Genomic DNA, 115,343 nt, shown 5'->3' with positions numbered 1-115,343 from the left:
GTTGTTCTTAACGTTTGCACGCCACCATGGAGTAGATTCAACTGGATTCACTTTGTCAAGGATTGCTTTCGCTGCTTGACCTGCATCACCAAGGATTGAAGCGTCTAGGGCATGACGTTTACCAAGTTTGTAAGGGTCAATATCCACTTGGATGAATTTTTCAGTATTCTTGAATGCTTCGTAAACTTCAGCAAATGGGAAGTTTGAACCAAGGAAAAGAACTGTGTCTGCTTCAAAGACCACTTCGTTGGCTGGTTTCCAACCAACACGGTAAGCAGAACCTGTCAAACCTTCATAGTTCCATTCGAAAGCTTCAAAGTTTTTACCAGTTGTGATGATTGGTGCTTTGATTTTACGTGACAATTCAGTAATCACTTCACCAGCTTTAACACCACCGTAACCAGCATAGATAACTGGACGTTCAGCATTGTTCAAGATTTCAACAGCTTTGTCGATTTCAACTTCGTTCAAAGCAGGAGCGATGAATGAACGTTCGTATGAACCTGAACCGTAGTATGAATTTTCGTCGATTTCTTGGAAACCGAAGTTTACTGGGATTTCAACAACAGCTGGACCTTTTTTAGAAACTGCAGCACGGCAAGCTTCGTCGATTACTTTTGGCAATTGCTCAGCGTAAGCTACACGTTTGTTGTATACAGCGATACCGTTGTACATTGGGTTTTGGTTCAATTCTTGGAAAGCATCCATGTTGAGTTCGTTAACTGGACGTGATCCAAGGATTGCTAGGAATGGAGTGTTATCCATAGCTGCATCGTAAACACCGTTAATCAAGTGAGTCGCACCTGGACCACCTGAACCAACTGCAACCCCGATTGAGCCGCCGAATTTAGCTTGCATAACCGCTGCAAGAGCACCTGTTTCTTCGTGACGAACTTGCAAGAAGCGGATATCTTTGTCTTCAGCCAAAGCATCCATCAATGAGCTGAGTGTTCCTGATGGGATACCGTAGATTGTGTCTACGCCCCATGTTTTCAATACATTAAGCATTGCTGCAGATGCAGTAATTTTCCCTTGAGTCATAATGATAACTCTCCTTCAAATATTTTTAAATCTACTAAAAAAGGTTTCATATAGTTTTTGAAAACGTTTCAGTAAATTTTTACACTACTAATTTATCACATTTATTTTGACTTTACTAAGAATCTGCTCAGAAGTTTTTATTCTCTATTACAGTACAGTTTAAAAACGTTTTTAGTTTCTGTTTTATAATAAAAAAGCGAGCAAGCCCGCTTTTAATCTATTTTACTAAAGTTTAGTAAGAGTGAACTAGTCAGAACAGATACAGAACTAAAGGCCATGGCTAGACCAGCTAGTTCTGGATTGAGGGCCAGTCCAACACCTGAAAAGACTCCTGCTGCAATCGGAATTCCGGCGACATTGTAGATAAAGGCCCAGAAAAGATTGAGCAGAATTCGATGAAAGGTTTTCTTACTCATGTCAAATGCACGAACCACTCCTAGGAGGTTATTAGTTGTCAACACCAAATCTGCTGACTCGATGGCAATATCCGTTCCAGCTCCCATAGCAATCCCCACATCTGCTACACTAAGGGCAGGAGCGTCATTGATACCGTCCCCAACAAAGGCTACTTTGCCAGCCGCTTGTAGTTTATGGATTTCATGAGCTTTTTCTTCTGGCAAGACACCTGCAATGACCTCTTCGATTCCGATTTGATCGGCAATGGCACGCGCCACACCAGCATTGTCTCCTGTCAGCATGACTGTTTTAAGACCTCGTTTTTTCAACTGACTGATGGCAAGCTTAGCATTTTCCTTAGGAATATCTTGCAGAGCAAGCAAGCCTTTGATTTCATTCTCAACAGCCAAGAACACAACTGTCTTCGCTTCTTTTTCCAGTTCTTCTAGTTTTTCTTGATAAGTGCTAGAAATGTTCATGCCATCCAGCATTTTAGCATTTCCAAGCAAAACTTGTTTCCCATTGATTTGCCCTGAGACACCTTTTCCGTGCAAGGCTTGGAAATTTTCAACAGTGTGAAACTCAAGTCCAGCTTCACTCGCTCGTTTCACAACGGCTTCAGCCAGTGGGTGTTGAGAAGCTTCTTCCAAGGAAGCTGCCAATCCAAGCACTTCTACTTCGTTGCCGATGATATCTGTGACCACAGGTTTCCCTTCCGTCAAAGTCCCGGTCTTATCAAAGACGATAGTTTGGACTTTCTGGATTTCCTGTAGAACCGTTCCATTTTTGAGGAGAACTCCCATCTTGGCACTGCGACCTGTCCCCACCATAAGGGCTGTCGGTGTTGCAAGTCCCAAGGCACAAGGGCAGGCAATAATCAGAACTGCTACTCCATAGAGAAGCGAAGACACAAAGCTCGCTCCAAGCACAACTACACTATCCCTGAGCAAGACGAACCAAACCCAAAAGGTCACAATCCCTAAAATGACAACTGCTGGTACAAAAATCCCTGAAATTTTATCCGTCAAGTCCTGAATCGGCGCACGACTGGTTTGAGCTTTCTTCACAAAATCCACAATCTGAGCCAAAACAGTCTCTGAACCAACTTTTTCTGCTCTAAAAACAAGTGTTCCACTATTATTGATGGTTGAACCAATGACGGTATCTCCAACTGTCTTGTCCACAGGCAGACTCTCACCTGTCACCATAGACTCATCAATACTAGAGATACCTTCTACTACGACACCATCAACCGCAATCTTTTCACCGGGACGCACTCGAATCAGGTCACCTACCTTGACTTGCTCCAAAGGGACTTGAACATAGTTATCCTCACGCAAGACTTCTGCAGTTTTAGCCTGCAAGTCAAGTAATTTCTCCACAGCTTGGGAAGTATTTTTCCGCATTTTCTCCTCAAAAACGGCTCCCATAAGAACGAAGAAGAAGATAAATGCAGCACTTTCAAAGTAAACGGGGAGGCCAGCGAAGAGGGCAACTAAGCTATAGAAATAGGCCACTAGGGTTCCCAGAGCAACCAAGGTATCCATGTTGGCATTGTGCTTTTTAAAACTAGCCCAAGCACTTTGGATATAAGGACCACCTGCTACTAGCATAATCGGTGTTGTGGCTAAAAAGGTGCCCCAACGCATGACTTGGTGACTAATTCCTCCTGTCGACATTCCAATCATGAGAATCACAAGAGGCACAGTAAAGATACTAGTAATCCAAAAACGCTGTAAAAGTGATAGAGATTTTCGGGTCTTCTCAACTACGGTATAACTCCCCTTTTGCATCTTCATGCCACAAGAAAATTCATGTTGACCCAATTCTTGAGGTGTAAAACGAATGACTTTCTCCTCATCTACTCCGATTGGTTCTAAGATGCCTTCTTCTTCAAACAGAATTTCCTTATAACAGTTTGAAGGAGTTGCACGATGAAAGGTAATCTCAGCTGGAATTCCTTTTTGAAGCTGGATATGGGCTGGATGGTAGCCTTTGTCTGCCGTGATACGGATTTTTTGAACACCATTTTCAAGACTTGCTTTTACAATTTCAGTCATAGTCTCCTCCTACTCTACAATCATCTTGCCGTGCATCATATTCATGCCACAAGAGAAACCATACTCTCCAGCCTGCTCAGGCGTGATTTCCACTATATACTCTTCCCCCATAGGCAGGTCCGCATGTACACCAAAGTCTGGAAAGACGATCTGATCCAAACAAGGTGAAGGATCCTTACGGTCAAAAACAATGCGGGCTGGCACTGATTTCTTGAGGACAATCAACTCAGGCGTATAGCCCCCCATGACCTCCACTCGAATCTCTTGGTAGCCCTTTTTTTGCTGGGCCTTTTGTCCAGATTTTTCAGGCTTTTTGAAAAACCAAAACAAGATAAACGCGATAAGGGCAATACAAACAATGGTTACAATACTATTTAACATGACGTCTCCTTTACATACAATTACATTTTACTTCTGTTACAGCGCTTGATTTCTTCTCAGAAATCACAGCTTCCAAGTCTTCCAAGTCAGCCTGAGTAAAATCACATTCAGCAATCAAATCAGCTAACAAGTTCTTAATCCTACGAGAACAAACCTTGTCCTTGATATCTTGGACAAGTAAATCCCGACTTTGGTCCAAAGTTAAAAGGGCTGAATAGACAAAGAACTTGCCTTCTTTTTTCCTTGTCAGACACTCTTTCTCAACCAAACGAGCCAAAAGAGTTTGAATGGTTGACCTGGACCAGTCGAACCGCTCCGCTAGAACCTTGATTAAATCCGTACTGGTCTGTTCCCCTTGCATCCAAATAATCTTCATGACCTGCCATTCTGCATCTGAAATCTGCATAATCACACCTCCAAAATCTACATTTGTCAATTACAGTTATTAGTATACTTCAAAAATCTACATTTGTCAACTATGAAATTAATCTTTTCTTTAAAAATAGAATTTTAATCATTTGATAAAGGATTTCCAGTCAAATATTACTATATAAACAATAAAAATATGCTATACTAAAGAAAAAAGAAAACAACCACTAGGGGTGCGTAAAGCTGAGATTAACGACTGTTAGACCCTTTGACTCAATCTAGGTAATGCTAGCTGATGGAAGTGGAAATGATAATGGGGACTAGCAGTCTTCTATTGCCTTCCTGAAACAAACTAGCTTGTTCTTAAGAATACAAACTTCAGTTGGTTGGGAGGTTTTAGATGACTTATTTACCCGTTGCTTTGACCATTGCAGGGACTGACCCTAGTGGTGGTGCTGGCATTATGGCTGATTTAAAGTCGTTCCAAGCTAGAGATGTCTATGGAATGGCCGTTGTGACCAGTCTTGTCGCTCAAAATACCAGAGGTGTTCAATTAATCGAGCACGTTTCTCCTCAAATGTTGAAAGTCCAATTGGAGAGTGTCTTTTCGGATATTCCACCTCAGGCTGTAAAAACTGGAATGTTGGCAACTACTGAAATCATGGAAATCATCCAGCCCTATCTTAAAAATCTGGATTGTCCCTACGTCCTTGATCCTGTTATGGTCGCTACTAGTGGAGACACTCTGATTGATTCCAGTGCTAGAGACTACCTAAAAACAAATCTGCTTCCCCTTGCAACCATTATCACTCCGAATCTTCCTGAGGCAGAAGAGATTGTTGGTTTTTCAATCCATGATCCTGAAGACATGCAGCGTGCTGGTCGCCTGATTTTAAAAGAATTTGGTCCTCAGTCTGTGGTAATCAAAGGTGGGCATCTCGAAGGCGGTGCTAAGGATTTCCTCTTTACCAAGGATGACCAATTTATCTGGGAAAGTCCACGAATTCAAACCTGTCATACACATGGTACTGGATGTACCTTTGCTGCAGTGATTACTGCTGAACTAGCCAAGGGGAAAACCCTCTATCAAGCAGTCAATAAAGCCAAGGCCTTTATCACGAAAGCCATCCAAGACGCCCCTCAACTCGGTCATGGTTCTGGCCCAGTCAACCATACAAGCTTTAAAGATTAAAAAAAACTCTCTAGTTCCCACTTTAAGGGAATTAGAGAGTTTTTATATTCTTAGAAAATCTCTTCAAACTATGTCAGCTTTATCTGCAACCTCAAAGCAGTGCTTTGAGCAACCTGCGACTAGCTTCCTAGTTTGCTCTTTGATTTTCATTGAGTATTGATTAGAAAATAATGTCATCCAACTTTGTCAAAAAGGCTTGAGTTTTTGCCTCTATATCTTCTGCCTGCATCAAATCACGCACTACAGCTACACCAGCTATGCCAGTGCCGATAAGTTGGTCAATATTCTCTGATGTCAAGCCTCCGATAGCAACTACTGGAATAGCGACCCTTTGGCAAATTGTCTTCAAGGTTGAAATCAGGGTGATAGGCGCATTTTCCTTGGTCGTAGTCGGGAAAATGGCTCCTGTCCCCAAGTAATTCGCCCCTCCTTCTTCTGCCTCGAGAGCTCTTTTTACAGTTTTAGCTGTAACACCGAGGATTTTGTCAGGGCCCAAGACTTGTCGGGCAACCGAAACTGGTAGTTCATCGTCTCCGATATGCAGACCAGCAGCATCAACCGCAAGACAAACATCCAAACGATCATCGATTATCAGGGGTACCTGATAGGCATCTGTTATTTCCTTGACTTCTTTTGCCAGTTGATAATATTGATTGGTTGTGAGATTTTTTTCTCGTAATTGGACTATGGTAACCCCTGAACGGCAAGCCCTCTCAATCTTTTCAAGAAAGCTTTCCAAGGAATCTTGGTAGCGATTGGTTACCAGATACAGTCTAAGCGCCTCTCTATTCATAAACATCTCCTTTGATAGCATCTAGCCAGTTTTCATCTCTTTTGAGGAGCGAAAGCTGATTGAGTACTTGGTAACGAAAATCTTCCAATCCCATTCCTTGAACAACTATTCTCTCAGCAGAGATATTGAGATAAGAAACCGCTAGGCAAGAAGCTTCAAAGCTAGTCTTTCCTTGGCTGAGAAAAACGGCTGTCAAGGCTCCAACCAAGTCTCCTGTCCCTGTTATCCAGTCTAATTCTGCACAGCCATTTCCCAGTACAGTGACCTGATTCTTCGAAACGATGAGGTCCTTGGGGCCTGTGACTAAGAATGACATACCTGGATAAAGCTGACACCAGTCTTTCAAGACTTGAAGTAAATCCTCAGTTTCTTGATCTTTAGCACTCGCATCGACCCCAACGCCGTGGTGTTTTAAGCCAACAAGACTTCGAATTTCCGACATGTTTCCTTTAAGGACCGTAGGTATATAGTCTAAAAGGTCTTTAACTAATCTCTTACGAATGGATGAAGCTGTTACGCCAACCGCATCTACTACCATTGGGAGACCAGCTTGAGCTGCATAAGAAGCTGCCATACGGATTGCTTTTTCCTTCTCAGCTGACAAATGCCCCAAATTGATGAAGAGTGCCTGGCTTTGCTTAGTAAAATCAAGAACCTCACGAGGGTCATCTGCCATGACAGGTTTGCATCCCAGAGCCAAAATCCCATTTGCTAACATCTCACAAGAAATCTCATTGGTAATACAGTGAATGAGGGAACTAGAGCCTATAGGAAAAGGATTTGTAAATGCCTGCATCAGTCTATCCTTTCACCAAAGAAATATCCCTGCACTTTTTTAAAGAATTCCTGCTTGATTAAAAATCGAAAGGCAATAAAGGAAATCGCTGTACCAATCAAGGTTGCTCCGAAAAATCGAGGAGTGTAGATAAACCAGCTAAGCTTAGCAGCTGATCCTGTAAAGAGTACCATAACAGGATAGGAAACAATAGAACCAATAATACCTGTTCCCAAAATTTCTCCCAAGGCAGAAAAGTAAAATTTTCGACCATACTTATAAAAGAGACCTGCTAGAAGGGCTCCAAAAGTCGCTCCTGTGAGAGCTAAAGGTGGAATCCCTTGAGTCGTCATACGGATAAAGGCTGTCACTGTAGCCATAACCAAGGCATAAACAGGTCCCATCATGATTCCTGCTAGAATATTGACTACACTGGACATCGGTGCCATTCCCTCAATCCGAAAGATAGGCGTAAGGACTACATCAAGGGCAATCATCATGGATAAAATGGTTAATTTGTGAACTTGAAGTTGGTGGTTTCTCATTTTCTATTTCTTCTCTTTTTCTAAGGACTGCAAATCACTCGTCCATGTTTGATGTTGGTAAGCCATCTCCCAAAACTTGGCTTCCATGTGGACACTTCTGTGGAAGGCCTCTAGCATTTTTTGTTTGTCCGTCTCGTCACTTTCTCGATAGAGCTGATTTACCAAAGCTTCTTCCTCTCGAATCTGCTGCTCCAACTCATCCGTAATATAAGTTTCAATCCATTGTTGGTAGAGAGGATTTGGTGATGGTTTAAGATTAAGTGATTTGCCTATATCATGATATAGCCAAGGACAAGGCAGCAAGCTCGCAAAAGCAATGCCCAAGTTTGGCTCTGCAAATTGACGATAAATGTGAGAGATATAATGATAGCAGGTTGGAGCGATTGGATGTTGCTCCATTTCCTGGTTGCTGATTTCCAATTCCTTGAAAAATTGTTGGCGGATAAATAACTCACCTTCCACTAGACTCTGAGCATTTTGTTTCAAGAGTCTTTTCATCTCTTGGTTTGAAGTCTTATCAGCCAAGAGGTGATAGGCTTCTGAGAAGGCCTTCAAATAGTAGGCATCCTGAATCAAGTAATAGCGAAAGATGGACAGGTCTAAATTTCCCTCTTGTAACTGTAATACAAAGGGATGATGAAAGGAGGCCTGCCAAGCTTCCTTGGATAATTCCATCGCAATATCTGTAAATTCCATAATAACTCCTTTATAAAAATAGACTGGTTTGAAGCAATAAAAAGAAAAGCAGGTAGATGAATATTGTCCTTTGAGGAATATAAAAAGTCCGATAGCGATTCTCCACCTGTGCATGTTCGTCATATCCATGCGCCGATAGAGCTCTCAGGTAAAGATGGCGCCATCTAAAGACCGTCATCAAAACCTTACTGTAAATCAAGGGCGACCAAAAATGTAGTTCTTGACCGCGTAATAAGCAAGCTTCCTTGAGGGACTTGATTTCTTGCTGAATAAGGGGAAAGGAATTGAATACCACAATCAAGGCATAGGCCCAAGAGCGTGATAACCCCTTTTGAGCCAAGTACAAGAGAAGCTCTTTTAGGGAAATAGAGGAAACAAAAACAAGATCAATACAAACGGTCACAAAGGCCCTCGTTCCAAGCATGACTGCCTGCGAAGTATCTCCATGTAACTGAACTGCCCAGTAGTTGGCCAAAGATGGCAAAATGGCGAGCAGAATCATCCAAGCCAATACTTTAAATCGACGGTAATAGAGCATAAAGAGAATGCAAAATGCGACTACCGAAAGATTCAGAGCAATCGAAGGAATGAAAGATGTTTCTAAGGATAAAATCAGCAAGAAGAGACTGATAATCGGTGTCTGGGTTGCTACTTTGACCATACTACTTCACCTCCCCTTGGGTATTGCTACTCTGAGATGTGAGTGGTTTGGTAATTGTCACTGCTTTCACATGACTGAGACCCTGACTAGTCATCTCAATCCAATAATCAACCACAGAGATCAAGGGATCTAAACGATGGCTAATGATCAGAAAACTTCTTCCCTGATTTCTGTCCTCCACAATCCACTTGCAAAAATAATGGCAAGCTCTATCATCCAAACCTGCAAAAGGTTCATCTAGTAAAATCACAGAAGCCTTGCTGGTCAAGATGGTCAAGAGCTGAAGAATCTTTTGCTGACCACCACTTAGTTGATAGGGACTCTTATCAAGAGCCTGCTCCAGATCAAAATATCGTAAAGCTTGGAAAATGCGCTGATTTCTTTCAGAATCAGGTCCATCTAATTGAAGTTCCTCTCGCAGACTGACTCGGATAAACTGTTTCTCAGCTTCCTGAACAACACCCGTCAGGTCACGATACAAACTCTTTTTCTTTTTCAGGACTGTCCCCCTCCAAGTAATTCGTCCTTTATACTTTTGAAATTGAAGAATAGACCGAAAGAGGGTTGATTTCCCGACACCATTATCACCCAAAATACAGGAAATTCCTTTATAGAATGTGAAATCCGCAATCGAAAAGAGGGGGCGCTTATCCAGCTCACAAGTCGTTCCATCCATATGGAATAGTTCTGGACTAGAAGCAACTTCCTTTGAAGCAACCTGTGTCGTCTCAGAGGTAGGGATTTGAAATACTTCCCTTAGTTGACCATCTCTTAGCTCCACCATATGGTCGATATAGGCTTCATAGTCCGTTAAATCATGGTCGCACAAAATAACTGTCTTCCCATCAGAGACCAACTCTTTTAGAATCTCCAATATCTCTAACCTGCTCTTGCGGTCAATGGAAGCGAAGGGCTCATCCAAGAAATAGACCCTAGGATTCATAGCAAAGAGAACAGCCAAAGCAGCCTTTTGCTTTTCCCCACCTGATAAGTGATGAATTGGACGGTGCAAAATCGCCTTGCAGCGACATTGCTGGACAACCTCTGCTATTTTAGAATCAATTTCCTGAGCGGGATGCTCAATATTTTCCAAGGTAAAAATTAGCTCCTCAAACAAGTTCTCCATGGTAAATTGATGATTGGGATTTTGAAAGAGAATACCAACCGTCTGGACACGTTCGATGATAGAAAGCTGACTGACCTCGCTCCCATTTATCAGGACTTGACCGCTATAGGGAAGAGAACTGACTTGGGCAATCATTTGAAAGAGGCTGGATTTTCCTGAACCACTGCTCCCAACTAACAAGGTAAAGGCTTGCGCATGAAAAGTAAAATCAAGCGGCTCAGAGAAGATTGGGGACTGAATCGCTCGTAGTTCCAGCCCCATCTATGCCTTGCCTCCAGCTGCAAACTGATGATAAAGTTTGACAATGGCACGAACCAAGATGGTACAGAAGAAAAAGACAGAAATAAAGCGCACCACAAGCAAGGAAAGGACAAAAGGAAGGGAGAAGGCGTAGTAACCTAACTTAATGTATTCATAGACAAAGCTAACAAGCGTAATCCCAATACTATTGGCAGTTAGAGAGAGCCAACTTTCATAGCGATTCTTGGTTACGATAAAACCAAGTTCACTTCCCAAACCTTGAACCAAGCCAGACAAAAGAGCGCCTAGACCGAATTGGCTACCATAAAGGACTTCAGCAAGCGCAGCTAGTACTTCTCCAATCGTTGCACTTCCGACTCTTGGAACAAATATGGCAGCGATGGGCGCAGCCATACACCAGAGACCAAAGAGGATTTCATTGGCAAAGGCCTGTAAACCAAGAGGGGCTAAAATCAGAGTGAGGATATCAAACAGATAGCCAGATCCTACAAAAACGCCACCAAAAAAGATAGACAAGAAAGCAAGTAAAATAACATCTTTTAACTGCCATTTTTTCAACATAAAAAAACTCCTTTTTTAAAGAAAAGTGGGGCATTCAAGGTGAGCTACCTAAATGCTTTGTATCCAGTTTCGTAAAAGAAAAAACTCTAATTACAGATAGAAATTAGAGTTCAGCTTACAAGATTAGATGGTTAGTTTCTATAAATACAAAACCATTTCACATTTCCCTTCGCCAGTCTTAACTGTATCAGGTTCAATGGGTATCATCTCAGCCTAAAGCACCCCAAATGTCTTTATTATTTAATTATATAAATATTATAACAAACGATTTTTTCCAGTTCAAGAAATTGAACTGGAAATACAGCCTTGCACTCACAAATACAGCAGATCTTTCTTTTGCAAAAAATAAATAACATATTTGATGGATTAGCTATTTGAACTGAATCTGGACATATCTTTTTAGAAAAGGAAAACTTCCACTTACTCAGAATCCAAGGATAGATACCTATTGTTCACTCATTTCCCGAACAGTTTTTTCTATATTTTTTGCATACGATATTGCTGAAATGATTGAAACACCGTCAACATTGGTCTTCATAATGTCTTTAATATGTTGCGTCTGTATCCCACCAATTGCAACTAAGGGCATTTGTGGCAATAGTTTTCTCATCAATTTAAGACCTTCATAACCTATAGCACCACCAGCATCGCCCTTTGACTGGGTATCAAATACAGGACCAACACCCACATAATCTACATATTCAACTTTTGATTGTTGAAATTCGTCCTCGTTTTTTATAGAGAGACCAATTATTTTATCTGGCATCAATTTTCTAATTTCATCAACACCGAGGTCATCTTGTCCTACATGTACGCCATCAGCGTCAATTTCCATTGCCAAATCTATATCATCATTAACGATAAATGGAACATTATATTTTTTACAAAGATCCTGTAGTTTAATTGCTAATTCGACTTTTTCTTTACCTTCTAAGGCTCCCTCCCCTTTTTCACGGAATTGAAATAAGGTTATACCACCTTTTAAGGCTTCCTCAACGACTGTATATAGATCTTTTCCTTGGCAAGTAGTCGTTCCACAAATAAAATATAGTTTTAGTAATTCTTTATGAAACATTTTACTTCACTCTTTTGAATTCCTTTACATCTTCATCTGTAATCTCGTATAAGGCATTTATAAATTCAACTTTAAATGTTCCAGGAAGATGTCCATTTGGACGTTTTGCTGCCATTTCTCCAGCGATATTGTAAACCAACATTGCAGTTTCTAATGATTTCAATTCTTGACCTTTTTCAAGTCCGATAAAGCTTGCTACCACTGCCCCTAATAAGCATCCTGTCCCAATAACTTTTGGCATCATGGAACTACCATTATGAATCGTTACCACTTCTCCATTTACCGCAATAGCATCCACTTCACCTGTTACTATTATAGGAATATTGAACTTCTTATTTGCTGCTAGAGCAATTTCATCAATATTATCTACTCCCGCACTATCTACTCCTTTAGACGCCACATTTATCCCTACTAAAGAGGCAATCTCGCCAGCATTTCCCCTAATCGCTGCTAGTTTATAATTGTTGATTAGATCATCTGCTACTTTTTTTCTATATTCTCCTGCTCCACAGGCTACAGGATCTAAAACTGCTGGGACATTATATTTCTCTGCAATTTTCAGAGCAGCTTGGTATAATTTCCAATTTTCATCTGTTAATGTTCCTATGTTTATTAATAAACCACCAGCATACTTTAACAAATCCTCTAAATCTGCTGGAAACTCACTCATGGCTGGTGATGCACCCAGTGCTACTAATCCATTTGCTGTGAAATTTTTTACTACATCATTGGTTATGCAAATGACCAAAGGTGCTTTTTCTTTTAATAATTTTAAACTTGTCATATTGAAATCCTTCCTTTTCACTTTATACGATCTACTGATTTCGATTTATCTCTATCTTTCGTTAAGAAATTTTTTTACATTGAATGATTTATGCTCAATGAAAATCAAAGAGCAAACTAGGAAGCTAGCCGCAGGCTGCTCAAAGCACTGCTTTGAGGTTGTAGATAAGACTGACGAAGTCAGTCACATATATAATCTAAGGTGAAGCTGACGTGGTTTGAATTTGATTTTCGAAGAGAATTACCTCATCAAATTTGTCAATATCCTGAACCTTCTCTAAGCGTCATAACCAATATCAAAAAAGGCTAATTCTAAAGCGACCGCTTGATTCCAGCGTTGCTGAAGTTCTGTCAAATCTTCTCGACCTTTTCCGACACGATTAAGTTCGTCAACCAGAAATTGAACCCACTCTGCAAAGAAAGGACCTCTGTGGAGATTGATCCATTCCGAATGAATATAGGCTTCAGGTAGAGCTAAATCTTTAGAACCCCAGTCTAAATAGAGACCTTCTGCAATGACCAACATGACCAAAAGATGGGCATAGTCTGATGATGAAACAGCAGAATACATTAAATCCTGAAAGGCTTTTGTTACAGGATGCAAGTTCACTTCCAGATAGTCATTCTCAGATACTTTTAACTCTTTGAAAGCCTTTTGGAAATAACCGTCTTCATCTGCTTCAAGAAAGCCTAATTGCTTGGCAAAACGAAGCTTGGATTCAAGCTGGTCTGCGTGGGCTACGCAAGCACCCAGCATGGATAAGAAGGCATCAAAGAAGTGATAATCTTGAATCAGGTAGTCTTTTAAGACCTTATTCTCAATTGTCCCCGCAAAAAGTTCCTTAACAAAACGATGATTGATTGCAACTTGCCAATCCTGCTGACTATTTTTTAATAATTCTCCAACAGTCAAACCTGGCTCAAATGCATAGTCTTGTGTTTCCATATTTACTTTTCCTCTCTTTACTCGTTCGTAATCAACAAAACACCAAGAAAATCCTAGTTTTTCTTGACCTTTTTTAAAAAAATCAAGGGCGTTCAAGAAGAGCTACCTAAATGCTTTGTATCACCTTCATCCAGCTTATATAAACAAAAAGACTCCAATTACAATCAAGAATCAGAGTTTAGCTTACAAGATTAGATCGTTCATTTCGCCATACGAAAAAAAACTTTTCACATTTCCCTTCGCCAGTCTTAACTGTATCAGGTTCAATGGGTATCATCTCAGCCTAAAGCACCCCAAATGTCTTTATTATTTAATTACTGCACCAGTATAGCAAAAAATGAAAGCCCTAGCAAGATATTTGATTGGAAAATATATTTATATAGACTTTTATATGATTTTCCTTTATTCAAACGTTTAAAACACAAACAAAAACCTCCACACTTAGTGGAGGCAAGCTGTTTTATCAATACAATTTTAAGTCGCGTGGGTCAACTGGGAAGGTTGGGTTGTATGGGTTGTGACGGAGTTTGAAGTGTTTGACATCTTCAATAGTCTGAGTTCCAGACAACTGCATGACTGTCTTCAATTCCGCATTCAAGTGTTCAAAGACTTGACGCACACCGACACTACCACCGAGGGCCAAACCATAGATGACAGGGCGGCCAATAGCTACCAAGTCTGCTCCTGAGGCCAAGGCTTTAAAGACGTGTTGACCACGACGAACACCTGAGTCAAAGACAATTGGCACGCGTTTGTCAACCGCTTCAGCTACTTCTTGAAGTGAATCAAAGGCTGCTGGTCCACCATCAATTTGGCGTCCACCGTGGTTTGTTACCCAGATACCAGATGCACCTGCAGCAAGTGAACGTTCAACATCCTCACGGCATTGTGGTCCCTTGACATAAACAGGAAGTCCTGAGTATTCAGCGATAAATTCTACATCACGTGGAGACAAGCGTTGTTTAGCTGATTTGTAAACAAAGTCCATTGATTTTCCAGCACCTTCTGGCAGATATTCTTCAACAATCGGCATGCCAACTGGGAAGACAAATCCATTACGCTTATCAACCTCACGATTGCCCCCTACAGTCGCATCTGCTGTCAAGACAATCGCTTTATAACCTTCAGCCTTCACACGGTCCATGATATGGCGGTTGATACCGTCATCCTTACTAAAGTAAAATTGGAACCAATGAGGTGTCCCTTGAAGGGCTTCCGTAATTTCTGGAAGATCGACAGTAGAGTAAGAGCTAGTTGTGTAAAGAGAACCAAACTCATGCACACCACGCGCAGTCGCCACTTCACCCTGTTCATTTGCCAATTTATGAGCTGCAACAGGTGCCATAATGATTGGTGAAGACAATTTTTCGCCTGCAAATTCAATCTCTGTACTTGGATTTTCTACATTGCAGAGTGTATGAGGAACGATGAGTTTGTGGTTAAAGGCACGAATATTCTCACGTAAAGTGAAAGTATCCTCCGCCCCACTAGCGATATAGCCAAATGCTGCTTTAGGAATAACTTGTTGTGCCATTGGCTCCAAATCATAGGTATTGATGAAGTCTACATGACCTTCTGCATTGCTTGTTTTGTATGACATAAAATGCCCTCCTTAATAAGTAAGCGTTTACTTTGTATATTACAAAAATATCTTAACTCTTTTTTCAAAACTTTTCAAATATTTTGTTTGGAAATTTCAGAAATTTTATATCTATGATAAAAAATCCTTATCACGGCAATAAAAAATAGATATTATCCAAAGGAGATTTTAAGTGCTACAATAACTGTATTATTTCTAGATGGGAGGTTCTATTTTTGGATTGGTCCATTGTTGAACAATATCTACCACTATATCAAAAGGCTTTTCTCCTAACCTTGCATATTGCAGTTTGGGGAATTCTGGGATCCTTTCTGCTCGGTTTAATCGTTAGTATCATCCGGCATTACCGCATCCCTTTTTTGGCGCAAATAGCGACAGCCTACATTGAATTGTCACGTAATACACCCCTTTTGATTCAACTCTTCTTTCTCTACTTCGGTCTTCCCCGAATAGGGATTGTCCTATCTTCGGAAGTCTGTGCTACTCTGGGATTAGTCTTTTTAGGAGGCTCCTATATGGCAGAATCTTTCCGAAGTGGGTTGGAAGCCATCAGTCAAACCCAGCATGAGATTGGATTAGCCATCGGTCTGACACCTGTACAGGTCTTTCGCTATGTGGTTCTTCCGCAAGCAACAGCGGTGGCCCTACCATCTTTTAGCGCCAATGTCATTTTCCTCATCAAGGAAACCTCCGTTTTCTCAGCAGTAGCTTTAGCAGACCTCATGTACGTCGCCAAGGACTTGATTGGGCTCTATTATGAGACAGACATTGCGCTAGCTATGTTGGTAATTGCTTACCTGATTATGCTGCTGCCCATATCACTGGTCTTTAGCTGGATAGAAAGGAGGCTCCGCCATGCAGGATTCGGGAATCCAAGTACTCTTTCAGGGAAATAATCTCCTGCGGATTTTACAGGGATTGGGCGTCACGATTGGCATTTCTATCCTGTCTGTCCTCTTATCCATGATTTTCGGAACAGTCATGGGAATTGTCATGACCTCCCATTCTAGAATCGTACGATTTTTAACACGATTGTATCTGGAATTTATTCGTATCATGCCCCAACTGGTGCTACTCTTCATCGTTTATTTCGGATTAGCTCGAAACTTTAATATCAATATCTCAGGAGAGACTTCAGCTATTATCGTTTTTACCCTCTGGGGAACAGCTGAAATGGGGGACTTGGTCCGTGGAGCCATCACTTCCCTCCCTAAGCATCAGTTTGAAAGTGGACAGGCACTAGGTTTGACAAATGTTCAACTTTACTACCACATCATCATCCCACAGGTCTTGAGAAGATTGCTACCACAAGCCATCAACCTTGTCACTCGGATGATCAAAACCACTTCCTTGGTTGTCTTGATTGGGGTAGTTGAAGTGACCAAGGTTGGACAGCAAATCATCGATAGCAATCGCTTGACTATCGCAACCGCTTCCTTTTGGATTTATGGAACCATTCTAGTCTTGTATTTCGCAGTCTGCTTCCCTATTTCCAAACTATCCACTCACTTAGAAAAACATTGGAGGAACTAAATGTCTGAAACTATCTTAGAAATCAAGGAACTCAAAAAATCCTTCGGAGACAATCCCATCCTCCAAGGTCTATCCCTACAAATCAATAAAGGGGAAGTTGTCGTCATTCTAGGACCCTCTGGTTGTGGGAAAAGTACCCTCCTTCGTTGTCTCAACGGCTTAGAAAGTATTCAAGGTGGAGATATTCTTCTGGACGGTCAGTCTATCGTTGAAAATAAAAAAGACTTTCACCTAGTTCGCCAAAAGATTGGCATGGTCTTTCAAAGTTATGAACTCTTTCCCCATCTGGATGTCCTACAAAACCTCATCCTAGGTCCTATCAAGGCTCAAGGAAGGGACAAGAAGGAAGTAACGGAAGAAGCTCTGCAACTACTGGAACGTGTCGGTTTGCTAGACAAACAACATAGCTTTGCGCGTCAATTATCTGGTGGACAGAAGCAACGGGTTGCAATTGTCCGTGCCCTCCTCATGCATCCAGAAATCATCCTTTTTGACGAAGTGACTGCTTCGCTGGATCCAGAAATGGTGCGTGAGGTTCTAGAACTTATCAATGATTTAGCTCAAGAAGGTCGCACCATGATTTTAGTAACCCATGAAATGCAGTTTGCCCAAGCTATTGCCGATCGGATTATCTTCCTCGACCAAGGGAAAATTGCTGAAGAAGGAACGGCTCAAGCCTTCTTTACCAATCCTCAAACCAAACGAGCTCAGGAATTTTTAAACGTCTTTGACTTTAGCCAATTTGGCTCATATCTATAAAGGAGATTCTTATGAAACTATTCAAACCACTCTTAACTGTTTTGGCACTTGCCTTTGCCCTTATCTTTGTCACTGCTTGTAGCTCAGGTGGAAACGCTGGTTCATCCTCTGGCAAAACCACTGCCAAGGCTCGCACAATCGATGAAATCAAAAAAAGCGGTGAGCTACGAGTCGCCGTGTTTGGAGATAAAAAACCGTTTGGTTACGTTGACAATGACGGTTCTTACCAAGGTTACGATATTGAACTTGGGAACCAACTGGCCCAAGACCTTGGTGTCAATGTTAAATACGTTTCAGTCGACGCTGCCAACCGTGCGGAATACTTGATTTCAAACAAGGTAGATATTACTCTTGCCAACTTTACAGTGACTGACGAACGCAAGAAACAAGTTGATTTTGCCCTTCCATACATGAAAGTTTCTCTTGGAGTCGTATCACCTAAGACTGGTCTCATTACAGACGTCAAACAACTTGAAGGTAAAACCTTAATTGTCACAAAAGGAACGACTGCTGAGACTTATTTTGAAAAGAATCATCCAGAAATTAAACTCCAAAAATATGACCAATACAGTGACTCTTACCAAGCTCTTCTTGACGGACGTGGAGATGCCTTCTCTACTGACAATACTGAAGTTCTAGCTTGGGCGCTTGAAAATAAAGGATTTGAAGTAGGAATTACTTCCCTCGGTAATCCAGATACCATTGCGGCAGCAGTTCAAAAAGGCAACCAAGAATTGCTAGACTTCATCAATAAAGATATTGAAAAATTAGGCAAAGAAAACTTCTTCCACAAGGTCTATGAAAAAACACTCCACCCAACCTACGGTGACGCTGCTAAAGCAGATGACCTTGTTGTTGAGGGCGGAAAAGTTGACTGATACTCTTCGAAAATCTCTTCAAACCACGTCAACGTCGCCTTGGATTATATATGTGACTGACTTCGTCAGTCTTATCTACAACCTCAAAGCAGTGCTTTGAGCAACCTGCGACTAGCTTCCTAGTTTGCTCTTTGATTTTCATTGAGTATAATACTCAATGAAATCACAAAAAGAAATCAGGTAATCCTAGTGACTACCTGATTTTCTATGTTTTAGGCGTTTTGCCAATTTTCTTGGTCTTCTTTAAATCGTTTTAGGAGATCTAAGCCTTCTGGTGTGATGTAACCTTCTTCTTGAGCTAGGTGAATGAGTTCACTGTAGTTAGAAAGTGTTAACAGCTTAACACCAGCATCTGCAAAGTTTTTGTCTGCTTTTGGCAATTGGTAGCTGAAAATCGCTACAACTCCAAGCACATCTGCTCCTTCTCGTTTAGCAGCTGCTACTGCTTCAAGAACAGAACCACCTGTTGAAATAAGATCTTCAACCACTACCATTTTTTGACCCTGAGCTACGCGTCCTTCGATTTGATTACCAGCACCGTGGTCTTTTGGTTTGCTACGGATATAGGCAAATGGCAGATTCATCTTGTCAGCAATGATGGCTCCGTGAGGAATCCCTGCTGTTGCAGTTCCTGCAATCACTTCTACCTCTGGAAAGGCTTCTTTGATAGCTTCCACAAAGCCATTTTCAATTAAGTTACGAGTTTCTGGATAGGCTAGTGTCACACGATTATCAGTGTAAATCGGTGACTTGATACCAGATGCCCAAGTGAAAGGCTCCTCTGGTTTGAGGTAAACTGCTTGAATTTTCAAGAGGTGGCTAGCGATATCTTTAGCAAGTGTCATGGTCTTCTCCTTTTGTTTTTCTAATCTAGTTCTTTAATTCCAGTCCTGTGTCCATTCATCCTTGATGGCATGATAAGCTGCAACAGGATTCTCAGCTTGGGTAATGGGACGTCCCACTACGATATAGTCACTACCGATTTGATAGGCATCAGCAGGTGTCATCACGCGTTTTTGGTCTCCAACTGCAGCACCTGCTGGACGAATGCCCGGTGTCAGACAGATAAAATCTGGATTGGTGGCCTGCTTGATGAGTTGCACTTCCTGAGCCGAGCAAACAACACCATCTAATCCCGCTTCAGCCGTCTTCTTGGCATAATGAATCACTGACTCCTGCAGACTGGTTTGGATATTTTGAAAATCCTTCATCTGAGCTTCTGAGGTTGATGTGAGCTGAGTGACAGCGATCAATTTGGCTTGACTTCCAAGACCTTCACGCGCAGCCTTCATCATCTCTACACCACCAGCTGCATGAACATTGGTCATATCCACACCAAGCTGAGACAAAACCTTCATGGCTGACTTGACTGTATTGGGAATGTCATGAAGCTTGAGATCCAAAAAGACACTATGACCCAAGCCTTTCAAGTAGGACACAATCTCAGGCCCCGCTGCGTAATAAAGCTCCATCCCTACCTTGAGATAAAGGCTTTCTTCTGCTGGGAAAAGAGCTAAAAATTCCTTGACCGCCTCAAAACTAGGAAAATCAAGAGCAATGACTGGACGATGTTCTCGCATAGGTTTCTCCTTTTACCTTTGCTAGTGAGAGAGTCTGTGCAACAGAAGCCACGAAAAAAGGAACCTGCCAACAGCAAGGTTCCACGAAAAATGGGTAGTCTCCACCCTTTCACCGTCTAACCTTAGCTGCCTCTCTGGACTGCTTTAAAGGTTTTTTACTATTCTATTATTTCTACTAGCACTTGTCAAGTAAAAACATGGCAACTAAAGAGCTATAGAAGAAAAGCTAAACCTAGCGACGCGATGAGCGCTGGGTCGTTTGGTTTCGATTGCTCTGTTCCTCTTGTTTTTTCTGTTCTTCTTCTAAACGTTTACGTTCTTCTTCCTGCTTTTTCTCAGCTTCTTCAGCCTCTTTTTTGGCTTTTTCCTCTGCTTCCATAATTAATTTATCCGCTACAGTGTAGCTGTAGATTCCAGCTTCCATGTCGACCACACTTGGTTCTGACAATTGTGGCTTAATCTTGCTGTAATAAGGCAATTTCTTGCTCATTTCAGAAAGGGGAACCAAGACTTCGTCCGAATCATTCATAGTCAATCGAATTAAATCTGATGTTACCTTGCTTGGGGCTAGTTCCACCTTTTCAATAGCCGCCTTAAGTTCTGGGCTAATTTGAGCAAGTTCTGAGACAAAAGCCTTGATTTGTTCACTATCATTAAAGAGAACTGATATATAAGTTTCTGGCAGACTCACCAAACTTACCGAACTGGTCTCAAGCTGACCACTTGAAAGGATTGGATAATGACTTTCTCCAGAAACATAGTAGGCTACAATATCATATTCCTTGACCTTGATAGTAAACTTGGTTGGAAATTGATAGACAAGCTGAGCTGATTCAACCCAATAATTAGACTTAATCTGCTCTTCATATTTTGTCTTATCTAGCAGAAGGTTAATCGTATAATCCGAATCCTGAATGCCTGAAGCCTGTCGAATATCATCAGCTGTAGTTTGCACTGTTCCCTCAACACGAATATCCTTCATGGTCGCATAAGGACTGAGCAAGTATGCAGAGACAACCAATACAAGCAGACTGAGAAACAAAATCGAGATAGCCCGCCAGATATGAACTCCTGGAATTTTCGGTTTGACCGGTTTTTCCTTTACAGGCTTTTTATCTGCCTTTTTATCCTCTTTCTTTGGCTCTTTGGACTTTGATTCTTCTTTGGCTACTTCTTTTTTGACGTCTTCTGACTCTTCTACTTTTTCTTCAGTATCATCCTTGGCTGATTCTGAATCTTTTGGATCAGATTCACTCTCTTGGTCCTCGGTTGCATCTGACTTTTCAGATTTTGAAGCCATTCGAGCTTGTCTTTCCTTTTCCTTCTCCTCAGCTAGGGCCGCCTCTTCTTCAGCCTTCTTTTTTAGGTATTCTTGGTTTCGTTTCTGCCATTCTGATAACTCTTTAAATTCTTCGAGGATTTCTTTGCCCTCATTTTTCTTATCTTTTGACATTTACTTTCCTTATGATAAATCTTTTTTCAACAATTGATAAAAATCTGCTAGAGATTTCAATTCCTTTGAAGCCTTCATCTTGGCTTGATAGTCTTCCTTGTGACTTAGTAAGTGAGAAAGCTTCTCTTCCAAACTATCCAAGGTCAAATCGCTTTCTTGAAGCTCTTCTGCATAGCCTTTTTTTACAAAGTAAGCTGCATTTTCAATCTGGTCACCACGACTAGCTTCACGACCAAGCGGCACAATAACATGCAATTTTGCCATGGCCAAGAGCTCAAAAATCGTATTGGCACCACCACGTGTCACAACAATATCAGCCAATTCCATCAAGGGTTGATAGAGATTGGTCACATAGTCAACACGAAAAAGATTTTGGCTCAACTCGTTCAGACTAGAATCTCCAGTTAAATTGATAATATTGTAGCGCTCTGTTAGTTCTTTCTTATGGTCTGTCACCAATTGGTTAAAGACACGAGCACCTGCAGAACCACCGACAAACAATACAGTTGGCAATTTAGGATTAAAGTGAGTTTGAATATCCACCAATTCATCGGGTTCTGGATTTTTTTGATCTGAAACCTTGGTCACTGCTCCCACATGCTCAACCTTAGACAAACTTGAAGCTTGCTCAAAGGTTGAATACATCTTAGTTGCAAACTTATAGGCAATTTTATTTGCCAAGCCCATAGATAGGTCAGATTCGTGAATAAAGACTGGCACTCCTGACACACGCGCAGCGATAACAGGTGGCACAGAGACAAAGCCTCCCTTTGAAAAAAGAGCTTGTGGACGAAGTCGCAACATGATAAAGAGCGATTGGACAATTCCCCAACCAACTTTAAAGACGTCCAGCATATTTTGCCAAGAGAAGTAACGACGCAATTTGCCAGTCGCAATGGAATGGAAGGTTACATCTAGACCCGACTTGAGGATTTCTTGGTGTTCGATACCACGCTTGTCCCCGATATAGTGGACTTCCCAGCCATCTTCGATGAACTTAGGCATTAACAAAAGGTTAAGGGTTACGTGTCCAACCGTCCCCCCACCTGTAAAGACAATTTTTTTCATATTATTCCTTTAACTCCGCTACTGTGTCGATAAATAGGTCGCCACGTACTTCAAAGTTAGCATACATATCCCAGCTAGCATTAGCAGGACTGAGAAGGACTACATCTCCTTGAGTCGCAAGTTCATAGGCTTTGCGGGCCGCATCTGCAATGTCAGTCGCATCCACATATGCCACACCAGCCTTGTCTGCTGCCCGTTTGACACGTTCTGCAGACTGACCTAGGATGACCATCTTCTTAAGTCCAGTAATGTCTGGTACCAATTCGTCAAACTCATTGCCACGGTCCAAACCACCTGCAATCAAAATGACCTTGCTGTTGTCAAATCCTGACAAGGCTTTTTGAGTTGCCAAGATATTGGTTGATTTACTATCATTATAGAATTTGACACCCTTGATTTCATCCACAAATTGGAGACGGTGTTTGACACCACCAAAGGCTGAAAGAGTTTCTTTGATGCTTTGGTTATCAACACCACGAAGCTTGGCTACAGCAATAGTCGCAAGCGCATTTTCCACATTGTGGCTTCCTGGAACTCCGATTTCATTCGCTGCCATGACAACTTCCCCACGGAAGTAGAGTTGACCATCTTCCAGATAAGCTCCATCAACCTTTTCCTGTGTTGAGAATGGTACAACTGTAGCTTGTGTTTTTCTTGCCAATTCTTTTGCCAAGTCTTGATTAAAGTTCAAAACAAGGAAATCAGCTGCTGTCATCTTGTTCTGGATATTCCACTTGGCTGCTACATATTCCTCAAATGACCCATGGTAGTCGATATGAGTTGGCATGAGGTTGGTAATAACCGCAATCTCAGGATGAAATTCTTGAACGCCCATGAGTTGGAAAGAAGAAAGTTCCATGACAAGCGTGTCCTTGTCTGACGCAGTTTGTGCCACTTGACTAGCTGGATAGCCGATATTTCCTGATAAGAGACCATGTTGCCCAGCAGCAGTCAAAACTTCCCCAATCATAGTCGTTGTGGTTGTTTTACCGTTCGAACCAGTAATACCAACAATCGGTGCTTCAGAAATCAAATAAGCCAATTCCACCTCGGTCAAGACTGGAATTCCCTTGGACAAAGCCTTTTCAATCATGGGATTACTGTATGGGATACCTGGATTTTTCACCATAAGGGCAAACTCTTCATCCAAGAGTTCCAAAGGATGACCGCCTGTGATAACCTTGATCCCTTCTTCCAGCAAACTTTGCGCAGCTGGATTGTCCTCGAAAGGTTTTCCGTCATTTACTGTCACAATGGCACCCAGCTTGTCCAACAAACGAGCTGCAGATTCACCAGACTTTGCCAAACCTAAAACAAGGACTTTCTTATTTTTAAATTGATCTATTACTTTCATGTCTCGAACTCCATTTCTACTCTTACTATTTTACCATTTTTATGGAAATAAAAAAGCCACAAAGTGTGTTTGTGACTCTTTCTTCTAACTGAATTTCGCCATATCATCTATGTGATAAATCGGTAACTCGAATAACTTGGTCCACTTGTTCCCAAATCAGAGGATTATGGGTCGCAATAATAATAGTTCGATTCGGATTTTTTAAAGATTCTAGGATAGAAAGTAATTCCTCAGAGTTTTTGGGGTCTAAGGAAGCGGTTGGTTCATCTGCCAGAATCAAAGGTGGATCCTTTAAAATTATCTTCGCTAGTGCAACACGTTGTGCTTCTCCTCCTGATAATTCAAAGATAGGTTGCTTTAAATCTAAATAAGAGAGGTTAACACGGTTTAGAGCTTGTTTCATCAAAGAGATTTTCTCTTTTTCTTTCAACTTTTTACCAACTAAACCCAGATTGAGATTCTCTTTGACAGTTTGACTTTCAATTAAGCCAAAATCTTGAAATAAGTATCCTAAGTAATCTCTAAAGAAAACAGAAGGCTTGATGTCCTTAAGAGAAGTGCCATCATAGATGATTTGCCCTTTGTCATATGGCTCTAATCGTCCAATCATATTCAAGAGTGTTGTCTTACCGCAGCCACTTGTACCGATTAAGGCATAAATTTTCCCACCTTCAAAATGAAGATTCATATCTGAAAATAGCTGACGGCTTCCAAATTTTTTAGATATATTCTTTAGTTCAATCATCCTATTTTCCTTTCATAATTGTCATAGAAACACGAGATTCTTTCTGCGCTTGACGGTAAAGCGTCAAAACTGCACTAGCTAGAAAGACTAATAAAGTGAGCAAGCCAATCACCAAGTCTCGACTGCTTAAAATAAAGAGACTAGCACCAAATACAAAACTGGCAAACTGACTAACCATATACTGAGCATGTGTTTCAAAAAATCGTAAACCTGAAATTCGTTTAATCAAGATATCTCGGCGGAATTGCTCGAAATATAGAAGATTGACAGAATAAAAGAGTAACAAGGAACTAGCTATCCCAACAATAGCTCCTAAGATTAAAGTTGCTGTTTCAGTTTGAACTTCATTATAACGAGTTAGATAAACACTTCTTCCTTCTTTAAGATAGGATACTTGCTCATAAATTCCAGCTTTCTTCAAGAGTTCTATCCCACTCTCATATCCTTTGATAAAGAGTTGTTTTCCAGCATTGATAGACCAACTAGATTTGGAAATGATACTATCACCTGTAGAAGTCGGCGTAAATACAACTAAAATCGGATCAGTCAAATACTGAGTGGATACGGGATTCTCACCGTTGTTATAAACAAACCGCTTTTCTCCAGTTGGAAGATAACTAACAATCGCTCTCATTTCATACTCTAAAGGAGCGTCTTTATCCTCACTTGATTGTCCATAAGAGTTTAAACTTTCTTCAAAAACTTTCTTAAGTTCTGCTTCCTGTGAACGAAGAGATTCTGGTAATAAGAGTCCAAATTCCCCTTTTTGGAGATGGGCTAACTTCTGTTTAGTCTCAGCATCTACCACGACCTTTTCCTTGTCCAAATAACTGGGACTAACATAGAGCGTATTAGCATCTGGACTATAGGTATCCAGTGTCTCTCCCTGTTCATTTTTTCCTTGTGGATTGGCAAAATGGAACAGAGTATCCTTTACATAAAGGGCTTGTTCTTCTTCGATTGCTTCCTTGGCAAAGGCATACCACTTATTCTGATTTTCTGTATCTTTTACTCTATCACCTAAGCCAAAAGAAATTTGATAATAGTCTGCTCTATCCTGCCATGCTTGTTTTGAAATTTCAAGTTCTTTCAATCGTTGGTAAGACGTTAAACCTGTCTTAACAGCGTAGCCTACTGTAAAAACAGCTACTAACTGACACAATAGGGTTAAAGCCATCAAGCGTTTAAGGGGTAATCTTCCCTTAATAACGGGAACTAATGCTTTATAACTCAAACTCATTAGATAAAGGAGCATTAGTAAAATTGAAATCCCCAATAAAAACAAAAGATAGAAACTAATCCCAAAACCATAGGTGGCTAACAAGATAGGATAAAACAAACCTTGACTAAAAAGAACGACTCCCCCACCTAGGAAGGAAAGGAGGGCTGATAGAAGGAGCCATTTGATATCAGTAGATAAAGAATGCCCCATGATGGATAAGAGAGTCTGACCAGAAAAGAGTTTTATACCTGCAGCTCTCATTTCCTTAATCCGAGTGATAATCACTAGAGCAAAGAATGATAAGCCAAATATTGCTAAACTAATTAAAATAAGGGGAATTAGTAACATTCTAAAAGCAAGAGAATAGGGCGGTGTCTTTCGGTCAGGAATTGCTTTATAACCCAAATCTCCTAATTTATCGGCAAGCTTTTCTTTCGTCAAGGAGCCTGACAAAAGGAGATAACTATTTAGCGGATCACTACGTTCACGACTTTCTTGACTAGCTTCTTGGAATTCTTTTGGTAAAGTTCCCTGACCATAAGTTGCATAAGTAAAGTGAGTCGTCCCATCCTTACTCGGCTCTACGATTCTTCTAGCTATTAAACTCTGTTCTGAGTTTACAAAATTCTCTAATTCCTTTTCAAATACCTCACGCGTCGGTTCCTGAGTATCTTTTTTGACACGAAGTAAGGAAACGGAATCATAGCTTGCAAATAAATATTGTGGCGCACGTAAGACAATAATCCAAGCAAGGAAGAAGCTGAGAAAAAAAGTTGATAATAATATGAATAGTTTCTTCATAGTAGACTCCTTGTATAAGAGAATAACTCTATAGAAAGAAATTTTACATTTTATAAATTCTTAGAATTATTCTCCTAGTTTAATCCATCACACCCTGAGCAACAAAACAACAAATTTAATCCTTTCTTAGTTTGAAATCGGTTTCTTATAACTTAAGTATATCACTTTCTATATAATCTATCAACATATTTTACTAAGATATCATTAGTAATAGAATTTTAAAGTTTCCTTAGAAATAGATGTCGGGAAAGAATTTAAGTTCAGTTTTTCCCATTCATATTATCCAAGCAAAAGAGATGATATTAACTAAAAAGCAATTCGAACTACTGTAAAATTCCTAGCAAAAAAGAGAGCCGAAACTCTCTTTTTATCTTCTTTTACTTTTATTAACCGACATGAGGGTAATATCTCGCAAGCTAAAGTATGCTAGGAAGAGCATAGCGATTGCGATAAAGAATTCTGTCGGTAGCTGAAAGATTTGCAGAACTGACAACATGAGCAAAATCAGCAATGCTACGAAAGCAAAGACGACAAGGACGATATTAACTGTCCCTTTAATGCTTTCTGGTGTCGCAAATACATAGAGTAGTAATAAGAGGAGTCCTATGATTAAATAAACCATCTTTATCTCTTTCTAGCTCTTATTCAGCTGATTTTTTCTTCTTGTTAGCTTTCTCACGCTCTGCCTTGTTAAGGATTTGTTTACGCAAACGGATAGACTCAGGCGTTACTTCCATGTACTCATCGTCGTTCAAGAACTCAAGAGACTCTTCAAGGGTCAAGATACGAGGTGTCTTGATAACAGCTGTTTGGTCCTTAGTAGCTGAACGGACGTTGGTCATTTGTTTCGCCTTAGTGATGTTAACTGTCAAGTCGTTTTCACGAGAGTTTTCACCGATGATCATTCCTTCGTAAACTTCAGTACCTGGGTTGACAAAGATCGTACCACGTTCTTCGATAGACATGATTGAGTAAGTTGTAGCCTTACCAGCATCGATAGAAACAAGGGCACCACGGTGACGACCACCAATTTCACCTGGAATCAATGGCAAGTATTGGTCGAAGGTATGGTTCATGATACCGTAACCACGAGTCATTGACAAGAACTCAGTTGAATATCCGATCAAACCACGCGCTGGAACAAGGAAGACCAAACGAGTTTGACCATTACCAGTTGAAATCATATCCAACATTTCACCCTTACGTTCAGAAAGGCTTTGGATAACAGACCCTTGGTATTCTTCTGGAGTGTCGATTTGTACACGCTCAAATGGCTCACATTTAACACCGTCGATTTCTTTTACGATAACTTCTGGACGAGATACTTGAAGTTCATATCCCTCACGACGCATTGTTTCGATAAGGATTGACAAGTGCAATTCTCCACGACCTGAAACAGTCCATTTATCTGGTGAATCAGTTGGATCAACACGAAGGGAAACGTCTGTTTGCAATTCTGCCTGCAAGCGTTCTTCCACCTTACGAGAAGTTACCCATTTACCTTCTTTACCAGCAAATGGTGAGTTGTTAACCAAGAAAGTCATTTGAAGAGTTGGCTCATCGATGTGTAGGATTGGAAGAGCCTCTACTGCATCTGTCGGAGTAATGGTTTCACCGACAAAGATGTCTTCCATACCAGAAACGGCAATCAAGTCACCTGCTTTGGCTTCTTGAATTTCACGACGTTCCAAACCAAAGAAACCGAAGAGTTTTGTAACACGGAAGTTTTTAGTTGTGCCGTCAAGTTTAGAGAGGGTAACTTGGTCCCCAACCTTAACTGTACCACGGAAGACACGGCCGATACCGATACGTCCAACGAAGTCATTGTAGTCCAAAAGTGACACTTGGAACTGCAAAGGCTCATCTGAGTTATCTACTGGAGCTGGGATATGGTCGATAATTGTGTCAAAGATTGGTGCCATAGTAGTTTCTTGATCAGCTGGATCATCTGACAATGAAGAAGTTCCATTAATCGCTGATGCATAGACCACTGGGAAGTCAAGCTGGTCGTCATCTGCACCAAGCTCGATGAAAAGTTCCAAGACTTCGTCCACTACTTCTGCTGGACGAGCTGATGGTTTATCGATTTTGTTAACAACCACGATTGGGACAAGGTCTTGTTCCAAGGCTTTTTTCAATACGAAACGAGTCTGTGGCATTGTTCCTTCGTAGGCATCTACGACTAAGACAACACCGTCAACCATTTTCATGATACGCTCAACTTCTCCACCGAAGTCCGCGTGTCCTGGTGTGTCCATGATGTTGATACGAGTTCCGTTGTAGGCAACGGCTGTATTTTTAGCAAGGATGGTAATTCCACGCTCTTTTTCGATATCGTTTGAGTCCATAGCACGCTCAGCCAATTCAGTACGTGCATCAAGCGTTTCTGATTGTTTCAATAATTCGTCAACGAGGGTTGTTTTACCGTGGTCAACGTGGGCGATAATCGCAATGTTACGGATATCTTCTCTTAATTTTGTCATGATTTCCTCTATAATATTCAAAATTTATTTTCTAACTGAACGATTATACCATAATTTCAGGTAAATAACATAATTCAAGCAAGTGTAAATGTTTTCACTCTGCTTTTCTTTTCACGTCAAGCCTTTTCAAAGCAAGCGACTTATGATAAGATAGGCACAGTATGCGTTTAGATAATTTATTAGCTCAAGAAAAAATCAGCCGAAAGGCCATGAAACAAGCCTTACTCAAAGGGGACATTCTCGTCGATGGTTGCCCAGCCCGCTCCCTAGCCCAAAATATCGATACAGGACTACAGGAACTCCTTTTTCAGGGCCAAATCATTCAAGGCTATGAGCACACCTACCTTATGCTACATAAACCTGCTGGTGTCGTTACAGCCAACAAAGACAAGGAACTCCAAACCATCATGGACTTCCTTCCGCCTGACATCCAGTCTGACAAGCTCTACGCCGTCGGCCGACTGGACCGAGATACGACGGGTCTCCTCCTCTTGACCGATAACGGTCCCTTAGGCTTTCAGCTCCTCCACCCCCAATATCATGTCGATAAGACTTATCAGGTTGAGGTCAATGGACTTCTAACACCTGACCATATCCAAGCCTTTCAAAAGGGAATTGTCTTTTTAGATGGTACTGTCTGTAAACCTGCAAGACTAGAGATTCTATCTGCAAGTCTTTCCCACAGCCAAGCCTCTATCACCATTTCAGAAGGAAAATTTCATCAAGTCAAGAAAATGTTTCTCTCGGTTGGTGTCAAAGTGACCTCACTCAAACGAGTTCAGTTCGGTGAGTTTACATTAGACCCAGAACTAGCAGAAGGTCAATACCGTCCCTTAAACCAAGAGGAATTGAAAATCATTAAAAATCACTTAGAGAAAAGTGGATAAAACAAAAAAGCTTTCAAATAAAGCTTTTTTGTTTTACACTAGTTAATTCATAAAAAGAATCAATCCTAAAACCCAATTAATTACGGAAACTACAATTCCTACAATAGCTATAATTTTTTCTGTTTTATAGTCTAGTCCAGATTCTTTTTGAAGTGAGTTAGCATACAATAAACTGGTAATACTTAAACCAATACCTCCCCACGGAAATAACAAACCAAGAATAATAGACAAGATACCCAGAAAAAGTGGATTTTTCTTCTTTTCTTTCATGTTCTAAGAACTCCTTAAATTTTATACAAATTAATTATACTATAAAACAATAGATTCATCCTATCATTCGACTAATGTGGAAATAAGATTAGCTAGTCTTCACTTTCCCTTTCCAAGAATCCAAGCCATAAGAAAGGATATAAATCTCAGAAAAACCTTGTTTTTTCAAGTAAAGAGCTGCATTTGTAACTCGTTGCGCACGTTGGTTTTCGTAGAGAAGGACAGGTTTATCCTTACGAAGGGCTGCAAGACTAGTCTTCAACTGACTTGAAGGAATATTGCGGGCACCCAGGATATGTTTTCTGTGGAATTCTGCTGGGTCGCGCAAATCAATCAATTGACCCGTACGAATCAAGGCTTCAAATTCCTCATTGTCTACAATTTTAGCCGCACGGCGAATACGAAGATAGTTAAAACCCATCCACGCCAACATTGCTAGTATGAGTGCCCACAAAATCCAAGTAACCATTAGTTCTTTTCTCCATTTTTCTCAATATAATCCAATTCTACCTTGTGCTCTCTGCGAAGAACCGCTTCTGCTTCTAGATAGTCTAATTTGTCCATCAACCCTGCATCATAAATCCGAGAGAGTTCCAACTTCATCAGTTCAATATCATATAAGCGTTTTCCCATGTAAACAATAATACCAAATCGTTTGAGAAATTGCTGCACATCATAGAATGTTTTCATAAGACTCATTCTAGCAAAATTTTATGTTTTTTTCAAGAATAGACTCACACAATGCACCTGATTTTCCTATCTTCTTTGGCGATTCTGACGCAAGTGTGGTACAATAAAAACATGAGAATTCAACAATTACACTATATTATCAAAATCGTCGAAACTGGCTCCATGAATGAAGCAGCTAAGCAACTCTTTATCACTCAACCTAGTCTTTCCAATGCAGTGAGAGATTTGGAAAATGAAATGGGCATTGAAATCTTTATCCGCAATCCTAAGGGCATCACCTTGACCCGTGATGGGATGGAGTTCCTCTCTTATGCCCGTCAAGTTGTCGAGCAAACCCAGCTTCTGGAAGAACGCTATAAAAATCCTGTCGCCCACCGCGAACTTTTTAGCGTTTCCTCTCAACACTATGCCTTTGTGGTCAATGCCTTTGTCTCTTTGCTCAAGAAAAGTGATATGGAGAAATACGAGCTTTTCCTTCGTGAAACTCGGACTTGGGAGATTATCGACGATGTCAAGAACTTCCGTAGTGAGGTCGGTGTCCTATTTTTTAACAGCTACAACCGTGATGTTTTAACGAAAATGCTGGATGACAACCACCTGCTGGCTCACCATCTCTTCACAGCGCAACCGCATATCTTTGTCAGCAAGACCAATCCTCTGGCAAAAAAAGACAAGGTAAAACTGTCTGACTTGGAAAATTTCCCTTACCTTAGTTATGATCAAGGGACACACAACTCCTTCTACTTTTCAGAGGAAATCCTTTCTCAAGAGCATCACAAGAAATCCATCGTGGTTAGTGACCGTGCCACCCTCTTTAATCTCTTGATTGGTCTGGATGGATACACGATAGCAACAGGGATTTTGAACAGCAACCTCAACGGAGACAATATCGTTTCCATCCCACTGGATATTGACGACTCCATTGAGCTAGTCTATATCCAGCATGAAAAAACCAGCCTATCTAAGATGGGCGAACGCTTTATCGACTATCTACTAGAAGAAGTCCAGTTTGATAGTTGAGAATCACTCTAAATCGAATAACCTAAAAACCTCAAGAACTAGCTTTCAACCCTAGTTCTTGAGGTTTTTTCTCTAATAATAAATCAAGAGTATTTTATAAAATCTTATTTTTTAAACCAAAATAGAGATAGGATTAAGACAAGGACAAGTCCAGCTCCCACAACCAGTCCAAACACTGGAATGTTTTCAAATAGTTTTTGTTCTGGCTTTGTCTCCTCACTACTGTCTTGAGTTGATTCTGCCACTGTATCGTCTTGTTTCGCTACTTCTGGATCTGTTTTTTTCTCTATTTTCTTAGGACCATAATTTGGATTTACAAAAGTTACTAGCTTGGAAGGTTTAGAATAGTCTTCCTCCCCTTCTTTTACTACCCACAATACATTATATAAAGTTCGCCCTTCTAGTACCATACCATGTTCGAGTCGGTGACCAGGAGGCAAACCTCCACCTAAACCAACAATTAAAGAGAAAAAATCATCCTCTTGATTTTCTGTTAAGACAATAAATCCATTCTCACTCACTTTTTTAAGACGAGATACCTTCCCTCTAATATCTCCATCTTTAAAGGTTCCAGTGTAGCTTCCGTCCTCTCCTAAAATAAGTGATGAAGCTTTACCAGATTTAGTACCATTATTTGGCTCTTTATTAATCCAAGTACCTACTAATTCAGATGGCAAAGGAATTTCATCACCAATTTTAGCATCAGCAAGGGACTTGGGCATAGGAGGATTCGGATCCATATTATCTCCTATGATTGGGAGATTTAGAGAAGTATATTCAATAGCTGAGGTATCTATTTTTGTTTTAGAATCAAGATTTAACTCATCTAAATCACCTTCTCCTGCTCTAAATTCACCTTTTTTAATTAAACTTGGCTCCTTATTTTCTTTAGAAAGTTGGAACAATCTATATGACATAATCCCTGGAGAACTTTCGAACACTATAATACTACCATCTGTGTAAGTATTAATAACTGTCCCCATTCTAAGGCTTGTATCCCAAAATCTATCAAATAATGGAGTTGGAGTATTACCATTCATATAGTATACTTCAAACAGTTCCCATTTTTGACCGTTGGTCAGACCGATTAATAACTCATCCGTCCCATTTTTATCAATATCCATCAAAGCGTAACCAAGTCTATTAGCATTATTTTCAAATAGATGTTTGCTCTCCCACTTCTCAGTAATTTGTGGCAATAGTTGGTTGTAGTCAGTACTGTCAGCTTGGGCTGACTTCACAAATGAAAATAGGCCGCAAAATAAATACAAACAGGTAATTATTTTTATAATTTTCTTCATATTATTTCTAATTTTAATTTCACCTATATAAATTAATAAATATTATTTTGATGGTAATGGTTATGCGTGTGATAATGATTTTCTTGGACATGTAAATTTCTCAAGTAATCAACTGCTTCTTCTGTATTTCTACGGATTCCATCTAACTGCTGTAATTGTAACGTTTGAACATAATTGTTATATCTTAATGCTTGAAGCATTTTCTTAGTATCAATATATTGTTCCCTTTGTAACTGTAGCATTTCTTTCTGATAGTTCAACTGTAATTCTTTATACTTTGTTTCATCATATAAATTTACAAGTTCCTTCATATTATCAGCTTTGAAATTTTCTAAAGCTCCGATAAAAAACTCTATAGCTTCTATGAAATAGTAATCTTTGGGATACCATCCACTACCAAAAGCCACTAGAGCTCCTGCAGCCTCTTGCATCTCTATTTCACACTGCTGTTGCTCTTCCTTAATTTCTTTTTCACGTTTAATCTGTCTATCATAATCAGACTGTCTCATACCTGAATTTTTAATAAGTTGTTTATTATCATCATCAATTAGCGTATTAATAAAGTCAACCCATTTAGGATACCAAATCTCACCTAAAATAGAAGTTTATAAAAACAGTCTAGGTTTCTTGTCGTCAAGAAAACATGGAATAAATCTATAAAATGATTAATTCATCGATGTCTAGGAATTATGTTTGGACAGGTTAGAGATGCACAGATTTAGCTCAAAAGATTGATAGTGACTGGAACAGTTTTTTTAATTGTTATTAGATTTAAAAGCTAAAATAACTCGTTTGGATTTGGCGTTGGATGATTATAATGCTGTTGTTGATTTTGAAAAGATAGAACGTAAATTAAAATCTGGTGATTATCGTTCATCTAAGAAGAGCTACAATGTCATCAAAGAATTTTATTTGATACTTTATTTGTTTATTTTTTTTCTTCTACAATTTTACCATCTGCTTTATCAAAGTTTATTACATTTCCTTTAGAAACTTCGGTAATGAGTAAATCTCCAGAAGAAACGAGGCTGGAAGTGTATCCAATATATCCGGCATAGTATTTATCACGAATTTGTCCATTAGTTAGAGATACGTAAGTAAGATAATCTGGTTTATTTTCGTAAAAAAATAATTTTATTTCTTCTTCTGTAGTGTTATTCCCTGATGAATCTGTGTTTACCTTGGCTGTAACTTTATCGATTTCAAAAGTTTTTTTTGATCTTTCTTCAGCTAATTTTTTAACTTCATTGATGTTTTTGCCTACAACATCATCCATATAAAGCTCTACGGCTGCACCAACAGTTCCCCCGCCTATTTCGTAACCGTTCAGTTTTCCGCCTTTTGTAATATAGACGTAGTTTACTCTTTCATCTTTTCCAGGTAGTGAATCATGATTAGAATCGATCACACTATAGAAAACTCTTTCTTGATTGTCGTTCATTAACTGAGCAATACCTTTTCCTTTTGTATCCATAGATGATGAACAAGCTGCTAAACCGACACTAGAAAGTAGTGCGCCTAAGATAAGTAAAGTATTTCTTTTTTTCATAAGAGACTCCTAAATATTATTTATTTTTCCATAAAAGTATAACAGTTATTGTACAAATATTGTTATGATTTTTTATTAATTCCAAAATTTCCACCATTTTTTAGATGTTTCTATTAGTTTAGTATCACGATTATAGATTATTTGCTGAAGATTGGATATCTGCATATCTTTGCCTCATCATTTTCTCTATTTTGTTAGATGAATTACTTTCTAATAATACTGATTTCTCTTCCACTTCATTCTCCATCTTTTTTCTATTTTATTAAAAAATCTGCTATTACCAGTACATCCATCCCAACTACTACTGAAAGAAAGTTATTTAATCAATCCGTTTACTAGTAGATTTAGCACCTTTTATAATCATAATCGCCGCAAAAACATTTATCAAAACACAGATAAAATATAGAATAGCTCCGTAACCTAATTGTGCTCTACCAACTATTTCATTCAAGAATGTAAAATGAATAAACAAACTAAATGCACTTAATAAAATAATGACAAGTGACTGAATAATTGCTATTACTCTTCTATTTACTATAAATAAAGATAATAATAAAGTGATTACAAATGCACCGTACCAAACAATAAATACCATAAATTGGGAAGGCGCATTTAGATAATCAACTACGTACTCACTTACCGGAGCTAGTGATTGATTACCTGATGTAACAACAGGCAATAAGAAAGTAATTAGGCCAACCAAGCTAGCTAGAGTTATTAATTTTTTAAATTTCATTTGATATTCTCCCTATATACAATATACAATATACAATTTCTTACCCCAGTAACTTTTAGGGTACTGAGGTAAGCTTTTAATGTGTAGTCTATTTTACTCGGTTAAAGGTTTGATCTGGCTCTTGAAGATAAAGTTCCTTATCTTTTAACATATATTTTGTTTTTCCTAAATCTCTTCCTTTATCGTCTGTGATTGTCAATTCTTTCTTTTTTTTATCAATTTTCACTAATCTTGTTTCTTTGTCTCCGTCTGAATCTTCAGAGATGACGGTCCCAGAATTTCCTTTAATCACCATGACTAAATGGTCACGTTTTGTTAAAATTTCATAAGTTCCATCTAAGGGATCACTTGTTAATTTACGAACTCCAAAGAACAGAACAAGAAAGATAGCTAGGCTTATCCCGACAGATTGTAAAGGCTTTGTTTCAAATAATTTTTTAATCTTTTCAATGAGACCATTCATATCTAGATTTTCGATTTGTTGTCCAGCTTTATCTACAAAAGCTGATGCCTCTTTTTTGATTGCTTCTACTCTATCAGGCTTCTCTTGAACTACTTCATTAATTGATTCTTCCATTCTTTCCGTAGTCTCTTCGACTTTTTCTACAGTCACTTCTTCATTCGTTTGGTTTTCATGTTTTTCCATTATTTTCTCCCAGTTTAAAATAAGTTTTATCTACACTATAGATTATTTCCTTATTTCACCCACTTACCTGAGCCATCTACTTGGTAGCCATCTGGGGTACGTTCGTTGACTGCCATCTTACCATTTGACTTGAGATAATAGTCGCCTACCCATGTGTCACGAGCATAGCTTCCTTCTGATGTTAGATAATAGTAAGATTGATAACTACTATCATAGATCCACTCACTCTTAGCCATTTTACCATCTGATTTGAGGTAGTAACTTCCAGCCCAAGCATTACGCGCATAGCTACCCTCTGCTGTCAAGTAATAGTATGATTTATAGTTATTGTCATAAATCCACTCGCTTTTAGCCATGTAGCCACCTGATTTAAGATAGTAGTTGCCTGACCAAGCATTTTGAACAAAGGTACCTGAAGCATTTAGATAGAAGTAAGAATTGTACTGAACATCAAAAATCCATTGATTCACTACTTTAACACCAGCTTTATAGTAAGAAGAACCTGACCAGCCAGTTTGACCTGAGTTAGAGGTAGAGTTAGTAGATTGTTTTGGAGTTTCAGTAACGGTTGGTGTCTCTACCTTCTTAATCGGATAGTATTTATATCCAGAGATTTTAAAAACTTCTGAACGTCCGAAGTAACGTTTTCCAAAATCACCTGAACTGTAGATATCTAGATGGTAATTCCCATCTTTTACTGGGAGTATATTAATTCCCTGTCTTATTCTATTACTTCCTCCAAATCTTCCAAAAGTGTGTGAAGAAGCAAGTGCTCCAGTATCTTCATTAACTAAATCAAAATCAAGATATGTATTATCATTAGTTGTAGAATTTCTTTGAAGGTCAACCAATAGTATAGTTATTTCTCCTGTATCTATCAAGTTGATTTTCAAGGGATTTTGAGTATCTTTTACACTCATATCTGTTAAAGCGTGAACATCTATCGGTTTAGAAGCTACATATCCTACTGACAATAAAGCACCGGCTAGTAAAGAAGAGGCCAACATTTTTCTGTTTTTCATAACAAAACTCCTATATATTTCTATTTTTCTAAAAATTTATGATAATTGTCTTATAACCTTAAAAGTAAATATAATATTTTTCTAGTATCGAGCATTTAAGTTTTTCCCATATCATTTTCTCCTTGAATGACTGATAGAATAGGATTGAGTGATAAGTCAATCCTTGTTATACTAGTATAACAAGGCGGCTTTATTAGCTATTCTTTCCCTTATCATACCATAATAGATATTTAAATTTTTCGTCATTTAAACTATAGTTTCAATCTTGTTCATAAAAATAAAAAATAGCATAGAATTCTAGTATTTTGTAACTATAGTTTTCTTTCTCCATTTTTTTCTCTAAATTTTTGTATAATAGTCTTAGAAGTATGTAAGGAGATTATTTATGGAAAATCTATACCCATTTGGAGCTACATTTAAGTACCTGCGCGAAGCACGAGGACTCAGCCTAAAGGAAGCCGCCTCAGATATCGTATCACCACAGTTCCTAAGTCAATTTGAAAAAGGAGACAAAGGAATTTCACTTGAAAACTTTGCCAAACTTTTAATTGTTATCGGAGTTGAATGGAATGATTTTGTTCTCGCCTATGCAAATAAAGGTGGAGACTGCTTAGAATTACCTGCTATTGAATTTGGCAAGCATGTGGTCCATGAAGAAGATATCCTCACTTACATTGAAGAATACGAAAAATTATTTGATGTCTATCTAAAAGACAATCCACTTCAAGCAGAAATGATTTTTAAATCTATTAAATTAAGACATTATCCAACCATATCAAAGAGTCCAGAAACCGTTACCAGAATTCAAAACATTATCAAGCATTTAATGAAATCGGATGTCTTTAATAGTATCGAACTTGAAATTTATCGTGTTATCGTCAATCATTGCCCGATGGAACTCATTGACCATATGACCAAACAATTACTACTTATGTACAAAGAAAGTGCTAATACTGACACCTACATCCGTATTTTAAATGCTCTTACTTTCTCTGCAAAATACTTCTCTGAATTAGGCTACTATCAAAAGGCTGATGATATTATTAAAAAAATTAAATCACTTCAGACCTTCGAACGAGGCTATCTAGCTATTCCACTCATGTTCCTAGAAGTTGAACATGTTTACAATCAATTTAGATGGAATAAACCTGAGGCTATTCCCCTAGCCAAAAATCTATTTAATTATCTTCAAAGCGCAAAATTTATTGATCAGCAATATTACTCTAATTTTATCAATGCCTTCACCTATCACTGCCACTCATTAAATAAGACTGGAATTGATTTATTCTAAGCATCAAAAAAGTTGCTCCATTTTAGGAACAACTTTTTTATTTATAATTAAAAGTCTCCCCTGCCAACTTATCAGCTAGCTTAGGAAAGAGGGTATAAAACTTATGGGCTAGGTTCAACAAGACTGGGAGATTGAGTTCGCGTTTGTTTTTTCCTATAATCTTGACAATCTTTTCAGCCACTGCATCTGGTTCTAGCAGGAAGCGGTTAACCGACTTGAGATAGGTTCCATCTGGGTCCGCTTGGTCAAAAAATCCTGTGCGTATTGGTCCTGGATTGACCGTCGTCACATAAACACCGTAGGACATAAGTTCTAGGCGCAGAGCATTTGAAAAACCAATGGCCGCAAACTTGGTCGCTGAGTAGAGACTAGACTTACCAGTAGCAATCAAACCTGCCATGCTGACGATATTGATGATATGGCCTTTTCGGCTTTCCTTCATACGAGCAGCAAGGAGACGAGACAGATTCATCAAAGCAAAGGTATTGACCTCGAACATCTGGTGAATATCTTGGTTAGAAATCTGGTCAAATTCCTCGAAAATCCCGTAACCAGCGTTGTTAATTAAGACATCAATCTTGCCATAGCGGAGATAGAGATCAGTTACCAGAGATTCTAAGGCTGAATCATCGGTAATGTCTATTTCAATCAATTCTGCATGGGGATGGTTTCCGTAGAGTTGGGCTAATTTTTCCTTATTTCTACCAAGCAAGATGAGTTGGTCATTTTGCAAGAGTTTGACCATTTCTTGAGCTAGGCCACCGCTAGCTCCGGTAATGAGAATAGTAGGCATACTTATCCTTTCCCAATCTTTTAGATTTCCACTTCTTCCAAGTCTTTAACCACATGGACATTTTCAAAAATGCTAGCAGCATCTTTCTTGAGCTTGCTGATATCTTTTGAGAGGAAACGGGCACTGATATGGTTGAGCAAAAGGCGTTTAGCACCTGCTTCTACCGCTACTTGTGCAGCTTGCATGTTAGTAGAGTGGCCATGGTTACGAGCAATTTTTTCGTCACCCTTACCATAAGTCGATTCATGGACAAGGACATCGGCATTGACAGCCAGACGCACACTGGCATCCGTTTTTCGAGTGTCTCCTAAAATAGTGATAATCTTACCCGGACGTGGGGCTGAGATATAGTCTGCTGCCTTGATTTCAGTCCCATCTTCTAAAACAACGTCCTGACCGTTTTTAATTTTTCCAAAAAGTGGGCCAAATGGGACACCTGCCGCCTTGAGTTTTTCAGCATCCAGCGTTCCTTCCAAGTCCTTTTGAATGACACGATAGCCAACGCAGAAAATAGTATGATCCAATTCTTCCGCGTACACAGTGAATTTATCGGTCTCAAGGATTTTTCCTAGAGAATCTTGGTCAAATTCATGAAAATGAATGCGGTAAGGCAGGCGCGAACCTGACACACGAAGGCTGGTTAAGACAAAGGACTTGATTCCTTGAGGTCCATAGATTTCCAAATCAGTCTGCTCTTCATTAGCCTGAAAGGCACGGCTAGAAAGGAAACCTGGCAAGCCAAAGATATGGTCTCCATGCAGGTGGGTGATAAAGATTTTGCTGACCTTACGTGGTCGAATTGTGGTTTCCAGAATGCGATTTTGCGTACCTTCTCCACAGTCAAAGAGCCAGACTTCGTTAATCTCGTCCAAGAGTTTCAGGGCGAGACTGGAGACATTGCGGGCTTTAGAGGGCTGACCAGCCCCCGTTCCTAAAAATTGAATATCCATTCGATACTTTCTAATTAATCAATATATAACATGGCTATGCGGTTTTCCGATCGGAAATAGCGCTTGCCAGAAAAAGCAGCAGCTTCTTGCAGTAAATCCTCTTGGCTGTAACCTTTAAGACGCTTGCGACCATCAGCCAAGCTTTCCAAATCAGTCAAAGCTGTTAGACTCTCCATGCTAACAACTTCCTCATCTCTAATAGCCTTCATGTAAATCTTACCAGACTCTTCAAAGACTAGTTGATGGGGGAAAATTTGCGCAATTTCAAAGAGCAAGTCTTCTGAAATTTTCTCTTCATTTTCAGAGAAAATCCGACCAAGACCCTCACACTCATAACAAAAACCAAAGGATTTACCAGACAGATTAAGACGAATAAAAGGCTTATTTTCTAGGGTGAAACTAGGCTCAGTATTGTAAAGATTCAGTTCCTGACTGAGTTCCACAAAATAATCCGTCGCGGCCTCAGGACTTTTTTTCTGGTAGAGTTCTGCAAAGTAAGCATTGACAACGCTGGGCGGAGGTGTGATAAGTGCCAACTGCTCCTGCTCTGTTTTGCCAGCTAGAAGATGATCCAGATAGACCTTGTCCAGACTTGTATAGCCCCCATATTTTAGAGCCAACGTTTTAATATCAGTCATAAAATTCCTCTAACCTCCATTTGTTTTTCTCAGAAATGTAGCCTGTAATCACTTCGCCGTCCTCCTGATAATCGCGTTCTTCCAGAATCGCAACACTTTCTAAATCATGAATCTTGTAGGACTTTGAAAAAGGCACTCGCAGGGTAAATGATTCAAAAATACCCTTGATTTTCTCTAAAAACAAAGCCTGCAAATTCTCACGACTATCCTCAGATTTGGCAGAAATGAGGGCGTAGGGCGTTTGGGTCGGCGTAAAATCCTCCACTAAATCTGCTTTATTATAAAGTGTCAGACGAGGAATATCTTCCATGTCCAGGTCTTTCATGATGGACAGAACTGTTTTTTCATGCTCCTCATGGTAAGGATTGCTGGCATCGATAACATGAACCAGAAGGTCTACATGCTTGCTTTCTTCCAAGGTTGACTTGAAACTGGACACCAACTCTGTCGGCAAATCTTGGATAAAGCCAACTGTATCTGTCAAAGTTACTTGGAGATTGCCTCCCAGATGGATACTCTTAGTCGTCGCATCTAGAGTCGCAAATAGCTCGTCAGCCCCATACTGATTCTTACTGGTCAAGGTGTTCATGATAGTTGACTTCCCAGCATTGGTATAACCAATCAAACCAATCTTAAAGGTGCTTGACTCCAAACGTTTTTCTCTGACAGTCGCCCGATTTTTCTCAACCACCTTGAGCTGGCGCTCGATATCCGTGATTTGATTGCGAACGCTACGACGGTTCAGCTCCAGCTGGCTTTCACCAGGTCCACGGGAACCAATTCCCCCTGCCTGACGGCTGAGCATAATTCCCTGACCAACCAAGCGAGGCAAGAGATATTTGAGCTGGGCTAGGTGAACTTGGAGCTTCCCTTCATGGCTTCGAGCTCGCATGGCAAAGATATCCAAAATCAACTGCATACGGTCAATGACCTTAACACCCAGAACTTCCTCTAGATTGACATTTTGCCGTGGAGTTAAACGGTTGTTGACGATGACAGTGGTAATTTCTTCTGCATCCACCATGAGCGCAATTTCTTCTAACTTACCAGAGCCTACGAAGGTCTTGGAATCATATTTTTCACGTTTTTGTCTGTAGCTATCGACTACGACTGCTCCAGCTGTCTTGGCTAGACTGGCCAATTCTTCCATGGAGAGGTCAAAATTGTCCATCCCCTGCAATTCCACACCGATGAGCAAGACTCGCTCCTCTTTTTTCTCCGTATCAATCATCTAAAAACTCCTCTATCTGGCTTAAAATGCGGTCTTGCACACCAGATTCTCCAATATGATAAAAGGTCACCTGCATGCGATTACGGAACCAGGTCAACTGACGCTTGGCAAAACGACGAGTCGCCTGTTTGAGACTCTCACTGGCTTCTTCCAAGGTCTGCTCTCCACGAAAATAAGGAAAGAGTTCCTTGTAACCAATCCCTTTAGCAGCCTGCACATCTGGATAATGGTCAAACAACCACTTGGCTTCGTCTAGAAGTCCAGCTTCAAACATCAGGTCCACTCGGTGATTGATACGTTCATATAATTGACTGCGCTCATCATCCAAGCAGATAATCAGCGGTTCATATAGACTCTCTTGATTTTCCAAATCCTGACCAAAATGGGCAATTTCCAAGGCACGCATTGCACGACGACGATTAAACTGGGGAATCTCAAGGCCTGCTTGGTCCACCAGATAGGCTAATTCCTCATCTGTATAAGGCTCCAAACTAGCCCGATAGGCCAAAATCTCCTTATGAGGTGTCCCCCCACCCAGGTGGTAACCTTCAAGCAAACTCTGGATATAAAGCCCAGTCCCACCAGCAATAATGGCTAGCTTGCCACGACCATGAATATCCTCAATAGCCATCTTAGCTTCTGAAACAAAATCAAAAGCCGAGTAAGACTCGGTTACCTCTCTAACATCGATTAAATGATGGGGAACAGCTGCCTGCTCTTCTGGACTAGCCTTAGCCGTCCCAATATCTAGACCTCGATAGACTTGCTGGCTATCTCCACTAACCACTTCGCCATTAAAACGCTTGGCCACTTCAATGGCTAGAGCCGTCTTTCCAACTGCAGTCGGTCCAACAATCACAATTATTTTTGTTTTCATCTTTTTTCCTTGAAAAATTCCCATTTTTTCGTTAATATTATTATAACACAAAAAGGTCGGTCAGAAAAATGTGACCTCTTGAAGGGGCTGGCTGATTAAGAAGATAAAGGAGGAAGACTCATGGCTAAAGGATTCGCTAAAGGTCTTGTAACAGGTGTCGCAGGAACTGTCGCTGCAGTCGCAGGTGCAGTATACGCATTTAAAAAGAAAGTGATCGAACCAGAAGAGCAAAAAGCAGCTTTCATCGAAGAAAACCGTAAAAAAGCAGCTCGTCGCCGCGTATCACGTTAAGAAACAAAAGAAGTTGGGATTCATTGTCTCAACTTCTTTTTTCTATTCTTTTAAATAGCTAGGTCAAACTTCAACTGTGGCTTAACAGGGTCATAATCCACCAACTCAAAATCTTCTGCTTTGATATCAAAGAAATTGGTCTTATCTGGCACATTCAAGACCAAACGTGGTTGGCAGTTTGACGGCTCCCGACGAAGCAATTCCTCTGCTTGTTCAAATTGATTATCATAGATATGGAGGTTGTTGATAAAGTAGAAGAACTTCCCAACCTTCCAGCCAAAATGCTTGGCAATCATCATTTGAAGAGCCACGTACTGCATAGCGTTGATATGGTGGGCCACTAGCATGTCGTTAGAACGCTGGGTCAAGGTCGCATCCAGATAGATTTCTCCATCTACACGGCGGACATCAAACATGGTCTGAAAGGCGCAGGGGAGCAGCCCATCTGTCTCCTCAAAAGCTTGGTAATCCCAAAGGGAGATAATGTTTCGACGGTTCCAAGGATTAGCTTCCAACTGCTTGAGAAGCTTATTGATAATATCGTGTTTCTTAACGACTGCCCCGTAACGCTCACCAATAGTTCCCGTATCTCCCACCTCCCAGTCATTCCAGTAGTGAACATTGTACTTGTCATTGAGCACTTCTAGGCTATTAGACTGGTCTTGGTAAATCCAGAGCACTTCCTTGATTGCGGATTTGATGGCAATAGGACGCAAGGTTGTGATTGGAAATTCTCCTTTAGATAAGTCATACTCTGCAAAGGCACCCGTTACGTACTTGGAGTTGGCAACAGTCCCATCCTTGTACTTGGGACGAGCCTGCTCAGAAAAGACTCCATCTTTGAGGATTCGTTCAATATTTTCTTTAAAAATCGTATCTGCTTTTGTCATTTACTCTCACCTCATTTATTGTCCTAACTAGTATAGCATAAAAAAAGAAAGGAGGAAAATCACTCGCTTTAAAGTAGTGTTTTTCTCCTTATCTATTTTATTGCAATACAAGTGATGCTGCTCCGATAACCCCAGCGTCATTTCCTAGAGTTGCAAGAGCTAATTTAGTAGATGTACGTACTTGTGGGAAAGTATTTTCGTCGTAAACCTTTTGAACACCTTGTAGAAGGAATTCTCCTGCAGCTGACACACCGCCACCGATAACGATTGTTGATGGGTTTAGGATTGATCCGATGTTAGCACAAGCGATTCCCAAGTAACGTGAGAAGTTACGGTAAACGATCAAAGCAAGGTCGTCTCCTTCTTTTGCCAAATCAAAGACAGTCTTAGCAGTTACTTCTTCTCCGTTATCAATCAAGCGTTTCAAGGCTGCATCGCCTTCGTATTCATCAGCATAGCGACGAGTCAAGTTGACAATCCCTGTTGCAGAAGCGACTGTCTCAAGACAGCCTTTCTTACCACAGGTACATGCGATTGGTTGGTCAAAGTCAACAGTGATGTGGCCAAGCTCACCTGCTGCACCAGCAACACCGTGAAGCAATTTGCCTTCTGCAACGATACCGCCACCAACACCTGTACCTAGTGTCATAAAGACAACGTCTGGTTGGTTATCACCAGCACCCATCCAACGTTCACCAAGAGCAGCTACGTTGGCATCATTATCGATGAAGAATGGAATACCCAAAGCCTTTTCAATCTTCTCTTTGATTGGTTGAAGTGTTTTCCAGTTGAGGTTGTAGGCACCGATAACAGTCCCTTTTTCACGGTCAACCACACCTGGTGATCCCATTCCGATACCTTGGAAGTCTGCTGCTACCAATCCAAGCAAGTCCAAACGATGTTGAATAGACTCAATCATATCATCTACGATATGACTTCCCTCATCCAAAATGTTAGTCTTGATAGACCATTTTTCTTGGATTTCTCCTGCTGTTGTTAAAATTGCAAATTTGATAGAAGTTCCACCAAGGTCAATCCCAATAATCTTTTGACTCATCATATTCTCCTTTTTTATTATGAATTTATTGAAAATGCTTACAGTACTAGTATAACAAAATTCACTCATTTATGCAAAGGTTTGCATTAACTTTCTAGATTTTATCCTTACTTATGGTTTCCATAGACCTGAAGCATCTACATAGTAGCGACCTCCATCAACTCGCTCATTTTTAGCCATTTTACCATCTGATTTCAAATAGTAATTTCCTTGCCATGCATTGCGAGCATAAGAACCATCTGATTTCAAGTAATACCAGGCTTGATAAGAAGAGTCATAAACCCACTCACCTTGTGCCATTTTACCGTTTGATTTAAGGTAATAAGCTCCTTGCCATGCATTTTTTTCATAAGAACCATCTGATTTCAAATAATACCAAGTTTGATAAGAAGAGTCATAAATCCATTCGCTCTGTGCCATTTGACCATCAGCTTTCAGGTAATAGCTTCCCTGCCAAGCATTTTTCACTGGATTTCCATTTCCGTCAAAATAATACCAAGCGCCGTCCTGCTTAACCCAACCACTTGCTGTTGCTGAACTTGTGTCGGTTTGAGTTGTAGCCGCTTGTTTTGCTTTAAAAGCACCCTTAGGGGCATTTTTCAATTCGCAAGCCACACCATCATGATCGCGGTCTAACTTGGCAGAATAACCAGGTTCTCCCTCGTGAATATCCGAGTATCCATTCTCCCAAGCTTCCTTACAGCTAGAAAAATGAATGTTTTCCTCTGCTAACACAGGTTGTGAAAACAAGGCTAAAACTGGCAAGGTAGCCAGACTCATTTTTAAAAATAGACGTTTGTTCATCTTTTTCTCCCATAATTATGATATCGATTTCAATATTATTTTATCAAACTTATTTCAGCAATTCAAGGAAACTTCTGATCTTTTCTACAAACTCCTTTGGTTTAGCCTTATTCAAGACATGAGGTCCATCTGGTATAATCTGAAATTGAGATTCTGATATTAGTTTATGAAGACTTCTCATAGAACTAAGATTCGGTTTATCTTTGCTACCACAAATTAGTAAGGTTGGATAGGGGCAAGTCCTTGATATATCAGTTAAATCAAGTGTCTTCAATTCCTCAGAAACTCCGACCATAAGAGCTTTGTCTGCTCCCTGTTTTTCAAATACTCTTTTGGGAAGTAGTTTAAAAATCAGCAACTGAATGTAAAAAGGGATATTACCAGCTAGTTTCAATGGACAGCCTGACAAAACCAAGGCCTGAAGATTTGGCAAATCGTAACTTGACAGCTCTAATGTAAGTGCAGCTCCTAAGGACAAACCGATTAGGACAAAAGGTTCTGTCTCCTCTGACAAGTGCTGATAAATGCGCTCCTTGGCTTCTTGATAGCTAGTAATTCCCGTAGGGAATAAGTCGAGGGCTTCAGAGGGATAATCCGCAAGTAACTCCTGCACTTCCTTCCAACTCTCCGCTGACTGGCCTAATCCATGTAAAAATATTAGTTTCATTTATCTCTCCTTTACTGACAATTCATACAAGCCCCTCACCGCGTTACAGCCATAGATGGCTTCTGCTTGGGTTAATTCTGCCAAGGTCAAGACTTTCTCTTCTACCTGTCCTGTTTCCAGCAAATGCTGACGATAAATTCCTGGCAAGATTCCAAGTCGGATAGGCGGTGTATAGAGTTTCCCATCGATTTTCAGAACCAAATTTCCGATAGAGATTTCAAGAAGTTCTCCTTTTACATTATGGTAAATCTTCTCTTGTTCACCTAGGCTCAAATGCGGTCGGTGAGTCGTTTTGAAGTAGGTAAAGGCTTGTTGCAAATTGGCTTCCTGAAGGCAAAGTTTGGCCTGACAAAAACTTGGACTAAGGGGTGTTAATACTTGACGACTGAGTTCTATCTCTCCAGACTTGTCGAGAGAAATACGCAAGCGGTAATCTTGATTAGCATCACAAGCCTGACACTCTTCCTCTATCTTTTGTTTCAAGTTTTCTGAATCAAATGGAAAGGCAAAATACCGACTAGCTTTTCTCAGCCTTTCTATATGTTGTTCTTCAAACAGCAAGTTCTTCTGGCTGATTTTCCCTGTAGTAATCAGTTTGAAACGAGCTTGTTTACGATAGAGAACAGCCGCCTTTTGATGAACTTCACGATATTCAGACTCCCATGTACTATCCCAAGTAATCCCACCTCCAACTCCATAGATGGCTTTCCCTTGATGCAGTTGAATAGTCCGGATAGCAACATTAAAAATCCGTCGTCCACTTGGAAGCAGGAGACCAATCGTTCCGCAGTAGACTCCACGCGGTTGTGGTTCCAAGTCCTTTATAATTTCCATAGTCGCAATTTTCGGAGCTCCCGTTATGGAACCACAAGGAAAGAGAGAACGGAATATTTCTACAAGGTCAACATCCTCTCGCAACCAACTCTTGATGGTCGAAGTCATCTGCCAAACCGTTGAATACTGTTCCACTTGGCAAAGACGCTCTACATGCTCACTCCCCACCTCAGAAATACGGTTCATGTCATTGCGCAAGAGGTCCACAATCATCATATTTTCAGAGCGATTTTTAGAATCCTGCTCCAACCAACTGGCCTGTTCAAGATCTTCTTGGTCAGTTACCCCACGCTGAGTCGTTCCCTTCATTGGTCGTGTTGTCAACTCGCGGTCATTTTGCTCAAAAAAGAGTTCTGGACTCATGGAAATCACTGCCATCTCGTCATGTTCAACATAAGCATTGTAGCCCGCCTCCTGCTCTACTACCATACGATTGTAGATGGCAAAAGGATTGGCACTTAATTTTTGCTTGAGTTGGACGGTGTAGTTGACCTGATAGGTGTCCCCCTGCCGCAAATGATGGTGAATCTGAGCAATCGCCTTTTCATAATCTGCTTCAGACGTCACTTCCTGCCAATTTGAAGGCAAATCAACCTCATCATAAGTCAGGGGAATAGGAGATGTCTCCACCCTATCGTGAACAGTAAAGTAAAGCAAATACTCGTCCAGTAAAGGAGCTTTATGAACTGCTAATTTCTCCTCAAAAGCAGGTGCAGCCTCGTAGCTGACATAGCCCACCACATAGTAGCCTTGCTCTTGGTAGCTTTCCACTTGTACCAGCAAATCTGCCACTTCTGCTACATTTCTCGTTTTCAACTCTTTAATAGGCTGGGTAAAGGTGTATCTCTCGCCCAAAGCCCTAAAATCAATCACTGTTTTTCTATGCATATCTTAAGTATAGCACAAAATAAGAAAACCCTCATCCGCAAAGCAGATGAGATTGTTTTTAGTCCCGTCACGTATCTTCTGATTAGAGAAAAAACTCTCCTAGTAGCTATTTTGCTCTAGGAGAGTTTTAAGAATAATATTATCTACTTAGTCTCAAAAAAGGAGTTGCAACTGTTAGAAATCGTTACTGATTTTCTAATTTGTCTTCTTCATCTTCTTTTCGACGACGAGCAATAAGACCAAAACCAAGTATCGCACTAGCTGTTGCTGCAACAATTGCTGTTATGGATTCTGTTGTACCTGTATTTGGCAATTCTCTAGCCACTACACGCTGATTAGTAGCTACTTGCTGATTCTCATTTTCAAGTTGTGAGATAGTAGATGCTACACTATCTTTCACTTTAGCTTTGGCTTCATCAGTTTTCAATACTTGGTCTATTGCTTGTTTTTCCTGTGGTTTTTCTTTAGAAGTTGGATTAGCTGAGTTTACATGAACTCCAGTACTTACTCCAACTGCCGGTCTAATTTGTGCGATCGGATTGACTGAGTTCACTTCCTCAATACCAGTTGACTTAGCTTGGTCGACTTCTGCTTTTGTTGTCGCGTTGTCGATGGCTTCTTTCGCTGCGTCTGCTTTAGACTTAGCTTCTTCTTTAGCTTTAGCTTTTTCTTCCGCTGTTAAATCCAGACGGTTGTCTAGCTCAGCATTCTTAGCTTTTAGTGCATCATCAATTGCTACCTTAGCTGCTTTCTTAGCTACTGGCGTTGGATTGACTGATTCTACACTTGTTGCTCCATTAGTCTTAGCTTGTTCTACCGACTCGTTTGTTGTTGCGCTATCGATGGCTTGTTTGGCTGAGTCTGCTTTAGCTTTTGCTTCAGCCTTAGCAACAATTTTCTCTTCGGCTGTTAAGTCTGTGCGAGCATTAATCTCATCGTTCTTAGCTTTTAGTGCATCTTCTATTGCTTGCTTCGCTGCTGGCTTCGCCACTGCTACTGGATTAACTGAAGTGACTTCTGTTGTTCCAGTTGACTTAACTTGAGCGACTTCTGCGTTTGTTGTTGCATTATCGATTGCTTCTTTCGCTGCATCTGCTTTTGCTTTCGCGTCAGCTTTCGCTGCAGTCTTCTCCCCATCTGTTAAGTCTGCACGAAAATCTATCTCGGCATTCTTAGCTTTTAGTGCATCTTCTATTGCTTTCTTAGCTGTTGTCTTAGCTACTGGCGTTGGATTGACTGAGTTCACTTCCTCAATACCAGTTGACTTAGCTTGGTTGACTTCTGCATTTGTTGTTGCATTATCGATTGCTTCTTTCGCTGCATCTGCTTTTGCTTTCGCGTCAGTTTTCGCTACAGTTTTTTCTTCGGCTGTTAAGTCGTTGTTCGCATCGATCGCGTCATTTTTAGCTTTCAATGCATCATCGATTGCTTGCTTAGCTTCTGGCTTCGCTACTGCGTCTGGATTTACATTGTTTACTTCTGTTGTTCCGTTAGGCTTAGCTTGAGCGACTTCTTCGTTTGTTGTCGCTTTATCGATTACTTCCTTAGCTGTATCAGCTTTATCTTTTGCATATTCCTTAGCCACAGTTTTCTCTTCGTCAGTTAAGTCTAGACGAGAATCTATCTCGGCATTCTTAGCTTTAAGAGCTTCATCAATGGCTTGCTTAGCTTCTTCCTTCGCTACTGCTGCTGGATTGACTGAGATGACTTCTGTTGCTCCGTTAGCCTTAGCTTGTTCTACCGCATCGTTTGTTGTTGCTTTATCGATTGCTTGTTTCGCTGCGTCTGCTTTCGCTTTCACATCTTCCTTAGCCACAGTTTTCTCTTCTTCCGTTAAGTCTGGACGAGAATCTATCTCGGCATTCTTAGCTTTAAGAGCTTCGTCGATTGCTTGTTTAGCTTCTGTTTTCGCTACTGCGTCTGGGTTTACTGAAGTCACTTCTGCTATACCAATTGACTTAGCTTGATCGACTGCATCGTTTGTTTTTGCGTTGTCGATTGCTTCCTTAGTTGTGTCAGCTTTCGCTTTAGCGTCTGCTTTGGCTGCAGTTTTCTCTTCGTCTGTTAAGTCGTTGTTCGCATCGATCGCGTCATTTTTAGCTTTCAGCGCATCGTCGATTGCTTTCTTAGCTGCCGGTTTTGTCTCAGCTGTTGGATTTACTGAGTCTACACTTGTTGCTCCATCATTTTTAGCTTGAGTTACTGCATCATTTGTTGTTGCGTTGTCGATTGCTGTTAAGTCGTTGTTCGCATCGATTTCTGCTTCCTTAGCTTTCAGCGCATCGTCTATTGCTTTTTTAGCCGCTGGCTTAGCTTGCGCTGTTGGATTTACTGAAGATACACTCGTTGCTCCAGCGTTTTTAGCTTGAGTTACTGCATTATTTGTTGTCGCATTGTCGATTGCAGTCTTCGCTGCGTCTGCTTTGGCTTTCGCTTCTTCTTTAGCTGCTGTTTTTTCCTCAGCTGTCAGATCATCTCGAGCATCGATTTCTGCTTCTTTGGCTTTAAGTGCATCTTCTACTGCTTTCTTCGCCTCTGGTTTCGCTACTGGAGTTGGAGTCACCGAATCTACCGATGTTGCTCCATCATTTTTAGCTTGTTCTACCTCATCATTTGTTGTCGCGTTGTCTATTGCTGTTTTCGCTGCGTCGGCTTTGGCTTTTGCATCTGCTTTAGCTGCAGTTTTCTCTTCGTCTGTTAAGTCGTTGTTCGCGTCAATCGCTGCTTCCTTAGCTTTTAATGCATCGTCGATTGCTTTCTTAGCTGCTGGTTTGGCTACTGGAGTTGGAGTCACTGAAGATACACTTGCTGCCCCATCATTTTTAGCTTGAGTTACTGCATCGTTTGTGGTTGCGTTGTCGATTGCAGTCTTCGCTGCGTCGGCTTTGGCTTTAGCTTCTTCCTTAGCTGCTATTTTTTCCTCAGCTGTCAGATTATCTCGAGCATCAATCGCGTCATTTTTAGCTTTTAGGGCATCGTCGATTGCTTTTTTAGCTGCTGGTTTTGCCACTGCTGTTGGATTTACATTATTTACTTCTGTTGTTCCATTAGCCTTAGCTTGGTCTACTCCCGCGTTTGTTGTCGCATTATCGATCGCTTGTTTCGCTGCAGCTGCCTTGTCTTGCGCTTCTTGCTTAGCTTTGGCTTTTTCTTCGTCTGTTAAGTCATTATTTGCGTTGATTGCTGCTTCCTTAGCTTTCAGCGCATCTTCGATGGCCTTCTTAGCAGCCGGTTTAGCTGTTGGTGTTGGAGTGACTGATGATACACTTGTCGCTCCGTCGTTTTTAGCTTGCGTTACGGTATCGTTTGTGGTTGCATTGTCAATTGCAGTCTTCGCTGCGTCGGCTTTGGCTTTCGCATCAGCTTTCGCTGCAGTTTTCTCTTCGTCTGTTAAGTCGTTGTTTGCGTCAATTGCTGCTTCCTTAGCTTTTAATGCATCGTCGATTGCTTGTTTAGCCGCTGGCTTAGCTTGCGCTGTTGGACTTACTGAAGATACACTTGTCACTCCATCGTTTTTAGCTTTCTCAACTGCATCGTTTGTTGTTGCGTTGTCGATTGCTTGTTTCGCTGCGTCGGCTTTGGCTTTTGCATCTGCTTTAGCTGCAGTTTTTTCTTCGTCTGTTAAGTCATTATTGGCATCAATCGCGTCATTCTTAGCTTTCAATGCGTCATCAATTGCTTGTTTTGCAGCCGGTTTAGCTGTTGGTGTTGGAGTGACTGAAGATATACTTGTCGCTCCGTCATTTTTAGCTTGTTCTACCGCTGCGTTTGTTGTTGCGCTATCGATTGCTTGTTTAGCTGCATCGGCTTTGGCTTTGGCGTCTTCCTTAGCTTTGGCTTTCTCTTCTGCTGTTAAGTCATTGTTGGCATCTATTGCTGCTTCTTTTGCTTTTAATGCTTCATCGATGGCTTGTTTTGCAGCTGGCTTCGCTTGCGCTGTTGGTGTTACTAAAGATACACTTGTCGCTCCATCAGCCTTAGCTTGTTCCACCGCTGCATTTGTTGTCGCTTGATCAATTGCTTGTTTTGCTGCGTCTGCTTTGGCTTTCGCATCTTCTTTAGCTTTTGTTTTTTCTTCTGCTGTTAAGTCATTGTTGGCATCTATTGCTGCTTCTTTTGCTTTTAATGCTTCATCGATGGCTTTCTTAGCTGCTGGTTTGGCTACCGGAGTTGGAGTCACCGAATCTACTGATGTTGCTCCGTCGTTTTTAGCTTGCGTTACTGCATCATTTGTTGTCGCCTTGTCGATTGCTTGCTTCGCTGCGTCAGATTTGGCTTTTGCATCAGCTTTCGCCGCAGTTTTTTCTTCGTCTGTTAAGTCATTATTGGCATCAATCGCGTCATTCTTAGCTTTCAATGCGTCATCAATTGCTTGTTTTGCAGCCGGTTTAGCTGTTGGTGTTGGAGTGACTGATGATATACTTGTCGCTCCGTCATTTTTAGCTTGTTCTACCGCTGCGTTTGTTGTTGCGCTATCGATTGCTTGTTTAGCTGCATCGGCTTTGGCTTTGGCGTCTTCCTTAGCTTTGGCTTTCTCTTCTGCTGTTAAGTCATTGTTGGCATCTATTGCTGCTTCTTTTGCTTTTAATGCTTCATCGATGGCTTGTTTTGCCGCTGGCTTCGCTTGCGCTGTTGGTGTCACTGAGTCTACACTTGTTGCTCCATCAGCCTTAGCTTGTTCCACCGCTGCATTTGTTGTTGCTTGATCAATTGCTTGTTTTGCTGCGTCTGCTTTGGCTTTCGCATCTTCTTTAGCTTTTGTTTTTTCTTCTGCTGTTAAGTCATTGTTGGCATCTATTGCTGCTTCTTTTGCTTTTAATGCTTCATCGATGGCTTGTTTTGCAGCTGGCTTCGCTACCGGAGTTGGAGTCACCGAATCTACTGATGTTGCTCCGTCGTTTTTAGCTTGCGTTACTGCATCATTTGTTGTCGCCTTGTCGATTGCTTGCTTCGCTGCGTCAGATTTGGCTTTTGCATCAGCTTTCGCCGCAGTTTTTTCTTCGTCTGTTAAGTCATTGTTGGCATCAATCGCGTCGTTCTTAGCTTTCAATGCGTCATCGATGGCTTGTTTTGCAGCCGGTTTAGCTGTTGGTGTTGGAGTTACTGAAGATATACTTGTCGCTCCGTCATTTTTAGCTTGTTCTACCGCATCGTTTGTTGTCGCGTTGTCGATTGCTTGCTTCGCTGCATCGGCTTTGGCTTTCGCATCTTCTTTAGCTTTGGCTTTTTCTTCAGCAGTCAAATCGTTATTGGAATCAATCGCGTCATTCTTAGCTTTTAATGCGTCATCGATGGCTTGCTTCGCTGCTGGTTTGGCTACCGGCGTTGGAGTCACCGAATCTACTGATATTGCCCCAGCGTTTTTAGCTTGAGTTACTGCATCGTTTGTTGTCGCGTTGTCGATGGCTTGCTTTGCTACATCTGCTTTGGATTTTGCGTCTTCCTTAGCTTTGGATTTTTCTTCAGCAGTCAAATCGTTATTGGCATCAATCTCTGCTTCTTTTGCTTTTAACGCTTCATCAACTGCATTTTTTGCGTCAGTTTTCTTTTGGCTTGCTTGCGGATTAACGCTTTCTACATCAGCAACGCCTGTAGTTTTCGCATTATCTACTGTTGAGTTTGTTGTTGCAGTATCAATATTATTTTTAGCCGCTGTTGCTCTTGCTTGTGCATCTGCTTTTGCTGCTTCTTTTTCTTCAGTTGTTAAATCATTTCTTGCATCAAGTTGTGCTTCTTTCGCTTTAAGTGCATCATCTATTGCTTTCTTAGCCACTGGTTTCGCTACCGCTGTTGGCGTTACTGAACTTACACTTGTCGTTCCTGCCGTTTGGGCTGAGTCCACTGCTACGTTTGTTGTAGCATTATCGATTGCTGTTTTTGCTGCATTCGCTTTTGCCTGTGCATCTGCTTTTGCTGCATTCTTCTCTTCTGTCGTTAAGTCGTTATTCGTATCGATGGCTGCTGCTTTCTCTCTTAAAGCTGTATCAATAGCTGCTTTTGCCGTATCTTTCTTAGTTACTACCGGGTTATCATTGCTAATCACAGTTGTTCCTGATGTTTTCGCATTATCTAATGCTGCTTTTGTCGTTACCGAATTATCATTAATCGCTGTTAAAGCTTTTGTCTTATCGGCATTAACTTTTTCGATTGCTGCTGCTTTTTCTTCCGCAGTTGCATTTGTATTTGAATTAATTTCCGCAATTTTTTTGTCTGCAGCTGTATTAATTGCATCAATTGCAGGTTGTTTATTTAAACTCGTGAACTCTGATAAAGGTTTTGTATCAGTTGAACCATCTTTATACATTACAACAAGATTTCCATTAGCATCTTTTGTAATCGTAGAAATTCTTGACGCTTGAATTTCTACAGCTTGTCCTCTTTTACTTGTAAGATTTGCATCATCGTTAGTTTGAGAGTATTCAATTTTTACTTTTTCTTTAATTTTTTCAAATTCGTCAGCCGTAACATTCGCTGGATCTACTACACTAACTGTTCCTTCTGGAGTCTTAATATCATATTTAGTAGTTTGATTTTTTACAACAAACTCAACATAACCTTCAATTTTTTGACGTTCTGCAGGATTAGTAGTGGCATTAATTCTTCCGTTGAAAGGTGCACTTTCTCCATTATTATCATCTTTAGCAACGATTACACTCGTCCATTTTTGGTCAGCTGTAAGGTTAGTAGTTCCAGTCATTTTAATCGTTGCGGTTTTCTTATCTTCAGAAACAGAACCTTCTCCACTTGATAGAGCACTGTCTGTCACTTTCCCAACTGCTAAACCATAACTAGTTGCGTTATTGTAGTTAACGTCACCAGGACCACGAAGTTTTAGATCTTTAATCTTAGATTCATCCGTTGCAGTGAATGTCAGATCTGTCTCTTCTCCAGAATAGATATAAATATTTCTGTTCGCTTCGTTTGAATATGGAAGATTAACAGTCGGAGGAGTATTTTTTCTAACTATCTCTCCTACTGGTTTCGTCTTCGTAGAGCCGTCTGTAAATGTAACAACAATGTTATTCCCTACTATATTAACCGATTGGATAACATCCTCAGGATGTTCTACCAAAGTTCCACGTTTATCAGCAAATCTTGCATCTTCGTTCGTTGTTGAATATTCTAGTTGAATACTATCTTTGATTTTTTGCAAGTCTTCTGCCGTTGGATTTGTTAAACTAGTTACAGAAATTTTTTCATCTGTAGGTTGAGATCTTAGGGCGTATTTTTTAGATTGAGCTTTTAATACTAAGTAGAAATACCCTGGATCTGCAATACTATCGCCTTTTTTAAGATTTTCTCTACCTTGGTCATCAACTACCTGAACATAACGAGTCCCAATATTAAGTGTTTGGGTCTCTTGTTTTGTATAATCTCGATGCTTTTTCAGTACATCATTTGGACGACCCGTAATAACGATTTTTGCAGGATTTGCTTGACTCGCATCCGATGTTACTCCTGCTGTTTCCGCTCGGTTTATTACCCTAGCTGTGAATCCAAATTCAACATCCAAGTCATTATCCGTACCTGCAACATTAGGAAATCTTTGTCGTGATCCTTTCTTAATAGTTGCATAGCGAATCTTTCCTGTTTCGGAATATACTGGAATTTCTAATGAGAAATGCTCTTCATTATAGATATAGATTTTCTTCTCAGATGGAATCGAGAACGTGAAATCTACCTTTGGATCTTGATTGACAGCTGCACGGAATGTAGTATCTGCTTCAATCTTACTTCCATTACGGGAATCATTCGCTCCTGTATTTTCAATCGCATTTGATTCTGATGCTTTCTCAGTATTCTCAGCTTCGATACCAACTGTTTCTTTACCCTCAGTAGTATCTGTTGAGACAATTTCTTTTTTCTCAACCGGCTTATTTCTTAGTTTTGAGTTAACAGCAGTTACTAGTTTTTGATAGGCGTTCGTCAACTCTTCTTGCGTGCTCGCGCTCGCTAATGTCGCTTTTGCACTAGCTAACTCAGCAGCTAGACTCACTACACTTTCCTCAGTCTTATTGGTGTAGGCTCCACTCGAAATCTTACCTTCAATTTCACCAACATAATTTGCAAGTTGATTTTTATCTAATTCTGGTTTACTGATTTTCGGTTCACTGATTTTTGACTCGCTCTGATTTTCAGCCTTATCCCCACCTTCTTGAGCCAACTCTACTTTACTAGAAGTCTCTTCAGTTACTTTCAATTGATCCGCAGAAACTGCCCCATTTCCTAAAAACATTAAAAAGGCAGCAACCGCTACACTCGCTGCACCAAAACTATATTTACGAATGGAGAAACGCATGATCTTTTCTTTTTTCTGATTCTCAAGGGACTTAACAGTAATCTTGTTCTTCATTTATAATAACTCTTTCTTTCTCAGCATTATATTATATTGATTTTTATATATATTTATAAAACACTATACCATTAATTTTATAATTTTTAAGCTATTTTTGCAAGTTGTTTGAACGATCTCACTATCCATAAAATAAGGAATTACTTCCCACTTCAGTTACTTTTTAGAAAACTAATTTAGATTAATTTTTTCAATAATTATGCTTGTAATTTAACAACCAAAGACTTTAAAAACATAAAAAAGGCAGATTCAGATAAAACTGATCTACCTTTTTATTATTCTATTAGTCCTATCTACTATTTAGTAAACAAATCTCCAGTAAATCCATTAGATTTTTGTAAGAGTTGTTTATAAACTTTTTCTTTCAGACCAACTGTATTTCCAAATCCATTCCCTTTAAGATCTTTCTCAACTGCTTCATCAAATAATTCTTGAAGTCTTGCATAAGTTGAAATTTTCTCACCATTAATTTCAATTTCAACAAAACCTTTTTGAGCTTTCTCATGTACTTCATGGTACCAAGCAGATTTCCATTCTTCTAAGTTTTGGAATCTTCCATTTGAAACTTTCTTAATGATGAAATCATCTCCAACATAACCATTGTTTTCTTTCTTAGCAGCATCTTTATATTTATTAGAAGCGTATCCTAAGAAACCATCGAGATAACCAAAGTAACCCCACATACGGAATGTATTATGTTTAAATGAAATAGAACCTACAGTACTTCTACTTGTGTTACCACCATAGATACCTGCCATCATATTAACGGTTTGATAAGCAGTGTCAAAACCTTCTGAACGATAACGTCCATTACCAGGCATTCCATGCTTGGTAACAAAGTTATTGTTTACCAATTGATCAATCGTTGTTAACTTCATGTTTTTCTCTTCATCATTTAAATCACGAAGTTTATCCCATTGATGTGGCTTACCTTTTAGACTGTTACGATCAGCATTCGAACGCCATTCTCGATCCATTTTCTTGAACCACTTATCATTGGTTCCTTCATTTTTCTTAATGACCGCTTCAGCTTCTAAGTAATCAAGCATCATCATTGATTCATTATAGTTCTTCATGTAATGGTCAATCTTCTGACGACTATCTAGCATATTAGGATTATAGTTATACCATTGATTACCATCATTTTGACGTTCATACGCCATGTTTAATCCTAAGGAACCATATTCACCATTTGGATTTGAGACTGATGGTGATTGTAACATACCTTGAGCAAAGGCTTCAACGTCTGTTCCTTCACGGTGACGCCAAGTTCCTAAGTAGGCCATACGGTCATTGATGTGAGTTGTTTCGTGAGTGAATGCAGATGTACCAAAATCACTAATCATGCTAGAGATGATATAATATACAGCCTCTTGTGGTTGTGGATTTTGGAAGATATAAGCGTATGCACCCATTCCATTGTATCCGTGCCACTTATCAGTCGGACCATAGAATTCACGAATTGGAGCAAAATCGCCATTCTTAGTATGTCCCATACGGTCAACCCAACCAAGACCTGGTACATCATGATTATCCCAAATGGCAGATGGTACCATATTCTCACTCTTAAGAAGTTGATTTCGTACATTATCAGCAGCAAGTCTTGACCAGAAGTCCAAGTAATTGATTTGTTCTTGCGCACGTAAATCAACTTGCTTCTTAAACGCTTCACGTTCTTCTACCGTATTTTTACCATATTTCTCAAATGAACTAAACGCAATGGTATTATAGGTTGTAATTAAAATCATATGCGCTTTCTTCAGATTCAGAAGTGGTAGAATATAACGTCCGTGATGTCCATTATTAATTACTTCATACAATTTATGTTTCTTATTCGCAAAATCAGGATTTGATGATTGTTTCTCAACAACATAAGCGTTATCTGCAATGTTGTTCTTGAACCAAGTATTCATATCTGTTTCACTAGTGAATAATTCCATGTTGTACTTCAGGAATTCGTGTAAATTAGCTTTACCAGTAGCACTTGCAAGAGCTCTGTTAAATGCATCGTGTGATTGATCACCTTTTAGGTTGTTACCATTTGATGCGAAGCTGATTAATCTATCAAGTACGTTAACGTTCTTACCGTAGAAATCCGGTTTAAAGGTCATCATATTTTTGATATTTAATCCGTCAAATTTAATTCCATAGTATTGGTTTAAGTAAGCCAGAGCTAACATGATTTTAGCTTTGTTATCTTCAACTTTTTTAATCAATGCACGTTTAGCTGCTTCGTCCGTATTTAATTGATGGTCTTCATTTTCAACTAAAGCTTTAACTAAAGCATCAAGATTATCTTTTACTTCTTTGAAGCTTTCTTCCATGTATAACATCTTAGGATTGTTATTAATCTTACGAACTTCATCTGAATCAAGTTCAACAGAAGCTAATTTAGCTTTGATATCATTAATCAAATTTGCACGATCTTTAACAACCATGTTTGGTGTATAGACAACATCACCTAATCCTTCAATACTATATTCACGAACTTGTTGAACCTTAGATTCTTTCTGTGTAATAGCCTTAATTTCTTTCGTCTTATCAGCGTAATGAATCATAATATGGTCAGCATCTGATAAGTCGGTCACAAATTGTCCATCTTTCATACCTGTAACAGATAAAACTTCCGTATTTAGTAATTTAGAATCTGCAGGAATCTTATTACCTTGATTTACAATCCATTCTTTGTTGTAGAACGGTTGAAGTTTTTCAATATTACGGTAAGCAAGTTCACGAGATACGTCATAATCTTGAGTAGATTTGTAAGTATCTGCTTTTGTTGCCTTATGGTTTAACTTATCTACAAAATGTTCAGTTATTGTATATTCATGTGCAGTAATTCCCATTTTAGCAATTCTGGCATCGGCTTCTTCTTGGGAAATACCCTTCCAACGACTAGAGCGAGAATATGATTGTTTACCTTCACTTACACCATTAACGAATACATTATTATTTCGAACCCAGTTTGCACCAAAGTAATCATCATCCTCTGCATCACGAGAACCGTAAAGAATCTCACCACCATTCTTCACTTTCATCATGGTAACGTTATTTTCAGCAAGCCCCCACGACCAGTTAGAATGAAGCAGACCACCTGTCTCAAGAGGTTCTTTCACATCAATCGTACCTTTTGCCACGGAATTCTTCAGACGTCCCCATGCACTAACGTCCATTGGGTTATCACCGTGATTCAATTTAGCAACCAGGCCACCGACCTTAGCTTTATTCCCTTTAATATATGCATCAATGTAAGAGTTGTCGGTGTTACTTCTCCAACTTTCACTTACAAGTCCACCAGACCACCATCCTGCATTACCAACACTTGTAATATTACCAATAAATGCAACATTACGCATGTTTGATTCATCCAGTTTATTGACCATACCAGTAACATCATTGTTACCTACTACGTTACCTGTCACTTTAATATTTTCAATCGTTGACTTTTTAAACATATCACCAAGCGGTGCTGTCTTATTAGCCCAAGGCATGTTGATATCGACATTACCTAGATTGAAGTCATGAATATGAGCGTTTTCAACTCGGTTGAATAGTGGACGCGCTAGGTTATGAATTGTAAAGCGGTTATCCCCATAACTAGACAACTTACCTTTAAACGTTCCTGTTACATACTGTTTACTTGGTGTTGGAACATTGGCAGCATTCAAATCTGCACCAAGTTTAAACTCACCAGTTGGGTCTTTTTGCATATCCTCAATGAGTTCTTTAAAGTTGTAATAGACATTTCCAATCTTCGGTAATTGTTTTTCAAAGTAATGTACATACTCTTCGCTTAGTGTATCATCAGCTCTACGTTGAATCAAATCAGGTGCTTTGGCAGTGACCTTATACAAAGTCTTGCCATCAACTGTGACTTCTTCAATCTTATCAACAGCCAGTCTGGTTGTTTTGTTATCATGAGTTGTCACTCGTAGATAAAGCGGAGCAAGATCAGCTGGTTTTTCTGTCAGCAAACTAGTATCTGTTTCGTTACCATCAGCGTCCACACTCATCAAGCTTGTTTCTTTGATGTTTTTGATTTCAACTTTTTTAAGGTCTAACTGAATTTGTTTATCTTCTAATTTCTCAGTTTCTTCGCCTTCTCCACGATCATAAACCATTGTTGTGGATAGAGTGTAGCCTTGATAATATTTCAATTTATCTACAGTAGCGTTTAAATTATTTTCAGCAACTGTTACTTCTTTGACAACTTTTCCATCTTTATCTTTTAACGCTAATTTGATTGATTTAATTTCTACTCCAGCTGGTTTATTCAATGTATAACTAGCTGTAGCGCTCTTCTTCAAGACATCTTTATCTGTTTTAGCCCATTCTAAAGTTGGTTTTTCTAATCCTTTTGTACCTTTTTTAATAATTTTATCTTGAGGTTGTTCAATTACTTTTTCAGTAACTGTTGGTGGTTCAGTAGTTTTTTCACCACGAATCGTTTTATACGTCTTAGTAATTTGTTTCTTGCCGTTTTTTCCTTGTTGAGCAACTTCTTCTGTCCCGCGTTTTAAGGTGTCATCTTCTTGCGTTTTTGTTTCAAAAGGAATCTCTACTTCTTCAGTTTCATCTACTGTTCCTTCAAGTGGTTTCGTTCCTTTTTTAACGACTTTAGAAACGGCAGGCACTTTCACTTCTGTAGTTGTAGAAAGAACTTTATCTGTCTCTACACCTTCCACTGTTTCGTAAGTTGTTTTCGTAACTTGGATACCTTTAGAACCAGGGGTTTCAACTACTTCTTCATCCACATATTTTGTATCGTCTGGAACTACTTCTGTTGTGAAATCTAATTCACTTTCGGTAGACTTCTCAACTGTACCTGTTGTTACTTTATATTCTGGGTTTACTTCTTGTACTGGTGCTTGACCTTCTTGACCAGGTTCTTGAGTTCCCTTTGTTGAAACTGGTTCTTTATATTCAGGAAGTTTTGGCTGTACTAAAGCTTGGCCTTGCTTCTCGCCTTCTTTTACTTCTTGAACACCTTTGGCTTCATGATACTCTGGCAATTCTGGTTGTGTTAAGGCTTGTCCTACCTTCCCTTCTTCTTGAGTCCCTTTTGCTTCTACTGGAGCCTCTGGCAATTCTGGTTGTGTTAAGGCTTGTCCTACCTTCCCTTCTTCTTGCGTACCTTTAGCTACTTGGTGACTTGGTTCAGCTTGTGGTACTGGAGTTGGGGTAGGTTGTACCTCTTTCTTAGTTCCGACTGCAATGACTTGTGACACAGGATTCTGAACCACTTGGTCTTCGATGACTTCTCTAACTTCTTGACCATTAACCATTGATACTTTAGTTACAAGACGACGCTGACCATTTACTCCGGCTGCGACGATACGAGTCTGTCCTTCTGCTAGATTCGCATCTGGGCTTGTGATTATTTCAAAAGGAATCTCCACCAAGCTCTCTTCCTGTCTTGTCTGAGGATTCGCAGAAACTGGTTTTTCTTCAACCGCAGGAGCAACCGGAGTTTGTGCCAAAGGTTTTTCAACAACAGGTTGGGGAGTGACAGCAGGTGTTTCTTGAACTACTTCTGTTTTCTCGATTTCATTTGCACTTTGCTTTTCTACTGGCAACTGAGGCTTCTCAGCTGAAGCTGGTCTTGATGGATGGAGTTCTGCTTCCTTGAAGTATCCGATGTATTCATAACCATCAATGTGGATAATCCCTTCAGCCAAACCTTCATGTGTAGAGGCCGAAATAGTTTGGTTATAAGAAAGCAATTCTTTATTTTCAAATGCGAATGTCCCATAAGGTACAAAGGTACTGGCTCCTAAAGAACCAATCAAGAGAACACCTAGAACCTCTTTGCGACCTTTTTTGGACACCAAAAAGACTGCTAGAGAAGCAGTTGCCAAGCCAAGACCTGCCAAAGCTAGTTCCTTACTTCCTGTGTAAGGAAGTTGTTGTCTGTTAGTTGCCTTCTTACGATAAACTACATAAAGAATATCATCATCTTGAAATTCTCTAGGAACCTCATGGTGAATCAGGGCTTTTTCAGACTCGGTCAATTCCTGCTCCGCCAAATAACGGTAATGAACGCTATGAGCACCGCCGACTTCATTGGCTTGAACCTTATCTACTGAAAGGGTACTAGCACCAAAAAGGAAGGCCCCGATTGCTACAGGACCTACCCCAACAGTTAGCTTACGAATCGAATATTTGGTGATTTTTTCTAGTTGTTGTTTTGTTTTTTTCATTCTCACGACTTTCTGATAGAATCTTGTGGATAATGCGCACGCGCACCTCCAATTAATTTTGGACGGCTAGCAAGAGCCGTTACATGGGCATGCCCAATTTCTCTCAAAAGAGGGCGAATCGGAACCTGAACATGCTTGACATGCATGCCAATTGCAGTGTCTCCGATATCCAATCCAGCATGAGCCTTGATAAATTCAACCTCAACTGGATCTTGCATAAACTTGAAGGCTGCCAACTGACCTGAACCTCCTGCATGAAGGGTAGGAAGGACACTGACCATTTCCAGACCAAACTGCTCTGCCACCTGACGTTCAACGACGAGGGCCCGATTGACATGTTCACAACCTTGAACGGCTAGATGAATTCCATTTTCTTCTAGGATATCTAGGATGGTCTTCACAATGATTTCCCCAATTTCTTGGCTGGATTCCTTGCCAATCTGACCACCTATCACTTCACTAGAAGAAAGGCCCAAAACAAAGATAGATCCCTGCTTCAAATTGGCCTTTTCTAATACATCTTTTACAATCTGGCTTGTTTCTCTTTGAATGTCTTTTTCCTTCATACTTGATACCTCTTTTGTCATTATCTATCATATCGTTTTTTCTACGTTTTAGCAAGATAGACAACCTAGAAAGCTTGCCCAATTACGCATAAAACTCCCAGAATGAACTGGGAGTTAGCTAATTTCTATTCTATTTATGTATATTTCTACTGTCGTACCTTTTGAGGGAATAGAATCAATCTTCATTTGGTAATCTTCTCCAAAGTGAAGTTTGAGCCGTTGATCAACATTTTGAAGACCAACTCCCCCACGTTTGAGTTGACTTTGACTACTATCACTAGTATCTTGGAAGCCAACTCCATCATCCTCAATACGGATGACCATTCCTGAATCCTGTTTCTGGACAGTAATTTTAATATGGCCCTGACCTTCTTTTTCTTTAATACCATGGTAAAGAGCATTTTCTACAAGGGGTTGCAACACCAACTTAGGCAAGACTAGATTATCAAAGGCAGGAGTTTCATTAATTTCATACTCCAGCTTATCGCCATAACGTTGTTTCTGGATAAAGAGATACTGGCGGACATGATTGATTTCGTCAGACAAGCAAATCAAATCCTTCCCCTGATTGAGCGCCAAGCGGAAATAGGTTGCCAAGGACTTGGTCACCTGAACCACTCGCTGACTGTCCTGAAATTCAGCCATCCAGATGATCGTGTCCAAGGTGTTATAGAGGAAATGCGGATTAATCTGGCTTGATAGGGCTTGAAGTTGGTACTGACGGGTCGTTTCTTCCTGCCTACGAATATCTATCATCAACTGATCAATCTGATCCAACATGGCATTAAACTGGCGAGTCACCTCTCTCAGTTCATAAGCACCCGCTTCCTTGGCACGAAGATTTTGAGAACCAGAAGCAATCTCCAGCATGGTTTCTCTCAAATCCTTCAAAGGGGCAATCCAGCGCTTGAGACTGAACCACACCAAGCAGAGACAGGCAAGAAGTGATGTGACACTAGCCCCAAGCAAGGTCCACAAGAGTTGACTCCGAACCTGGTCTAACTTTTCCAGTGATGACACGCCAAGCACCGTCCAATCAGTTCCTGCAATCTTTTCCTGACTGACGTAGGATTGGTGGTCGAGCGTATAGCCCTGTCCTGTCTCAATGTAGGGTTTCATGGCTTCCATTTCACTAGCTGAACTATAGACTGTGTGTTGAGGATGGTAAACAAATTCATGGTTTTCATTGATGATAAAGGCAAAGCCCTGCTGACCCAACTGGAGTTGATTGAGATAGGCTTCCAGAGTTTCATAGGAAATATCCAAGCGAAGAACGCCCAGATCGGCTCCCTTTGCATCAAGAAGTTCCTGAGTGACAGAAATAACCCATTGACTATCTGATTTATGAGCTGGAGTCAAAACTGGCTTAGCTCCCTGATGAATGGCCTTTTGGTACCAATCCTCAGTCATCATATCTGAAGATGTTTTCATCTGCACACTGTCATCTGTAGAAATGAGCTGACCAGACTTGGTTACCAGCACAACAGCTTTCAAGTCCTGATCTGCCTTCAAGATGGTTAAAAACAGATCTCGAATTCCCTTTACCTTGTCTTGACTGGGATTCTCAGCATAGGCTAGGACATCCGTCTGCTGGGTCAAACTGGTCGAGGTGGTTTCTAATTTTTTGATATAAGACTGGATAAAGTGGCTAGTCTGACTGATAGTCGTTTGACTATTGCCCTCAATGCTAGCCTCAATGGCTGAAGAACTAGATCGATAGTAGAAAGTCCCAACCAGAGCTAGGAGAATGAGAAAGACCAGAAAGATAGAAATAACCATTCTAACTAGAAGAGACGAACGTTTCATCGACCTTCCCCCTTCTTAAACTGACGAGGTGTCACACCCGCAATATGCTTAAAGCGTTGGGTAAAGTAGTTCATATCTTCAAAGCCAACCTTTTCGGCTATCTCATAAATCTTAAAATCTGTGGTCAAAAGCAAGAGCTTAGCTTGTTTGACACGCTCTCGCACCAAATAATCCTGAAAAGGCAAGCCCAACTCTTTCTTAATCAAAGAACTCAGATAGGTCGGACTAAAACCTAAGTCATTGGCTAAAGACTTTAAACTAAACTGGCTATCAGCCAGATGGGACTGGATTTTCTGGGCCATATTTCCCTCAAACTTATCGGTCAATAAATCTTGTAACTGCTCTTCTTTCTCTTCTTTGTCCAACTTTTGCTTGATTTTTCCCAACATTTCCTCAATATCCTGACGAGAAAAAGGCTTGAGCAGGTAGTCATCCACACCGAGTTTGACAGCAGACAAAGCATAATCAAAATCATCGTAGCCTGTTAAAAAGACCAAATGAACCTGAGGATAGGTTTCTCGGACCAGACTGGCTAACTGGATACCATTTAGCTGGGGCATGTTAATATCAGTTAAAACAATGTCTGGCACCTGCTTTTGAATCAGCTCCCAAGCCTGCCTTCCATTTTCAACCTGACCGATGATTTCCATATCGTAGGCTGCTACATTGACCAGCTTGGTCAAACCTTGTCTCACCAGATATTCATCTTCTACGATTAAGATTGTGTAGGTCATGCTCTGCTCCTTTATCACTTACTAGTATCAGTATAGCAAAATTCTCCTCTAACTGCTTAGGAAAGCCCTCTTAATCAACATAATCTAGTAAATAAGCATAGCCTTTTTCTTCCATTTGGTCTTTGGGAATAAAGCGGATAGAGAGACTATTGATACAGTAGCGTAAGCCCCCCTTGTCCTGTGGTCCATCCGTAAAGACATGGCCCAGATGAGAATCTCCAACTCGGCTCCGCACTTCCATGCGCGTCATATTGTAGGACTTATCTTCCTTGTAGGTGGCAACATCTGGGCTGATGGGCTGGGTGAAACTAGGCCAACCACAACCAGACTCAAACTTGTCCTTTGATGAAAAGAGGGGTTCGCCAGTTGCTACATCTACATAGATACCGGATTCAAATTTATCCCAATAGCGATTTGAAAAAGCTCGTTCTGTTTGATTTTTCTGGGTAACTGCATACTCCTCAGGTGACAGCGTCTTTTTCAATTCTTCATCACTTGGTTTGGGATATTTGCTGGCATCAATGACAGGGTAGGCAGCCTGATTAACATTGATATGGCAGTAGCCATTTGGATTTTTCTTGAGGTAGTCTTGGTGATAGTCCTCAGCCACTACAAAATTCTTCAAGGTTTCCTTTTCAACTGCTAGAGGTTGATCGTATTTCTTAGCCACCTCATCAAAGACTTGGTTAATCACCTCTAAATCCTTGTCATCTGTGTAATAAACACCAGTACGGTACTGGGTTCCCACATCATTTCCTTGTTTATTTTTGCTGGTTGGATTGATAATGCGGAAATAATGAAGCAGGATTTCCTTGAGTGAAATTTGCTTGGCATCATAGGTAACATGAACAGTCTCCGCATGACCTGTTTGGTTAATCAATTCGTACTTGGTTGTTTCCCCTCTACCATTTGCATAGCCTGAAACGGCATCCGTCACCCCGGGAACTCGAGAAAAATACTCCTCAACTCCCCAGAAACATCCCCCAGCTAGATAAATTTCGTGCAAGTCTGCATCTTTACTCACTTCTGTTTTTTTCACTGTTTTTCCTCCTTGGCTGACTGCCGCTTTCTCAATTTGCGAGCTATCTGTCTGCCCTGCATTTCGCATCAATAGAAAATAGAAACCGCTTATGGCTAAGAAAAAGATTCCTGCCAAGACAAACAATTTTACTTTATCATTCATGACCTTTCTCTACCCCATTTCTTTCAATGTTTTTAAAACCATACCCTTATCCATAAAACCTGGTTGCGTTTTGACCAGCTTTCCTTCCTTGTCTATAAAGGCTTGAGTTGGGTAAGAACGGACACCATAACTTTCCAAGAGTTTACCTGACGGATCAATTAGGACTGGGAAATTTTTATAATCCAAGCCCTTGTACCAGTTCTTAAATTCTGCTTCAGCTTGTTCCCCCTTGTGTCCAGGAGACACCACTGTCAAGACCACATAGTCATCACCAGCATCTTTAGCAATTTCATCCGTGTCAGGAAGACTAGCTAGACAGATGGAACACCAAGAAGCCCAGAATTTGAGATAGACTTTCTTACCCTTATAATCAGATAAGCGGTAGGTCTTGCCATCTACTCCTGTCAGTTCAAAATCAGCAACTGCCTGACCTTTAGTCGCAGTTTGCGCACTGACTTGTTCTGTTTTGGTTTGCTCCTTCATAGTAGCTTCATCTGACATGTTTTTAGCCGAACAGGCTGCCAAACAACAGATCGAGCCTACTCCAAGGAGACATGTTTGCCATTTTTTCATTTCTTCTTCCTCTCTATTCAAATAATGTAGTCAAAATGGAAGCATTTCCCAAAAGCACCAAGATTCCCATCACGATAATGAGGAAACCACCCACTTTTTTGAAGGTTCCGAGATAAGGATGGAGTTTTCGAAAATGTTTCAAAACATAGCTGGAGGCTAGAGCTAGAACCAAAAATGGTAGCGCCAAACCCAGCGTGTAAATCAACATGAGGCCAGCTCCCTGCCAAGCACCTGAGCCACCTGAAGCCGCCAAGGCCAAAACAGAGCCAAGAACCGGCCCCACACAAGGCGTCCAAGCAAAACTAAAGGTCAACCCCAGTAAAAATGCCTGACTATAGCCCTTACCCTTTTGCCCCTGTCTCTGTAATTGTAGCCTTCTTTCCTTGTAAAGTCCCTTCAAATGCAAGACTTCCATCTGGTGCAGGCCCAAGAGAATGATAACAGCACCCGTCACATACTGAAACCAAGAAGCATACAGCAAATTGCCTAAAAAACCAGCTCCATAGCCCAGTAAGATAAAGATAAAAGAAATACCCGCTATAAAGGCCAGAGTTCGCAATAAACTGACAACTGAGATTGAAAATTTGCCACTAGAAGCTTGAGCACCATCTTTGTCATCCAACAAGACCCCTGCATAAACCGGTAACAAGGGTAAGATACAAGGAGAAAAGAAGGAAAGAATTCCAGCAAGAAAAACACTGATAAAAAAGATTATATTATCCATTGCCTTCCTCCATTCTTTGATTTGATAGAACTATTATAGCTCCAAAACTCCAGAAAAAATAGGGACAATGATAGGGAAAAATAGGAATTTAATCAGGTAATACTTCAAAGAAATCAAAAAAACATGAGTAAAAGGGTAAGCTATCTTACGTTTTCGAGCCAACATCTAGTAAACTAAAAAACAGATTCTTCCATCTATCGCGGAAAAATCTGTCATTGATTTATTGATTTACAAAAACTCCAACCACGCTTTGCGAACCTCGTCTTTGCTGGTTTCTCTGTATTTTTTAGTTCCAAGAATGCCATTATTGTGAAGTTCTTACAATAGTGCCTCAAACTCAGCGACGGTCATGCCTAATTGCGCACTCGCAACCTCTGCCGTTAAAAGATGCTGACGAACAAGATTTACTAACCCTTTTTTTAGTCCCTGTTCAATACCTTCTGCCCTAGCTGTTTCCAAGGCATAGTCCTGCGCTAACAAGGCTTGTTCTTCGCGTCTGCGTTGTTCACTAAACATTTTCCTGTCCTCCTCGGACCAGCTCTTATAGTCCAGCAGTTGGTCTGCCTGGCTGATGGCTCGCTCGGGTTCTTGGGTAAAGGGCTTGTTACCGAAAAACTCCAACCACGGCTTGCGAACCTCGTCTTTGCTGGTTTCTCTGTATTTTTTTAATTCCAAGAATGCCATCTTGACTAGATGGTTTTCCTGACCATTGTTGGTAATGGTTAAAACTTCACCTGTCGTGTCCTCTCGCATACTGAAGCTATGAAAAGCCAAATCATCTGAGAAATAATTACTATCTACAATAGCTATTGCGTAAACAGGTGCAATATGTTTGTAACTCTGGTGTGTATCACCTTCACGTTGGCGAATTTTTTCAAGATTTTGATTAACCTGACTGCACAGATAAGCCCACAAACGATTAATGAAAAAATTCTGATGATGAACTTGGATTTCGATAATAACCTGCGTGCCATTATCCAACTCCGCTAAGACGTCTATACTGGTATAGAAATCCTGCGCCGAGTACGGCAGGGAAGGTAAGACATGAATGTTACTTCCCTCCAAAATAGTCACATTTTTTGCTGGTAAGTCCAGCATATCGCGAATAAATTGACAAGTGATTTCTGGATTGCTAAAGATTTTTTTAGCTACCAAATCATTAGTTGGGCTGATGCCCGGATGTCTGAGAATCATCCTTTTCCTCCTTTTATTATACCACAGTTTTATATTCAATGAAAATCAAAGAGCAAACTAGGAAACTAGCCGCAGGCTGTACTTGAGTACGGCAAGGCGACGTTGACGTTGTTTGAATTTGATTTTCGAAGAGTATTAAATCTAGTTTTACTAGATTCACTGACTCTATCTATTTATTCGGAAAAGAAAGGATAAATGAAAAAAATAAGAACAGCGGATAAGCAATAAATTTTAAGCTTAACAGTCTTCCCTACTTACCTGGTAATAAATAAGATCAGCAAGATAGCCTTTTCTCTCTACACCATTGGTAATAGTCTTGAGATAGGACATTCCAGCCTTCTCCATGACACGACCTGAAGCTGGATTGAGACTGGCATATCGTGCTCTAACTTTTTGAAAGCCTGCTTGAGTAAAACAAAAATCTAAGACAGTTTTTAAGGCCTCTGTCATCATACCATGACCCCAGTATTTCTTACCTAGCACATAGCCAATTTCACAAGAAGAATCGTTCTCATCCATTTCAACGATGCTGATATCCCCTATCACCTGCTCAGGATTTTCTTTGAGACAAATAGCCCATTTGTAATAGTTGAGATTTGTATAGGAGGCAACCCAGTTACGAATCGAATTTCGAGTCACCTCGACATCAGGATGAGGATCCCAAGTGACGTAGGTTAGATTTTCAGCGGACGAAGCCCAATTCTGAAACATGGCTTCTGCATCACTTTCCAAAAATCTTCGCAAGATTAAACGATCTGTCTGTAATATTTGCGTACCGATTGCTTTCATGACGCTACCTCGCTTTCTGATAGATGATTCTATGTCCAATCTCCATTGAAACTTGTTTTGCTTTTGAATTTCAAGGTAATAAGCTAAAAAGGTCCCCCGGACCTTCTTCGCTTACTTGTTTCCGTGCTCGGGGTAAAAAGACTAAACTCAGTAACAACTAAAAAACAAGTTGTTCATCTAGTTCCTTGACGCAGTCGCTGTCTGGTTTGAAATGCGCTCTAGCAAGCTTTTTCAAACCTAGTCATCGTTGCGGGGGTGAGACGACGAAATCGAACTCTGTGAGTTGCCGGACCTTCTCTCGCTTTCTTATTTCAAGGCGAGAGGCTGAAAACCTCCACTGGAGGTTTTCACTCCCAAAAGTCATCGAATACGGTGATTGGTAGGTGGCGTTTGTGTTGGCCTTTGTGCCACCAGTTTTCGATAGTCGCTTGGGCTTCTGGGCTGATTGTTTTGCCTTCTAGGTAGTCGTCAATCTCTTCATAAGTGACTCCGAGGGCCACTTCGTCAGCTAGACCTGGTTTATCTTCTTCTAGATCTGCCGTTGGGATTTTTTCATAAAGGGCTGGGTCTGCACCAAGTTCCTTCAAGAGTTGTTTTCCTTGGCGTTTATTAAGACGGTAAAGAGGGAGAATATCCGCACCACCATCACCAAACTTGGTAAAGAAACCTGTGATATTTTCCGCGGCGTGGTCTGTTCCAATGACCGCTCCGCTATGGGAACCAGCAAGGGCATACTGAGCAATCATACGGCAACGAGCCTTGATATTGCCCTTGTTAAAATCTGAAACAGGACTACCTGTCGCATCAACTGCAGCTGTCATGGCATCTGCCGACTCCTTGATATTAACTACCAAGCTGACATCTGGCTGGATAAATGCTAAGGCTTTTTGAGCATCTGCTTCATCAGCTTGCACTCCGTATGGCAGGCGGACAGCGATAAATTTGTAGCTGTCGTCTCCCGTTTCTGCTCTCAGTTCTTCCATAGCTAGTTGGGCCAATCGACCTGCTAAGGTTGAGTCTTGTCCCCCAGAAATCCCTAGTACAAAGGTTTTAAGAAAGGGATGTTTTTTCAGGTATCTTTTTAAGAAATCAATGGATCGACGGATTTCTTCCTGGGCATCAATCACTGGTTTCACGCCCAGTTCTTGGATAATCGTTTCTTGCAAACTCATTCTTCTTCTCCTTCACCAAGGGCTTCCTTGCGCATCTTGTCAATCAAGTCCATCTTGTCTTGCCATACATCACGCGCCAAATCCACTGGATAGTGCTGCGGATTGAGCACGCGCTTGTACTCATCCCAAAGCTTGTCAAATTCCTTACGAGCATAAGCCTGAATCTCAGTCAAGCTAGGCAGATTGTAAATCAATTTTCCGTCTTTGAAAATATCCACTAAGAGAGGAACAGCATCAAAATTACGAACCGTCTTCTTGATGTAGGTATAAGTCGGATGGAACATCTTGATTTCTGTCATGTCGCTCACATCCACACCATCATAGGTAATGTAATCACCTTCTGACTTGCCTTTTTCACGACTGGTAATGCGCCACACCTGCTTCTTACCTGGCGTAGACACTTTTTCCGCATTATTAGACAGCTTAATTGTATTGCGCATGTTCCCATTCTCATCTTCGATGGCAACAATCTTGTAAACTGCCCCAAGAGCTGGCTGGTCATAGGCTGTAATCAGCTTGGTTCCCACGCCCCAGACATCAATCTTGGCCTTTTGCATCTTGAGGTTGAGGATGGTATTTTCATCTAGGTCATTTGAAGCATAAATCTTAGCCTCTGTAAATCCAGCCTCGTCCAGTTGCTGACGGACTTTCTTGGAAATGTAGGCAATATCCCCAGAATCAATCCGCACACCCATAAAGTTAATCTGGTCACCCAGCTCACGCGCCACTTGAATGGCAGCTGGCACCCCAATGCGAAGGGTGTCATAGGTATCCACAAGAAAGACACAATTTTTGTGGGTCGCAGCGTAAGCCTTGAAGGCTTCATAGTCATTGCCATAAACCTGCACCAAGGCATGGGCATGGGTCCCCAAGACAGGAATGTCAAAGAGTTTACCAGCACGCACGTTGCTAGTTCCATTGGCGCCACCAATCACCGCTGCGCGTGTTCCCCAGATAGCTGCATCCATTTCTTGAGCCCGACGTGTCCCAAACTCCATCAAGGGTTCATCTTCAATAACCGAGCGAATACGAGCTGCCTTAGTCGCCACCAAGGTCTGGTAGTTGACGATGTTCAAAAGAGCTGTTTCAACCAACTGACATTGGGCTAGAGGGCCTTCCACCTGTACAATCGGTTCATTTGCAAAGACCAAGTCCCCTTCTTGGGCAGAACGAACAGTCAACTCCAACTTGAAATTGCGGAGGTAGTCCAAGAATGCCCCCTGATAACCAAGCGACTCCAAATAGGCGATATCACTATCTGAAAAACGCAAGTCTTCAAGATAACTCACAATTCTTTCTAAACCAGCAAAAACCGCATAGCCATTCTTAAAAGGTTGTTGGCGGAAATAAACCTCAAAGACCGCCTTTTTATTGTGAATCCCTTGGTCAAAGTAAACCTGCATCATGTTAATCTGGTACAAGTCCGTGTGCAATGTCAAACTATCATCTGGATACATACTTTTCCTACTTCCTTAACTAGAAACCCATGAAAATTTTTAAGAACTTTCATGTATTCCAATAAATTAGTACTATTATAACACATTTTAGCTGTATTGAGAAAAGTGTAACAAGCTATTCTCCACTCTCCAGTTCATCCATATCTTGTTCAAACTTTTTCTGAGCCCATTCGCCATAGCTCTTAAGACCAAGATTGCCAATAAAGACACAGGGAAGGTAAATGACATAAGTAATTGCCCAAGCAGATAGGTATTTAAGATTCAAAGGATTGTGCTGATAAATTTCTATGTTGAATTGATAATTCTGCAACATCAAAAGAGTCGTAATAGCAAGAGTTACCAGCAAACACCCTAAAATTGTAAAATGAAAACGACTATAGTAGTTCACACCCAAATCTCGAGCACGGCCGAAAAAGTAAGAAGTTCCAATAATGATGATGATGAGAATCATTCTCGGATTAAAAAGACTTGGTGCAAATACTGCAATCATATAAGATAAAAGCAAGAAAGCTATAGAGATATAGAAACTTTCAGCCCCCGCTTTATTGATCAGTTGTTCTTCTCTTTCGTCTAGTAATTGATAATAAAAAAATCTATTTTTCATCTTCTTCCTCCCAAAATAATTGATCCAAAGTTTTGCCTAAGCATCTGCAAATGGACTGGCAGAGGGAAAGACTGGGATTGTATTTCCCCGCCTCTATCAAACCAATAGTCTGGCGCGTCACTCCGACAGCCTCTGCCAGTTGACCTTGAGTTAAATCAAGCTCAACCCGAGCTAATTTTAATTTTAAATTTTTAGCCACCTGCGTCCTCCTTATAGTTTTAATACTCATCTACTCTTAAAAAATCCAAAACTAACACAAGCTGTCAGCTATTTATTATAACCTCATTAATTAGCACTCCAATATTATCTTCAACCTAAAATCAGTATGTTGGATTGTTTGAAATAAACTTCCTAGTTTACTCTTTTATTTTTGTTTAGTATTAGCTTTAGTAGAATCTTTTAAACGAGTTTTTATTGCTTGTACTTCTTGTTTAGTTTAGTTGGTTTCATATTACTATTATATAATGCTTTTGGAAATGAGTCTAGTATAAGTCAAAAACGTGGTGAACAGCAAGAGAAGGAGCATACCAAGATGACTGATTTTTTGCTGGTTTTAAGTATGCAAAATAATACTAAACGAAACTAAAATGAATACTCCTTGCTTTTCTTGAGAGTGCAAAAATACAATAAAATGATTGTAGTGATTGCCACAAGATACTGACTAATAGACATCGTATTTGAAGCAACAAACACAGGTAAGGAATAAAAAGGAAGAAGTTCAATTGCTTTGATAAACAAATCATTACTAGTATTCATCATAATCGTATTTAATATATTAGGGACAAAGAGTAGTAAAGCTACTAAAATACCAAATACCAAGCCACTTTTCAATTTGTATAAATAGAAAATGTAAGATAATAGAAAATAAAATAGGACTAACAAAATTGTATTGACTACAATGGCTACTATAAAATCTAAACCTAAATCACCTGGAACACCCAATTTACTTACGATGACTAGTAACACAATACCATTCAAAGCATAAATAATGGAAACTGAGATGGCATATAGAAAATTAGACAAGACGTAAATCATCCGATTCTTCTGTTGATTATAAAACAAACTGATTGTATTATGAGAAAAATCTCTACTAATGACTCGGTTAGCATGTATGACAGCCATTAACATACCGAGCATAGCATAAAAGTTTGAAATATGCTTAATACCAAGTGATGTCCCTTGACTCTTTAGAATAAAGAATGTAACCAATATCGGCGGTATAAACGAGATAATCAATCCGAGATATATTACGCCTGATGAATATAAATCCCTTATATTTTCCTTAAGAAAATTCAATTTATTTAATTTCATGATTATAACCTTCCTTTATTTTGAACGATTTAGATAAATATCTTTAAGCGTCTCTTTTTTAGTTTCAAAATCAACTACTTTAATAGAGTTTTCGTTAAAAAATTTAAAAAGCTCACTACTTTGAATATTCCCAGACATAGTAATTCTCAGTCCCTCTTCCTGAACAATATCCCCAAATTCTTGTTTGGTAATGAAAATATCTCTATCTGTAGCTGATGAAAAAGCTATCTCAAACAAGCAATTATGACTATCTTTTCCTACTTTTTGAAATGTCAAAAGCTCATTCTCCAAGAAGAGGACTCTCTCACAAATTTCTTCAATATCTTCTAATTTATGACTCGATATTAAAATTCCCACATTTTTACTTAAAGCTAAGTTTTTTAGAACCGCTAAAACTATTTGTGATGATTCAATATCTAAACCATTAGTCGGTTCATCTAAAATCAATATATCAGGTTCCGTAACGAGAGTTAGAAGCAAAGCTAATTTTTGTTTTGTACCCAAAGAATAGGTCTTTACTTTTTTATTAATAGACTGAGTCAAATCTAACTCTTGAATCAAACTCCCAAATCTTTCTTGATTGTAGTCAACACCATATAAATTTGACAAATATTTTAAATTCTCTAAACCTGTTTTAGATAAAAATAACTTTGGTTCTTCGATTAAATACCCAACATTATCACTACTTATAATATTCCCTGCAGTCGGTTGATTATTCTGAACAAGAATTTTCATCAATGTACTCTTACCAACTCCGTTTCTCCCTACTAGACCAACAATTTCACCCTTATTAAGTACGAAATTTATATCTTTGAGAATGGTTGAATGACCATAATGCTTACTTACATTTATAACTTCCATTTTTTATTCCTCCATTAATATTCTTGGTTTTCTCTTTGATTCTCATTAATTTTAAAAAGTTGCGCCTCTTTTCAACAACATTATATCATATATCTAACTTAATGCAATATATAAATGTCATTTTGTAAAATTTTATTAACAAAAAACTCTCTACCATAAAAAATAGAGAGTGTTAAGTTTAAATATAGGATTTCAAAATATCGACGACATCACTTTTTTTCTTAACCTGATAGACCTTGATTCCCAATGTGCGATTGCATTGTCTTCAATATCGTCTAGAAAGACACAATTTCTAGGATTTAACTGGTATTTATCGAGACTTATGTCAAGCTCCCCTCTTTGCTTTATTCTCCTTACAAATCCTTTTGGTAATAAAATCTTTTCCCTGTGTAAGGATAGTCTTGTAACCTAAAAACTTCCTTGTATCCATGTTTCTGATAAAAATCAGGTGCCTGAAACTGATAAGTATTGACAAATGCAAAACGACAGTTTCGATTCTTAGCTTCACTTTCAGCCTGTTGCAATAGTTTTGAACCAATTCCTTGCCCTCGCAATTCCTCTTTTACAAACAAATACTCGATTTCTAGCCAATTTCCAAAAGTCTCTGCTATCAAACCTGCAAGGAGATTACCCTTTTCATCTTCTACATAAAGATTCAATGGCTCACTTTCAGCCTCTTCTCTTTTGGAACGGTTATAAGCACGAATCAAATTCCCAATTTCTTGTGCTTTCTGGGATTTCTCATTTTCCAATCTAAAGTACATCTAAATCTCCTTAAATACTGTTACAGCTTGATTATAGTCTTATTTCCAAAGACTGTCAAACTAGCAAAAACCCATCAAGCTAAGTTGATGAGTTTCAAATCTATTTTCTAAATTTCCACTGGCTATAAATCCCGAAACCGATAATCCAGATAGCTGATCCGATTGCTCCGACAAATGTAGACTCTTGTAAAAAGAGAGTTACAAAGACAAAGGCAAAGAAGAGCATGGTTAAGGGATTTAGGAAACGATAATGGGGCATGAGATAGCCGTCCGCCATAAAGTCCTGTGACTTGCGGTATTTAAGGTGAGCCACCATAATCAAGATATAAATGGCGATATAGACACCTGATGATGATGCCGTAATCAAGGCAAAGGCATCCGACACACCTGGCAAGATGTTGATAAAGGCTGCTAGGGCAATCAAGATTGCTGAGGCAATGATGGCATTTTGTGGCACGTTGTGGCGAGAGAGAGTATCTGCCTTAATTGCTTTTAGGAAGCGATTTGGCGAATCATGGGCAATCTGATACAAATGACGACCTGTTGAGTAGAGAGTTGAGTTAAGGGCAGATGCTGCTGACGTCAAGACGACAAAGTTAATCAAGGCTGCTGCCCACTTGACACCTGCCAATTCAAATACTGTAACAAAGGGAGAATCAGCCGATGCAAGTTCACGCCACGGAATGATAGCCATGATGGCTAAGAGAGCACCTCCATAGAAAAAGGCGATACGCAAAGGAATTTCCTTAACGGCTTTTGGCAAGACCTGACGTGGATTTTTTGTTTCTGAAGTCGTTACCCCGATAAACTCAATCATGAGATAGGCAAAGAAAACCATCTGGAAGGCCATGACAAAGTTAACTCCACCATTAGGAAATAGTGAGAAATTGTCGGCGATATTAGCCAAACTTGCTACTCCATGTGGTGTCTTAAAGCCTGTCAAGACCATAAAGACTCCTGTGGCAATCATAGCTAAAATAGCCACAATCTTGACCATAGCAAACCAAAACTCAACTTCCCCAAAAAGTTTCACCGCAATCAAATTGACCAAGGCTAGAATAGTCAAAAATCCAATCTCAATCATCCAACTTGGCCAGCTAGGGAACCAAAACTGGACGTAGTGAGAGATGGCTGTAATTTCCGCCATACCGATAAAGACAACGGATAGCCAGTAGGACCAAACTGAGAAATAACCCCAGCCCTTACCCAAATGGCGCGTGATAAAGTTGATAAAGGTATGTTGCTCAGGGTCTTGGTAGAGCATTTCTCCAACCGCACGCATCATGAGGAACATGAAGGCCCCTGTAATCATATAAATCAGTACAATGGAAGGACCTGTTAGGCTGATAGAGCGCCCCGCTCCCAAAAAGAGTCCTGTTCCGATTGTTCCCGCAATGGCCATAACCTGCACGTGACGATTGGTCAGACCACGCTCCATCTTATTTTTTTTCTTCTTTGAACTCATAACGTCTCCAATTCAATTTAAAATGGAAAAAGGAGTGAGTGAAGCGCACTGCCTCCCCACTCCTTTTTTCTATTTTTAGGCTGTTTTTTCAACCTTCAAGATTTTTACATCATAGCTACCAACAGGTGTTTCAATGGTTGCTGTGTCACCTGTTTTCTTGCCAATCAAGGCTTGTCCAATTGGGCTTTCATTTGAAACTTTACCCGCAAAGGCATCTGCACCGGCTGAACCTACGATAATATAAACTTCTTCCTCGTCCTCACCAATTTCTTGGATAGTGACTGTTTTTCCAATCGCCACTTCATCATCGGCAACTGAGTCGCTATTGACGATTTCAGCATAACGGATTTTTGTTTCCAAGCTAGAGATTTGTCCTTCGACAAAAGCTTGTTCATCCTTAGCTGCTTCGTATTCACTGTTTTCTGAAAGGTCACCATATGAACGGGCAATCTTAATGCGTTCTACCACTTCTGGTCGGCGGACCAATTTCAATTCTTCTAATTCTTTTTCAAGTTTTTCCTTTTCCGCTAGGGTCATAGGATATGTTTTTTCTGCCATTTTTCTCAACTTTCTTTCGATAGTATTGAATCTCTATCTGAGATTCTCATTGTTGTAGTCTTAGTTTGAACTACTATTTTGAGTAAGCTTGCTATTGACGTGTTCAGCTACATTACGATCATGCTCTTCCTGTGTCACTGCGTAATAGACTTTACCATCTGTAACATTGGCTACAAAGTATAGGTTCTCACTCTTTGTTTGGTTGATACTTGCTTCAATCGCGTCCTGACTTGGACTATCTACTGGACCAGGCATCAAACCAGGTTTTGTATAAACATTGTATGGTGAATTAATTGATGTATCAATTCCAGCATCATCTGCTAGGCTAATATTTTGACCAAGCTTCCCTTGGGCATACAAGATTGCAATATTGCTTTGAAGTGGCATACCAAGGTTCAAACGATTGTAGAAGACACCTGCAATCAACTTACGGTCTTCAGTCTTAGCACCTTCTTTTTCAACAAGTGAAGCAATTGTTAGCAATTCATTGACTGTCAAGTTTTTAGACTTAATTGCACTATAGTGCGGAGTCAAGGTCTTATCCATAGCTGCCAACATCTCATCAATCAAACTTTCAATAGTTGTGCTTTCCTTGATAGAGTATGTCGCTGGGAAGAGGAATCCTTCTAAACGATAACGAACTCCACTTTCTTTCGTTGGCAAGCTTTCGAGTAGGTTTGGATATTTAGCAACTTCTTGACTGATAAAGTTGTCATCTTGAACTTTAGCCAAAAAAGCTTCCGCTGTCAAAGGCTCTTTAAATTCACCTTGTAATTGGCCTACAGCTTGGGCGATTTGATCAATCGTATATCCTTCTGGAATCGTTAAATCTGCAAGTGAAGGTTCTTGAGGTTCAGGAGTACCACCTTTTTGGAGTTCCTTAATGATATCCTCTGTACTCATGCTCTTTTGCAAATTGTAATATCCAGCCTTCAAATCTGAATAATTTTTATATTTAGCATAAAAAGCAAAAATCACTCCGTGTTTAATCACACCAGAATTTTCAAGTACTGAGCCAATTTCTTGGACATTGGATCCTTCTGGGATTTGAACAGTTACATACTGCTTAGAATTAGCGTCAACTGGTAATAAAGATGACTGGACGTACTGGTAACCGAAGTAACCACCTGCCGAAATCAAGGCAAGGAAAATCAGTAGAGAAATGAAGAAAGCCTTCAAATGTGATTTTTTCTTCTTGACTGGTTTAACTGTCTCACGACGACTACGACTCGGAGTTTCAGAAATGACTTCAACAGCTTCCGTTTCCATAACTGGTTCTGGTTTTGTTACTTCTTTCTGAGGCACTTTTTTAGCTTCAGTCTTATAAGAAACAGCTACTCTTGTTGGAGTTACGTTGAAATCTTCTTCGACCTTTTGTGGACGATTAGTCTCTGGCCCTGGAACCGGTCTTGATGGACTTGCTTCAACTGGTGAAGCTGGAACATCTTGACTAGGGTGACGAGGAGTAATCGGAGCTTCTACTCTTGATTCATCTGCCGGTGATGCAGGCATATCCTCACTAGGATGTTTTGGAACACGTGGTGCATTCTCCATAATTTTTTCAACAGCTGATAGGGATGCAACCATAACATCTTCATCTGCGAGTTTTATTTCAGGAACAAATAGAGCTTCTTTTTTCTCTGCAAGTTCAGTGGCCTCTTGGCGAATCCCTTCATAACGTTTTACTTTTTCTAAATCACGTAAAATCTGCTCTTTAAAGCTTAATTTTTCGTCTTCTCTTGGCTTTTCACTCAAAAGTTTATCCTCCTCGTTGACAATCCATAATATTATATCTTAAAAACGAAAGAAAAGCAACCTAGCATGCTTTTCTAGCTTATTTTTTAGCTTCCCAGACCATATCATACCATGTTTCCCCTGCAAAGGTTGACTGGGACTGGCCTTCATTGACAAATCCATGTTTTTCGTAGTAAGTAATGAGATAGTCATGACAGGTTAGGTTAATGCCTTCTCTTTCGTGTTCAAGAGCTAGTTCTTTCAAAGCTGTTAGCAATTTCTGACCTAGTCCTATTCCCTGTGCCTCCTTGGAAATAGAAAGACAGGTCACAGAGATATAACCACCAGGCTCATGACTATAATCTTGTATATCTTCTGTAAAAGACTGATCTTGCAGATGGCGGTGGGGGACAACTGGTCCCTCTATATAACCAATAATCTTACCCTCTTTTTCTGCAACTAGAAAAGAGGTCTGAATTTCTCGCAAATGCGCCTCAAAAACAGAGCGAGGAATGGCTTCTTCGATCGAAAAATTTTCTAGTTCAATCTCAACGATATGATCTAAATCTTCTAATCTTGCTTTCCTAATTTCCATTGTGCCTCCTAAAAAAAGAGATTAAACCAAATCATACTAAAACATTGACTAGCTGCATAAAGCGAATCTGTCTCTTCTTCATCAATAAAACCGTTCATTTCAAAATAGGAAAGCAACTCATCCGGACTCTTCAAACGAATAGCTTTGTAATCCAGCTCAACTGCCACATCTTTCAAAGCCGCAAGAAGAAGCGTTCCCAATCCCTGTCTCTGATGGTCAGCCTCGATGACTAAAGAATGTATTTCTAGACATTTCGGATTGTGTGGGTAAGGACCACCTAGAACATAGCCTAGAAGCTGATTTTCATCCCTAGCTAGAAGAAAGGTATCCGCAGACTTACGGATACTTTCTTCTAAAATATGGGAAGGTTGCTGCTTTTCAGCTGGAAAAGATGTGGCCTGAAGTGTCTCTATCTCAGCCAAATCAGACTTACTTGCCTGAATGATCTTAATTGGAATTTCCATGGGAAAATCCTACTGAACATTGCTTGTCAAGTTAGACAAGAGTCGCTCAAATGAGTATTCATAGGTTTGGATATCTCCTGCTCCCATAAAGACGTAAACAGCATTGTCATGGTCTAGGAGTGGGGAAACATTTTCAACAGTGATCACTTGGTGTTTCTTATTGATTTTATTGGCTAGGTCTTCTACCTTGACATCACCATGGTCCACTTCACGAGCAGATCCATAAATTTGCGCTAGATAAACAGCATCCGCTTGGTTCAAAGCGTGGGCAAATTCGTCCAACAAGGCAATGGTTCTTGTAAAGGTATGCGGTTGGAAGACTGCTACGATTTCTTTGCTTGGATATTTTTGACGAGCTGCATCCAAGGTCGCAATAATTTCTGTTGGATGGTGGGCAAAGTCATCGATAATCACCGTGTCATTGACAATTTTCTCAGTAAAACGACGCTTAACACCGGCAAATGTTTTCAAGTGCTCACGCACCAAGTTCAAATCAAATCCTGCTGTGTAAAGAAGACCAATAACGGCTGTCGCATTCATGATATTGTGACGACCAAAGGTTGGGATGTGGAATTGACCCAATTCTTGTCCACGGAAGTGAACCGTGAAGGTTGAACCAGTTGTTGAACGAAGAAGCTCACTAGCGACAAAGTCATTACCTTCTGCTTCAAAACCATAATAATAAATTGGTGCATCAGACGTAATTTTACGCAATTCTGCATCTTCACCATAGACAAAGAGACCCTTGGTAATTTGTTTTGCATAGTCGTTAAAGGCATTGAAAACATCCTCGAGACTTGTGAAATAGTCTGGATGGTCAAAGTCAATATTGGTGATAATAGAGTATTCTGGGTGGTAGGGCATGAAGTGACGCTCATATTCGTCAGATTCAAAGACAAAATATTTGGCATTAGCTGATCCTCGACCTGTCCCATCCCCAATCAAAAAGCTAGTATCTGTAATGTGAGACAAGACATGAGACAACATACCTGTCGTTGAAGTTTTGCCGTGCGCTCCAGCAACTCCCATGCTGACAAAGTCGCGCATAAAGCTACCTAGGAACTCATGGTAACGTTTGTAGCTGATTCCATTTTGGTCCGCATAGGCAATTTCGACGTTGTTATCTGGACGAAAGGCATTTCCAGCGATAATTTCCATATCACCGTCTAGATTCTTTTCATCAAAAGGAAGAATAGTAATCCCTGCCTGCTCAAGACCACGTTGAGTAAAGTAGTACTTTTCAACATCTGATCCCTGTACCTTATGCCCCATTTGATGCAACATCAAGGCCAAGGCACTCATCCCTGATCCCTTAATTCCGATAAAATGATATGTCTTTGACATGTTTTCTCCCCTATTCAGTAATTCTTGTCAGATTCAACTCTTGGGCAACCTGACGTTCTTGTTCTTTTTGTTGATTCTTTTTATTGTAGATTTGGCTCTTCTTCAGAAAATCATAATTATTTTTCTTTGGACCTGAAGTTTCTTTTGGCTCAGATTGAGTCGAAATATTGCTCACTTCTTCCGCCAAGATGTAATGAGACTGGGTCAATTTTTGACTATATTTGACAAATTCACCAGGATTTTCCTTTTGGAAAGGCGCGGTAGGTTGATTGCCCTGCCTAACTAGACTTGGATGAGAATGGCGTCTTGTAGGAGTAATATCCTTAGTCAGATAACTTGCTGAGCGTTTCTTTTTCAAATCCGCACGCGCTTCTTCACGCGCCACCTCCGCATAGCTCTTTCCTTCTTTTTTAACTCCTAAACCAGATTTCTTAGGTTTCTCTACTGGTTTTTCAATCGGTTTTGCTGGTTTTTCTTCAGTAATAGGGGCCCACTCCAGATAATTCTTATCACGGTATTCTCCCTTGATATTACTGATAAAGTCAGACTCATCATAGAGGTCCATAACCGGCATCTCAGTCAGCATGACCTCGTCATCTGACACCAATGGAAATCGTTCTTCTCTCATTTTCTATTTCCTTTCAACACTTCATTATAGCGTATTGTCTTGATTTTTCAAGTGCTGGCTTCAGAAATTCCCAAAATTTCTCTAATTTCTGCTAGGGTCAGACTGCCACGTGACTCTGTGCCGTCCAATACTTGTGACACCAGATGTTTCTTCTGTTCTTGGAGTTCTTGAATTTTTTCTTCAATGGTTCCCCTGGTCACCAAGCGATAGACCTCAACCGTTTCTTCCTGCCCCATCCGATGGGCACGGCCAATGGCTTGCGCTTCCACCGCAGGATTCCACCAAAGGTCAACCAAAATCACTGTATCAGCACCTGTCAAGTTCAGACCGACACCACCAGCCTTAAGAGAAATCAGAAAGGCATCTCTTTCTCCTTGGTTAAAGGCCTTGGTCATGTCTTGTCTTTCCTTGGCTGGGGTTGAACCCGTAATTTTAAAGGATGTCATGCCCAAGTCTGGCAGTTCTTGTTCAATTTTCTCCAACATTCCCTTGAACTGCGAGAAAATCAAGACACGGTGTCCGCCGTCTGCCACCTGTACCAGCAGGTCTCGGAGACTATCCAGTTTGCCACTGGCTCCCTGATAATCCTCCATAAAGAGGGCAGGAGTATCACAGATTTGGCGCAAGCGCATCAAACCAGATAAAATTTCCACCCGACTTCGCTGAAATTCCTGATCTGAAACTTGAGCTAGACGGTCCCTCATCTGTTGCAACTGGGCTAGGTAGATAGCCTTTTGCTGGTCTTCCAGTTCATTTTTATAAACCACTTCAATCAAGTCTGGCAATTCAGTCAGAACTTCTTCTTTCTTGCGCCGCATCACGAAAGGCTTGATAAACTGAGCCACTCGCTCTGCTGACAATTTCATAAATTCTTTCTTGCTTGGCAGGAGTCCTGGCATGACGATTTGGAAAATAGACCACAACTCACCCAGATGGTTTTCAATAGGAGTTCCTGACAAGGCAAAAACTGACGGCACCACAAATTGTCTCAAGGTCTGGGCAATCTTGGTCTGGGCGTTTTTCATGACCTGAGCCTCATCTAAGAAAAGGAAGTCAAAGGCTATCCCCTGATAAAGATCGCTATCCTGACGGAAGGTGGCATAGCTCGTCACATAGATTTGATGGCTTTCAGCAAGAATCTCTTCACGACTAGCTTTCAAGCCATGAACAACAGCCACATCTAACTGTGGGGCAAATTTCTGAAACTCATCTGCCCAGTTGTAAATCAAACCTGACGGAGCTAAAATCAAAACCCGACTTTCTTTTGTCACTTGACTGGTCAAAAAAGCAATGGTCTGCAGGGTTTTACCAAGTCCCATATCATCAGCTAAAATCCCACCAAAACCATAATAATGGAGCATTTGTAGCCAGCCGATTCCTTTTTCCTGATAATCTCGCAAATCAGCCTGAACCTGAGTTGCTTGTCTAGGGAAGTCCTCTGGATGCGTCAAATCGTGAGCTAGATTTTGGAATTCTTGTGAAAAAGAAACACGATCTCGCCCTTCAAAAAGATGAGCTAAACTATAAGCCAAGGATTTTCGAGCCTGCAAGGTCCCATCTTTTAATTCAAATTGTCCTAGTTCCTGTAGATTTTGGCGAATTTTCTTGGTTTCTTCATCGAAAAAGTAGACTTGATTAGACGAATCAATGTAAAAATCTTGATTGGCAACCAAGGCCTGCATGGCTTGGTCGATTTCCTCCTGGGCAATATCTTGAAAATCAAACTGAATTTCCAAGAGACCTCCCTTGGAAGCAATCTGCACTTGAGGGCTTGCCAGACTATAAAGTTCTTCTAGCTTGTCTGATAGATCAACATTTCCGAGTTTTTCAAAAACTGGAATGATTTCATGGAAGAAATGATAGACAGACTCCGCTTTTAGGGCTTGACGCCAAGATTGAAAATCTGCTTCAAAACCAGCTGCCAAACAGACTTGGAAAATTCTTTCTTCTAAGTCAGCATCACTCGAAAATGGTAATTCTTCTAACTCTTGTCGGTTAGAGACCTGCCTATCCCCATAATCAAACTGAATTTCTAAACGAATCCGATTATCCTCTTCCCTGTCAAAGTAAAAAGAGGGTGCAAAAGTTTTGATTTGTAGACGTTCTGGAGCTGAAACGATCCCCATCTGGCTAAAAAAAGTTAAACAAGAAGCTAACTTATCGCGGTCACTGCTATCAAATTGCAAGTATTTCTTTCCATGCTGATCCAAAGGCAACGCTTTGATTTCCTTGAGAAGACGTATCTGCTGGTCTGTTAGAAAATAAACCTGTCCTTTATGGAAAAGCACAGCTCCCTGATAAAAGACATTGACCCTTGGACTCTCACTGATTTCCATTTCAAAATAGTCCGAGTATTCTGTTGCTGTAAAGGCAAATAGATTGGCATCAGCATGCATATCCTGAAAAAGCAGAGTTTGGTAGCTATCCACTTGATGGTCAAATTGAAAATGGGGCAAGGCCATCAGTAAATTCACACCCTGCTCAAAAAAGGTCAGAGGAAAAAAGAGGTGCCGACCTTGGTTTTGGAAAAAAAGCTCTGGACTAAGTCCTTCCTCCATTAGTCCGCGTAAGAAAGTCAGAAGCTCTTGACTTTCCTCATTAAAGGCTTCCCAAGATAGAGACTCCTCATAAGTTTTACCAATCATATAAGGTTTTCTCTTCTCGACGACTTTTAAAAAGATTGGAATATCCCGAATAACGTAGTATTTTTGGCTATTGATTTGCCCGATTCTAAGAGTCCACAAGATATGATTGCTTCCTGCTTCCACCTGACCCACAGCTGACAACTCATAGGCTCGGTCTGATTTTGGAGACAAGATTCGTTCCAAAAATTTGCTGCCCAAGGTCACCTTGGTTTCAACGGCCTCTTTTTCTTCATGACCTTCTTCCAGACTCTGCAAGATTTCCTGACCACGCTCATCATTTTTCAGAAAATGCTCCAGAGCCGCCAAGTGCACACAGTAGCCCCTCTTTTGGAAAAAATCGCAGGCACAAAAAACCAAATCATCCTCTAAACTATAGCGCAGTTCTTCTTCTGCAACGCGAGCGTAGAGCCGATTATTCTTTTCCTTGATGATGTCAACTTTACCAGTTTCATAAAGGGCAACGCCTTCGATACGGACTTTCCCCGGAATCAATTTAGCCATTTTTTTTACCTTTACCTTATCTTTTTATTATACCATATTTTCCCTTATGAAAATAGCCTTCTAGGGATACTTTTCTCCTAGAAGGCTGGATTTTTAACGTTTGGCAAAAGTCGTCACAATTCGCTGACACACTTCTTGCAGCAGAGATTTAGGCATAGCTACATTGAGACGGGCATGGAGACTTCCTTCCTCTCCAAAATCCAAACCACGGTTGAGGATAACCTTGGCTTCATTTCTCAACAGCTCTTGTAATTTTTCATCAGTCAGGTCATAGGCTGAAAAATCAAGCCAAATCAAGTAGGTCCCTTGCGGTTTCATGACCTTGATTTTAGTCTCTTTTCCAAATAAATCTACCACATAATTAATATGATCTTCAAAGACTTGCTTGAGTTCCTCTAGCCAATCCTTCCCATAGCGATAAGCAGCTTCTGTCGCCAAATAACCCAAGCCTGAAATTTCATGCTGGTTATTGGCCAACTGGCGTTTCTGGTAAGCCAGTCTCAACTTAGGATTTTCAATGACAGCATAGGAATTTTTTGTCCCAGCGATGTTAAAAGTTTTAGTGGCACTGCTCAAGACGATTGCAAATTCTTTAAAAGCTGGATTAATGGTATTAAAAGACTGGTGCTTGTGACCAAAGAGGGCCAAATCTTGGTGAATCTCATCCGAAACCAAGAAAACACCGTGTTTTTGGCAGAGTTGGCCAATCTTCTCCAACACTTCCTTTTCCCAAACACGTCCACCAGGATTGTGAGGGTTGCAAAGAATATAGAGTTTGACCTCCTCTTCTACCAAATCCTTCTCCAGTTGATCAAAGTCAATCTCAAACAGACCATCCTTTTCCACCAAAGAATTGGTAATCAATCTACGGTTGTTCAACTTGACACTGCGTGCAAAGGGTGGATAGACAGGTGTGTTAATCAAAACAGCCTCGCCTTCTTTTGTAAAGGCTTGAATAGCTGTTGAGATGGCTGGTACCACACCCTCGATAAAGACAAGAGCCTCTTTGTCAAAGTGGTAACCGTGTTGTGTGGCTTCCCACTTTTGAACTTCCTTAATTAACTCTTCACTAGCATAGGTATAGCCATAAACCAGTTGATCAGCGTAAGTCTGCACGGCTTGGCGGATTTCAGGCAAGACTACAAAGTCCATATCCGCTATCCAAGCTGGTAGGACTTCACTATCCGTTTCTGCTTCTTTCCATTTATAGGTATGGTGCCCTAAACGATTGGGCAGGCTTGTAAAATCATATTTTCCCATCTTTGTCTTATCCTTCCAAGGCTTGGCGCAAATCTGCAATCAAATCTCTAGCATCCTCAATCCCAATTGACAAACGCAAGAGGTCGTCTGTCAAACCATAAGAATGGCGCACTTCTGCTGGAATATCGGCATGTGTTTGTGTCGTTGGATAAGTAATCAGACTTTCCACCCCACCCAAACTTTCCGCAAAAGAGAAGACCTTGAGACTGTTCAAAATATGAGGAATGCGTTTTTCATCTGCTACTTTAAAGGAAATCATCCCTCCACGCCCAGTGTAGAGAACTTCCTTAACTGCTGGAGAATCCTTCAAAAAGGCAACCACTTCTTGGGCATTGGCTGTTGAGCGCTCCATACGAAGAGATAAGGTCTTGAGACCACGAATCAATTGATAACTGTCAAATGGTGACAAGACTGCCCCTGTCGTATTGAGATTGTAGAAAAGCTTCTCGTATAGTTCTAAACTATTGGTCACAACCACTCCAGCCAAGACATCATTGTGGCCTGCTAGATACTTGGTTGCTGAATGGAGAACGATATCTGCTCCATCTTCAATCGGACGTTGGTAGATAGGGCTGTAGAAGGTATTGTCCACCACCACTTTGGCACCCTTAGCATGAGCTAATTTTGCTAGTTTTTCTATATCAAATTCCAACATCAAGGGATTGGTTGGTGTTTCGATATAGAGAACATCCACGTCCTTTTCTAACTCGGCAATCAACTCTTCTTCTGTATTGGCATAGGTAAAATGGAAACGGCCTTCCTGCTCCACTTGATTGAACCAGCGGAAAGAACCACCGTAAAGGTCACGGACAGCCAAGACCTTACTTCCTACTGGGAAGATACTAAAGGCCAGTACAATAGCTGACATCCCTGAGCTAGTCGCTAGGGCATAGTCTGCGGACTCAATAGCCGCCAAGACTTCTTCTGCCTTACTGCGAGTTGGGTTTTTTGTACGCGTATAGTCAAATCCAGTAGATTGACCAAACTCTGGATGCTGATAAGTCGTTGAAAAATGAAGCGGTGTCACCAATGCACCTGTCGCTTCATCTGACTTAATACCCGCCTGGGCCAAAATTGTGTTAATGTGTAATTCCTTGCTCATACAATTCCTCCAAATCTATAGTAACTATTGTACCACTTATTTTCATCAACTCATTTTCTTCTTTTCAAGAGCTAGCTATAGTTTCAAACTATAGACTTATCGAGTAAAGCTAAAAAGAATCCAGAAAAGCTTCCAGATTCTTTTGTGAAAATGATTGCTGGGGCTTACTTAGACTGAAAGAAATCCTGTTGGGATAAATAGTCATAATGGTCTTTGTTAAATTGATATTGGCCCACATGCTGACTAATCTGACCAACTTCCACGGAAAAAATATAGTCTTCATTTTGATAGTGCCAGTTCAGCCTAACTGTGTTCAAGACTGTCTTATAAGTAAAATCTTTAACTTGATTCCAAGGCATCTCTACGACTTGATTAGAATGATTTTCTGTTACATCATTGATGTCCATCAAGTAGATTCCCTTAGGTGTGAATGCCAGAATCTTAGGCTTCACACTCGACTGAACATAGTAACTTCCTCCTATAACGAAAAAATCAATAAAGGATTTCAACCATGTCTTTTTCTTAAAAGCCATCAGAAAATTCTTTTGCCCTTCAATGTGGCAAGTTGAGAGAAATGATTCAATCTGTTTTTCTGTTGCAAACTCCATAATAGCGCCCATGATGTTACCTCCATAAAAATTAGTAAATAGGCAGATAAGAACTCTTCACATAAAAGAAGAACTTATCATTAGTTGCATTTTATCTTACTTTTTTAGTAGACAGCATCCCTCCTATAAAATCATCCTAGCATGTGCATACTTCAGTTAACACTGGAAGAGGATTTAAAAATAGCGTCTCACGTTTTTGTTATATTCATTATATCATAAATTCAATTAACTAAGAAAAAATGTAAGCACTTTTCTTCCAACTTCGCTATCATTCTATTAAAAAAACGACAGCTTCCTTCGAAACCATCGTTTTTCTTGAAAAATCCTTATTTGAAATGTTTTGCCAATTCTTCTTGGGCTTTTTTATTGGATTCTTCTTTTTCTTTCAACCATTTTTCTTTAGCTTTTTCATATTCATCTTTTGTGACTGTCTTATCTTGTAATTTGAGATATTTATATGATTCAACCCCTTTATTACCAGCCAATGAATATGGTGTTGAGAAAGGAACGATTTTTCTCAATGTTGGTGTTCCACCAAGTGAAACATTTGGAATTGCTAAAGAGCTATCCACCAACCAAGCTTGGGCATCTGCATATTTTTCATAACGTTTAGCTGGATCTTGTTCCTTATTAGCTTCTTCCAACATTTGAGTGTAGACATCCAGTCCAACAGCCTTGGCTTTGTCATTGGCTTCACCTGGCTCTATACCTAGATTTTGCATCAAACCACCAGAATTAACGTTAAAGACATCAAGATAGGTTGAAGGATCTTGATAGTCTGCAGTCCAACCACCATTGTAAAGATCATAATCCTTCTGAGCTGCAGTTTGAGCGAGATAACCTGAACTATCATAGTCCTCTGTAGAAAGTTGATGAACATCAATCACAACATTATCTGCACCTAAGACAGATTCTATTGATTGCTTCATGGAATTGATTCCTTGAATTTCAGCCTTATTAGCCAAATCTATAGTTTTATCTAAGTGTATAGGGAATTGGACTCCTTTGGCTTGGAGTTCTTTCTTAGCTTCAGCAAATTTAGCTTTAGCTTTTTCTGGATTGTAGTATGGATCCTGGGCATCTGCAAAGTTGATTCCTTGCCATTCCTTACCGTAATTCACCATCTTAGAGGCTACTACTTCACCAAAGTCTTTTCCATTGATACTTACAAATGTTGGAGGAACGACGAGGTTACGCAAAATCTTAGTTGCACCCTCTTCTCCCTGAGATTGAGCCCCGTAGGCTGTACGGTCATAAGCAAAGTTAATGGCTTGACGGAAGTTTTTGTTAAGAACCGCTTCTTGTGTAGACTTCTTCTCAGCATCACTTGTTTTTGAAGTAAATTTATAAGATTTTCTATCCAAGTTGAAGTTTAAGAAGTAAGAAGTAGCATCTTGCATGCTATAGATGATATTGTCCTTATTCTTTTCTTTAATCCCTTCAAAACTTGAACTGTTCGGATAGAGACGAGCATAGCTATAAACACCTTCGGTAAAATTACGTGCTAACGCATCTTGGTCACTACCATCAAAATAAGTCAATTTGACATCATCTACAAAGACATTTTTAGCATCCCAGTAGTTAGGATTTTTCTTGTATTCGATGACCGATTTTGAAACAAAGGATTTCATCAAGAAAGGTCCATTGTACAAAATGCTAGATGGGTCTACCTTCCCAAAATCATCCCCTTTTGATTTCAAGAAATCCGCATTAACTGGGAAAAGAATGGTTGAAGTTGTTTTTGAGTTCCAGTAAGGTTCTGGTCGTGCCAAGGTATATTGAACGGTTTGGTCATCAAGAGCCTTGACTCCGACAGTTGAAAAGTCGCTTGTTTTACCAGTGATATAGTCATCTAAACCAACAACGGATTCTTGCACTAAGTACAAGGCTTCTGATTTTTTATCAGCCGCATATTTCAATCCAGTGACAAAATCTTGGGCAGTTACAGGAGCATATTCATCTCCATCTGAAGTATACCATTTAGCATCTTTCCGCAGTTTGTAGGTATAGGTCAAACCGTCCTTAGAAACACTCCAATCCTCTGCCAAAGATGGGACATAGTTCCCATATTGGTCATTTTCCATGAGACCATCTACCAGGTTGGTCACAATATCAGTAGTTGTTGCACGGTTTTCTGCTAGATAGTTCAAACTAGATGGATCACTTGAATAAACATAATTATATGTTTTTGACCCTGTGCTAGAATTTCCACACGCACTTAACAAAATACCTGCACTTAACACGATACCTGCAAGTGTTGCATACTTGGCCTTAGACTTTTTCATCTCCAGAACCTCCTGATTTAAATATTTGTCTTATTATACATTACAGGTTTTATTTAGTCAATAGTTTTTTAAGTAAAATTTAAGAAAAATTAAATTACTATCTACAAATTATAAAAAATATAATACAAATTAATAAAAAAGAGAATAATTCAAGCATTTCATGATAGAAATGTTCAAATTATCCCTTTTATTTATAAAAAAATTATTGAGAAATTCTTAATTTTGCTCGTAAGCGATTAGCTTGGGCTTGTCCAATCACCTTATCCAATAAACGGGTACGAAGACTCAAGAATCCGTAAACTCCTCCCCCCATGGCACCGACAAGAGCTACATATAGGAAACTCCACAAACGTCCACTTGGTTGGAAGACAAATCCTAAAATCCACTGCAATGTCCCAACTACAAGAAACATGAAAAGAGTTAATAAACTGATTAAAATGGTTCGTTTCAAAATCACCTTGCGCTTGACACCAGTTACCTTACAAATATCCCGATACATCAAAACATTAGGAATGATGAGACCGATTGTTGTTGAAATCAAAGGTCCATAACTGTGGAAGAGAGCGATGGTTGGAAGTTGCAAGACCAGCTTGGCAATGGAACCATAGATAAAATAGAGAACTGCCTTGCGGTTGCGGAACATGGCCTGAAGCATTGGAGACAAGACCATGTACAAGCCTAAAATAGTAGACTGCAAAACTGCAAAGACAAATAAGCCCATGGCCAAACTATCTGGCTTGCCATAGAAGACAGTATAGAGAGGTTCTCCTACCATGACTACTCCAACCGTTGCTGGTAGCAAGAATAGGAAAAGCATAGTGATGCTGTCCTGAACTAGACGAGAAGCCGCCTTCAAGTCCCCCTTGACATAGTTTTCAGTCAAAAGTGGCAACCCTACACTCCCAATCGAAACCCCAACAGAAATCAAAATCATAGTGATTTTATTAGGATTGGCTGAGAAATAAGAAAACATGACAACCAAGTCTTCATTACTATAGTTGGTAAACCAACTCATACTATTGATAAAGGTCATCTGGTCCAAAATCTGGAAAAGCTGGATAGCAGACCCTGTCAGGATAAAAGGAATGGCTTCCTTAATGGTATCGACCAAAAGACGCTTGCTGTTTATCTTATCTCCTGTTTCAAGGACTCTTTTAAGTAATCCTTCTTTGGCAAGGAAATAGATCAAAACTGCAAAACTAGCTACCATGCCGACAAAGGCAGCAAAGGTGGATTGGGTAACCGCTACTAGATAATCTCCTGAGCCCATTTTCATAATCATAAAGGTAGCTAAGAGCATCCAGATAACACGAATGACCTGCTCAGCAATTTGGCTCATGGCATAAGGTTTCAGGTTATTCATCCCTTGGAAGAAGCCTCGGATAACACTCATAGATGGGAAAATCAAGACCGCCCAAGCCAAACTCTGCATGATTGGGATCAGGTCTTTCCCTACACCCGACAAGTCTGCTAGCCATGGAGCAAAGAGATACAAGACTAAAGCAAAAACCAGACCTAGTCCTGTCATAAAGCCTAAAAAGCTCCGAATCAGGGCAAAGCTATGCTCTTCTTCTCGCATGGTATTATACTTGGCCACTTGCTTGGCCACCGCAACTGGAATCCCTGCTGTTGAAATCAGCAAGAACCAGGCATAGATATTATAGCCCATGGTGAAGAGACCATTTGCTGTAGCCGCATAAGACCCCATCCAGATATACCAAGGGATGATATAAATGGCACCGAGTAGACGACTGATAAAGTTACTAGCCGTTAGCCAAGCAGTCCCCCGTAACATCTGGGCCTGCTGGTGATTGTTTTCGTTAGACATAGATTCCTCATTTAATTTTAATCACTAGGAAAAATTCCTCATCTTCCATTATAAACTTTTCCTTGTCACTTGTAAATTTACGACTTTCGGTTTACAATAGAAAGTATGATTAAGATTGAAACCGTATTAGATATTTTAAAGAAAGATAGTCTCTTCCGCGAGATTATCGACCAAGGACACTATCACTACAACTACAGCCATGTCGTATTTGATACCATCTGTTATGACAGCCGCAAGGCCAAAGAGAAGAGCCTCTTTTTCGTCAAGGGGGCTTCCTTTAAGAAGGAATTTCTGCTTTCAGCCATCTCTCAAGGCCTCGGTTGGTATATGGCTGAAGAAGACTATGAAGTTGGTATTCCTGCTATTATCGTCAGTGATATCAAGAAAGCCATGAGTTTGATTGCCATGGAATTTTATGGAAATCCACAGGACAAACTCAAACTCCTTGCCTTTACTGGAACCAAGGGTAAGACAACAGCAGCCTATTTCGCCTATAACATCTTATCTCAAGGGCATCGACCTGCTATGTTGTCAACTATGAACACAACTCTAGATGGCGAAACTTTCTTTAAGTCTGCATTGACAACCCCTGAGAGTATTGACCTCTTTGACATGATGAATCAAGCTGTGCAAAATGACCGTACTCACCTCATCATGGAGGTATCCAGTCAGGCCTATCTGGTCAAACGTGTCTATGGTCTAACCTTTGATGTGGGAGTTTTCCTCAATATCAGCCCCGACCATATCGGCCCGATTGAACACCCTAGCTTTGAGGACTACTTCTACCACAAGCGTCTCTTGATGAAAAATAGCCGAGCAGTCATCATTAACAGTGACATGGACCACTTCTCTGTACTAAAAGAACAGGTGGAAGATCAAGACCATGATTTCTACGGTAGCCAGTCTGATAACCAAATCGAGAATTCCAAAGCCTTTAGCTTTTCAGCTACGGGTAAACTCGCTGGAGATTATGATATTCAACTCATCGGCCACTTCAACCAAGAAAATGCCGTTGCTGCTGGACTTGCTTGCCTCCGTCTCGGAGCTAGTCTTGAGGACATCAAAAAAGGAATCGCTGCAACCCGAGTTCCTGGTCGTATGGAAGTCCTCACCCAGAAAAATGGAGCCAAGGTTTTCATCGACTATGCCCACAATGGTGACAGTCTCAAAAAACTCATCAATGTTGTAGAGACTCATCAAACAGGAAAGATTGCTCTGGTCTTAGGTTCGACAGGAAATAAGGGAGAAAGTCGTCGTAAGGACTTTGGACTTCTCCTCAATCAACATCCTGATATTCAAGTCTTTCTGACTGCTGATGACCCCAACTATGAAGATCCAATGGCCATTGCAGATGAAATTAGTAGCTACATCAATCATCCTGTTGAAAAAATTGCGGATCGCCAAGAAGCCATCAAGGCAGCTATGGCTATCACAAGTCAAGAATTAGATGCTGTGATTATTGCTGGTAAGGGTGCCGATTGCTACCAAATCGTCCAAGGCAAGAAAGAAGCCTACCCAGGAGATGCAGCCGTCGCAGAAAATTATTTATAAGATAGTAAAAAAATCAAGGGAAATAAACCCTTGATTTTTTCTATTTTTATTTAAAAGCGTTTTTCAAACCTTCAACGGCACCTTCTACAGCACCTTTAGCGTCTTCAACTACTTCTTTTGCCTTAGCAACTGTCTTTTCTACAGCGCCTTCTGCTTCAGTCTTGCCATCCCCAGTAACTTTACCAAATCCTTCTTTGATAGCGCCTGTTGCTTGTTCCAATTTGTTTTCAAGTGACATATGATTGTCTCCTTTAATTTTATTCCGATATGTGTTACCGGTTACATATAGTTTATACCGAATACTAAGGAAAGTCAAACAATGTGCTCAGAAAAAAATCAGGCCAAGTAGAAAGTTAATCTTTCCTTATCAAAATCGACGGCCAACTCATACTTTCCATCTTCATTTTGGACAATATAACCTAGGACAACTAAACTGTCCACAAAGATATCACGGCGTTTCTGCATAAGCTGCTCTTTTTTGAGAAATTTCAACAAAAAAGTCGTCATATATTTGAGAGCATACTCAGGATTAACATCTCCCAAAATAGCATAAAGTTCCTGTTGTTTTTCTGTCAAAGGATACTGATGTTTGACCTTGTAGAAATAATTGGACAGGGTCATTTTTGATCTCGCAAAGTCCGTATTTTCAACTAAAATAGCAGCATTGGTTTGATTGCGTAATTCTGTCTCAAACCTCTGCTCTAACAAGGTTTGATAGACCGGACTAGCTTCGCTGACAAAAATCTCTTGATCCAGTTCAAGACTATCGAGTGATTCAAGCATGGGAAGATTAAGGTAATAACGCTTATTTTCTCGTAGAATCAAACCTGCCTTTATATACTCTTCCATGAGTTTATCAACTGCAACATCTGGAAATTGAGCCTTGATTTCCCGTAAAATCACATCCTCATGCTGGTCCAGATAGCGGATCAATTCTCTAAAAAATGGCTGTCTCGTCAAACGAGATGGATTAAAAATCTGAATCATGAAGATTCCTTTCTTTACATTCTAACAGAGGCGATGATGCCAACTGACTAGGATTGGTCCCCGGCTGGTTCAAAGGAACAGGCAGATCTAGTTCTCTGTAATACTCCCTCCAAAAATCACTAATCTCCTGCTCACCATCCCCAAATTTCATGGGAATGGTTTCAAAAATCGGTAGGATTTCTGCCATGTACTGGGAACAGTAAAAACCATGTCCATCTGGATAGAAAGAAGCATTATAAGGAGCTCCCAGATGTTTGCAAGCTCTTTCCTTCACCGACTGGATATCCATTTCTGGGTAAACATAGAGGTCGTACAAGTGATTAGACTCAAAGAAGTCTGCCGGTTCTTGACAGACAACACCAGCCTGTCCACTAGCGTGGTAAATCATCCCATCCAAATAAATGGCAACATGGTTATAGTTGCCTGTGGAAGTCTGGATGGCCTGTCCCATATCTGACTCATCTCTCACAAAAATCAAATCGCCATTTTCTAACATGCTTCACTCCTAGAAAAAAAGGAGCCGAAACTCCTTTCGATATAAGACAAACTAGCCTTTCCTAATTTGAATTGACACTCAAAATCTTAAGCATTAAAGCTTTCAGTCAATTGAGGTACCACTTGTTTCTTACGTGAAACGGCACCAGCAAGGAAGGCGTGGTTGTCTACAAGTTTAAAGTTGAAAGCTACTTCAACCTTGTCCATGTTAGCACCAAGTGCTAGGATTTCTGAGTTTGAGTTGACGATATCTGTAATCATCAAGACAAAGTCAGAGTAGCCGTTTGCTTCGTTGGCAGCTTGCATTGCAGCTTCAATTTCTGCTTGGCGTTCCAATACTTCAGCGATGTCAACTGTGTTTACTTGAGCAACACGGACATTGTTTCCGTTGAGTTCAAAAGTTTTAGCATCGATGTCAATCAATTCTTCAGCAGATTTGCTAGCCAAGTTGGTACCAGCTTTCAACATAGCTAAACCATATTCTTCCAAGTTCACACCAGCCAATTCAGCCAATTCCGGAGCAATGACTTTATCTGTTGGGTGTGTTGTTGGTGATTTCAAAAGAAGGGTATCTGAAATCAAACCTGAAAGCATCAAACCAGCAATCTCTTTAGGCACAGCTACACCATGTTCTTTGAACATACGGTAAACGATTGAAGACGCTGAACCAACTGGCTCCAAACGCATGTAAAGTGGGCTTGCAGTCTCAAAGTTAGCCACACGGTGGTGATCTACAACACCATAAACTTCTACTTCAGCGATATCTGATACAGATTGTTGGAATTCATTGTGGTCAGTCAGGATAACTTGCTCTGCACCTTCTGCTTTGGCAGAAGTGATAACACGCGGTGCTTCTACACCAAAATAGTTCAAGACAAAGGCTGTTTCTTCATTTGGAGTTCCAAGGGCAACAGCTTCCGTATCCAAACCGTAAGCTTCTTTTGCAAGGTAGGCAAAGGCTACAGATGAACCGATGGCATCTGAGTCTGGATTTTGGTGACCAAATACTAGAATCTTAGACATGATAATACCTCATTTTGTTTATTCTCTTTATTGTAGCATTTTTTTCGCTTTTTGACAAAAGTAAGAGGAGTCAAAGGGCTCCTCACGATTCTTCAAAATAACTAAGTAAATTTCTATCTTGATTTTCAGATAAAAATGTTTCCTTCTGTGGCCTCTTCTTACGCTTGAGAAGGGCTTCTGCCGACATGGCTTCTTCCTTACTGGAAAAACCTTGAGCATAGATGAGTTTGACTGGCAAGCGTGCTCGTGTGTATTTGCCTCCCTTCCCACTATTGTGGACAGCGAGGCGTCTTCTCACATCAGTCGTATAGCCTGTATAGTAAGATCCATCACGACACTCCAGCACGTACATATAAGCCTTATGATCCATAGTAAATCTCTTCAAGTTCAGGCGTATAAGAGCCATCATCATTGTGAACAATTAGAGGTGGTAAGACCTTAAAGCCGCTTGTTGAACCATCCTTGATAGCCTCAATCAAAAGCATATTGGCTTCCTTTTCTCTTTTTGGATAAACAAACTGCAGGCGCTTAGGAGCTAGATTATGCCGTTGTAAGCTGTCCAAGATATCTAAAAGTCGATCAGGACGATGAACCATGGCCAAGCGTCCATTAGATTTGAGAATACTCTGGGCACTACGACAGATTTCCTGCAAATTGGTCGTGATTTCGTGGCGAGCCAAGAGATAATGTTCACTCTCGTTCAGATTAGAATGAGGATCCACCTTGAAATAGGGTGGATTACACAAAATCATATCCACCTTACTTCCCTGGATGTAAGCAGGCATATTTTTCAAATCATCACAGATGACCTCCATCTGCTCTTCTAAACCATTCAAACGGACAGAGCGTTCAGCCATATCCGCCAAACGCTCCTGAATCTCAACAGCCAAAATCTGTGCCTGAGTCCGAGTGCTAGCAAATAGCCCCACTGCTCCATTTCCAGCGCAAAAATCCACTATCAAGCCCTTTTTAGGAAAACGTGGAAAACGTGACAAGAGAACACTATCCACCGAATAGCTAAAAACCTCTCTATTTTGAATGATTTTGATATCTGTCGAAAAGAGCTGGTTAATGCGCTCTCCTGATTTTAATAATTGTTCTTCTTCCATGGTCTTATTATAGCAAATTTATATTAACATTACAAAAGATAGAGATTTCTAACTAGTGCTTCTGATTCTTCAAATGTTGAAGAGCTTCCTTAGTCCAAATTGGCATCATTCGTTTAAGAGGCGCAAAGCCATAGTTAAAACGGTCGCTCGAAAAGCGTCTCCGTCTCGGAAACTGGTGTTTTTCTTCCTCCAAAGTGCGGATAGAAAGGCTGGCTTTCCCTGTAAATTCATCTAAATCCACTACTTGAACTTGAACCTCTTCATCGACTTTCAAGGCTTCTTGGATATTTTCAATAAAGCCTGTCCGAATCTCTGAAATGTGAATCAGCCCCGTATCACCCGTCTCTAGCTCAACAAAGGCACCGTAGGGCTGAATCCCTGTAATACGCCCCTTTAGCTTATCACCGATTTTCATCTTAGTCCTCGATTTCAATTGTTTCAATCACGACATCTTCAACTGGCTTGTCCATGGCCCCTGTCTCAACAGCAGCTATGGCATCCAAAACAGCGTAAGAAGCTTCATCAGCTAGCTGACCAAAAACAGTGTGACGGCGGTCTAAGTGAGGGGTTCCACCTTGGTTGGCATAGATTTCCGCAATCGGTTCTGGCCAACCACCACGAGCAATTTCTTTCTTAGAATATGGCAGGTGTTGATTTTGGACGATAAAGAACTGGCTGCCGTTGGTATTTGGACCAGCATTGGCCATAGAAAGAGCACCACGAATATTGTAAAGTTCTTCTGAGAATTCATCCTCAAATGATTCGCCGTAGATTGACTCGCCACCCATACCAGTACCAGTTGGATCTCCACCTTGAATCATAAAGTCCTTGATAATACGGTGGAAAATGACACCATCATAGTAGCCATCTTTTGAAAGAGCTACAAAGTTAGCTACTGTTTTAGGAGCATGTTCAGGGAAAAGCTTGATACGCAAGTCTCCGTGATTGGTCTTAATAGTCGCGATAGGACCTTCTACTGTTTCAATGTCTACTTGTGGGAAATACAATTCTTTTTCTACCATACCAAATCCTTCTAAGGCACCAAAAATGCCATCTTCTTCTAGTGTTTTTGTTATATAATCTGCTTTTTCTTTGATGTTATCATGAGAAATTCCCATTGCAACGCTGATTCCAGCATAATCAAAGAGTTCCAAGTCGTTGAGGCCATCTCCAAAAACCATAACGTTCTCTGGTTTCAAGCCAAGGTGTTCCACAACCTTTTCCACACCCGTCGCTTTGGAGCCTGAAATCGGCACAATATCAGACGAATGTTGATGCCAACGAACCATTCGAAGTTTGTCTGAGAGACTATCAGGCAAGTGCAAGTCATCTCCCTTATCTTCAAAAGTCCACATTTGATAGATATCTTCTTTTTCATGAAAATCAGGATCTACATCTAAATCGGGGTAAATTGGATTGATAGCTTCACTAATCATATCGGTGCGAGTCGACAACTTGGCATCATGACTCCCAACCAAGCCATACTCAATTCCCTCTTGCTTAGCCCAAGAGATATACTCCTCAACATCTGACTTCTCAATCTGATGTTGATAAATAACCTGACCTTTTTTATCTTCAATATAGGCACCATTTAAGGTTACAAAAAAGTCAGGCTTGAGCTCACGAATCTCCGGAACGACACCAAAAATCCCTCGTCCAGAAGCAATACCTGTCAAAATTCCTTTCTCACGTAATTGCTTAAAAACAGTTGGGATTGAAGCTGGAATAAAACCTGTCTTTGAATTTCGCAATGTATCATCAATATCAAAAAAGACAATCTTGATTTTCTTTGCCTTGTATCTTAATTTGGCATCCATCTCACTACCTCTTTCAATCTAACTCTTTCCATTATACCATAAAGTAGCTAAATCCCCTATTTTCAAAAAGTTTCCCGTTTTATTGTAAGTCCTTGGATAAGTATAAAACTAAATCATTATCATTTTGACAACTTGCACCCATTTCTAGCGGTTTATTTCTATACCACACACCTGTCCCATCTGGAATGTAGCCCCGTCTGATATACAATCTCTGGGCAGGGCCATAGCCTAAGTGCAAACCTACACCAAGAGTGACCTTACTCGAAACAAACTTGACTCGTTTTTCTGCTTCTTCTAGCAGTTGATTCCCAATCCCTTGATTTCGAAAAGGCTCAAACACATTAAAATCTGATAATTCTGGATAGACTTCTGCAAAAGGACCATGTTTAGCAGAGGGCAAAATGGTAACGTAGCCCGCTACAGCACCATCAATCTCTGCAACTAAGACTTCTCTCTCCCCACTTTCCTGTTCCAGAAAATATCTAGCCAAAATTTCCTCTCTACCAGGCCAACCTTGATTCATAAATCCATGAGATAAGGATTCAATATCAGACTTAATCATATTTCTAATCGTGCAATTCATCTTTGACTTACCCACCTGTATTCTTTCTATTACCATTATAGCACGCCAAGTTCAGAAAAAAACTATCTCGTGAAAAAAGACCCAACCGGGTCTGAAAAAGAGGTCCACTGGACCCCAACTCGCTCTCTCATTTCAAAGCTCGTGAAAAAAGACCCGTCGGGGTCTTAATTCGCTTTCTTGTTTTCAAGCTCATGAAAAAGAGGTCCACTGGACCCCAACTCGCTCTCTCATTTCAAGGCTCGTGAAAAAAAGACCCGTCGGGGTCTTTTCTTTAATCTTCGTTTACGAAAGGCATCAAAGCCATTACGCGAGCGCGTTTGATAGCTGTTGTTACTTTACGTTGGTTTTTAGCTGAAGTTCCTGTTACACGACGAGGAAGGATTTTCCCACGTTCTGAAACGAAACGGCTAAGAAGCTCAGTATCTTTGTAATCAACATATTCAATTTTGTTTGCTGCGATGTAATCAACTTTTTTACGGCGTTTGAATCCGCCACGACGTTGTTGAGCCATGTTTTTTCTCCTTTATAATTTTAGTTGTCCATTAGAATGGTAAATCATCATCTGAAATATCCAATGGATTTGTTGCTCCAAATGGATTTTCATCACGTGAAAAGTCTGGTACTGAATTTGTAGGCGCTGAATAGTTTGCAGTTGGTGCAGAATAAGCTCCACCTGTGTGACCTTCACGCACACTACGGCTTTCCAACATTTGGAAATTCTCAGCCACGACCTCTGTCACGTAGACACGTTGTCCTTGCTGGTTATCGTAACTACGAGTCTGGATACGACCTGTCACCCCGATAAGTGAGCCTTTTTTAGCCCAATTAGCAAGGTTCTCAGCCTGTTGGCGCCACATAACGACATTGATAAAATCAGCCTCACGTTCGCCATTTTGACTCTTAAATGTACGGTTTACTGCAAGAGTAAAAGTCGCAACTGCTACATTTGATGGGGTATAACGCAACTCAGCGTCACGTGTCATACGCCCTACAAGTACAACATTGTTAATCATAGTTTACCTTCTTACGCGTCAGTTTTGACGATCATGTGACGAAGAATGTCAGCGTTGATTTTTGAAAGACGGTCAAACTCTTTAAGAGCTGCGTCGTCGTTTGCTTCAACGTTAACGATGTGGTAAAGTCCTTCACGGAAATCTTTGATTTCGTATGCAAGACGGCGTTTTTCCCAAGATTTTGATTCAACAACAGTTGCACCGTTGTCAGTCAAAATAGAGTCAAAACGTGCTACCAAAGCGTTTTTAGCTTCTTCTTCAATGTTTGGACGAATAATATAAAGAATTTCGTATTTAGCCATTGATATGTTCCTCCTTTTGGTCTAATGACCCCAAGACTTTGCAAGGGGTAAGTGAGGTTCGCTCACAATAAACTATTATACTAGAAAACAATTTTTTACGCAAGTAAAAACAGCGAAATAAAAAAGAAGATGACGAATCATCTTCTCAAAAACTATGAGTTTTTAGTCTTCTTTTTTCTTGCGAGCAAGAAGTCCAAATCCACCTAAGGCTCCAAGAAGTCCAAGCGCTGCGAGGCTAGCGTTAGCTTCTGTACCTGTGTTAGGCAATTCTTTTTGACCATCAACATATTTAGGTGTTGCTGGTTTAGCAGCTGTGTCAGTTGCTACTGTTGCATCTGCTTGAGCTGGTGCCGCTGGTTGAGCTTGATTTGGTGTTGCTGGCTGTCCTGGTTCCGTAGGAGTTACAGGTTGATCAGGAGCAGTTGGTCTTGACGGAACATTTTGTGGAGTCTGTGGTGTTTGTGGAGTAGGAGTTGGTCTGTAGTTGTTACCACCATTTCCACCACCATTGTTTGGTTGTGACTCAGAACCACGTTTTGGAGTTACTGTTACTGGTACTTCTAACTCAACGATTTCTCCTGTTGGTAATTTCACCTTAACCTTAACTCCTGGTTTTTTCCCAGCTGTTTCTGTTGTTGGAATTACCCAGTTCTCTTCGATGATTTCCCATCCTTCTTCTTTAGGAAGTTCGATATGTTTCTTAACATCATCTTTAGTAATAGGTGTTCCTACTTCTACTTCGATTGGAGTTACTTTTGGTGTTACGATTACTGGTACTTTTACTGTAACTGTTTTTCCATTTGGTAATTTCACTTCTACTGGTACAGTTGGTTTTGCTCCTGGTGTTGTTGTTGCTGGAATTTCTCCAACATTTGTAATTTCCCAATCTTTTGGTAGATCAACACGTTTCTTAACATCTTCTGCTGTGACTGGAGTTCCTACTTTTACTACCACTGGAGTCACTTTTGGTGTTACTGTTACTGGGACTTGTACTGTAATTGTTTTTCCATTTGGTAATTTCACTTCTACTGGCACCGTTGGTTTTTCACCTGGTGTTGTTGTCGCTGGAATTTCTCCAACATTTGTAATTTCCCAATCTTTTGGTAGGTCAACATGTTTCTTAACATCTTCTGCTGTGACTGGAGTTCCAACTTCCACTACCACTGGAGTTACTTTTGGTGTTACGATTACTGGTACTTTAACTTCTTTAGTAGCAATAATGTTTCCATCTTTATCTTTATACTCAACTGTTACAGTTACAGAGTCTTTTTCACCCGCTGTTTCTGTTCCTGGAGTTGTTAATGGAGTTTCTTTAAACGTTACTGTTACACCTTCTGGTAAACCTTTGGTATTTTCAGCTGATTCTTTTACTTTATCAGCAACAGCTTTTTCAAGTGTACCTTTATCAGTATCTTTCGGTACTACTACACCTTCTGGAGAAACTTTTGGCAATACTGTTACTGGGACTTCTACTGTTTCTTCTCCTCCATCTTTATAAGTAACTTTTGTTGTTACTTTAATATCATTAACTCCAACTTTACCTTCAGTAGTTGGGATAGCTTTGTTGATATCTTCATCAGTGACAGGTGTTTTAGTTCCATCTGTATCTGGAGTGATTGCTTTGTTTACATCTTCAGCTTTTGGTTTGTCACCTTCTACAACGTAGACTGGTTTAACATCTGAACCTTTCACATTTACTTTTACTGGAATTGTAGTTGTATAGTCTTTTCCATCAACTGTGTATGTTACTGGGACTTCTACAGTTGTTACTCCAGTTCCTTTGTTAGCTGTTACTTTATCTTCAATAGCTTTTGTTACATCACCTACAGTTACTTTCGCATCTTTTGGTAATTTATCTGTAAAGTCTTTTGCTTTAATTGCTTCATCAGCTTTAGCTTTTGCTAATTCTTTCAGTTTGTCTGGAGTTGTATTTTTGGCTACTGTTACGTCTGCTTTTGCTACTGGTAATACTGTTACTGGTACTGTTACTTTCTCAGAATCTTTCATTCCTGGATAAGTTACTGGGACTTCTACTGTTACATCTGTAGCTCCAGCTTTTCCAGCTGTTTCTGGTAATGTTGTTGGTTCTCCAACTGTTCCACCTTGTCCTGGTGTTACAGATTCTTTAACTTTATCTTTTTCAGGCGTTGTTCCTTCAAACACAACTACTGATTTTGGAGTTGATCCAATTACTGTTACAGGAACTTCTACTTCTTTTGTTCCAATAACGTTTCCTTTATCATCAGTATATTCAACAACAACTGTCGCAGGTTTTGGTTTTCCTGTTTCAGTTACTTCAGCTGTTGTTGGTGTAGTTCCTGCTTTCACTTCTTTAACTTTTACAGTTACACCTTCAGGAAGTTTATCTTTTGGTAATGCAGCTACTACTTCTTCAGCTTTAGCTTTAACTGCAGCTTCTAAGTTTTCGCTTCCTTTAAGAACTGTTAATCCTTCAGGTTTCACTAATGGTAATACTTTAACGACTGCAGGTACTTCTACAAGTTTGTCTTCGCCATCTTTAGCTACTACTGTTACTTTCTTATCTCCTGGTGTTGTTGTATCTACTTCACCATCTTTATAAGTAAATTTAGTTCCTTCTGGATATTGGTCAGGATCGATACTTTCATCAGCTGATGGTTGTGGTTTAGCAGGGTCTTCAAACACATATTGTGTCTTAGGATCTACTACCATTACTTTAGCTGGTACTTCTACTAAAGTATCTCCATCTAATTTCGCTACAACGACTACATCTTTTTCACCTGCTGTTGTTGTGTCAACTGGTTCTTTATACTCAAAAGTAGTACCTTTTGGATATTCATCTGGAGTAATGCTTGAGTTAACATCTGGTTGTGGTTTCTTAGGATCCGCAACAACAAATTGTGGTTTACTATCTACTACACGTACTGTTGCTGGTACTTCTACTAGTACTTTATCCCCTTGTTTAACAACTACTGTTACTTTCTTATCTCCAGGTGCTGTTGTATCTACTTCTTCTTTGTATTCATATGTTGCGTCATCTGGATAGTCTGAAGTATCAATATTATCTTCTGGAGAAGGTTGTTTCTTATCCTCACTTACTGCTACTAATTGTGGATATCCTTTAACAACTTTCACTGGTACATTTACTGTTTCTTCACGTTTATTATCACCTGAACCGTATGTTACTGTTACTGGTACAGTTAATGTATCATCTCCAACTTTTCCTTTTGTTTCAGGAATCTTAGATTCATCTACAGTTTTATCATTTCCTTTTGTAGTAACCGCATCTTTAAGTTTGTCTGTTGTTGGCTTATCACCTTCTACGACATAAACAGGAGTTGGTGTTGAAACTTTTGGAGTTAATTTAACAACAAAGTTTTGACTGATTTCAGTATCAGTATCTGCAGTTGTATCAAATGTTGGTTTTTCAGCGTCAGGTTTAGCAAACGGATTATCATTCACTTCATAACCCATTGATTTTAACACATCAAGACGAGCTTGAATTTTGTCTTCTGGAATTTTTGTTCCTGCTTTACCTGAAAGATCATTAATATTGAATTTCTCATCTAATGGTGTTTCTTTACCATCTTTATCTACAGAAACAAATTTAACTGTAGCTTTTTGAATTCCAGGTGCATATTGAATTGGAGTTTTACCGAATTTATCAGTTGGGTCAAAGTTGTCTGGAACTTTGTATCCTTTAGATGGATCTGCAGGATCAACTGGTGTTAATTCTACTCCATTATATGTTGGAACATATCCATCTACATAAGGAATAACTACCTTACTGAAATCACCAGGTTTTGTTGGATCATTTGGATTGTTAGGATATTTAATTGTATCTGGTGCATCTTGTGGTTTCTTACCAGCTGGATACTCAGGTGTAAATGAACCAATTTCTTTATAAAGAACTTTTTTAACTACAGGATCTACTGTACCATTTTCTCCAGGAACTGGTGCAACTTCTGCAGCTACTGTTTTATCTGTAGCATTTACTAATAAGTAGTTTGCTACTACTGGTGAATCAACAGCATTGAATTTACCTTTTGTTCCATCAGCTGTAGCATCTGTTAATTTATCAGCTTCATTGTAAACTTGCCAATCAGAGTAAGTTACATCTCCTGTTTGTGGGTTTACAGTTGCTGTACGTTTGTATGTTACTTTTTGTACTTTTTCAGCATATAAAGGAGTTGCATCAGCCTTATCAGCATCTTCTTCTTTTAGATACTTAATTGTACGTGTTACTTCTTTAACTAAGTCATTACGTGTCAATCCTGCTGGATATTTACCAAGATTTTCATCTCCATCTTTTACAGGTGTATCTGCTGTTTTTGGAGATACTGGAGCTGTTGTACTTGGATTTGTTGGATCAGTTGTTACTGTTGGGTCTACTGTAATTAAGTCTAATACGTGAACAGTTACTTCTGCTTCTGTAGATTTCTTACCTTCACTATCCGTTGATTGAACTTTTACAGTGTAATCACCAACTTTAGTTGTATCTAGGTTACCTGCATCACTTACTGCAATTGATGGTTTAGTAGAATCAACTCCGTCACGATCATCTTCTAAGTCAGTTGCTGATGGTTTCGCTTTTTCTAGAACCTTCTCATTGTTCCATTTATCAGCTTCTTTAGTTTTATAAACGTATAAATCTTTTTTCTCAACTGCTACTGTTGGAGCTTCGTTGACAATGTTTGCATAACTTGGCTCAGAAACATTTCCTACTGGTGAAACTGAAGTTACAGCAATCTTATCATTACCTTCATGTGTATGAAGACTAACATCTTTAAGACTTACTTTTAATTTACCTTCAGGCGTTGTTTCTACTTTAGTATCTCCTTGATACCAACCATCATCTTTTTTCTCTAATTCTAAAACATCATTATTTGGTAATGTGATTTCGATTTTCTTACCAATTTCATTTTCAATTTGTAATGCTTTTTTAATTTCAGCAATTCTTTTAGCTATTTCTTCATCTGATAAAGTAACTCCATTATTATCAGCTACTTTTTTAAGATTAGCTTTAATTTCGTCATCTGACGGAGTTAATGAACCTGGTGCATCACCTGTATTTACTAATAAGTATTTATCTTGATTTTTCGCATCAGAATCTCCTACAATACTATCTGTGTGGACTTCTTCAACTGTAGCTGATTTAGGTTTACGAGCATCAATATAGATTGTTCTATTATAGTAGTAATCTGGATCATCTGACCATCTTAATCCATTAGCTTTGTAGTTTCCATCATAAGCGTAAGGTCCTTTATCTCCAGTCCATAACCATGGGTAAATTCTATTTCCTTGAGCATCTTGAGTACCCATTCCACCTGTTCCTGTAACTTTAAATGTAGCATCTCCTACATAATCATCTTCAGTCGTAAATGGAATTGAGAATTTTCTTGATGTTTCCCCTGCGGCTTTTAGGTTGTTCTTACCATATTGAACTGCATTCACATCCATACTTAATGTATTAGTCGCTTCATCATAACGAACATTTGTTAAGTATCCTTGATCAGTCCAAATAGATTCACCATTTGCTTTAGATAGATCTAATTTTTTGTAATTTGTAGTATCAACTGTACCTAATTTAACACCTTTTGGAATTTGTACTTTAATGTTAAATGTACCACCGTAAGGGAATGTATTTTCAACACCACCAACGTTTTTCAATTCAAGGTTTAATTTACCTTCTTGAGAACGTTTATATAATTTATCTTTTGTAAATCCGTACTCTCCACTCTTACCTTCACTAGTAACATTTGTAGTTAATTGCATACCAGGACCAGTAGCAATTCCTACACCACCGATAATGAATCCATCTTGAACACCTTTAAAATCACCATCATCTTTTGCTTTGATGGTAACTTTAACTTTACTTGTTCCTTCTGGAACATGATAAATTCTTGCAATATTATTCCAACTATCAGAAGGTGTTCCTTCATTTGATCCTGCTGGTCTTCCTGTAGCTTCCGTTGGAGTGCTTCCATCTCTCATTGGAATAGAAGCAATTTTCTTACCTGTGTAAGCATCTGTAATTTCTACACTTAATTCTTCACCTTGACTTGAAAGTGCAGCTTTACCATATGCTCCATTGTAAACCATATTGAAGAATAATTCAGAATTAGGGTTTACATCATATTCTTTAGATAAAGTAACACCTTTACTTCCTAATTCAAGATAGTAATCTCTATCTTTAACATTTCCTCTATCGTCATTTTTCATTCCATCTAGAGTAATCGCACCACCTAAGAACTTACCATCTGCATTTGGTTGGTTTTGAGTAGCAGTTGAAGCATCATGTTTACCATTGTCATCATAAGCTTTCGCTGGTTTTGGCGCTTCTGTTCGATCACCAGCAACAGTATAATCTGTTGGTGCTTCTGGCTTAACAGCATTTACATAGTCTTTTGCTCCGCCAATTTTCCAACCGTTTAATGCACCTGCTTCAGCTTCTGCTGCAGTGATTTTTTTAGTCTTCCAATTGTAAGTTACTTTACCGTAATGTTTTTCACTTTGAAGATTATTTACTTGATCTTCAATCGTTTTACTTTTTGATTCTACTGCAGGACCTGAGAAATCAACTGCACCAAATCCGTTACTCATGCTTTCAAAAACACCGTTTGCTGGGTTATTACCATAACCAGCTCTGTTATTATTAATTGGAGCTCCCCAGTTTTCGGCATTATTTAGATAGTAATTCAGTCTATCTTTTTCTTGTTTTGCTTCTGTTAGTGCTGCTTGAAGTTCTTGTTCTGTAGCATCGGCTTTGGCTGCTGCTGTTGTCGCTTTTGTTTTTTCTTCTTCAGCTTTTGCTACAATAGCACGTAAAACATCTAGTTTTTCTTTGTTTGTTTTACCTTCACCTAAAGCTTCTTCTTTTGTAATTTCTACTTTTACTTTATCGATCGCAGCTTTTAATTCAGCATTTACAGTATTAATATCATTTTTATATCCTGTCGCTGGTGCTGCATCTCTGAATCCACTTTCACCATGTCCTGGAATAGCTTTTCCATTACGTGAATCTTGATTTTTATTTTCTTTTTCTTCCTTCTTGTCTGCAGATGCTTTTGGCATACTTTCAAGAACAAAAGCTCTGTTTTTCAATGAACTTGTTGAAAAATCAACTTCTTTTTGTGTCGCTTTATCGTTTGACAAAAGGGCTTGAGCCTTAGCAAGTTCTGCTTTTGCTGCTTCAATGGCTGAGGCAGTCTTTTCAGTTAGAACTGCTTTGCCAAGGGCTGCTTCCATACGAGCAATAGCTGCTTCCAATTTGCTTGTGTCAGCCTTTTTAGCTGGTGCTTCTTCCGGTTTTGGTGTTTCAGCTAGTGCTGATGGTTGTGCTACCTCAGGTGCTGGTGTTGCTGTAGCTGGGGCTGCTGGTTGCTCAGCTGTTGGTGTAGCAGTTTCAGTCGAAGCTAGAGGCATGGTTGAATCTGCTTGATTACTTGCATCTGGGACTGTTTGTGAATCAGGTGCCGTCTTTGGTGTAACTTGAGCATCCGCCTGAACAGTTGCTGCTCCACCAAACATCATGTAAGCTGCTACAGCTACTGATGCCGCACCAAAACTATACTTACGGATTGAAAAGCGCTGCACTTTTTGTCCGTGATTTTTTTCCATTCTTGAATACATGGTTTCTCCTTTTTTATTTATATGTTAAACTCGAATAATGTTAAAACGTTTAATATTCACTTCCTTTCTTGCTTAAGAACGAAGTCTTAAACTAGTCTCAACACAATATTCACTAGTTCGATTTTATCATATTTCCCAGAATATTGTCAATCAAAAAGAGATTTATGTTCGTACTTTTATATATTATTTTTGTAGCCAAAATACAAAAAAGAAGGGATTTCACCTTCTTTTATTATAATAACTTTTTTATTTTAATTTTACGGTTTAATACGGTGCAACATACGTGGGAATGGAATGGCTTCACGGATGTGTTTTGTTCCTGCTGCGAAGGTTACCATACGCTCGATACCGATACCAAATCCTCCATGTGGAACTGTACCATATTTACGAAGGTCAAGGTAGAATTCATACTCTGTACGGTCCATACCAAGTTCATCCATCTTAGTGACAAGGGCATCATAGTCTTCCTCACGCATAGAACCACCGATGATTTCTCCATAGCCTTCTGGAGCAAGCAAGTCTGCACAAAGCACGCGCTCTGGATTTCCAGGAACTGGTTTCATGTAGAAGGCCTTGATGGCTGCTGGGTAGTTCATGACAAATGTTGGCACACCAAAGTGGTTTGAAATCCAAGTTTCGTGTGGTGAACCAAAGTCATCACCATGCTCAAGATGTTCGTAGTCAGCGTCTTCATCATTTTCATGCTCTTGCAAGAGGTCAATAGCTTGATCGTAAGTGATGCGTTTGAATGGCTCTGCAATGTAGCGTTTCAGGAGCTCTGTATCACGTTCCAAAGTTTCCAAGGCTTGAGGCGCACGGTCAAGAACACCTTGAAGAAGAGCTTTCACATAAGCTTCTTGCAAGTCAAGTGACTCATCGTGTGTCAAGTATGAGTACTCTGCGTCCATCATCCAGAACTCAGTCAAGTGACGGCGTGTTTTTGATTTTTCAGCACGGAATACTGGACCAAAGTCAAATACACGACCAAGAGCCATAGCACCTGCTTCTAGGTAAAGCTGACCTGACTGACTCAAGTAAGCTGGAGTCCCAAAGTAGTCCGTTTCAAAGAGTTCTGTTGAATCTTCAGCTGCATTTCCTGAAAGAATCGGGCTATCAAACTTCATGAAGCCGTTCTTGTCGAAGAACTCATAAGTTGCGTAGATGATAGCGTTACGAATTTGCATCACCGCTACTTGCTTACGAGAACGGAGCCACAAGTGACGGTTGTCCATCAAGAAGTCTGTTCCGTGTTCTTTTGGTGTAATTGGGTAGTCTTGAGATTCACCGATCACTTCGATGTCTGTAATGTCCAACTCATAACCAAATTTAGAACGTTCGTCTTCTTTAACAATACCTGTCACATAAACAGACGTTTCTTGGCTCAAGCGTTTGATAACATCAAACTTCTCAAGTCCCACTTCTTCACCAAATTTTTCTAAAAAGTTTGGTTTAAAGGCTACACCTTGGAAGAAGGCTGTTCCATCACGTAATTGCAAGAAGGCAATTTTCCCTTTTCCTGATTTGTTGGCAACCCAAGCACCAATCGTCACTTCTTGACCAACATAGTCTTTTACATCAATAATCGTTACACGTTTTGTCATTATTTTTCCTTTTCTTTTTTATTCTTTATGGCAAACCACCTCTATATTGTTCCCATCTGGATCAATCATAAAAGTAGCATAATAAATCGGATGCTCACTGCGATAACCAGGAGCACCATTGTCTAGCCCACCTGCCTCTAAGCCAGCCTCATAACAAGCTTGAACCTCTTCCTTATTTTCTGCTAAGAAAGCAAAGTGAATAGGATTTTGCGTCCCCTGAGCTAACCAAAAGTCACCACCAGGATGAGGGCTATTTGGGGCAAGAAAACTGATTAGAGAAGTAGTTTTAAAAGCCAATTTATAGCCCAAAGGAGCGAGAAAACTCCTATAAAATCCTTCTGAAATTTGTAAATTCTTTACCTTAATTTCAAAATGATCAATCATTCTCACTACCCATAAATGCTTTCAAGCGTTTAACCGCTTCTTTGAGCGTATCTAAGTCTGTCGCATAGCTGAGACGCACATTTTCAGGTGCTCCAAACCCTGCTCCTGTTATGAGTGCTAGACCAACTTCCTCAAGAATAGCTGTTGTAAAGTCAGTCACATCCGTATAGCCTTTCATCTCCATGGCTTTTTTGACATTTGGGAAGAGATAGAAAGCTCCTTGTGGCTTAACGACTTCAAAACCAGGGACCTCACATAATAGCGGATAAATGGTATTGAGACGCTCCTCAAAAGCCTTACGCATGATATCAACAGAATCCTGTGGTCCTGTTAAGGCTTCAATAGCCGCATATTGAGAAACAGATGTCAAATTTGAAGTTGTTTGTCCTGTCAATTTACTCATAGCTGCAATGATTTCCGGATTACCTACCGCATAACCAACTCGCCACCCCGTCATGGCATAAGCTTTTGATACACCATTAATGACAATGGTTTGCTTACGAATTGCTTCTGATAGACTTGAGATTGGAACAAATTCATTTCCATTATAAACAAGGCGACCGTATATATCATCTGCTAAGATCAGAATGTCATGCTCAACTGCCCAATTTCCGATAGCTAGTAATTCTTCACGAGTATAAATCATACCAGTCGGATTAGATGGTGAATTGAGAACCAAAACCTTTGTCTTATCTGTCCTAACTAGTTCTAGTTGATCCACCGTGACTTTAAAATCATTGTCTTCTTTAGCTTGAACAAAGACTGGAATCCCTTCTGCCATCTTGACCTGATCTCCATAACTAACCCAGTATGGAGTTGGAATAATAACCTCATCTAAAGGATTGATTACAGCCATAAAGAAAGTATAGAGGGAGAACTTGGCACCTGTAGCAAAGGTAACCTCGTTACTTGCGACAGAATAGCCATAGTAGCGCTCGAAGTAGGTATTCACTGCAGCTTTTAATTCTGGTAGACCTGAAGCTACTGTATAGAAGGAAGCCTGTCCTTCTCGAATAGCTTTAACTGCTGCATCCTGAATATTTTCAGGAGTGTGAAAATCTGGTTGTCCCAAGGTCAAGAAAAGGACATCCTTACCTTGAGCTTTTAATTTTTTTGCTCTCGCATCACTAGCTAAAGTGACACTTTCTTCCATTTCTAAAACACGGTTGGATAGTTTCATAGGCCCTCCTTATTGACCAATGCTCCTGTTTCAAAATCTACTAGATAAAAATCAGATCCTGACTTGACTTCCCAGATTGGTTTGTCTTGATAACGACCAAAGGTAATTTTGTCAATCTCGCCAGCTCCTTTTTCCTTAGAAACCGCTTCTGCTTTTTCTTGTGAAATACCCTGATTTAGCTGATAAACGTAAATCTTATGGTCATCTTTACCAATCAGGACAGCAAGTTCTTCTTGCTGTTTATTACGACCAAGAACGCTGTAATAAGATTCCAAGCCATTGTATAAATCAACCTGATCAGCCTGCTCTAATCCTGCATACTGCTGAGCTAATTTTTCTCCTTCACTTTTAGCTGTTTGATAAGGTTTCATGCTAAGAGAAACCAGATACAGAAAGGAAGCACTGATAACCACAAACAAAATCGTCATCCCTAGACCATACTGCCACAGTAGATTATTTTTTGCTTTGTTTTGTCTTTTTTTCACTCGTCTATTTTACCATCTATTGGGCTTTATTACAAGTGAATATAAGAATACTCGCATTTTATTTCTCTCTTCAAACAAAACAGATTTTTCTTGATTAAAACCGAGCAAGAAAAGTAAAGGCAGCTCCAAAATCAACCTATTAAAAAACCTGAGCTTGGCACTCAAGTTTTCATAAATTTTTTTGATCTATGGAATCACTTTATCATCCATTCTTTTAGCCATTTTTCCTAAAAAGATAGGCAGTAGAAGGCTAATCAATACTAAAAATAATCCTAGATAAAGAAATGTTAGCACAAAGCCTAAATTGTCAATCAACCACCCTGTCAGCGGGAAGAACACAATCATACTTAGGCTAAACATCATAGAGTAGACACTTAGCATGGTTGCCCTTACTTCACTTGGGAGCCGCTCTTGCAAATCATTGTCAAAAATCGGCTGAAAAAGAGCATATAGAGCATTACTAATCAAATAAATCAAAATATAGATTAGAGGTGTTCCAAAATAGGACAACATATAGGTAACTCCAGTCAGCAGGACGAGAAGAGGGAAAATCTTCAAGGCAGCATATTTCTTTCCAATCTTACTCGCTAGATAGACTGCAAGGATATTCAGGAGACTTCCAAGTAGCATAACTGCTGAAATTTGCCAGCTACTTAAATCCGGTAACTGATTTTGATAGTAAAAATAAAACATGCACATAAGTGTTCCGACAATCTGAGACAAAATCATCCAGTTAAACAGCATAGGATTTCGCTCCAACTCTTCCTTAACAGTCCAAATAATCTGTTTCATGGTCACACTATCAGCTTTTTCTAGCTTGACACTAGGTTCTTTCAGCATCCAAATCAGGAAAAGAACTATGATAGAAGTCGCAATCATGATATAGTAAGTCAGGTGCAATTGACCATGGACAAAAAATCCTGCCAAAACGGTCCCCAAAGACTGAGTTCCTTCTGACACTCCTGACATAAAACTTGAAATAGATAAGTAACGCTTCTTGAGTCCAGCTTCCACGGCTGAATCATAAACCATTGCTGCGCTTGTCCCTGAATCAAAATTATAAGACAAGGCACTTACCGCCATAGCTAGTGCATAAATCCAAAAATTTCCCTGCCCAGCCAACATGAGAATAGAAGACACAATCCCTGCTATTCGACTTAAATAAAGGTTGGTCTTATAGGAATAGCGGTCAGCTAACATTCCAGATGGAATTTCGCAGAGAAGACTGGTCGCATGAAAGATACTTTCCAGAAGTCCAATCTGCCAAAGAGACATTCCGTTTTGACTGAGAAATAGAATCCAAAAGCTGGTAATCCCTAAAAAAGCAAAAAACTCAACTCCGGCCATCAGGCCAATATTTTTCCGATAATTTCTTATTAACATTTTTTCTCCTTAACAAGTGTATTATTATTTCTTTTGTCCGTC

General features: G+C 40.0%; 100 protein-coding genes, 1 pseudogene and 3 riboswitches (1 of these 104 running past the window's edge). Of the genes and pseudogenes, 10 read left to right on the top strand and 91 right to left on the bottom strand.

Annotation, left to right across the window (positions count from 1 at the left end):
• The 4 genes from spxB to RN80_RS04965 form a co-directional block, all read right to left on the bottom strand.
• Positions 1 to 1,041, bottom strand: the 5' portion of a protein-coding gene (gene spxB / locus RN80_RS04980; protein WP_023943150.1) for a pyruvate oxidase. 735 nt of this gene lie to the left of the window's left edge; 1,041 of the gene's 1,776 nt are visible here — the first part of the coding sequence; its start codon is at positions 1,039 to 1,041; the stop codon falls past the left edge of the window.
• 212 nt (positions 1,042 to 1,253) lie between these two features.
• Positions 1,254 to 3,497 carry a heavy metal translocating P-type ATPase gene (locus tag RN80_RS04975; RefSeq protein WP_060627907.1) on the bottom strand — a complete coding sequence of 748 codons (2,244 nt, stop codon included), beginning with the start codon at positions 3,495 to 3,497 and terminating at the stop codon, positions 1,254 to 1,256.
• A gap of 9 nt (positions 3,498 to 3,506) precedes the next feature.
• The gene (locus tag RN80_RS04970; RefSeq protein WP_060627906.1) at positions 3,507 to 3,878 is read right to left on the bottom strand and encodes a cupredoxin domain-containing protein; all 372 of its coding nucleotides are present in this window, start codon (positions 3,876 to 3,878) and stop codon (positions 3,507 to 3,509) included.
• Between the two features lie 10 nt (positions 3,879 to 3,888).
• Positions 3,889 to 4,284: a CopY/TcrY family copper transport repressor gene (locus RN80_RS04965; protein ID WP_060627905.1), complete on the bottom strand. Its 396-nt coding sequence runs from the start codon at positions 4,282 to 4,284 to the stop codon at positions 3,889 to 3,891.
• A gap of 182 nt (positions 4,285 to 4,466) precedes the next feature.
• A riboswitch (TPP riboswitch) is annotated at positions 4,467 to 4,564 on the top strand.
• A gap of 83 nt (positions 4,565 to 4,647) precedes the next feature.
• Between RN80_RS04965 and thiD the strand changes: the two genes are divergently transcribed.
• Positions 4,648 to 5,439: a bifunctional hydroxymethylpyrimidine kinase/phosphomethylpyrimidine kinase gene (thiD, locus tag RN80_RS04960; RefSeq protein ID WP_049544390.1), complete on the top strand. Its 792-nt coding sequence runs from the start codon at positions 4,648 to 4,650 to the stop codon at positions 5,437 to 5,439.
• A gap of 160 nt (positions 5,440 to 5,599) precedes the next feature.
• On the opposite strand, the gene thiE (RN80_RS04955) is transcribed toward thiD, so the two are convergent.
• From thiE (RN80_RS04955) to lctO, 11 genes are all read right to left on the bottom strand, one after another.
• Positions 5,600 to 6,232, bottom strand: a complete 633-nt coding sequence (thiE, locus tag RN80_RS04955; RefSeq protein ID WP_049544388.1) for a thiamine phosphate synthase — start codon at positions 6,230 to 6,232, stop codon at positions 5,600 to 5,602.
• On the bottom strand, positions 6,225 to 7,028 hold the full coding sequence (gene thiM / locus RN80_RS04950) for a hydroxyethylthiazole kinase (RefSeq protein WP_060627904.1): 804 nt from the start codon (positions 7,026 to 7,028) through the stop codon (positions 6,225 to 6,227). Before thiM (RN80_RS04950) ends, thiE (RN80_RS04955) begins: the two co-directional genes overlap by 8 nt.
• A complete protein-coding gene (gene thiW, locus RN80_RS04945) occupies positions 7,028 to 7,552 on the bottom strand; it encodes an energy coupling factor transporter S component ThiW (RefSeq protein WP_060627903.1) in 525 nt (174 codons plus the stop codon). Before thiW ends, thiM (RN80_RS04950) begins: the two co-directional genes overlap by 1 nt.
• Positions 7,553 to 7,555: 3 nt before the next feature.
• The gene (gene tenA, locus RN80_RS04940) at positions 7,556 to 8,248 is read right to left on the bottom strand and encodes a thiaminase II (protein ID WP_060627901.1); all 693 of its coding nucleotides are present in this window, start codon (positions 8,246 to 8,248) and stop codon (positions 7,556 to 7,558) included.
• A gap of 10 nt (positions 8,249 to 8,258) precedes the next feature.
• Complete coding sequence (locus RN80_RS04935; RefSeq protein WP_060627899.1) at positions 8,259 to 8,909, bottom strand: energy-coupling factor transporter transmembrane component T family protein; 651 nt, start codon at positions 8,907 to 8,909, stop codon at positions 8,259 to 8,261.
• Between the two features lies 1 nt (position 8,910).
• Positions 8,911 to 10,296 (bottom strand): ATP-binding cassette domain-containing protein, encoded by a 1,386-nt coding sequence (locus tag RN80_RS04930; RefSeq protein ID WP_060627897.1) that lies wholly within the window; start codon positions 10,294 to 10,296, stop codon positions 8,911 to 8,913.
• Complete coding sequence (locus tag RN80_RS04925) at positions 10,297 to 10,857, bottom strand: ECF transporter S component (protein WP_000915275.1); 561 nt, start codon at positions 10,855 to 10,857, stop codon at positions 10,297 to 10,299.
• 147 nt (positions 10,858 to 11,004) lie between these two features.
• Positions 11,005 to 11,093, bottom strand: a riboswitch (TPP riboswitch).
• 209 nt (positions 11,094 to 11,302) lie between these two features.
• Positions 11,303 to 11,932, bottom strand: coding sequence for a thiamine phosphate synthase (thiE, locus tag RN80_RS04920; protein WP_060627895.1), 630 nt, complete (start codon positions 11,930 to 11,932; stop codon positions 11,303 to 11,305).
• Position 11,933: 1 nt separating this feature from the next.
• Positions 11,934 to 12,716, bottom strand: a complete 783-nt coding sequence (gene thiM, locus RN80_RS04915; protein ID WP_060627893.1) for a hydroxyethylthiazole kinase — start codon at positions 12,714 to 12,716, stop codon at positions 11,934 to 11,936.
• Between the two features lie 276 nt (positions 12,717 to 12,992).
• Positions 12,993 to 13,661: a TenA family protein gene (locus tag RN80_RS04905; protein ID WP_060627886.1), complete on the bottom strand. Its 669-nt coding sequence runs from the start codon at positions 13,659 to 13,661 to the stop codon at positions 12,993 to 12,995.
• Positions 13,662 to 13,878: 217 nt separating this feature from the next.
• Positions 13,879 to 13,967, bottom strand: a riboswitch (TPP riboswitch).
• Positions 13,968 to 14,124: 157 nt separating this feature from the next.
• Positions 14,125 to 15,261, bottom strand: coding sequence for an L-lactate oxidase (gene lctO / locus RN80_RS04900; protein ID WP_049524544.1), 1,137 nt, complete (start codon positions 15,259 to 15,261; stop codon positions 14,125 to 14,127).
• A 215-nt stretch (positions 15,262 to 15,476) separates the two neighbouring features.
• Here lctO and RN80_RS04895 point away from each other — a divergent pair, with 215 nt between their 5' ends.
• From RN80_RS04895 to RN80_RS04880, 4 genes are read left to right on the top strand one after another with little or no spacing between them, the layout of a single operon-like run.
• The gene (locus RN80_RS04895; RefSeq protein ID WP_060627884.1) at positions 15,477 to 16,157 is read left to right on the top strand and encodes an amino acid ABC transporter permease; all 681 of its coding nucleotides are present in this window, start codon (positions 15,477 to 15,479) and stop codon (positions 16,155 to 16,157) included.
• Positions 16,117 to 16,794 (top strand): amino acid ABC transporter permease, encoded by a 678-nt coding sequence (locus tag RN80_RS04890; RefSeq protein WP_060627882.1) that lies wholly within the window; start codon positions 16,117 to 16,119, stop codon positions 16,792 to 16,794. Before RN80_RS04895 ends, RN80_RS04890 begins: the two co-directional genes overlap by 41 nt.
• On the top strand, positions 16,795 to 17,553 hold the full coding sequence (locus RN80_RS04885) for an amino acid ABC transporter ATP-binding protein (protein ID WP_060627880.1): 759 nt from the start codon (positions 16,795 to 16,797) through the stop codon (positions 17,551 to 17,553). It abuts the gene before it with no gap.
• Between the two features lie 11 nt (positions 17,554 to 17,564).
• Complete coding sequence (locus RN80_RS04880) at positions 17,565 to 18,431, top strand: cysteine ABC transporter substrate-binding protein (RefSeq protein WP_060627878.1); 867 nt, start codon at positions 17,565 to 17,567, stop codon at positions 18,429 to 18,431.
• A gap of 212 nt (positions 18,432 to 18,643) precedes the next feature.
• Here RN80_RS04880 and pyrE read toward each other — a convergent pair whose 3' ends face one another.
• From pyrE to typA, 9 genes are all read right to left on the bottom strand, one after another.
• A complete protein-coding gene (pyrE, locus tag RN80_RS04870) occupies positions 18,644 to 19,276 on the bottom strand; it encodes an orotate phosphoribosyltransferase (protein ID WP_060627875.1) in 633 nt (210 codons plus the stop codon).
• Between the two features lie 33 nt (positions 19,277 to 19,309).
• Positions 19,310 to 20,011 carry an orotidine-5'-phosphate decarboxylase gene (pyrF, locus tag RN80_RS04865; RefSeq protein ID WP_060627871.1) on the bottom strand — a complete coding sequence of 234 codons (702 nt, stop codon included), beginning with the start codon at positions 20,009 to 20,011 and terminating at the stop codon, positions 19,310 to 19,312.
• 232 nt (positions 20,012 to 20,243) lie between these two features.
• A complete protein-coding gene (locus RN80_RS04860; RefSeq protein ID WP_060627869.1) occupies positions 20,244 to 21,464 on the bottom strand; it encodes a cell division protein FtsQ/DivIB in 1,221 nt (406 codons plus the stop codon).
• 9 nt (positions 21,465 to 21,473) lie between these two features.
• Positions 21,474 to 22,532, bottom strand: coding sequence for a UDP-N-acetylglucosamine--N-acetylmuramyl-(pentapeptide) pyrophosphoryl-undecaprenol N-acetylglucosamine transferase (locus RN80_RS04855; protein WP_060627867.1), 1,059 nt, complete (start codon positions 22,530 to 22,532; stop codon positions 21,474 to 21,476).
• A gap of 1 nt (position 22,533) precedes the next feature.
• Positions 22,534 to 23,886, bottom strand: coding sequence for a UDP-N-acetylmuramoyl-L-alanine--D-glutamate ligase (gene murD, locus RN80_RS04850; RefSeq protein ID WP_060627865.1), 1,353 nt, complete (start codon positions 23,884 to 23,886; stop codon positions 22,534 to 22,536).
• Between the two features lie 103 nt (positions 23,887 to 23,989).
• The gene (locus RN80_RS04845) at positions 23,990 to 24,631 is read right to left on the bottom strand and encodes an ABC transporter ATP-binding protein (protein ID WP_000571273.1); all 642 of its coding nucleotides are present in this window, start codon (positions 24,629 to 24,631) and stop codon (positions 23,990 to 23,992) included.
• Between the two features lies 1 nt (position 24,632).
• The gene (locus RN80_RS04840) at positions 24,633 to 26,654 is read right to left on the bottom strand and encodes a bacteriocin-associated integral membrane family protein (protein WP_060627863.1); all 2,022 of its coding nucleotides are present in this window, start codon (positions 26,652 to 26,654) and stop codon (positions 24,633 to 24,635) included.
• 367 nt (positions 26,655 to 27,021) lie between these two features.
• The gene (locus RN80_RS04835; RefSeq protein WP_024056536.1) at positions 27,022 to 27,276 is read right to left on the bottom strand and encodes a DUF3165 family protein; all 255 of its coding nucleotides are present in this window, start codon (positions 27,274 to 27,276) and stop codon (positions 27,022 to 27,024) included.
• Between the two features lie 19 nt (positions 27,277 to 27,295).
• Positions 27,296 to 29,137, bottom strand: coding sequence for a translational GTPase TypA (gene typA / locus RN80_RS04830; protein WP_000164122.1), 1,842 nt, complete (start codon positions 29,135 to 29,137; stop codon positions 27,296 to 27,298).
• A 161-nt stretch (positions 29,138 to 29,298) separates the two neighbouring features.
• Between typA and RN80_RS04825 the strand changes: the two genes are divergently transcribed.
• A complete protein-coding gene (locus RN80_RS04825; RefSeq protein ID WP_060627861.1) occupies positions 29,299 to 30,024 on the top strand; it encodes a 16S rRNA pseudouridine(516) synthase in 726 nt (241 codons plus the stop codon).
• A gap of 42 nt (positions 30,025 to 30,066) precedes the next feature.
• On the opposite strand, the gene RN80_RS04820 is transcribed toward RN80_RS04825, so the two are convergent.
• The 3 genes from RN80_RS04820 to RN80_RS04810 form a co-directional block, all read right to left on the bottom strand.
• The gene (locus RN80_RS04820) at positions 30,067 to 30,294 is read right to left on the bottom strand and encodes a hypothetical protein (protein ID WP_060627859.1); all 228 of its coding nucleotides are present in this window, start codon (positions 30,292 to 30,294) and stop codon (positions 30,067 to 30,069) included.
• Between the two features lie 88 nt (positions 30,295 to 30,382).
• On the bottom strand, positions 30,383 to 30,763 hold the full coding sequence (locus RN80_RS04815) for a rhodanese-like domain-containing protein (RefSeq protein ID WP_000259256.1): 381 nt from the start codon (positions 30,761 to 30,763) through the stop codon (positions 30,383 to 30,385).
• Entirely contained in the window at positions 30,763 to 30,993 is a 231-nt protein-coding gene (locus tag RN80_RS04810; RefSeq protein WP_001808324.1) for a YqgQ family protein, read from the bottom strand. The genes RN80_RS04815 and RN80_RS04810 overlap by 1 nt, the downstream gene beginning before the upstream one ends.
• A gap of 102 nt (positions 30,994 to 31,095) precedes the next feature.
• Between RN80_RS04810 and RN80_RS04805 the strand changes: the two genes are divergently transcribed.
• Positions 31,096 to 32,004, top strand: a complete 909-nt coding sequence (locus tag RN80_RS04805) for a LysR family transcriptional regulator (RefSeq protein ID WP_060628759.1) — start codon at positions 31,096 to 31,098, stop codon at positions 32,002 to 32,004.
• A gap of 104 nt (positions 32,005 to 32,108) precedes the next feature.
• Here the strand turns inward: RN80_RS04805 and RN80_RS04800 are convergent, their stop codons facing one another.
• From RN80_RS04800 to RN80_RS04775, 6 genes are all read right to left on the bottom strand, one after another.
• Positions 32,109 to 33,305, bottom strand: a complete 1,197-nt coding sequence (locus RN80_RS04800) for a hypothetical protein (protein WP_060627857.1) — start codon at positions 33,303 to 33,305, stop codon at positions 32,109 to 32,111.
• Between the two features lie 32 nt (positions 33,306 to 33,337).
• Positions 33,338 to 33,814 carry a hypothetical protein gene (locus tag RN80_RS04795; protein ID WP_228112106.1) on the bottom strand — a complete coding sequence of 159 codons (477 nt, stop codon included), beginning with the start codon at positions 33,812 to 33,814 and terminating at the stop codon, positions 33,338 to 33,340.
• 419 nt (positions 33,815 to 34,233) lie between these two features.
• Positions 34,234 to 34,854 carry a hypothetical protein gene (locus RN80_RS04790; protein WP_045611997.1) on the bottom strand — a complete coding sequence of 207 codons (621 nt, stop codon included), beginning with the start codon at positions 34,852 to 34,854 and terminating at the stop codon, positions 34,234 to 34,236.
• Between the two features lie 319 nt (positions 34,855 to 35,173).
• A complete protein-coding gene (locus tag RN80_RS04785) occupies positions 35,174 to 35,590 on the bottom strand; it encodes a hypothetical protein (RefSeq protein WP_045611998.1) in 417 nt (138 codons plus the stop codon).
• Positions 35,591 to 35,678: 88 nt separating this feature from the next.
• Positions 35,679 to 36,236, bottom strand: a complete 558-nt coding sequence (locus RN80_RS04780; RefSeq protein WP_080998505.1) for a hypothetical protein — start codon at positions 36,234 to 36,236, stop codon at positions 35,679 to 35,681.
• A gap of 50 nt (positions 36,237 to 36,286) precedes the next feature.
• Positions 36,287 to 37,258 (bottom strand): PspC-like choline-binding domain-containing protein, encoded by a 972-nt coding sequence (locus RN80_RS04775; protein WP_060627855.1) that lies wholly within the window; start codon positions 37,256 to 37,258, stop codon positions 36,287 to 36,289.
• 385 nt (positions 37,259 to 37,643) lie between these two features.
• Here RN80_RS04775 and RN80_RS04770 point away from each other — a divergent pair, with 385 nt between their 5' ends.
• Positions 37,644 to 38,549 (top strand): helix-turn-helix domain-containing protein, encoded by a 906-nt coding sequence (locus RN80_RS04770; RefSeq protein ID WP_060627854.1) that lies wholly within the window; start codon positions 37,644 to 37,646, stop codon positions 38,547 to 38,549.
• Positions 38,550 to 38,586: 37 nt separating this feature from the next.
• Here RN80_RS04770 and RN80_RS04765 read toward each other — a convergent pair whose 3' ends face one another.
• Genes RN80_RS04765 through miaA form a run of 5 tightly spaced genes read right to left on the bottom strand, consistent with a single transcriptional unit; the run spans position 38,587 to position 43,038 of the window.
• Positions 38,587 to 39,342, bottom strand: coding sequence for an SDR family NAD(P)-dependent oxidoreductase (locus tag RN80_RS04765; RefSeq protein ID WP_060627852.1), 756 nt, complete (start codon positions 39,340 to 39,342; stop codon positions 38,587 to 38,589).
• 20 nt (positions 39,343 to 39,362) lie between these two features.
• Positions 39,363 to 40,292, bottom strand: a complete 930-nt coding sequence (gene rnz / locus RN80_RS04760) for a ribonuclease Z (RefSeq protein ID WP_060627850.1) — start codon at positions 40,290 to 40,292, stop codon at positions 39,363 to 39,365.
• Between the two features lie 14 nt (positions 40,293 to 40,306).
• Positions 40,307 to 40,930, bottom strand: coding sequence for a cystathionine beta-lyase (locus RN80_RS04755; RefSeq protein ID WP_060627848.1), 624 nt, complete (start codon positions 40,928 to 40,930; stop codon positions 40,307 to 40,309).
• Positions 40,923 to 42,161 carry a GTPase HflX gene (hflX, locus tag RN80_RS04750; RefSeq protein WP_060627846.1) on the bottom strand — a complete coding sequence of 413 codons (1,239 nt, stop codon included), beginning with the start codon at positions 42,159 to 42,161 and terminating at the stop codon, positions 40,923 to 40,925. The genes RN80_RS04755 and hflX overlap by 8 nt, the downstream gene beginning before the upstream one ends.
• A complete protein-coding gene (miaA, locus tag RN80_RS04745) occupies positions 42,154 to 43,038 on the bottom strand; it encodes a tRNA (adenosine(37)-N6)-dimethylallyltransferase MiaA (RefSeq protein ID WP_000850199.1) in 885 nt (294 codons plus the stop codon). Before miaA ends, hflX begins: the two co-directional genes overlap by 8 nt.
• A gap of 120 nt (positions 43,039 to 43,158) precedes the next feature.
• On the opposite strand from miaA, the gene RN80_RS04740 reads away from it, so the two are divergent.
• Complete coding sequence (locus tag RN80_RS04740; protein WP_001051780.1) at positions 43,159 to 43,329, top strand: DUF3042 family protein; 171 nt, start codon at positions 43,159 to 43,161, stop codon at positions 43,327 to 43,329.
• A gap of 50 nt (positions 43,330 to 43,379) precedes the next feature.
• Here the strand turns inward: RN80_RS04740 and RN80_RS04735 are convergent, their stop codons facing one another.
• From RN80_RS04735 to RN80_RS04565, 35 genes and pseudogenes are all read right to left on the bottom strand, one after another.
• Positions 43,380 to 44,219 carry a thymidylate synthase gene (locus RN80_RS04735; RefSeq protein ID WP_060627845.1) on the bottom strand — a complete coding sequence of 280 codons (840 nt, stop codon included), beginning with the start codon at positions 44,217 to 44,219 and terminating at the stop codon, positions 43,380 to 43,382.
• A gap of 97 nt (positions 44,220 to 44,316) precedes the next feature.
• Positions 44,317 to 45,276 carry an ROK family glucokinase gene (locus tag RN80_RS04730; RefSeq protein WP_000078564.1) on the bottom strand — a complete coding sequence of 320 codons (960 nt, stop codon included), beginning with the start codon at positions 45,274 to 45,276 and terminating at the stop codon, positions 44,317 to 44,319.
• A gap of 117 nt (positions 45,277 to 45,393) precedes the next feature.
• Positions 45,394 to 46,080, bottom strand: a pseudogene (locus RN80_RS04725) (excalibur calcium-binding domain-containing protein); the annotation flags it as partial.
• A 49-nt stretch (positions 46,081 to 46,129) separates the two neighbouring features.
• Positions 46,130 to 46,747, bottom strand: a complete 618-nt coding sequence (locus RN80_RS04720) for an alpha/beta fold hydrolase (protein ID WP_060627843.1) — start codon at positions 46,745 to 46,747, stop codon at positions 46,130 to 46,132.
• Positions 46,748 to 48,469 carry an aminodeoxychorismate synthase component I gene (pabB, locus tag RN80_RS04715; protein ID WP_060627842.1) on the bottom strand — a complete coding sequence of 574 codons (1,722 nt, stop codon included), beginning with the start codon at positions 48,467 to 48,469 and terminating at the stop codon, positions 46,748 to 46,750. It abuts the gene before it with no gap.
• A 184-nt stretch (positions 48,470 to 48,653) separates the two neighbouring features.
• On the bottom strand, positions 48,654 to 56,822 hold the full coding sequence (locus tag RN80_RS04710; protein WP_060627841.1) for a sialic acid-binding adhesin: 8,169 nt from the start codon (positions 56,820 to 56,822) through the stop codon (positions 48,654 to 48,656).
• 296 nt (positions 56,823 to 57,118) lie between these two features.
• A complete protein-coding gene (locus tag RN80_RS04705) occupies positions 57,119 to 63,022 on the bottom strand; it encodes a ZmpA/ZmpB/ZmpC family metallo-endopeptidase (protein ID WP_060627840.1) in 5,904 nt (1,967 codons plus the stop codon).
• A gap of 2 nt (positions 63,023 to 63,024) precedes the next feature.
• Positions 63,025 to 63,588, bottom strand: coding sequence for a TIGR01440 family protein (locus RN80_RS04700; protein WP_000659520.1), 564 nt, complete (start codon positions 63,586 to 63,588; stop codon positions 63,025 to 63,027).
• Between the two features lie 114 nt (positions 63,589 to 63,702).
• Positions 63,703 to 65,394, bottom strand: a complete 1,692-nt coding sequence (locus RN80_RS04695) for a cache domain-containing sensor histidine kinase (protein WP_060627839.1) — start codon at positions 65,392 to 65,394, stop codon at positions 63,703 to 63,705.
• Positions 65,391 to 66,128, bottom strand: a complete 738-nt coding sequence (locus tag RN80_RS04690) for a response regulator transcription factor (protein WP_060627837.1) — start codon at positions 66,126 to 66,128, stop codon at positions 65,391 to 65,393. The genes RN80_RS04695 and RN80_RS04690 overlap by 4 nt, the downstream gene beginning before the upstream one ends.
• 70 nt (positions 66,129 to 66,198) lie before the next feature.
• On the bottom strand, positions 66,199 to 67,311 hold the full coding sequence (gene msrB / locus RN80_RS04685; protein ID WP_060627836.1) for a peptide-methionine (R)-S-oxide reductase MsrB: 1,113 nt from the start codon (positions 67,309 to 67,311) through the stop codon (positions 66,199 to 66,201).
• Positions 67,312 to 67,320: 9 nt separating this feature from the next.
• Positions 67,321 to 67,884: a redoxin family protein gene (locus RN80_RS04680; protein WP_060627834.1), complete on the bottom strand. Its 564-nt coding sequence runs from the start codon at positions 67,882 to 67,884 to the stop codon at positions 67,321 to 67,323.
• A 13-nt stretch (positions 67,885 to 67,897) separates the two neighbouring features.
• Positions 67,898 to 68,608 (bottom strand): thiol-disulfide oxidoreductase-associated membrane protein CcdA2, encoded by a 711-nt coding sequence (ccdA2, locus tag RN80_RS04675; RefSeq protein WP_000368750.1) that lies wholly within the window; start codon positions 68,606 to 68,608, stop codon positions 67,898 to 67,900.
• A gap of 318 nt (positions 68,609 to 68,926) precedes the next feature.
• Positions 68,927 to 69,802: an Rpn family recombination-promoting nuclease/putative transposase gene (locus RN80_RS04670; protein WP_000603343.1), complete on the bottom strand. Its 876-nt coding sequence runs from the start codon at positions 69,800 to 69,802 to the stop codon at positions 68,927 to 68,929.
• A 237-nt stretch (positions 69,803 to 70,039) separates the two neighbouring features.
• Entirely contained in the window at positions 70,040 to 70,591 is a 552-nt protein-coding gene (locus RN80_RS04665; RefSeq protein ID WP_060627832.1) for a GNAT family N-acetyltransferase, read from the bottom strand.
• Between the two features lie 347 nt (positions 70,592 to 70,938).
• Positions 70,939 to 71,763 carry an NAD(+) synthase gene (gene nadE / locus RN80_RS04660; protein WP_060627830.1) on the bottom strand — a complete coding sequence of 275 codons (825 nt, stop codon included), beginning with the start codon at positions 71,761 to 71,763 and terminating at the stop codon, positions 70,939 to 70,941.
• Positions 71,760 to 73,220, bottom strand: coding sequence for a nicotinate phosphoribosyltransferase (locus RN80_RS04655; protein ID WP_060627828.1), 1,461 nt, complete (start codon positions 73,218 to 73,220; stop codon positions 71,760 to 71,762). The genes nadE and RN80_RS04655 overlap by 4 nt, the downstream gene beginning before the upstream one ends.
• A gap of 115 nt (positions 73,221 to 73,335) precedes the next feature.
• Positions 73,336 to 73,824, bottom strand: coding sequence for a DUF6773 family protein (locus RN80_RS04650; RefSeq protein WP_060627826.1), 489 nt, complete (start codon positions 73,822 to 73,824; stop codon positions 73,336 to 73,338).
• On the bottom strand, positions 73,814 to 74,023 hold the full coding sequence (locus RN80_RS04645) for a helix-turn-helix transcriptional regulator (RefSeq protein WP_001812672.1): 210 nt from the start codon (positions 74,021 to 74,023) through the stop codon (positions 73,814 to 73,816). The genes RN80_RS04650 and RN80_RS04645 overlap by 11 nt, the downstream gene beginning before the upstream one ends.
• A gap of 383 nt (positions 74,024 to 74,406) precedes the next feature.
• The gene (locus tag RN80_RS04640) at positions 74,407 to 75,135 is read right to left on the bottom strand and encodes an ABC transporter permease (RefSeq protein ID WP_060627824.1); all 729 of its coding nucleotides are present in this window, start codon (positions 75,133 to 75,135) and stop codon (positions 74,407 to 74,409) included.
• A 15-nt stretch (positions 75,136 to 75,150) separates the two neighbouring features.
• On the bottom strand, positions 75,151 to 75,996 hold the full coding sequence (locus RN80_RS04635; RefSeq protein WP_080998502.1) for an ABC transporter ATP-binding protein: 846 nt from the start codon (positions 75,994 to 75,996) through the stop codon (positions 75,151 to 75,153).
• Between the two features lie 353 nt (positions 75,997 to 76,349).
• Complete coding sequence (locus RN80_RS04630; RefSeq protein ID WP_080998501.1) at positions 76,350 to 76,760, bottom strand: GNAT family N-acetyltransferase; 411 nt, start codon at positions 76,758 to 76,760, stop codon at positions 76,350 to 76,352.
• A 100-nt stretch (positions 76,761 to 76,860) separates the two neighbouring features.
• A complete protein-coding gene (locus RN80_RS04625) occupies positions 76,861 to 78,225 on the bottom strand; it encodes an amino acid permease (protein ID WP_060627822.1) in 1,365 nt (454 codons plus the stop codon).
• Between the two features lie 75 nt (positions 78,226 to 78,300).
• On the bottom strand, positions 78,301 to 78,783 hold the full coding sequence (greA, locus tag RN80_RS04620) for a transcription elongation factor GreA (RefSeq protein WP_000818748.1): 483 nt from the start codon (positions 78,781 to 78,783) through the stop codon (positions 78,301 to 78,303).
• A 60-nt stretch (positions 78,784 to 78,843) separates the two neighbouring features.
• The gene (gene mltG, locus RN80_RS04615) at positions 78,844 to 80,538 is read right to left on the bottom strand and encodes an endolytic transglycosylase MltG (protein ID WP_060627820.1); all 1,695 of its coding nucleotides are present in this window, start codon (positions 80,536 to 80,538) and stop codon (positions 78,844 to 78,846) included.
• A 79-nt stretch (positions 80,539 to 80,617) separates the two neighbouring features.
• Positions 80,618 to 81,112, bottom strand: a complete 495-nt coding sequence (locus tag RN80_RS04610; protein ID WP_049499017.1) for a GNAT family N-acetyltransferase — start codon at positions 81,110 to 81,112, stop codon at positions 80,618 to 80,620.
• Between the two features lie 8 nt (positions 81,113 to 81,120).
• Complete coding sequence (locus RN80_RS04605) at positions 81,121 to 81,576, bottom strand: GNAT family N-acetyltransferase (RefSeq protein ID WP_049499018.1); 456 nt, start codon at positions 81,574 to 81,576, stop codon at positions 81,121 to 81,123.
• A gap of 9 nt (positions 81,577 to 81,585) precedes the next feature.
• Positions 81,586 to 82,920 carry a UDP-N-acetylmuramate--L-alanine ligase gene (gene murC, locus RN80_RS04600; RefSeq protein WP_060627818.1) on the bottom strand — a complete coding sequence of 445 codons (1,335 nt, stop codon included), beginning with the start codon at positions 82,918 to 82,920 and terminating at the stop codon, positions 81,586 to 81,588.
• A 10-nt stretch (positions 82,921 to 82,930) separates the two neighbouring features.
• Positions 82,931 to 83,548, bottom strand: coding sequence for a divisome accessory protein ZapJ (locus RN80_RS04595; protein ID WP_045612040.1), 618 nt, complete (start codon positions 83,546 to 83,548; stop codon positions 82,931 to 82,933).
• 47 nt (positions 83,549 to 83,595) lie between these two features.
• Complete coding sequence (locus tag RN80_RS04590) at positions 83,596 to 86,694, bottom strand: pilus expression-regulating Snf2 family helicase (protein ID WP_045612042.1); 3,099 nt, start codon at positions 86,692 to 86,694, stop codon at positions 83,596 to 83,598.
• Positions 86,695 to 86,787: 93 nt separating this feature from the next.
• A complete protein-coding gene (locus RN80_RS04585; RefSeq protein ID WP_060627816.1) occupies positions 86,788 to 87,954 on the bottom strand; it encodes a MalY/PatB family protein in 1,167 nt (388 codons plus the stop codon).
• A gap of 7 nt (positions 87,955 to 87,961) precedes the next feature.
• On the bottom strand, positions 87,962 to 89,056 hold the full coding sequence (locus RN80_RS04580) for a cystathionine gamma-synthase (protein WP_060627814.1): 1,095 nt from the start codon (positions 89,054 to 89,056) through the stop codon (positions 87,962 to 87,964).
• A 164-nt stretch (positions 89,057 to 89,220) separates the two neighbouring features.
• Complete coding sequence (locus RN80_RS04575; RefSeq protein WP_060627812.1) at positions 89,221 to 89,676, bottom strand: hypothetical protein; 456 nt, start codon at positions 89,674 to 89,676, stop codon at positions 89,221 to 89,223.
• Between the two features lie 314 nt (positions 89,677 to 89,990).
• Positions 89,991 to 91,949, bottom strand: coding sequence for a peptide ABC transporter substrate-binding protein (locus tag RN80_RS04570; protein ID WP_060627810.1), 1,959 nt, complete (start codon positions 91,947 to 91,949; stop codon positions 89,991 to 89,993).
• 202 nt (positions 91,950 to 92,151) lie between these two features.
• Positions 92,152 to 93,777 carry a putative polysaccharide biosynthesis protein gene (locus RN80_RS04565; protein WP_060627808.1) on the bottom strand — a complete coding sequence of 542 codons (1,626 nt, stop codon included), beginning with the start codon at positions 93,775 to 93,777 and terminating at the stop codon, positions 92,152 to 92,154.
• 105 nt (positions 93,778 to 93,882) lie between these two features.
• Here RN80_RS04565 and RN80_RS04560 point away from each other — a divergent pair, with 105 nt between their 5' ends.
• A complete protein-coding gene (locus RN80_RS04560) occupies positions 93,883 to 95,328 on the top strand; it encodes a UDP-N-acetylmuramoyl-L-alanyl-D-glutamate--L-lysine ligase (protein ID WP_060627806.1) in 1,446 nt (481 codons plus the stop codon).
• 46 nt (positions 95,329 to 95,374) lie between these two features.
• Here RN80_RS04560 and RN80_RS04555 read toward each other — a convergent pair whose 3' ends face one another.
• The 18 genes from RN80_RS04555 to RN80_RS04470 all read right to left on the bottom strand — a co-directional run bounded on the left by RN80_RS04555 (position 95,375) and on the right by RN80_RS04470 (position 115,301).
• Positions 95,375 to 95,566 carry a CsbD family protein gene (locus tag RN80_RS04555; RefSeq protein WP_000051182.1) on the bottom strand — a complete coding sequence of 64 codons (192 nt, stop codon included), beginning with the start codon at positions 95,564 to 95,566 and terminating at the stop codon, positions 95,375 to 95,377.
• A gap of 98 nt (positions 95,567 to 95,664) precedes the next feature.
• On the bottom strand, positions 95,665 to 96,315 hold the full coding sequence (locus RN80_RS04550; protein ID WP_060627805.1) for a DUF1803 domain-containing protein: 651 nt from the start codon (positions 96,313 to 96,315) through the stop codon (positions 95,665 to 95,667).
• The gene (locus tag RN80_RS04545; protein WP_060627803.1) at positions 96,299 to 96,811 is read right to left on the bottom strand and encodes a YiiX/YebB-like N1pC/P60 family cysteine hydrolase; all 513 of its coding nucleotides are present in this window, start codon (positions 96,809 to 96,811) and stop codon (positions 96,299 to 96,301) included. Before RN80_RS04545 ends, RN80_RS04550 begins: the two co-directional genes overlap by 17 nt.
• 86 nt (positions 96,812 to 96,897) lie before the next feature.
• Complete coding sequence (locus RN80_RS04540) at positions 96,898 to 97,833, bottom strand: manganese-dependent inorganic pyrophosphatase (RefSeq protein ID WP_060627801.1); 936 nt, start codon at positions 97,831 to 97,833, stop codon at positions 96,898 to 96,900.
• 82 nt (positions 97,834 to 97,915) lie between these two features.
• The gene (locus RN80_RS04535; RefSeq protein WP_060627799.1) at positions 97,916 to 98,203 is read right to left on the bottom strand and encodes a GIY-YIG nuclease family protein; all 288 of its coding nucleotides are present in this window, start codon (positions 98,201 to 98,203) and stop codon (positions 97,916 to 97,918) included.
• Entirely contained in the window at positions 98,193 to 98,942 is a 750-nt protein-coding gene (locus RN80_RS04530) for a tRNA1(Val) (adenine(37)-N6)-methyltransferase (RefSeq protein WP_000390769.1), read from the bottom strand. The genes RN80_RS04535 and RN80_RS04530 overlap by 11 nt, the downstream gene beginning before the upstream one ends.
• A gap of 52 nt (positions 98,943 to 98,994) precedes the next feature.
• Positions 98,995 to 99,357: a S1 RNA-binding domain-containing protein gene (locus RN80_RS04525; RefSeq protein WP_000689605.1), complete on the bottom strand. Its 363-nt coding sequence runs from the start codon at positions 99,355 to 99,357 to the stop codon at positions 98,995 to 98,997.
• A gap of 1 nt (position 99,358) precedes the next feature.
• Positions 99,359 to 100,759 (bottom strand): bifunctional Cof-type HAD-IIB family hydrolase/peptidylprolyl isomerase, encoded by a 1,401-nt coding sequence (locus tag RN80_RS04520; RefSeq protein WP_060627797.1) that lies wholly within the window; start codon positions 100,757 to 100,759, stop codon positions 99,359 to 99,361.
• Positions 100,760 to 100,838: 79 nt separating this feature from the next.
• The gene (locus RN80_RS04515) at positions 100,839 to 101,342 is read right to left on the bottom strand and encodes a GNAT family N-acetyltransferase (protein ID WP_045612060.1); all 504 of its coding nucleotides are present in this window, start codon (positions 101,340 to 101,342) and stop codon (positions 100,839 to 100,841) included.
• 271 nt (positions 101,343 to 101,613) lie between these two features.
• Positions 101,614 to 101,853, bottom strand: a complete 240-nt coding sequence (gene rpsR, locus RN80_RS04510; RefSeq protein WP_000068664.1) for a 30S ribosomal protein S18 — start codon at positions 101,851 to 101,853, stop codon at positions 101,614 to 101,616.
• A 31-nt stretch (positions 101,854 to 101,884) separates the two neighbouring features.
• On the bottom strand, positions 101,885 to 102,355 hold the full coding sequence (gene ssbA / locus RN80_RS04505) for a single-stranded DNA-binding protein SsbA (RefSeq protein WP_000609606.1): 471 nt from the start codon (positions 102,353 to 102,355) through the stop codon (positions 101,885 to 101,887).
• Between the two features lie 11 nt (positions 102,356 to 102,366).
• Positions 102,367 to 102,657, bottom strand: coding sequence for a 30S ribosomal protein S6 (rpsF, locus tag RN80_RS04500; protein ID WP_001151778.1), 291 nt, complete (start codon positions 102,655 to 102,657; stop codon positions 102,367 to 102,369).
• Positions 102,658 to 102,819: 162 nt separating this feature from the next.
• The gene (locus tag RN80_RS04495) at positions 102,820 to 110,268 is read right to left on the bottom strand and encodes a Rib/alpha-like domain-containing protein (RefSeq protein ID WP_060627795.1); all 7,449 of its coding nucleotides are present in this window, start codon (positions 110,266 to 110,268) and stop codon (positions 102,820 to 102,822) included.
• A gap of 257 nt (positions 110,269 to 110,525) precedes the next feature.
• Positions 110,526 to 111,869, bottom strand: a complete 1,344-nt coding sequence (asnS, locus tag RN80_RS04490; protein WP_060627793.1) for an asparagine--tRNA ligase — start codon at positions 111,867 to 111,869, stop codon at positions 110,526 to 110,528.
• 18 nt (positions 111,870 to 111,887) lie between these two features.
• Positions 111,888 to 112,253 carry a VOC family protein gene (locus tag RN80_RS04485; RefSeq protein WP_060627791.1) on the bottom strand — a complete coding sequence of 122 codons (366 nt, stop codon included), beginning with the start codon at positions 112,251 to 112,253 and terminating at the stop codon, positions 111,888 to 111,890.
• A complete protein-coding gene (locus tag RN80_RS04480) occupies positions 112,246 to 113,433 on the bottom strand; it encodes a pyridoxal phosphate-dependent aminotransferase (RefSeq protein ID WP_060627789.1) in 1,188 nt (395 codons plus the stop codon). The genes RN80_RS04485 and RN80_RS04480 overlap by 8 nt, the downstream gene beginning before the upstream one ends.
• Entirely contained in the window at positions 113,430 to 113,918 is a 489-nt protein-coding gene (locus RN80_RS04475) for a cell wall elongation regulator TseB-like domain-containing protein (RefSeq protein WP_060627787.1), read from the bottom strand. Before RN80_RS04475 ends, RN80_RS04480 begins: the two co-directional genes overlap by 4 nt.
• A gap of 186 nt (positions 113,919 to 114,104) precedes the next feature.
• Entirely contained in the window at positions 114,105 to 115,301 is a 1,197-nt protein-coding gene (locus RN80_RS04470; RefSeq protein WP_060627785.1) for an MFS transporter, read from the bottom strand.
• Positions 115,302 to 115,343: the final 42 nt, after the last annotated feature.

This window comes from Streptococcus mitis, assembly GCF_001281025.1.
Taxonomy (GTDB): domain Bacteria; phylum Bacillota; class Bacilli; order Lactobacillales; family Streptococcaceae; genus Streptococcus; species Streptococcus mitis_AK.
The sequence above is the reverse complement of the archived record's forward strand: the minus strand, read 5'-3'. Positions and strand labels throughout refer to the sequence as shown.

Bases quoted from the DNA above. Each gene is read 5' to 3' on its own strand.
- RN80_RS04590 (WP_045612042.1), bottom strand. From the start codon at position 86,694: ATGGCTAAATTGATTCCGGGGAAAGTCCGTATCGAAGGCGTTGCCCTT.
- RN80_RS04595 (WP_045612040.1), bottom strand. From the start codon at position 83,548: ATGAGAGAAGAACGATTTCCATTGGTGTCAGATGACGAGGTCATGCTG.
- RN80_RS04815 (WP_000259256.1), bottom strand. From the start codon at position 30,763: ATGGTTACTTGGATTTTGTGGGCACTCATACTAGCAATGTTGGCGTGG.
- asnS (WP_060627793.1), bottom strand. From the start codon at position 111,869: ATGACAAAACGTGTAACGATTATTGATGTAAAAGACTATGTTGGTCAA.
- RN80_RS04540 (WP_060627801.1), bottom strand. From the start codon at position 97,833: ATGTCTAAGATTCTAGTATTTGGTCACCAAAATCCAGACTCAGATGCC.
- nadE (WP_060627830.1), bottom strand. From the start codon at position 71,763: ATGAGTTTGCAAGAAACGATTATCCAAGAACTGGGCGTGAAACCAGTG.
- RN80_RS04555 (WP_000051182.1), bottom strand. From the start codon at position 95,566: ATGTCACTTGAAAACAAATTGGAACAAGCAACAGGCGCTATCAAAGAA.
- RN80_RS04775 (WP_060627855.1), bottom strand. From the start codon at position 37,258: ATGAAAAACAGAAAAATGTTGGCCTCTTCTTTACTAGCCGGTGCTTTA.
- RN80_RS04625 (WP_060627822.1), bottom strand. From the start codon at position 78,225: ATGAGTTCAAAGAAGAAAAAAAATAAGATGGAGCGTGGTCTGACCAAT.
- thiE (WP_049544388.1), bottom strand. From the start codon at position 6,232: ATGAATAGAGAGGCGCTTAGACTGTATCTGGTAACCAATCGCTACCAA.
- RN80_RS04925 (WP_000915275.1), bottom strand. From the start codon at position 10,857: ATGTTGAAAAAATGGCAGTTAAAAGATGTTATTTTACTTGCTTTCTTG.
- RN80_RS04655 (WP_060627828.1), bottom strand. From the start codon at position 73,220: ATGTATCCAGATGATAGTTTGACATTGCACACGGACTTGTACCAGATT.
- RN80_RS04730 (WP_000078564.1), bottom strand. From the start codon at position 45,276: ATGAGTCAAAAGATTATTGGGATTGACCTTGGTGGAACTTCTATCAAA.
- RN80_RS04605 (WP_049499018.1), bottom strand. From the start codon at position 81,576: ATGGAAATTCCAATTAAGATCATTCAGGCAAGTAAGTCTGATTTGGCT.
- RN80_RS04530 (WP_000390769.1), bottom strand. From the start codon at position 98,942: ATGGAAGAAGAACAATTATTAAAATCAGGAGAGCGCATTAACCAGCTC.
- RN80_RS04580 (WP_060627814.1), bottom strand. From the start codon at position 89,056: ATGAGCAAGGAATTACACATTAACACAATTTTGGCCCAGGCGGGTATT.
- murD (WP_060627865.1), bottom strand. From the start codon at position 23,886: ATGAAAGTAATAGATCAATTTAAAAATAAGAAAGTCCTTGTTTTAGGT.
- rpsR (WP_000068664.1), bottom strand. From the start codon at position 101,853: ATGGCTCAACAACGTCGTGGCGGATTCAAACGCCGTAAAAAAGTTGAT.
- RN80_RS04485 (WP_060627791.1), bottom strand. From the start codon at position 112,253: ATGATTGATCATTTTGAAATTAAGGTAAAGAATTTACAAATTTCAGAA.
- miaA (WP_000850199.1), bottom strand. From the start codon at position 43,038: ATGAAAACAAAAATAATTGTGATTGTTGGACCGACTGCAGTTGGAAAG.
- RN80_RS04565 (WP_060627808.1), bottom strand. From the start codon at position 93,777: ATGTCTAACGAAAACAATCACCAGCAGGCCCAGATGTTACGGGGGACT.
- ccdA2 (WP_000368750.1), bottom strand. From the start codon at position 68,608: ATGGATAATATAATCTTTTTTATCAGTGTTTTTCTTGCTGGAATTCTT.
- RN80_RS04545 (WP_060627803.1), bottom strand. From the start codon at position 96,811: ATGTTAGAAAATGGCGATTTGATTTTTGTGAGAGATGAGTCAGATATG.
- RN80_RS04575 (WP_060627812.1), bottom strand. From the start codon at position 89,676: ATGGGCGCTATTATGGAGTTTGCAACAGAAAAACAGATTGAATCATTT.
- RN80_RS04570 (WP_060627810.1), bottom strand. From the start codon at position 91,949: ATGAAAAAGTCTAAGGCCAAGTATGCAACACTTGCAGGTATCGTGTTA.
- RN80_RS04965 (WP_060627905.1), bottom strand. From the start codon at position 4,284: ATGCAGATTTCAGATGCAGAATGGCAGGTCATGAAGATTATTTGGATG.
- RN80_RS04845 (WP_000571273.1), bottom strand. From the start codon at position 24,631: ATGATTGAACTAAAGAATATATCTAAAAAATTTGGAAGCCGTCAGCTA.
- RN80_RS04635 (WP_080998502.1), bottom strand. From the start codon at position 75,996: ATGGAAGTTATAAATGTAAGTAAGCATTATGGTCATTCAACCATTCTC.
- pyrE (WP_060627875.1), bottom strand. From the start codon at position 19,276: ATGACACTTGCTAAAGATATCGCTAGCCACCTCTTGAAAATTCAAGCA.
- RN80_RS04795 (WP_228112106.1), bottom strand. From the start codon at position 33,814: ATGAGACAGTCTGATTATGATAGACAGATTAAACGTGAAAAAGAAATT.
- RN80_RS04670 (WP_000603343.1), bottom strand. From the start codon at position 69,802: ATGATTCTCAGACATCCGGGCATCAGCCCAACTAATGATTTGGTAGCT.
- RN80_RS04890 (WP_060627882.1), top strand. From the start codon at position 16,117: ATGCAGGATTCGGGAATCCAAGTACTCTTTCAGGGAAATAATCTCCTG.
- RN80_RS04835 (WP_024056536.1), bottom strand. From the start codon at position 27,276: ATGGTTTATTTAATCATAGGACTCCTCTTATTACTACTCTATGTATTT.
- RN80_RS04610 (WP_049499017.1), bottom strand. From the start codon at position 81,112: ATGGAAATTAGGAAAGCAAGATTAGAAGATTTAGATCATATCGTTGAG.
- RN80_RS04905 (WP_060627886.1), bottom strand. From the start codon at position 13,661: ATGGAAACACAAGACTATGCATTTGAGCCAGGTTTGACTGTTGGAGAA.
- msrB (WP_060627836.1), bottom strand. From the start codon at position 67,311: ATGAATGATAAAGTAAAATTGTTTGTCTTGGCAGGAATCTTTTTCTTA.
- RN80_RS04525 (WP_000689605.1), bottom strand. From the start codon at position 99,357: ATGAAAATCGGTGATAAGCTAAAGGGGCGTATTACAGGGATTCAGCCC.
- RN80_RS04975 (WP_060627907.1), bottom strand. From the start codon at position 3,497: ATGACTGAAATTGTAAAAGCAAGTCTTGAAAATGGTGTTCAAAAAATC.
- RN80_RS04720 (WP_060627843.1), bottom strand. From the start codon at position 46,747: ATGAAACTAATATTTTTACATGGATTAGGCCAGTCAGCGGAGAGTTGG.
- RN80_RS04740 (WP_001051780.1), top strand. From the start codon at position 43,159: ATGGCTAAAGGATTCGCTAAAGGTCTTGTAACAGGTGTCGCAGGAACT.
- RN80_RS04690 (WP_060627837.1), bottom strand. From the start codon at position 66,128: ATGACCTACACAATCTTAATCGTAGAAGATGAATATCTGGTGAGACAA.
- greA (WP_000818748.1), bottom strand. From the start codon at position 78,783: ATGGCAGAAAAAACATATCCTATGACCCTAGCGGAAAAGGAAAAACTT.
- thiE (WP_060627895.1), bottom strand. From the start codon at position 11,932: ATGTTTCATAAAGAATTACTAAAACTATATTTTATTTGTGGAACGACT.
- RN80_RS04805 (WP_060628759.1), top strand. From the start codon at position 31,096: ATGAGAATTCAACAATTACACTATATTATCAAAATCGTCGAAACTGGC.
- RN80_RS04780 (WP_080998505.1), bottom strand. From the start codon at position 36,236: ATGGAAAAACATGAAAACCAAACGAATGAAGAAGTGACTGTAGAAAAA.
- RN80_RS04935 (WP_060627899.1), bottom strand. From the start codon at position 8,909: ATGGTCAAAGTAGCAACCCAGACACCGATTATCAGTCTCTTCTTGCTG.
- RN80_RS04820 (WP_060627859.1), bottom strand. From the start codon at position 30,294: ATGAAAGAAAAGAAGAAAAATCCACTTTTTCTGGGTATCTTGTCTATT.
- RN80_RS04470 (WP_060627785.1), bottom strand. From the start codon at position 115,301: ATGTTAATAAGAAATTATCGGAAAAATATTGGCCTGATGGCCGGAGTT.
- RN80_RS04665 (WP_060627832.1), bottom strand. From the start codon at position 70,591: ATGAAAGCAATCGGTACGCAAATATTACAGACAGATCGTTTAATCTTG.
- RN80_RS04880 (WP_060627878.1), top strand. From the start codon at position 17,565: ATGAAACTATTCAAACCACTCTTAACTGTTTTGGCACTTGCCTTTGCC.
- pyrF (WP_060627871.1), bottom strand. From the start codon at position 20,011: ATGCGAGAACATCGTCCAGTCATTGCTCTTGATTTTCCTAGTTTTGAG.
- RN80_RS04550 (WP_060627805.1), bottom strand. From the start codon at position 96,315: ATGATTCAGATTTTTAATCCATCTCGTTTGACGAGACAGCCATTTTTT.
- thiW (WP_060627903.1), bottom strand. From the start codon at position 7,552: ATGAGAAACCACCAACTTCAAGTTCACAAATTAACCATTTTATCCATG.
- murC (WP_060627818.1), bottom strand. From the start codon at position 82,920: ATGTCAAAGACATATCATTTTATCGGAATTAAGGGATCAGGGATGAGT.
- RN80_RS04630 (WP_080998501.1), bottom strand. From the start codon at position 76,760: ATGTACTTTAGATTGGAAAATGAGAAATCCCAGAAAGCACAAGAAATT.
- RN80_RS04585 (WP_060627816.1), bottom strand. From the start codon at position 87,954: ATGGGAAAATATGATTTTACAAGCCTGCCCAATCGTTTAGGGCACCAT.
- RN80_RS04495 (WP_060627795.1), bottom strand. From the start codon at position 110,268: ATGTATTCAAGAATGGAAAAAAATCACGGACAAAAAGTGCAGCGCTTT.
- hflX (WP_060627846.1), bottom strand. From the start codon at position 42,161: ATGATTGATACGGAGAAAAAAGAGGAGCGAGTCTTGCTCATCGGTGTG.
- RN80_RS04860 (WP_060627869.1), bottom strand. From the start codon at position 21,464: ATGTCAAAAGATAAGAAAAATGAGGGCAAAGAAATCCTCGAAGAATTT.
- RN80_RS04810 (WP_001808324.1), bottom strand. From the start codon at position 30,993: ATGAGTCTTATGAAAACATTCTATGATGTGCAGCAATTTCTCAAACGA.
- RN80_RS04735 (WP_060627845.1), bottom strand. From the start codon at position 44,219: ATGACAAAAGCAGATACGATTTTTAAAGAAAATATTGAACGAATCCTC.
- RN80_RS04705 (WP_060627840.1), bottom strand. From the start codon at position 63,022: ATGAAAAAAACAAAACAACAACTAGAAAAAATCACCAAATATTCGATT.
- RN80_RS04885 (WP_060627880.1), top strand. From the start codon at position 16,795: ATGTCTGAAACTATCTTAGAAATCAAGGAACTCAAAAAATCCTTCGGA.
- rnz (WP_060627850.1), bottom strand. From the start codon at position 40,292: ATGGATATTCAATTTTTAGGAACGGGGGCTGGTCAGCCCTCTAAAGCC.
- RN80_RS04680 (WP_060627834.1), bottom strand. From the start codon at position 67,884: ATGAAAAAATGGCAAACATGTCTCCTTGGAGTAGGCTCGATCTGTTGT.
- RN80_RS04650 (WP_060627826.1), bottom strand. From the start codon at position 73,824: ATGAAAAATAGATTTTTTTATTATCAATTACTAGACGAAAGAGAAGAA.
- RN80_RS04800 (WP_060627857.1), bottom strand. From the start codon at position 33,305: ATGAAGAAAATTATAAAAATAATTACCTGTTTGTATTTATTTTGCGGC.
- RN80_RS04930 (WP_060627897.1), bottom strand. From the start codon at position 10,296: ATGGGGCTGGAACTACGAGCGATTCAGTCCCCAATCTTCTCTGAGCCG.
- RN80_RS04790 (WP_045611997.1), bottom strand. From the start codon at position 34,854: ATGAAAAAAAGAAATACTTTACTTATCTTAGGCGCACTACTTTCTAGT.
- typA (WP_000164122.1), bottom strand. From the start codon at position 29,137: ATGACAAAATTAAGAGAAGATATCCGTAACATTGCGATTATCGCCCAC.
- thiD (WP_049544390.1), top strand. From the start codon at position 4,648: ATGACTTATTTACCCGTTGCTTTGACCATTGCAGGGACTGACCCTAGT.
- RN80_RS04855 (WP_060627867.1), bottom strand. From the start codon at position 22,532: ATGAAAAAAATTGTCTTTACAGGTGGGGGGACGGTTGGACACGTAACC.
- RN80_RS04560 (WP_060627806.1), top strand. From the start codon at position 93,883: ATGATTAAGATTGAAACCGTATTAGATATTTTAAAGAAAGATAGTCTC.
- thiM (WP_060627904.1), bottom strand. From the start codon at position 7,028: ATGCAGGCATTTACAAATCCTTTTCCTATAGGCTCTAGTTCCCTCATT.
- RN80_RS04785 (WP_045611998.1), bottom strand. From the start codon at position 35,590: ATGAAATTTAAAAAATTAATAACTCTAGCTAGCTTGGTTGGCCTAATT.
- RN80_RS04640 (WP_060627824.1), bottom strand. From the start codon at position 75,135: ATGAAATTAAATAAATTGAATTTTCTTAAGGAAAATATAAGGGATTTA.
- RN80_RS04695 (WP_060627839.1), bottom strand. From the start codon at position 65,394: ATGAAACGTTCGTCTCTTCTAGTTAGAATGGTTATTTCTATCTTTCTG.
- ssbA (WP_000609606.1), bottom strand. From the start codon at position 102,355: ATGATTAACAATGTTGTACTTGTAGGGCGTATGACACGTGACGCTGAG.
- RN80_RS04700 (WP_000659520.1), bottom strand. From the start codon at position 63,588: ATGAAGGAAAAAGACATTCAAAGAGAAACAAGCCAGATTGTAAAAGAT.
- RN80_RS04755 (WP_060627848.1), bottom strand. From the start codon at position 40,930: ATGACTGATATTAAAACGTTGGCTCTAAAATATGGGGGCTATACAAGT.
- RN80_RS04970 (WP_060627906.1), bottom strand. From the start codon at position 3,878: ATGTTAAATAGTATTGTAACCATTGTTTGTATTGCCCTTATCGCGTTT.
- RN80_RS04840 (WP_060627863.1), bottom strand. From the start codon at position 26,654: ATGAAGAAACTATTCATATTATTATCAACTTTTTTTCTCAGCTTCTTC.
- RN80_RS04520 (WP_060627797.1), bottom strand. From the start codon at position 100,759: ATGGATGCCAAATTAAGATACAAGGCAAAGAAAATCAAGATTGTCTTT.
- RN80_RS04480 (WP_060627789.1), bottom strand. From the start codon at position 113,433: ATGAAACTATCCAACCGTGTTTTAGAAATGGAAGAAAGTGTCACTTTA.
- pabB (WP_060627842.1), bottom strand. From the start codon at position 48,469: ATGCATAGAAAAACAGTGATTGATTTTAGGGCTTTGGGCGAGAGATAC.
- RN80_RS04535 (WP_060627799.1), bottom strand. From the start codon at position 98,203: ATGGATCATAAGGCTTATATGTACGTGCTGGAGTGTCGTGATGGATCT.
- tenA (WP_060627901.1), bottom strand. From the start codon at position 8,248: ATGGAATTTACAGATATTGCGATGGAATTATCCAAGGAAGCTTGGCAG.
- thiM (WP_060627893.1), bottom strand. From the start codon at position 12,716: ATGACAAGTTTAAAATTATTAAAAGAAAAAGCACCTTTGGTCATTTGC.
- lctO (WP_049524544.1), bottom strand. From the start codon at position 15,261: ATGTCATACAAAACAAGCAATGCAGAAGGTCATGTAGACTTCATCAAT.
- rpsF (WP_001151778.1), bottom strand. From the start codon at position 102,657: ATGGCTAAATACGAAATTCTTTATATTATTCGTCCAAACATTGAAGAA.
- RN80_RS04825 (WP_060627861.1), top strand. From the start codon at position 29,299: ATGCGTTTAGATAATTTATTAGCTCAAGAAAAAATCAGCCGAAAGGCC.
- RN80_RS04765 (WP_060627852.1), bottom strand. From the start codon at position 39,342: ATGCCTACTATTCTCATTACCGGAGCTAGCGGTGGCCTAGCTCAAGAA.
- RN80_RS04770 (WP_060627854.1), top strand. From the start codon at position 37,644: ATGGAAAATCTATACCCATTTGGAGCTACATTTAAGTACCTGCGCGAA.
- RN80_RS04710 (WP_060627841.1), bottom strand. From the start codon at position 56,822: ATGAAGAACAAGATTACTGTTAAGTCCCTTGAGAATCAGAAAAAAGAA.
- RN80_RS04515 (WP_045612060.1), bottom strand. From the start codon at position 101,342: ATGAATTGCACGATTAGAAATATGATTAAGTCTGATATTGAATCCTTA.